96 protein-coding genes and 1 pseudogene (1 of these 97 cut by a window edge) are annotated in these 113,176 nt (G+C 68.9%); 51 read left to right on the forward strand and 46 right to left on the reverse strand.

Annotation, left to right across the window (positions count from 1 at the left end; genetic code table 11):
* Positions 1 to 588: 588 nt before the first annotated feature.
* The 5 genes from HV824_RS01855 (at position 589) to HV824_RS01875 (ending at position 5,866) form a co-directional block, all read left to right on the forward strand.
* Entirely contained in the window at positions 589 to 768 is a 180-nt protein-coding gene (locus HV824_RS01855; protein WP_176416258.1) for a Xan family putative trans-acting RiPP leader peptide, read from the forward strand.
* The gene (locus HV824_RS38110; RefSeq protein ID WP_368670856.1) at positions 765 to 1,790 is read left to right on the forward strand and encodes a Rieske 2Fe-2S domain-containing protein; all 1,026 of its coding nucleotides are present in this window, start codon (positions 765 to 767) and stop codon (positions 1,788 to 1,790) included. Before HV824_RS01855 ends, HV824_RS38110 begins: the two co-directional genes overlap by 4 nt.
* Before the next feature lie 36 nt (positions 1,791 to 1,826).
* Entirely contained in the window at positions 1,827 to 2,792 is a 966-nt protein-coding gene (locus HV824_RS01865; RefSeq protein ID WP_176422528.1) for a cytochrome c, read from the forward strand.
* 75 nt (positions 2,793 to 2,867) lie between these two features.
* Positions 2,868 to 4,766 carry a hypothetical protein gene (locus tag HV824_RS01870; protein WP_176416260.1) on the forward strand — a complete coding sequence of 633 codons (1,899 nt, stop codon included), beginning with the start codon at positions 2,868 to 2,870 and terminating at the stop codon, positions 4,764 to 4,766.
* 11 nt (positions 4,767 to 4,777) lie between these two features.
* Complete coding sequence (locus HV824_RS01875; RefSeq protein WP_176416261.1) at positions 4,778 to 5,866, forward strand: hypothetical protein; 1,089 nt, start codon at positions 4,778 to 4,780, stop codon at positions 5,864 to 5,866.
* Positions 5,867 to 5,870: 4 nt separating this feature from the next.
* Here HV824_RS01875 and HV824_RS01880 read toward each other — a convergent pair whose 3' ends face one another.
* Positions 5,871 to 7,148, reverse strand: coding sequence for a TldD/PmbA family protein (locus HV824_RS01880; protein ID WP_176422529.1), 1,278 nt, complete (start codon positions 7,146 to 7,148; stop codon positions 5,871 to 5,873).
* A 316-nt stretch (positions 7,149 to 7,464) separates the two neighbouring features.
* On the opposite strand from HV824_RS01880, the gene HV824_RS01885 reads away from it, so the two are divergent.
* The 4 genes from HV824_RS01885 to HV824_RS01900 all read left to right on the forward strand — a co-directional run bounded on the left by HV824_RS01885 (position 7,465) and on the right by HV824_RS01900 (position 10,440).
* The gene (locus HV824_RS01885; protein ID WP_368738006.1) at positions 7,465 to 8,811 is read left to right on the forward strand and encodes a metallopeptidase TldD-related protein; all 1,347 of its coding nucleotides are present in this window, start codon (positions 7,465 to 7,467) and stop codon (positions 8,809 to 8,811) included.
* Between the two features lie 168 nt (positions 8,812 to 8,979).
* On the forward strand, positions 8,980 to 9,624 hold the full coding sequence (locus HV824_RS01890; RefSeq protein WP_176416264.1) for a hypothetical protein: 645 nt from the start codon (positions 8,980 to 8,982) through the stop codon (positions 9,622 to 9,624).
* Positions 9,625 to 9,975: 351 nt separating this feature from the next.
* Entirely contained in the window at positions 9,976 to 10,182 is a 207-nt protein-coding gene (locus HV824_RS01895) for a cold-shock protein (RefSeq protein WP_011551728.1), read from the forward strand.
* Positions 10,183 to 10,257: 75 nt separating this feature from the next.
* Positions 10,258 to 10,440 (forward strand): hypothetical protein, encoded by a 183-nt coding sequence (locus HV824_RS01900; protein WP_140788765.1) that lies wholly within the window; start codon positions 10,258 to 10,260, stop codon positions 10,438 to 10,440.
* 136 nt (positions 10,441 to 10,576) lie between these two features.
* On the opposite strand, the gene HV824_RS01905 is transcribed toward HV824_RS01900, so the two are convergent.
* Positions 10,577 to 11,221 carry a YafY family protein gene (locus HV824_RS01905; RefSeq protein WP_176416265.1) on the reverse strand — a complete coding sequence of 215 codons (645 nt, stop codon included), beginning with the start codon at positions 11,219 to 11,221 and terminating at the stop codon, positions 10,577 to 10,579.
* A gap of 138 nt (positions 11,222 to 11,359) precedes the next feature.
* On the opposite strand from HV824_RS01905, the gene HV824_RS01910 reads away from it, so the two are divergent.
* A complete protein-coding gene (locus HV824_RS01910; protein ID WP_176422530.1) occupies positions 11,360 to 13,771 on the forward strand; it encodes a DNA polymerase domain-containing protein in 2,412 nt (803 codons plus the stop codon).
* An 18-nt stretch (positions 13,772 to 13,789) separates the two neighbouring features.
* On the opposite strand, the gene HV824_RS01915 is transcribed toward HV824_RS01910, so the two are convergent.
* Positions 13,790 to 14,683 carry a hypothetical protein gene (locus HV824_RS01915; RefSeq protein ID WP_176416267.1) on the reverse strand — a complete coding sequence of 298 codons (894 nt, stop codon included), beginning with the start codon at positions 14,681 to 14,683 and terminating at the stop codon, positions 13,790 to 13,792.
* A complete protein-coding gene (locus HV824_RS01920; protein ID WP_163783191.1) occupies positions 14,683 to 14,898 on the reverse strand; it encodes a hypothetical protein in 216 nt (71 codons plus the stop codon). The genes HV824_RS01915 and HV824_RS01920 overlap by 1 nt, the downstream gene beginning before the upstream one ends.
* Before the next feature lie 288 nt (positions 14,899 to 15,186).
* On the opposite strand from HV824_RS01920, the gene HV824_RS01925 reads away from it, so the two are divergent.
* Positions 15,187 to 16,623, forward strand: coding sequence for a pitrilysin family protein (locus HV824_RS01925; RefSeq protein WP_176416268.1), 1,437 nt, complete (start codon positions 15,187 to 15,189; stop codon positions 16,621 to 16,623).
* Between the two features lie 12 nt (positions 16,624 to 16,635).
* The gene (locus HV824_RS01930; protein ID WP_176416269.1) at positions 16,636 to 18,057 is read left to right on the forward strand and encodes a pitrilysin family protein; all 1,422 of its coding nucleotides are present in this window, start codon (positions 16,636 to 16,638) and stop codon (positions 18,055 to 18,057) included.
* Between the two features lie 55 nt (positions 18,058 to 18,112).
* On the opposite strand, the gene HV824_RS01935 is transcribed toward HV824_RS01930, so the two are convergent.
* On the reverse strand, positions 18,113 to 18,766 hold the full coding sequence (locus tag HV824_RS01935; protein WP_176416270.1) for a hypothetical protein: 654 nt from the start codon (positions 18,764 to 18,766) through the stop codon (positions 18,113 to 18,115).
* A gap of 98 nt (positions 18,767 to 18,864) precedes the next feature.
* On the opposite strand from HV824_RS01935, the gene HV824_RS01940 reads away from it, so the two are divergent.
* Positions 18,865 to 19,413 (forward strand): SMI1/KNR4 family protein, encoded by a 549-nt coding sequence (locus HV824_RS01940; protein WP_176416271.1) that lies wholly within the window; start codon positions 18,865 to 18,867, stop codon positions 19,411 to 19,413.
* A gap of 59 nt (positions 19,414 to 19,472) precedes the next feature.
* Here the strand turns inward: HV824_RS01940 and HV824_RS01945 are convergent, their stop codons facing one another.
* The 4 genes from HV824_RS01945 to HV824_RS01960 form a co-directional block, all read right to left on the reverse strand.
* Entirely contained in the window at positions 19,473 to 19,967 is a 495-nt protein-coding gene (locus tag HV824_RS01945; RefSeq protein ID WP_176416272.1) for a hypothetical protein, read from the reverse strand.
* A gap of 153 nt (positions 19,968 to 20,120) precedes the next feature.
* Entirely contained in the window at positions 20,121 to 22,082 is a 1,962-nt protein-coding gene (locus HV824_RS37095) for a hypothetical protein (protein WP_176422526.1), read from the reverse strand.
* 347 nt (positions 22,083 to 22,429) lie between these two features.
* Complete coding sequence (locus tag HV824_RS01955; protein WP_176422564.1) at positions 22,430 to 24,316, reverse strand: glycosyl hydrolase family 18 protein; 1,887 nt, start codon at positions 24,314 to 24,316, stop codon at positions 22,430 to 22,432.
* A 417-nt stretch (positions 24,317 to 24,733) separates the two neighbouring features.
* On the reverse strand, positions 24,734 to 26,101 hold the full coding sequence (locus tag HV824_RS01960; RefSeq protein ID WP_255207677.1) for a right-handed parallel beta-helix repeat-containing protein: 1,368 nt from the start codon (positions 26,099 to 26,101) through the stop codon (positions 24,734 to 24,736).
* Positions 26,102 to 26,625: 524 nt separating this feature from the next.
* On the opposite strand from HV824_RS01960, the gene HV824_RS01965 reads away from it, so the two are divergent.
* The 9 genes from HV824_RS01965 (at position 26,626) to HV824_RS02005 (ending at position 37,348) form a co-directional block, all read left to right on the forward strand.
* A complete protein-coding gene (locus HV824_RS01965) occupies positions 26,626 to 29,226 on the forward strand; it encodes a right-handed parallel beta-helix repeat-containing protein (protein ID WP_255207678.1) in 2,601 nt (866 codons plus the stop codon).
* 147 nt (positions 29,227 to 29,373) lie between these two features.
* The gene (locus HV824_RS01970; RefSeq protein WP_176416274.1) at positions 29,374 to 30,003 is read left to right on the forward strand and encodes a GNAT family N-acetyltransferase; all 630 of its coding nucleotides are present in this window, start codon (positions 29,374 to 29,376) and stop codon (positions 30,001 to 30,003) included.
* A gap of 220 nt (positions 30,004 to 30,223) precedes the next feature.
* On the forward strand, positions 30,224 to 31,204 hold the full coding sequence (locus HV824_RS01975) for a hypothetical protein (protein ID WP_176416275.1): 981 nt from the start codon (positions 30,224 to 30,226) through the stop codon (positions 31,202 to 31,204).
* A 151-nt stretch (positions 31,205 to 31,355) separates the two neighbouring features.
* Positions 31,356 to 33,356, forward strand: coding sequence for an ArnT family glycosyltransferase (locus tag HV824_RS01980; protein WP_368670857.1), 2,001 nt, complete (start codon positions 31,356 to 31,358; stop codon positions 33,354 to 33,356).
* 327 nt (positions 33,357 to 33,683) lie between these two features.
* Positions 33,684 to 34,643 (forward strand): hypothetical protein, encoded by a 960-nt coding sequence (locus tag HV824_RS01985; protein ID WP_368670858.1) that lies wholly within the window; start codon positions 33,684 to 33,686, stop codon positions 34,641 to 34,643.
* 53 nt (positions 34,644 to 34,696) lie between these two features.
* A complete protein-coding gene (locus HV824_RS01990) occupies positions 34,697 to 35,242 on the forward strand; it encodes a hypothetical protein (RefSeq protein ID WP_176416277.1) in 546 nt (181 codons plus the stop codon).
* Positions 35,243 to 35,318: 76 nt separating this feature from the next.
* Complete coding sequence (locus tag HV824_RS01995; RefSeq protein WP_176416278.1) at positions 35,319 to 35,774, forward strand: Rrf2 family transcriptional regulator; 456 nt, start codon at positions 35,319 to 35,321, stop codon at positions 35,772 to 35,774.
* A 54-nt stretch (positions 35,775 to 35,828) separates the two neighbouring features.
* Positions 35,829 to 36,785 (forward strand): alpha/beta fold hydrolase, encoded by a 957-nt coding sequence (locus HV824_RS02000; protein ID WP_176416279.1) that lies wholly within the window; start codon positions 35,829 to 35,831, stop codon positions 36,783 to 36,785.
* A 95-nt stretch (positions 36,786 to 36,880) separates the two neighbouring features.
* Positions 36,881 to 37,348, forward strand: coding sequence for a GFA family protein (locus tag HV824_RS02005; protein WP_368670859.1), 468 nt, complete (start codon positions 36,881 to 36,883; stop codon positions 37,346 to 37,348).
* Positions 37,349 to 37,363: 15 nt separating this feature from the next.
* Here HV824_RS02005 and HV824_RS02010 read toward each other — a convergent pair whose 3' ends face one another.
* Positions 37,364 to 38,089, reverse strand: a complete 726-nt coding sequence (locus HV824_RS02010) for a DUF2652 domain-containing protein (protein ID WP_176422532.1) — start codon at positions 38,087 to 38,089, stop codon at positions 37,364 to 37,366.
* Positions 38,090 to 38,353: 264 nt separating this feature from the next.
* Between HV824_RS02010 and HV824_RS02015 the strand changes: the two genes are divergently transcribed.
* Complete coding sequence (locus tag HV824_RS02015) at positions 38,354 to 39,934, forward strand: carboxylesterase/lipase family protein (protein WP_176422533.1); 1,581 nt, start codon at positions 38,354 to 38,356, stop codon at positions 39,932 to 39,934.
* A 287-nt stretch (positions 39,935 to 40,221) separates the two neighbouring features.
* Positions 40,222 to 41,367, forward strand: coding sequence for a trypsin-like serine protease (locus tag HV824_RS02020; protein ID WP_176422534.1), 1,146 nt, complete (start codon positions 40,222 to 40,224; stop codon positions 41,365 to 41,367).
* A gap of 72 nt (positions 41,368 to 41,439) precedes the next feature.
* Here HV824_RS02020 and HV824_RS02025 read toward each other — a convergent pair whose 3' ends face one another.
* On the reverse strand, positions 41,440 to 42,465 hold the full coding sequence (locus HV824_RS02025) for a hypothetical protein (protein ID WP_255207680.1): 1,026 nt from the start codon (positions 42,463 to 42,465) through the stop codon (positions 41,440 to 41,442).
* Positions 42,466 to 42,602: 137 nt separating this feature from the next.
* On the opposite strand from HV824_RS02025, the gene HV824_RS02030 reads away from it, so the two are divergent.
* The gene (locus HV824_RS02030) at positions 42,603 to 42,992 is read left to right on the forward strand and encodes a DUF1801 domain-containing protein (protein ID WP_176416283.1); all 390 of its coding nucleotides are present in this window, start codon (positions 42,603 to 42,605) and stop codon (positions 42,990 to 42,992) included.
* A gap of 75 nt (positions 42,993 to 43,067) precedes the next feature.
* Here HV824_RS02030 and HV824_RS02035 read toward each other — a convergent pair whose 3' ends face one another.
* Together HV824_RS02035 and HV824_RS02040 are read right to left on the reverse strand one after the other, a co-directional pair.
* Positions 43,068 to 43,976, reverse strand: a complete 909-nt coding sequence (locus tag HV824_RS02035; protein WP_176422535.1) for an acyl-CoA desaturase — start codon at positions 43,974 to 43,976, stop codon at positions 43,068 to 43,070.
* Complete coding sequence (locus HV824_RS02040; protein WP_176422536.1) at positions 43,973 to 44,722, reverse strand: TetR/AcrR family transcriptional regulator; 750 nt, start codon at positions 44,720 to 44,722, stop codon at positions 43,973 to 43,975. The genes HV824_RS02035 and HV824_RS02040 overlap by 4 nt, the downstream gene beginning before the upstream one ends.
* A gap of 236 nt (positions 44,723 to 44,958) precedes the next feature.
* Between HV824_RS02040 and HV824_RS02045 the strand changes: the two genes are divergently transcribed.
* Positions 44,959 to 45,327 carry a type II toxin-antitoxin system PemK/MazF family toxin gene (locus HV824_RS02045; protein ID WP_176422537.1) on the forward strand — a complete coding sequence of 123 codons (369 nt, stop codon included), beginning with the start codon at positions 44,959 to 44,961 and terminating at the stop codon, positions 45,325 to 45,327.
* A 240-nt stretch (positions 45,328 to 45,567) separates the two neighbouring features.
* The gene (locus HV824_RS37100; protein ID WP_255207681.1) at positions 45,568 to 45,774 is read left to right on the forward strand and encodes a carboxypeptidase regulatory-like domain-containing protein; all 207 of its coding nucleotides are present in this window, start codon (positions 45,568 to 45,570) and stop codon (positions 45,772 to 45,774) included.
* 36 nt (positions 45,775 to 45,810) lie between these two features.
* On the opposite strand, the gene HV824_RS02055 is transcribed toward HV824_RS37100, so the two are convergent.
* From HV824_RS02055 to HV824_RS02065, 3 genes are read right to left on the reverse strand one after another with little or no spacing between them, the layout of a single operon-like run.
* Positions 45,811 to 46,461, reverse strand: coding sequence for a polysaccharide deacetylase family protein (locus tag HV824_RS02055; protein ID WP_176416288.1), 651 nt, complete (start codon positions 46,459 to 46,461; stop codon positions 45,811 to 45,813).
* On the reverse strand, positions 46,458 to 47,000 hold the full coding sequence (locus HV824_RS02060) for a VOC family protein (protein WP_176416289.1): 543 nt from the start codon (positions 46,998 to 47,000) through the stop codon (positions 46,458 to 46,460). Before HV824_RS02060 ends, HV824_RS02055 begins: the two co-directional genes overlap by 4 nt.
* A 35-nt stretch (positions 47,001 to 47,035) precedes the next feature.
* On the reverse strand, positions 47,036 to 47,941 hold the full coding sequence (locus tag HV824_RS02065; protein ID WP_176422538.1) for a fumarylacetoacetate hydrolase family protein: 906 nt from the start codon (positions 47,939 to 47,941) through the stop codon (positions 47,036 to 47,038).
* A 151-nt stretch (positions 47,942 to 48,092) separates the two neighbouring features.
* Between HV824_RS02065 and HV824_RS02070 the strand changes: the two genes are divergently transcribed.
* From HV824_RS02070 to HV824_RS02085, 4 genes are all read left to right on the forward strand, one after another.
* Complete coding sequence (locus tag HV824_RS02070) at positions 48,093 to 48,845, forward strand: GntR family transcriptional regulator (RefSeq protein ID WP_176416291.1); 753 nt, start codon at positions 48,093 to 48,095, stop codon at positions 48,843 to 48,845.
* Positions 48,846 to 48,964: 119 nt separating this feature from the next.
* On the forward strand, positions 48,965 to 49,717 hold the full coding sequence (locus tag HV824_RS02075) for an alpha/beta fold hydrolase (protein ID WP_368670860.1): 753 nt from the start codon (positions 48,965 to 48,967) through the stop codon (positions 49,715 to 49,717).
* Positions 49,718 to 49,952: 235 nt separating this feature from the next.
* Complete coding sequence (locus tag HV824_RS02080) at positions 49,953 to 50,786, forward strand: hypothetical protein (RefSeq protein ID WP_176422539.1); 834 nt, start codon at positions 49,953 to 49,955, stop codon at positions 50,784 to 50,786.
* A gap of 131 nt (positions 50,787 to 50,917) precedes the next feature.
* Complete coding sequence (locus HV824_RS02085) at positions 50,918 to 51,325, forward strand: hypothetical protein (protein ID WP_176422540.1); 408 nt, start codon at positions 50,918 to 50,920, stop codon at positions 51,323 to 51,325.
* Between the two features lie 4 nt (positions 51,326 to 51,329).
* On the opposite strand, the gene HV824_RS02090 is transcribed toward HV824_RS02085, so the two are convergent.
* Positions 51,330 to 52,226, reverse strand: a complete 897-nt coding sequence (locus tag HV824_RS02090) for a LysR family transcriptional regulator (protein ID WP_176422565.1) — start codon at positions 52,224 to 52,226, stop codon at positions 51,330 to 51,332.
* A 215-nt stretch (positions 52,227 to 52,441) separates the two neighbouring features.
* On the opposite strand from HV824_RS02090, the gene HV824_RS02095 reads away from it, so the two are divergent.
* On the forward strand, positions 52,442 to 53,683 hold the full coding sequence (locus HV824_RS02095) for an MFS transporter (RefSeq protein WP_176422541.1): 1,242 nt from the start codon (positions 52,442 to 52,444) through the stop codon (positions 53,681 to 53,683).
* Between the two features lie 21 nt (positions 53,684 to 53,704).
* On the opposite strand, the gene HV824_RS02100 is transcribed toward HV824_RS02095, so the two are convergent.
* Complete coding sequence (locus HV824_RS02100) at positions 53,705 to 54,550, reverse strand: dienelactone hydrolase family protein (protein WP_176422542.1); 846 nt, start codon at positions 54,548 to 54,550, stop codon at positions 53,705 to 53,707.
* Between HV824_RS02100 and HV824_RS02105 the strand changes: the two genes are divergently transcribed.
* The gene (locus HV824_RS02105; protein WP_217917019.1) at positions 54,541 to 55,623 is read left to right on the forward strand and encodes a GlxA family transcriptional regulator; all 1,083 of its coding nucleotides are present in this window, start codon (positions 54,541 to 54,543) and stop codon (positions 55,621 to 55,623) included. The genes HV824_RS02100 and HV824_RS02105 overlap by 10 nt on opposite strands.
* Before the next feature lie 45 nt (positions 55,624 to 55,668).
* Here the strand turns inward: HV824_RS02105 and HV824_RS02110 are convergent, their stop codons facing one another.
* The 3 genes from HV824_RS02110 to HV824_RS02120 form a co-directional block, all read right to left on the reverse strand.
* Positions 55,669 to 55,872: a hypothetical protein gene (locus HV824_RS02110; protein ID WP_176416298.1), complete on the reverse strand. Its 204-nt coding sequence runs from the start codon at positions 55,870 to 55,872 to the stop codon at positions 55,669 to 55,671.
* A gap of 183 nt (positions 55,873 to 56,055) precedes the next feature.
* On the reverse strand, positions 56,056 to 58,134 hold the full coding sequence (locus HV824_RS02115) for a sodium-translocating pyrophosphatase (RefSeq protein WP_176422543.1): 2,079 nt from the start codon (positions 58,132 to 58,134) through the stop codon (positions 56,056 to 56,058).
* Positions 58,135 to 58,513: 379 nt separating this feature from the next.
* A complete protein-coding gene (locus HV824_RS02120; RefSeq protein ID WP_176416300.1) occupies positions 58,514 to 59,170 on the reverse strand; it encodes a TetR/AcrR family transcriptional regulator in 657 nt (218 codons plus the stop codon).
* Positions 59,171 to 59,266: 96 nt separating this feature from the next.
* On the opposite strand from HV824_RS02120, the gene HV824_RS02125 reads away from it, so the two are divergent.
* Positions 59,267 to 60,643, forward strand: coding sequence for a carotenoid oxygenase family protein (locus HV824_RS02125; protein WP_176422544.1), 1,377 nt, complete (start codon positions 59,267 to 59,269; stop codon positions 60,641 to 60,643).
* Between the two features lie 72 nt (positions 60,644 to 60,715).
* Complete coding sequence (locus HV824_RS02130) at positions 60,716 to 61,984, forward strand: nucleotide disphospho-sugar-binding domain-containing protein (RefSeq protein WP_176422545.1); 1,269 nt, start codon at positions 60,716 to 60,718, stop codon at positions 61,982 to 61,984.
* Positions 61,985 to 62,096: 112 nt separating this feature from the next.
* On the opposite strand, the gene HV824_RS02135 is transcribed toward HV824_RS02130, so the two are convergent.
* From HV824_RS02135 to HV824_RS02150, 4 genes are read right to left on the reverse strand one after another with little or no spacing between them, the layout of a single operon-like run.
* Positions 62,097 to 62,858, reverse strand: a complete 762-nt coding sequence (locus HV824_RS02135) for a hypothetical protein (protein WP_217917020.1) — start codon at positions 62,856 to 62,858, stop codon at positions 62,097 to 62,099.
* A gap of 52 nt (positions 62,859 to 62,910) precedes the next feature.
* Positions 62,911 to 63,864, reverse strand: coding sequence for an NAD-dependent epimerase/dehydratase family protein (locus HV824_RS02140; RefSeq protein WP_368670861.1), 954 nt, complete (start codon positions 63,862 to 63,864; stop codon positions 62,911 to 62,913).
* Between the two features lie 8 nt (positions 63,865 to 63,872).
* Positions 63,873 to 66,479, reverse strand: a complete 2,607-nt coding sequence (locus tag HV824_RS02145; protein ID WP_176422546.1) for an SDR family oxidoreductase — start codon at positions 66,477 to 66,479, stop codon at positions 63,873 to 63,875.
* On the reverse strand, positions 66,479 to 68,374 hold the full coding sequence (locus HV824_RS02150) for an FAD-binding oxidoreductase (protein WP_176422547.1): 1,896 nt from the start codon (positions 68,372 to 68,374) through the stop codon (positions 66,479 to 66,481). Before HV824_RS02150 ends, HV824_RS02145 begins: the two co-directional genes overlap by 1 nt.
* Before the next feature lie 172 nt (positions 68,375 to 68,546).
* On the opposite strand from HV824_RS02150, the gene HV824_RS02155 reads away from it, so the two are divergent.
* From HV824_RS02155 to HV824_RS02165, 3 genes are all read left to right on the forward strand, one after another.
* A complete protein-coding gene (locus HV824_RS02155; RefSeq protein ID WP_368670862.1) occupies positions 68,547 to 69,041 on the forward strand; it encodes a TetR/AcrR family transcriptional regulator in 495 nt (164 codons plus the stop codon).
* Between the two features lie 200 nt (positions 69,042 to 69,241).
* Positions 69,242 to 70,264, forward strand: a complete 1,023-nt coding sequence (locus HV824_RS02160) for a deoxyhypusine synthase family protein (RefSeq protein ID WP_176416308.1) — start codon at positions 69,242 to 69,244, stop codon at positions 70,262 to 70,264.
* Positions 70,265 to 70,465: 201 nt separating this feature from the next.
* A complete protein-coding gene (locus HV824_RS02165) occupies positions 70,466 to 71,725 on the forward strand; it encodes a GAF domain-containing sensor histidine kinase (protein WP_176422548.1) in 1,260 nt (419 codons plus the stop codon).
* Between the two features lie 66 nt (positions 71,726 to 71,791).
* On the opposite strand, the gene HV824_RS02170 is transcribed toward HV824_RS02165, so the two are convergent.
* From HV824_RS02170 to HV824_RS02190, 5 genes are all read right to left on the reverse strand, one after another.
* Positions 71,792 to 73,042 carry a c-type cytochrome gene (locus HV824_RS02170; protein WP_176422549.1) on the reverse strand — a complete coding sequence of 417 codons (1,251 nt, stop codon included), beginning with the start codon at positions 73,040 to 73,042 and terminating at the stop codon, positions 71,792 to 71,794.
* 21 nt (positions 73,043 to 73,063) lie between these two features.
* Positions 73,064 to 73,705 (reverse strand): hypothetical protein, encoded by a 642-nt coding sequence (locus HV824_RS02175; RefSeq protein WP_176416310.1) that lies wholly within the window; start codon positions 73,703 to 73,705, stop codon positions 73,064 to 73,066.
* 3 nt (positions 73,706 to 73,708) lie between these two features.
* Complete coding sequence (locus tag HV824_RS02180) at positions 73,709 to 74,236, reverse strand: DUF1801 domain-containing protein (RefSeq protein ID WP_176416311.1); 528 nt, start codon at positions 74,234 to 74,236, stop codon at positions 73,709 to 73,711.
* Between the two features lie 145 nt (positions 74,237 to 74,381).
* A complete protein-coding gene (locus HV824_RS02185; RefSeq protein WP_368738008.1) occupies positions 74,382 to 74,621 on the reverse strand; it encodes an SRPBCC family protein in 240 nt (79 codons plus the stop codon).
* Positions 74,597 to 75,064, reverse strand: a complete 468-nt coding sequence (locus HV824_RS02190) for a helix-turn-helix transcriptional regulator (RefSeq protein ID WP_255207683.1) — start codon at positions 75,062 to 75,064, stop codon at positions 74,597 to 74,599. The genes HV824_RS02185 and HV824_RS02190 overlap by 25 nt, the downstream gene beginning before the upstream one ends.
* 31 nt (positions 75,065 to 75,095) lie before the next feature.
* Between HV824_RS02190 and HV824_RS02195 the strand changes: the two genes are divergently transcribed.
* Positions 75,096 to 75,305 carry a hypothetical protein gene (locus tag HV824_RS02195; RefSeq protein ID WP_176416313.1) on the forward strand — a complete coding sequence of 70 codons (210 nt, stop codon included), beginning with the start codon at positions 75,096 to 75,098 and terminating at the stop codon, positions 75,303 to 75,305.
* Between the two features lie 319 nt (positions 75,306 to 75,624).
* Here HV824_RS02195 and HV824_RS02200 read toward each other — a convergent pair whose 3' ends face one another.
* Complete coding sequence (locus tag HV824_RS02200) at positions 75,625 to 76,155, reverse strand: hypothetical protein (protein ID WP_217917021.1); 531 nt, start codon at positions 76,153 to 76,155, stop codon at positions 75,625 to 75,627.
* A 243-nt stretch (positions 76,156 to 76,398) separates the two neighbouring features.
* Between HV824_RS02200 and mxcH the strand changes: the two genes are divergently transcribed.
* The 3 genes from mxcH (at position 76,399) to HV824_RS02215 (ending at position 81,444) form a co-directional block, all read left to right on the forward strand.
* Positions 76,399 to 78,999 (forward strand): TonB-dependent siderophore myxochelin receptor MxcH, encoded by a 2,601-nt coding sequence (gene mxcH, locus HV824_RS02205; protein WP_176416314.1) that lies wholly within the window; start codon positions 76,399 to 76,401, stop codon positions 78,997 to 78,999.
* Between the two features lie 57 nt (positions 79,000 to 79,056).
* The gene (locus HV824_RS02210) at positions 79,057 to 80,322 is read left to right on the forward strand and encodes a hypothetical protein (RefSeq protein WP_176416315.1); all 1,266 of its coding nucleotides are present in this window, start codon (positions 79,057 to 79,059) and stop codon (positions 80,320 to 80,322) included.
* A 78-nt stretch (positions 80,323 to 80,400) separates the two neighbouring features.
* The gene (locus HV824_RS02215) at positions 80,401 to 81,444 is read left to right on the forward strand and encodes an alpha/beta hydrolase (RefSeq protein WP_255207684.1); all 1,044 of its coding nucleotides are present in this window, start codon (positions 80,401 to 80,403) and stop codon (positions 81,442 to 81,444) included.
* 65 nt (positions 81,445 to 81,509) lie between these two features.
* Here the strand turns inward: HV824_RS02215 and HV824_RS02220 are convergent, their stop codons facing one another.
* The 4 genes from HV824_RS02220 to HV824_RS02235 form a co-directional block, all read right to left on the reverse strand.
* A complete protein-coding gene (locus tag HV824_RS02220) occupies positions 81,510 to 82,337 on the reverse strand; it encodes a MerR family transcriptional regulator (RefSeq protein WP_176416317.1) in 828 nt (275 codons plus the stop codon).
* A complete protein-coding gene (locus HV824_RS02225) occupies positions 82,334 to 83,401 on the reverse strand; it encodes an alpha/beta hydrolase (RefSeq protein WP_176422551.1) in 1,068 nt (355 codons plus the stop codon). Before HV824_RS02225 ends, HV824_RS02220 begins: the two co-directional genes overlap by 4 nt.
* Positions 83,402 to 83,593: 192 nt before the next feature.
* Positions 83,594 to 84,649, reverse strand: coding sequence for a hypothetical protein (locus HV824_RS02230; RefSeq protein WP_176422552.1), 1,056 nt, complete (start codon positions 84,647 to 84,649; stop codon positions 83,594 to 83,596).
* Positions 84,650 to 85,157: 508 nt separating this feature from the next.
* Complete coding sequence (locus HV824_RS02235; protein WP_176416320.1) at positions 85,158 to 85,592, reverse strand: RidA family protein; 435 nt, start codon at positions 85,590 to 85,592, stop codon at positions 85,158 to 85,160.
* A 275-nt stretch (positions 85,593 to 85,867) separates the two neighbouring features.
* On the opposite strand from HV824_RS02235, the gene HV824_RS02240 reads away from it, so the two are divergent.
* Positions 85,868 to 86,908 carry a hypothetical protein gene (locus tag HV824_RS02240; RefSeq protein WP_176422553.1) on the forward strand — a complete coding sequence of 347 codons (1,041 nt, stop codon included), beginning with the start codon at positions 85,868 to 85,870 and terminating at the stop codon, positions 86,906 to 86,908.
* Between the two features lie 494 nt (positions 86,909 to 87,402).
* Positions 87,403 to 89,391, forward strand: coding sequence for a hypothetical protein (locus tag HV824_RS02245; protein WP_176422554.1), 1,989 nt, complete (start codon positions 87,403 to 87,405; stop codon positions 89,389 to 89,391).
* A 421-nt stretch (positions 89,392 to 89,812) separates the two neighbouring features.
* On the opposite strand, the gene HV824_RS02250 is transcribed toward HV824_RS02245, so the two are convergent.
* The 4 genes from HV824_RS02250 to HV824_RS02265 all read right to left on the reverse strand — a co-directional run bounded on the left by HV824_RS02250 (position 89,813) and on the right by HV824_RS02265 (position 99,538).
* Positions 89,813 to 92,272 (reverse strand): ABC transporter permease, encoded by a 2,460-nt coding sequence (locus tag HV824_RS02250; RefSeq protein WP_176422555.1) that lies wholly within the window; start codon positions 92,270 to 92,272, stop codon positions 89,813 to 89,815.
* A 397-nt stretch (positions 92,273 to 92,669) separates the two neighbouring features.
* On the reverse strand, positions 92,670 to 96,236 hold the full coding sequence (locus HV824_RS02255) for a hypothetical protein (protein ID WP_176416324.1): 3,567 nt from the start codon (positions 96,234 to 96,236) through the stop codon (positions 92,670 to 92,672).
* A 16-nt stretch (positions 96,237 to 96,252) separates the two neighbouring features.
* Positions 96,253 to 98,193 (reverse strand): hypothetical protein, encoded by a 1,941-nt coding sequence (locus tag HV824_RS02260; RefSeq protein WP_176416325.1) that lies wholly within the window; start codon positions 98,191 to 98,193, stop codon positions 96,253 to 96,255.
* 349 nt (positions 98,194 to 98,542) lie between these two features.
* Positions 98,543 to 99,538 carry a LysR substrate-binding domain-containing protein gene (locus tag HV824_RS02265; RefSeq protein ID WP_255207685.1) on the reverse strand — a complete coding sequence of 332 codons (996 nt, stop codon included), beginning with the start codon at positions 99,536 to 99,538 and terminating at the stop codon, positions 98,543 to 98,545.
* 77 nt (positions 99,539 to 99,615) lie between these two features.
* Here HV824_RS02265 and HV824_RS02270 point away from each other — a divergent pair, with 77 nt between their 5' ends.
* Both HV824_RS02270 and HV824_RS02275 read left to right on the forward strand, forming a co-directional pair.
* Positions 99,616 to 99,981 (forward strand): cupin domain-containing protein, encoded by a 366-nt coding sequence (locus HV824_RS02270; protein WP_255207686.1) that lies wholly within the window; start codon positions 99,616 to 99,618, stop codon positions 99,979 to 99,981.
* A gap of 35 nt (positions 99,982 to 100,016) precedes the next feature.
* Positions 100,017 to 100,883 carry an MBL fold metallo-hydrolase gene (locus HV824_RS02275; RefSeq protein WP_255207687.1) on the forward strand — a complete coding sequence of 289 codons (867 nt, stop codon included), beginning with the start codon at positions 100,017 to 100,019 and terminating at the stop codon, positions 100,881 to 100,883.
* A gap of 57 nt (positions 100,884 to 100,940) precedes the next feature.
* Here HV824_RS02275 and HV824_RS02280 read toward each other — a convergent pair whose 3' ends face one another.
* The 5 genes from HV824_RS02280 to HV824_RS02300 all read right to left on the reverse strand — a co-directional run bounded on the left by HV824_RS02280 (position 100,941) and on the right by HV824_RS02300 (position 106,279).
* The gene (locus HV824_RS02280) at positions 100,941 to 101,336 is read right to left on the reverse strand and encodes a hypothetical protein (protein ID WP_176416256.1); all 396 of its coding nucleotides are present in this window, start codon (positions 101,334 to 101,336) and stop codon (positions 100,941 to 100,943) included.
* Positions 101,337 to 101,471: 135 nt separating this feature from the next.
* Positions 101,472 to 104,378 carry a CHAT domain-containing protein gene (locus HV824_RS02285; RefSeq protein ID WP_176422557.1) on the reverse strand — a complete coding sequence of 969 codons (2,907 nt, stop codon included), beginning with the start codon at positions 104,376 to 104,378 and terminating at the stop codon, positions 101,472 to 101,474.
* An 8-nt stretch (positions 104,379 to 104,386) separates the two neighbouring features.
* Positions 104,387 to 104,950, reverse strand: a complete 564-nt coding sequence (locus HV824_RS02290; protein WP_176422558.1) for a hypothetical protein — start codon at positions 104,948 to 104,950, stop codon at positions 104,387 to 104,389.
* 34 nt (positions 104,951 to 104,984) lie between these two features.
* Positions 104,985 to 105,722: a hypothetical protein gene (locus HV824_RS02295; RefSeq protein ID WP_368738007.1), complete on the reverse strand. Its 738-nt coding sequence runs from the start codon at positions 105,720 to 105,722 to the stop codon at positions 104,985 to 104,987.
* Positions 105,719 to 106,279 carry an RNA polymerase sigma factor gene (locus HV824_RS02300; RefSeq protein WP_255207698.1) on the reverse strand — a complete coding sequence of 187 codons (561 nt, stop codon included), beginning with the start codon at positions 106,277 to 106,279 and terminating at the stop codon, positions 105,719 to 105,721. Before HV824_RS02300 ends, HV824_RS02295 begins: the two co-directional genes overlap by 4 nt.
* A 631-nt stretch (positions 106,280 to 106,910) precedes the next feature.
* Between HV824_RS02300 and HV824_RS02305 the strand changes: the two are divergent.
* The 4 genes and pseudogenes from HV824_RS02305 to HV824_RS02320 all read left to right on the forward strand — a co-directional run.
* A pseudogene (locus tag HV824_RS02305) lies at positions 106,911 to 107,249 on the forward strand (DUF6444 domain-containing protein); the annotation flags it as partial.
* Positions 107,250 to 107,660: 411 nt separating this feature from the next.
* Positions 107,661 to 107,990, forward strand: a complete 330-nt coding sequence (locus HV824_RS02310; RefSeq protein WP_176422560.1) for a PadR family transcriptional regulator — start codon at positions 107,661 to 107,663, stop codon at positions 107,988 to 107,990.
* Between the two features lies 1 nt (position 107,991).
* Positions 107,992 to 108,351 carry a DUF1048 domain-containing protein gene (locus tag HV824_RS02315; RefSeq protein ID WP_176416331.1) on the forward strand — a complete coding sequence of 120 codons (360 nt, stop codon included), beginning with the start codon at positions 107,992 to 107,994 and terminating at the stop codon, positions 108,349 to 108,351.
* A gap of 46 nt (positions 108,352 to 108,397) precedes the next feature.
* Positions 108,398 to 109,645, forward strand: coding sequence for a serine hydrolase domain-containing protein (locus tag HV824_RS02320; RefSeq protein WP_176422561.1), 1,248 nt, complete (start codon positions 108,398 to 108,400; stop codon positions 109,643 to 109,645).
* Between the two features lie 82 nt (positions 109,646 to 109,727).
* Here the strand turns inward: HV824_RS02320 and HV824_RS02325 are convergent, their stop codons facing one another.
* Positions 109,728 to 111,107, reverse strand: coding sequence for a hypothetical protein (locus tag HV824_RS02325; protein ID WP_176422562.1), 1,380 nt, complete (start codon positions 111,105 to 111,107; stop codon positions 109,728 to 109,730).
* A gap of 189 nt (positions 111,108 to 111,296) precedes the next feature.
* On the opposite strand from HV824_RS02325, the gene HV824_RS02330 reads away from it, so the two are divergent.
* Positions 111,297 to 111,668 carry a PEP/pyruvate-binding domain-containing protein gene (locus HV824_RS02330; protein ID WP_255207689.1) on the forward strand — a complete coding sequence of 124 codons (372 nt, stop codon included), beginning with the start codon at positions 111,297 to 111,299 and terminating at the stop codon, positions 111,666 to 111,668.
* A 350-nt stretch (positions 111,669 to 112,018) separates the two neighbouring features.
* On the opposite strand, the gene HV824_RS02335 is transcribed toward HV824_RS02330, so the two are convergent.
* Positions 112,019 to 113,176 carry the 3' portion of an ELWxxDGT repeat protein gene (locus HV824_RS02335; protein WP_176416335.1) on the reverse strand. It continues 327 nt past the right edge of the window, so 1,158 of the gene's 1,485 nt are visible here — the last part of the coding sequence; its start codon lies beyond the right edge, outside the window — the gene reads right to left on this strand; its stop codon occupies positions 112,019 to 112,021.

Genomic DNA, 113,176 nt, shown 5'->3' on the forward strand with positions numbered 1-113,176 from the left:
CCGTCACCGGGCGCACCCTCAACGGATCCCCCGTGTCCGCGGTCTCCTCCACCACGACGGGCTGCACCATCAGCGGGTCGGGTGTGTCGTCCCACGCGGGGAGGTTTGGCTCGGCGGGAGGCGGGGGCGCCTGTGTCATGGGCGCCGCCGGTGCCGGTTCGGCTGTCTTGGCTGAGACGGAGCGCGATGTCTTTGTTTCACTCAGGGCCCGGGCTGGGGCGGCGCGCTTCTTTTTCGTGATGCGGCGTTTGGTGAGGCTGGATGCGCTCGGCTTCTGTGTGCGCCGGACCTTGGCGGGAGGCTCCACGGCGGTGTCCGTGGCTCCTGGCGGCGCCGCCGTGGCGAGTGCTGCCCCGAGGAGAAACAGTGCAGCGGACGGAATGGTGAAGGGCATCGTGAAGCCACGAGGGGGAGGCGGGGGCCTGCCAGGGGAGACCGCGCGACGGACAGTGCGGTGTGTTGCACAGTCGTGTCGCCCGGAGCCTAGCGCACCGTTTGGCCTGACGCACTCATGGGGCTGCCCGCGTTGACATCACATGAGTCATCACGGCAGCATTGCACCCCCCTCACCCCCTGGAGTCCACTTCGATGGCGTCGGAAGACACGTTCCAGCAGGTGCATCACCCCGTGGATGCTTCCTCCGTGAGTGCCGAGCCGTCGGCGCCCTCCGCGGAGCTCGCCGCTCCCGAGAAGCTCGACGAGATTGAGGAGATCGACTTCCTCCTCGAAGAAATCGAAAGCAAGATCGCCCCGCTCGCCCTCGCGTGAGCCGGACCGACGTCCTCGTGCGTCATTACAACGAAGCGTTCTCCGCGTACTGGCACCCGGTCGCGTTCTCGCAGGAGCTGGGCGAGCGCCCACTCGCCGCGCGTCTGCTCGAAACAGACCTGGTGGTGTGGCGCACGGACCAGGGCGTCGCGGCGTCACAGCGTTATTGTGCGCACCGCGGCGCGGACCTCCGGGACGGCCAGCCCACGGCGGACGGCATTCGTTGTGCCTTTCACGGCTGGACCTACGGCGCGGACGGACGTTGTGTGCGAGTTCCGTCGCAACCTGACGTGGCGGTCCCGCCCCGCGCGGCGCTTGCGTCATTTCGTGCCACGGAGCGTTACGGTCTGGTGTGGGTATGTCTGGCCTCAGCGCCGGCCGCGCCGCTGCCCGAGTGGCCGGAGCTGGAGGACGGCAGCGCGGCCACGGTCGCGTTGCCCCTGCTCGACTGGGAGGTGTCCGCCGGGCGCATGGTGGAGGTCATCCTGGACGTGGCCCACTTGTCGTGGGTGCACGAGGGCACCTTCGGCAATCCGGCCCAGGAGGAGGTTCCTCCCTATGACGTGGAGGCGCGTCCCGGAGGCGTGCGCGCGCAGATAGTCTATCCCGCGCTGTCGCCGTCCATCGGAGGGGCGCCGCCCCGGGTGGACCGCACCACGCTCACGTATGAGGTGACGTGGCCCTTCGCCGTGAAGCTGGTCTTCAAGCCCACGCTCTTCTACGTCCACACCGTCTACGCCGTCGCCTCGCCCGTGTCGGAAGAGAAGATGCGGTGCTTCTACTTCTGCTCGTACCATCCTCGGCTGCGCGCTCACTTTCCGGACATGTTCCTGAAGAGCGAGCTGGCCATCCTCGAACAGGACCGGCGAGTCCTCGAGGGCGTGCGGCCCCGGGCCCACCCCACGAGCTTCGCGGGTGAAGTCTTCACCAGGGCGGACCGGCTCCCCGCCGAGTACCGCCGGGGCGTGATTGCCATCCGCCAGGGCCGCGCGCCCGCGGATGGCGGCCCTCTTCCGGAATGAACGTGCCGGGCTCCGTGCCCGGGGAGGCAAGACACCGTGAGACTCCTCGTCCTGGCCCTGGCGCTGGGGTTGTGTGCCTGCAAGCCGCGCGCGGAAGCCCCCCAGGAGGCCCAACCTCCCGCCGCGCCGCGGCAAGACGCCGTGCGCACGCAGGGCGCGGCGCCCAGGAGCCCGGAGGCCCAGCGGCTGGAGCGAGGCCGCTACCTGGTGGAGAACGTGCTGGCGTGTGGCGCGTGTCATACTGAGCGGGACTGGACGCGCTACGGGGGGCCCGTCAAGGGCGCCCCGCTGTCGGGCGCGTGCCAGGACGAGCAGTGGGGGCTGCCGGGGCGCGTCTGCTCGCCCAACATCACCTCCGACCCCGAGCACGGCGTTGGCAAGTGGACGGACGCGGAGCTGCTGCGGGCCCTGCGCGAAGGCTTTGGCCGTGACGGCCGCGTGCTGGTACCGATGATGCCGTACCTCTTCTACCGCGAGCTGTCGGACGAGGACGCGAAGGCGGTCGTCGCGTGGCTCCGTCAGGTGCCCCCGTCGTCGAAGGTCGTGGCGCGCTCGAGCCTGCCCGAGGAGATGATGAGCTCGCTGGATGGGCTCGCCTCGGCCCTGCCGGGGCCCGTGCCGCCTCCCGCGGAGGACCCTGTCTCCCGGGGCCGCTATCTCACGCAGGTGGCGCAGTGCGCCGCCTGTCACGCGGGCATGGATGAGGCGGGCACGCCCTTCGCCGGAGGGCGTCCCATGCCCACGCCCTACGCGCCGGAAGTGGCGTCGAACCTCACACCCCACGCGCAGGGGCTGCACACCCTGAGCGAAGAGGCGTTCATCGCCCGCTTCACGGCCTTCCGCGACATGGCCCCGACGCCCAGCGCCAAAGGGCAGGTCAACAAGCTCGTCATGCCCTGGGGTTTCTTCTCCGGGCTGTCCCAGGAGGACCTGCGGGCCATGTACCGCTACCTTCGGACGGTGCCGGCCGCGGCGCCTGCCCGTGCCGCCGAATCACCCTGACGCTTTTTGGTTCCAGCTCGGGATGCCCGCTAGACTGCAAGCCCCTGTTCCCCCGTGTCGTCGCTCCGGCCGCTCATGAAAAAGCCTCTCGCACTTCTCTTATGCCTGTCGTCCTGGGCGCTCGGTTCGGGCTGCAACCTGCTCGACATCTCTGACGCGGAGGGAACCCGTGGCCGTGGCGCGAGGGCCTTCGACCCGTACTCGAGCTCGGCCTCCGGTGCCATCTCCCTCAGCCTCCTGGCCTTCAATGGCTGCGCCATCCTCCCCAATGGCGAGCCGGTGGCGCGCGGAGACGTGAGCCTGCCGGAAGGCGCGTATCCGGACGTCTGCACGCGGCTGAATGACGGCGCCCCGCTGGGGCCGCCCATGCCGCCCTTCGCGCGCTTCAACGTCACGCCGGGCACCATCTACTTCCTGCGTGAAATCACGCTGGTGGACACCGTCTTCGGCCAGCACACCGAGTTCAACAACCGGCAGGCTCCCGCGACCTGGGCCCGCCGGCAGTCGCGGTTCAAGTCGCTCGACTGGAGCGGGCTGACCATTGGCCAGGAGACCTGGCGAGACCGGGGCAGCGGCAGCTTCCAGCGCGAGACGTACTTCGAGAACGCCGCGTGGATGATCTCCAACGACGACACCTTCCTGGTGGAGGTGCTGGACTCGGACGGCAACGCGCGCGCGTCGCAGACCTACCTGCGCCGGGACTTCCTCGCGGAGAACGCCACCACCGGCCGCACGCGCGTGAGCTGGACCGTGGATGGGCTGGCGCGGCCCCGCTTCCCGGATGATCCGGAGCCGCAGCCTCCCGGCGCCGACCCCATCTACCAGACGGTGGTGAAGGTCTCGGTGGCCAACGCCACCAACCCGTTCAAGTCCATCACCATGCCCGACCTCTCCGGGGACGGCGCCATTCGCGTCACCTGGAGCCTGATGCCCGAAGCGCCCTTCTACTTCCCGGTGACCTTCGTCCCGGAGCAGGAGCGGCCAGCCTCCTGCTTCCGGATGGGGCCGGACGGGCTCGCGACGGACGAGCAGGTGCCCTGCGGCTTCGGTCTGGAGCAGGCCGTGCGCATCCGCACGCCGCAGAACGGCCGCTACTACATGCCGGGTGAGACGGTGGACTTCATGGTGTCGCTGCGTGACGGCGACGGCAACGGCCTGCACTCGCGGGACCTGCTGCCCACCTACAACGAGTACGTGAATGGCGACTCCAACGGGCTCGCCTACTTCAACGACTTCATGATCTTCACCTACCGGGACACGAGCAGTTCGGAGTCCGGCTTCAAAGTGGTGGGGCCGCTGCAGGACCTCCGCGTGGCCAACGGCACCTACCAACTGCCGTACTTCTCCTATCCCGGCACGAGCGAGCCGCGCTTCTTCGTGGAGCCCGGCCTGCCGTCCATCCTCCCCGGCTACGCGGACTCGCAGCCGCCCGCTCGCTACGCCGTCACCTTGCCGCAGGACGCGAAGCCCGGCACCTATGCCATCGTCCTCAAGGGCCACCGCAGCTACATGGGCGAGCGGCTCAACCGGCTGGACCCGTTCTTCTTCCAGGTGGGTCAGGAGCAGAAGACGACCTACCCGGAGCGCATCGGCAACTGCCAGGTGTGCCACAACGGGACGAACTCCCTGTCCAACGTCCACCACGGCATGGCCGTGGACCACGTGGAGCTCTGCAAGACGTGCCACTTCGAGCAGGCCGTGGGGCAGGTGTCGGACATCGTCCACCGCATCCATGCCTCCTCCCGCAAGTACTCGCAGAACCGCGCGGACTGCACCCTGTGCCACCTGACGCGTGAGAGCACGCTGCGGCCCAGCCTCATGTCCTGCAACGGCTGCCACGTGCAGTCGCACGGCACGGAGTACTACGACCTGTACTTCGCGGAGATGCACCAGACGCCGAATGCGTATGGCAACTGCGCCAACGCCTGCCACGCAGAGACGCCTCCCATGCAGCACATCCTTCCGCCTCAGTGAGAACGACCGCCATGAAGACCTCCCTGAGGGCTTTCGCAGTCACCTCCAGCCTTGCCTTGGCGTTCTCCGGTGGATGTTCGGGCAGCGACGGTCCGCCCCCGTCCACCACCGACGACGCCTACACGGACCTGCCGGAGGCGAAGACCACCGTGTCGGGCATCGCCTTTGACCCGGAGGCGTTCTTCTTCTCGTTGGCGACGTTCCCGGTGATGGACCCGGAGATGCCGCCTCCGCCGCCCTTCCTGTTCGAGAACATCCCCTACGTGTTCCGCTCCGCGCCGGTGGGCGCGCGGGTGAGTGTGGTGCGGAACGGGGAGTCGCTGGACTCCAGCGGACCGGTGGCGCCCAACGGCCTCTGGCAGGTGCGCGGCGTGCCGTCGGGCAACGAGACGGCGTACAAGCTGCGGGTGGAGCCGCCGCTGGAGGGGCTGGTGATGGGCGCCCCGGAGATGTTCCCCGCGCCCCCCTTCGAGCCCATCCCCGAGGCGACCTACTTTCCCACGTCGACGCTGCGCCCCTTCACGGCGGGACCTTCGTCCTGCCTCGTGCAGGTGGCTGGCGTGGTGGGTGACGCGGGCGCGCTGGCCGCGGTGGCGACGCTGCGCACGGACATGGGCATCCCCACCACGCCCGCGGACCTCGTGGACCCCACGCGGACGGGCGGTGTGGCGCTCATCTGGGTGTACGCGCCGAGCGAGGCGTTCGACCTGTTCAACATCCCCGCGGACAGCATCGCGGCGGAGACGTCGGCGGGCTCGCTCTACGCCATCGAGTGGGCGCCGCCGGGCTTCTTCCCGGGGCAGTCCCCCATGGGCTACTTCGCCACGCCCGCGCCCACGAGCTCGCTGGGCTACTTCGCCGTCGTCCTTCCGCCAGGCACCACCGAGCCGGTGACGGTGAGCTTCGTGGACGAAGGCACCAGCCCCCCGGAGGAGCAGAACCCCTTTCTCATCCGGCCCTGGAACATCTCGCCGCTCACGCTGACGCCCGAAGCCGGCGTGGGCTTCGCCCGGGTGCTCTCTGTTCCGTCCGTGACGCCGCCGTTCGACCCGGACGCGGAGCCGGTGCCCGAGCCGGACCTCGGCTGGATGTGCCGGTGATGGCCTAGCGCCAGGGCTCCACGGAGAGCTGCCGGAAGCGAATGGTGGGCTGCCCGAAGGACACGGGCAGCGGACCATGGTCCAGCTTCCGGCAGCCGCGCGTGGCGAAGAGGTTCTTCGTATCCGCGCCCACCGCGTCGATGGCCGCCAGGGCCGTAAGCCCGTTGCCCCGGAGGATGCCGGGGCCCACGCGGCGCCCGGGCCGTCCGTCCCGAATCTCCCGCGCCTCCACGATGTAGAAGCTGAAGTCGCCCGACAGCAGGTCCATCTGCCGCGGCGTGAGGTGCTGCACCAGCAGCCCGTGCGGGACGTCCGCCATCAGCGCTTCCAGGTGGCCCTGGTGCGCGTCCACGCGCGTGTGGGCCATGCGCGGCAGGGGCGGGTGCCGGTAGCTGACGCGCCGCCCGTGTCCGTTGGGCGCGCGGCCCAGCGCGGTGGCGCTGCGAGCGTCCAACAGGGGCGAGTCCACCCGGCCCTCGCGGAGGAGCGTCACCGGGAGCGCGGCGTGGCCTTCATCGTCCCAGGCGAAGCCGAGCGCGCCGTGGCCGTCCGTCGGGTCGTCCGAGACGCTGAGGTGCGCGCCGGCCACCTGCTGCCCCAGCCGCCGCGCCAGGTAGGAGCCGCCGCGCGCGACGACGTCTCCCTCCAGGGGATGTCCGCACACCTCGTGGAAGAAGCAGCCGGAGGCGGCGCCCGGTGGAAAGACGATGGGCAGCACGTCGCGGGGGCAGGGCACCATGGGCGTCGTGTCCCGCAGCTCCCGCGCCATGCCCTCCACGAGCGCCTCCAGCGAGGGCAGGGCGGCACGCGCTCCGGTGACCTCCGGCCAGGCGGCGCAGCGCCACAGCTCGGCCAGGCCCGCGCCGGTGTCGTGGAAGGCCTTCACTTCGAGCAGGGCATGGCGCTGGCGGTCTTCTGTCAGGTGGGCGTCGCTGGCGGACAGCGTGCGCCGCTCCACTTCGCGCAGCAGCACGTCCAGGTGCTGGGCGCCCGCGGCCCGCGCGGTCGCCTCCAGTTGGCGGACGAGCGACGACATGGCCTCCGTGTCGCTCGCGAGCCGGGGCTCGGCGTCCAGCATGTCGCGGGCCTGTCGCTCCAGCGCCTCCGGCATGAGGCCGCGCTTCCATCCGCCTTCGGCCACCTGGGCCCATCGCCAAATCACGCTGTCCGCGGTGGCCTGTCCCATGGACCAGCCCCGGTCGAGCGCGGGGGGGACGACGCGGAGCCCGGAGCGCTGGTGGAGGACCTCGGTGACTTCGCGCCGCTCCACGAACCAATCCAAGCGTGTGTCCTCCGGCCGGGCACCACGCGGGCTGGGCGTGGCTTGGGTGACGCCCGCCGTGAGGCGGCGGGCACAGGTCCTGGAGCATACGCCAGACGATGAGGCGGACCCATGCATGCGCCTGGATGGCGCGTTGAGACTCGCGGTGTCGCCGTACCCGCACGGACCGGCGGTTGAGCCACCGGCGCGGACTCCGCGCGACAACGCGGAGCGCCCCCACAGGAGGACGCAGACCGGTATCCTCGCCAACAGTCCCAGCGTGTGTCGGCGGAGGCAGTGGATGCGGGGCGGTTCCGGTTCCGAGGAGGACAGCGGGGTGGCGGCATGCGCGGGCCTTCAGCCTCGCGACTTGCTGACGTCCGCCAGCGAAGCGCTGGCGGCCTTCAAGCGGCACCATGCCCCCGCGCAGGCCGAGCTGTTCCTCGCCGCGGAGCGCAGGCTGTCGCTGGAAGACGGCGCGGGGACGGGGCGCTCCATCGTCAACCAGGGGGAGACCCTGGAGGCCATGGCGCGCGTGAGCTGGGACGCGCGACAGGGCCTGCTGACCGCGCCGGTGGGGGATGCGGGCGCGCTGTCGCTGCTCCTGGAGCGCGCCGCACGGCAAGCCACTCCAGGACGCGCGAGTCCTCTGCCGGCGCTGCCAGTCCAGTCCGAACCTCAGCGCGCCTCGGGCCCGCCCCTGCTCCAGCCGGAGCGCGCCGCGCGCCGGATGAAGCACTTCATCGACGCCGCCGTGCCCCAGGGCGGCGTGGTGCAGGCCGCGCTGCTCACCCAGGTTTCCACGTGGCGCGCCCTGGTGCGCGCAAGCGGCGAGCGGCGTGCTCGCACGGAGTGGCGCGAGGAGCTGTTCGTGCGGTGTGAGACGCCGCGAGGCGCCGTGGTGGACGCGGTGGCGTTCCCCGAAACCGCGGAGGACGACGCCGTCATCACGCCACTGCGCCGCCGACTCGCGGAGGCTGTTGAAGCCCTCACGGGCCCCGCGCAACCGCTGGATTGCGAGCTCCCCCTGGTGCTGCGGCCGGCGGTGGCCGCGCCGCTCGCGGCGGGGCTCATCTGGTTGCTACGGGGAGACGTGGCCGCCGCCACGCCCGCGCTGGCCCGGGCCGTGGGGCGCAAGTTGTTCCCCTCGGTCCTGAGCGTGGTGGATGACTCGAACCACCCCACCGCCACGCGGCGCGTCTCCATGGATGACGAAGGCCTCTCCACGGACGCGCTCCGCCTGGTCGAAGCGGGGGTGCTGCGGGGATTCCTTCACGCCTCGGACACCGCATCGCGGCTCGGCGCGCCGCCCAATGGGCGCGGCTTCCGCATCGCGCTGTCGCCTCCCTCGCCCGAGGCCGTGAATCCCTTCCTCGTGCCCGGTGCGTCCGCCGTGCTCCCCGCGCACTACACGGAGCTCGTCGCACGCGTGGAGACCTTCACCACCATGCCGCGCCCCGGCACCGTCACGCTGGTGGCGGGCGGCTGGGAGGTACGCGACGGCCGTCGTGTGCGCCGCGTTGCTCCGGTAGAGCTGGAGCTGCCCGTGCTGGAGACGTTCCGCGCGCTGCGCGGCGTGGGGACGGACCTGACCTTCTTCCCCACCGCCGAGGGCTGTGGCACGCCGACGCTCGTCTTCCCGCCCCTGCTGTCGGGTGCCCGGGGAGGGCAGGCGGCCAGGTGAGGTCCACGGCCCTGGGGGCGGCGTGGGGCCCGTCAGGAGACGCCAGGCCGCCTGCCCTGCGAGCAGGACGCGCGCTGGCCCCGAATCCAGTGCATGCTGCGCGCACGACGCTGGGCCGCCGGTACGAGGCCCCGGGGCCCAGGGAGGCGGCGTCACGGGAGGACGCGGATGTCGGGTCAGTCGCTGGCGGCGAAGATGCTGGAAGGGGCGCGGGAGTGGGCGAAGCGACTGCCGAACGCGCTCTCCAACGACATGGCGGTGGACGTGAGCCGCAGGCGGGTGCGCCTGTCGCATGCGCGCGTGGAGACCGTGGTGCGCCAGCTGCTGGCCCGGCTGAAGAACTTCGAGCTGCGGGAGTGGTCCGCGCGGGAGGACGTCTATGACGTCCGCTTCTCCGTGCACGGCTGGAAGCTGCGCGTGGAGACGGCGCTGGAGCGCGTGGAGCTGGCCTCCGGGCGCTACCGGCTGTGGTTGAAGACGCCGGGCGTGGTGGAGCTGGAGGAGTCCCGCACGGCTTCGTCGCTGATGATGGGCGTGCTTCGCGCGGGAGCGGGCCGGGCCGCGATGCGGGTGTTGGCGGAGCGGCTGCTGCCGCCCGGCATTCGCTGGGACGGCCAGGTGCTACAGGTGGAAGGGCCGTTGCCCGAAGAGGGCGTGCTGCCCGCCCGGCTGTTCGACGCCGCCTCCCTGGCCATGACCGCCGAGCATCAGTCCGAGGGCCTGTGGCTGGCCGCCGAGGCCTGGCCCGGGCTCATGGACCTGCTCCAGGTCGTGTTTGGCACGGAACTTCCGCGCGTCCCCCCTGGCGCCTAGCGGGCCAGGCTTGGAAGGCAGCCCCCGGTTGCTCCTCGTTCCGGGAGGGTGGGGGGCCAGTGGCGTCCAGGAATGTGCCCTCCAGGGCGCTCCCCAGGGGACGCGAGCGCCCCCACATTGAAGGGACGTCCGGCGGTGAAGGGGCGCCAGACGATTTTCGGGGCGTGGTACCACGAGTCAAGGGGCTGGAATTCTTCGGTTCTACGCCACGTTTCCTTCACGCGGCGAACAGCCGGTGGAGATTCGGGGCCTTCCACATTCGACATTGGCCCCTCGACAGGCTAGAGGCTGCCTGTCTCGCTCTAAGGGACTGGCTGCGGTCTCGCGCCGCACGCAGAAAGAAGAAGAAACATGGCAACTGGCACCGTGAAATGGTTCAACGACGCGAAGGGCTTTGGCTTTATCGCCCAGGACGACGGTGGGGCCGACGTGTTCTGCCACCACACCGCCATCCAGACGGATGGCTTCCGTACCCTGGCCGAAGGCCAGAAGGTGGAGTTCGAGACCCGGAAGGGCCCCAAGGGCCTCCAGGCCGAGAACGTCCGCGTAGTTGGCTGAGAGCTCAGGCTCAGCACCATCAGCCCGGTCTCCTCACTGCGAGGCCGGGCTTTTGTTTTCAGCGAGGGAGGCTCAATGCAAGGAAGATCCACGAAGCGCCAGAAAGAGCAGGCGCGCAAGCAGCACCAGCAGGAGAAGAACGCGAAGCGCGAGGAGCGCAAGAAGGAGAAGTCCGAGCGCGGGCCGCGCCAGCCGGGTGAGGTCGACCCCGATATCGCGGACATCATCCCCGGTCCCCAGCCGCCGCTGGAGATTTGAGCCAAGTGTCGTGCCGCCTGGGCTTGCCACGTGGTCGGTGGTGCCCAGGCCAACCTTCCGGGACGGCGCCCAGCCCCCGGGAGGACGCAGTATCCACCTCCCCCGCGTCAACGCAGCCAGCGCCCCTGAGCGGCCTTCACGGCCCGGCGGCGCGCAGCACCTCGGCGCGGGTGATGTGGTCCAGTCGGAAGTGTCGGCGCTCCTTCGTGGTGAGGTCCTCCCCGTCGATGCGCGTCTCGTGCCGGTTCATGATGACGGACATCACACGCACGTCGCGGACCGTCTCCAGGAAGTTGCTGTCGACATAGGTGATGCGCAACGGCTGCTGCTCGAACCACGCTCGCTCCAGTGCTTCGCGGACAGGCTTCTTGCTCGGCAGTGACGGCACGCCGATGAACGCCAGCTCCCTCAGCCGGGTGAGCAGCTCGCGCTGCGCGGAGGTGGAGAGCGCCGCGCGCACCTTGTCCAGCGCCGACTCCAACGTGCCCGCGAAGGGCATCAGCCGCATGTCGATGGCGAAGCGCCCCAGCGCGACGATGAGCGCCGCCTCACGCGCGGTGAAGTTCACCGGCGGCAGGCTGTAGCTGCGATCCAACGCGTAGCCACCGCCACGGCCGCGCTCGGCGGACACCGGCATCGACGAGGCGCGCAGCGAGTCCAGGTCCCGGTAGATGGTTCGCACCGTGACGCCGAACCGCTCGGCGAGGACCTCCGCGGTGACACCGGTACGGCGGCCCCGGAGGTATTCGGCGAGGGCGAAGAGACGCTCGGTGCGCTGCATGGGGAGGAAACCTGACATACCACTGTCACCCCCCTCCCTCAAGATGAGGGGATGTCCCTGGAGCAACGTGCCTTGCATCCCACGCCGCCAGCGGCTTGCATCGCGCGCGTTCGCGGCACATCCGCACGGAGGGACTCCATGGAGGACGAGTGGCTCTGGGGGTGGGACGCCACGCCGGGCATTGTCTCCGTGTGGGCGGAGCCCGACGGCCGCGCCTTCGTCTGGCGCCGCATCCCGAAGACGGGGGCGCTCCTTCGCGAGGACGTGCGCTTCCGCCCGTGGCTGCTGCTCGCGTCCCTGGAGGACCTGGCGCACCTGGGGCCTCGGCTGCGCCCGGAGTCGGACGGCCCCGCGCGCTACCGGGTGACGTGGCAGGAGCTCGAAGGGCCCGGGGCGCTGCGCTACCTGGTCCGGGGCGATGACAGCCGCGCGCTCACCAGCGCGGTGCTGGAAGGCGCGTCACGCCGGCTGGGCAAGCCGGTGAGTCACCTGAAGGAGCTGGGCGCGAACGCGGTGCTCGCGCTGCCGCCGGAGGAGCAGTACCTCACGATGTCGGGCCGCACGTACTTCCGCGACCTCGCCTTCGATGAGCTGCGCCGCATGCAGTTCGACCTGGAGACCACCGGGTTGGACCCGGCGCACCACCGCGTCTTCCTGGTGGCGCTGCGGGGCCCGGACGGGGCGACACAGACGCTCGAGGCCCAGGGGGATGACGACTCGGCGGAGGCGGACCTGCTCTACCACCTGGCGGAGCGCGTGCGCGCCTGGGACCCCGACGTCATCGAAAACCACAACCTGCACGGCTTCGACCTGCCGTTCCTCGCGCGGCGCGCCAGGCACCTGGGGGTGTCCCTGGCGCTGGGCCGCGCGGGGACACCGGGCCTGCGGCACCGCCCGTCCGCCAGGGGCGCCGCGCTGGGACGGCCCGTGCCCGGCGCGCCTCCGGATGCGATGCGCCGCGCGCGCTACACCGTGCCCGGCCGTGAGCTCATCGACACGCTGGACGCGGTGCTGCGGCATGACTTCTCCACGAGGGACTTGCCGGGCCATGGCCTCAAGGCCGTCGCGAAGCACCTGGGCCTGGCGGGGCCCGAGCGCGAGCACATCCCCGGCGCCCGCATATATGACGTCTTCCGCACGGACCCGGCGCGCGTGCGGCGCTATGCGCGTGATGACGTGACGGAGGCGGGCGGCCTCGCGAGGCTGCTCGGGGGCGCGGCCTTCGCGCTCGCGCGCATGGCGCCCCGTCGCTACGAGCGGCTGGCGGACGCGGGGCCTGCCACCGGCGTGTTGGATCCGCTGCTCGTCCGGGCCTACCTCCGGGAGGGCGCGGCGCTGCCCGCGCACGAAGAAGGGGATGGCACGTCGCACAGCGGCGCGGCGCTCCACCTGTTCGCCTCGGGCGTGGCCCGGCGCATCGTGAAGGCGGACGTCGCCAGCCTGTACCCCTCCCTGATGCGCCAGTACCGGATTGGCCCCAGGCGGGACAGGCTGGGCGTGCTGCTGGCGCTGGTGGACCGGCTGGTGGACCAGCGGCTGGGCGCGAAGGGCAGGGCGCGCGCGGCGCCGCCCGGCTCGCAGGAGCGCTTCACGAACGAGGCGCTGTCGGCGGCGATGAAAATCGTCGTCAACTCCGCCTACGGCTACCTGGGCGCGGTGGGACTCACGCGCTTCTCGGACGTGCACGCGGCGAACGAGGTGACGCGCCAGGGCCGCGAGGTGCTGGGGCTCCTCTGCCGGGAGCTGGCGCGCCGGGGCGTCACGCTGCTGGAGGCGGACACGGACGGCGTGTACTTCGCCGTCCCGGAGGACTGGCGGGAGGCCGACGAGCGCCGCGTCGTCTCGGAGGTCGCCGCGCTGCTGCCGCCCCGCGTGCAGTTGGAGTTCGACGGGCGCTATGCCGCCATGCTGTCGCACGAACCGAAGAACTACGCGCTCCAGCCGTATGACGGCCCGCTGGTGCTCCGCGGCGTGGCCTTCCGCTCCAGCCGCGCGGAGCCCTTCGGAGAGGCCTTCCTTCGCCGCGCCCTGCGCTGCCTCCTGGCGCAAGACATCCCGGGCGTCCGTGAGGTGTACGTCGCGACGGTGATGGCCCTGCGCCGCCGGGAGCTGCCCACGCCGGAGGTCTGCGCGCACGTCCGCCTGACGAAGTCGGGCGCCCAGTACCTCGCCATCCGGGCCCGCCGGCGCGAGCTCCCCTACGAGGCCATGCTGGCCAGCGGCCGGAAGGAATGGCCCCTGGGTGAGCAGGTCCGCGTCTACCGCGCCGTGGGAGGCCGGGCGGGCCTGCTCCCCATTCCAGAGGCGGAGGACCCCGGCACGCGGCCCCTGTCGCGCGAGGAGGACCCGCGCGACTATGACGTGGAGTACTACGTGCGCCTGCTGCGGGAGACGTTCGCCGCGCGGCTGGTGCGCGCGCTGACGCCGGAGGACTTCCGGACGGTGTTCGACGACCCCGGCCAGCCCTCGCTCTTCGCGCCCTCGCTCGAGGACGCGAAGCCCATCCTCACGGTGCTGAAGGCGCCGGCGGACGCGCTGGAGGAGGGTTAGCCGCGCGCGGGACGGCGCTCAGGACATGCCGGCGTGCGACTGCGCGGAGGGCTCGGCCGCGGGGAGCTGCTGCGGCGCCAGGGCGGTGCGCTGCAGCCAGCCCGCGAGCCCCAGGAGCACCAGGCCCGATGTGCGCAGCGTGCGGAGGAGCTCCGCGTTCTGCGCCGCGTCTCCGGGCAGTAGGGGCGCCAGCCACCCGCGGGCGTCGTAGAAGAGCCACATGGCGCCGGAGATGCCCATGGCCCACCACACCCAGGCCAGCCGCCCGCCGCGCAGCATGTACGCCACGCTCAGGATGGGGGCCACCAGCAGGATGGTCGTCATGTCGGCCAGCGTGGACGCCAGGCTGATGACGGCGGACATGGTGCTGATGGCGTCCGTGCCCAGGTGGCGGACCTCGGTGGCCAGCACGGGCACGCCCACGGCCAGCGCGGCCACGGCCGTCCCCACCCACAGCGCGTTGGAGCGGAGGCTGGGCGGCGGCTGGAGTCCGGACTGCCGGTACGTCATCGCCAGCAGGATGAGCGCGTACGTCGTGCTGACGTTCGCCAGCACGACGACGAGCATGCGCACGGGCAGCAGCGGTGACTGCGTGAAGGGCACGTCCGGCACCGCGTGGAGCCAGTAGCTGCGCAGCGCGGTGCTGACCAGCGACAGGAGGGCGCCCGCGGCCAGGCCGCCCCACACCTTGCGCAGGTAGTCGCCCTGGGCGAACGAGCGGGCCGCCGCCAGCGTCCCGAACACCGCCAGCACGCCGCTGCCCCAGCCGGCGACGTCATGCACCAGCGGGAGCGCGCGCGGCGCGTCCAGCGCGGAGGCCGCCGCGAAGGCGTGCGCCAACTGGAGCACGAGCACCGCGCCGAACCAGGGCACGATGCTCCCGGCCACGCGGCCCGTCGAATGAGCGCTCATCACAGCTTCTCCAAGGAGGCGGAAATCTCCGCCAGGATGACCTTCGCGTGCAGGGCGCCAATGAAGGTGTTCAGCATGGGCTTGAGGCCTTCGAGCAGCTGCGGAAGGTCTTCTCGCTTGAGCTGCTCGGGGGGCCGCTTGAGGGTCCGCAGGGCGGCGGTCTGGATGGCCATCTTCGCGGTGAACCCGCCGAGGAGCGGTTCCAGGTGTCGCACGAGCGTGTCGTGCCAGCCGGCGGGGGAGGTCTGGGAGGAAGAAGGAAGAATCGCGCCACCTCCTGGTGGAGACTTGAAGCGTAGGCAGATTCCAGCCCGCACACGAGGGGCACCCCCTGTCTGGCCATGTGGAATCCCTCTCGTTATGCGGGTTTTTCATTGAGAGCATGGAATTGAGCCAGGTGCGTCCGGGTTGCCGGGTCCCCGAATCTTTGGCAATCGGGGGACGCACAGCGCCGTAGGGGCTCCGTCATTCGACGAGATGCCAGGTCATTCAGGGGAGGTCCGATGAGGAAGGTATTCGGAGCGGTAGCACTGGCCGCGTTCACCGGCTGCGCGACCACGCAGGAAGCCCAGAAGCCGGAGGCACCGCCCGCCGTCGAAGCGGCGAAGACGCAAGCGCCCGCCGGGCCGCCGAAGCTCCAGGTCCCCGTGGACTACTACAAGCTGGACAACGGCTTGAAGGTGGTCCTCTCGCGCGACAGCTCGGCGCCCAAGGCCGTCGTCGCCGTCTATTACAACATCGGCTTCCGCATCGAGCCGAAGGACCGCACCGGGTTCGCGCACCTGTTCGAACACATGATGTTCCAGGGCTCGACGAACCTCGGGAAGATGGAGTTCATCCGCCTCATCCAGAAGAACGGCGGCGTGCTCAACGGCTCCACGCGCTTCGACTTCACCAACTACTTCGAGGTCATCCCCTCCAACACGCTGGAGCCCATCCTCTGGGCCGAGGCCGACCGCATGCGCGGGCTGGACGTGACGGAGGAGAACCTGAAGAACCAGCAGGGCGTGGTGATGAACGAGGTGAAGGTCAACGTCCTCAACCAGCCCTATGGCGGCTTCCCGTGGCTGGACATGCCGCAGGTGGCGAACAGCAACTGGTACAACGCCCACAACTTCTACGGCGACTTGAAGGACCTGGAGGCCGCCTCGCTGGAGGACGTGCGCGCCTTCTTCAAGACGTACTACGCCCCCAGCAACGCCGCGCTCGTCGTCGTCGGTGACTTCGAGCCGGAGCAGGTGAAGGGCTGGATTCAAAAGTACTTCGGGCCGCTTCCCACCGTGGCGCAGCCGTCCAAGCCGGACATCTCCGAGCCCCGCCAGACGAAGGAGAAGCGCCACGACAAGCAGGACAAGCTGGCCCAGCGCCCGGCGCTCGCGGTGGGCTATCACATGCCCGACGTGGGGACGCCCGAGTACTACGCCATGGCGCTGGTCGACGAGGTCCTCCTGCGCGGCAGCGACAGCGCGCTCTACCAGCAGCTCGTGCAGAAGAAGGGCCTGACGGGCGAGGTCTCCGGCGGGGTGAACCAGCTGGGCAACCACTGGAACTATAACGGCCCCATGCAGTGGACCGCGTACCTGTTCCATGACGCGGACACGACGACGGAGACCCTCCTCGCGGAGTTCGACGGCGTGGTGGCGCGGCTCCAGGAGCAGCCCATCGACGCGGCGACGCTGGAGCGGGCGCGGGTGAAGGCGCGCTCGCGGCTGTACGGCCAACTGGAGGGCTTCCTCGGCTTCGGCCGCGCGGACCTGCTGGCGTCCTTCGCGCTGTTTTTCGACGACCCGGTGCGCATCAACCAGCTGGAGTCGGAGCTGATGAAGGTGACGCCGGAGCTCATCCAGAAGACGGCGAAGGAGTATCTGCGCCGTGAGAACCGCACCGTGCTGACGGTGACGCCCGCCGCGGCGACCGCCACCCAGACGCAGGCCCCCTGAGGACACGCACCCATGACCACGCACTCAATTCGCACCCGCCTTGTCGCGCCCGCGCTGATGGTGCTCGGGATGCTGTCCGCGCCGGCCTTCGCGGCCGCTCCCGCTCCGGCTCCCACCAAGGAAGCGCCTCCCGCCGCCGCGCCGCCCAAGCCCTTCAAGGTCCCCGTCCGCACGGAGTTCAAGCTCGACAACGGGCTGGAAGTCTCCCTGCTGCCTTATGGCGACATGCCGAAGGTCGCCATCCAGCTGGTCATCGACACCGGCAACATCCATGAGAAGGCCACGGAGACGTGGCTGGCGGACCTGACCGGCAGGCTGCTGTCGGAGGGCACCACCACCCGCTCGGCGGAGCAGCTGGCCCAGTCGGCCGCGCAGTTGGGGGGGGAGCTCAACATCGGCACGACGCTGGACCAGACCTTGGTCGGCATGGAGGTCCTCTCCGAGTCGGCGCCAGACGCCGTGGCGCTCATCGCGGACGTCATCCAGAACCCGGCCTTCCCGCAGGCGGAGGTCGAGCGCGTCAAGGGCGACCTGGTGCGGGAGATGGCCATCTACAAGAGCCGGCCGGGCACGCTCGCCGACGAGCGGCTGCTCCAGTCGCTCTACGGTGACCACCCGTATGGCCGCTACTTCCCGCCGGAGGCGCAGCTCAAGGGCTACACGCCCCAGGCCGTCCGCGCGCACTACGACGCGAACATCGGCGCGGCCCGGGCGCGGCTCTACGTCGTCGGCCGGTTCGAGCCGGGTCCGGTGGAGAAGGCCATCCGGGCCGCGTTCACCGGCTGGAAGGCCGGCCCGGCGCGGCTCCAGAACCTGCCCAAGCAGCAGGTGGCGAAGGCGGTGCAGTTCATCGACCGCCCCGGCTCGGTGCAGTCCACGGTGCGCGTGGCGGTGAAGGCGCTGCCGCCCTCCAGCCCGGACTACGTCAAGCAGACGGTGCTGAACACGCTGCTCGGCGGCTACTTCAGCTCGCGCATCACCGCGAACATCCGCGAGGCGAAGGGCTACACGTATTCGCCCAACAGCGTTGTCTCCGCGCACCTGGAGGACGCCTACTGGGTGCAGAACGCGGACGTGACGACGGCCGTCACCGGCGAGTCGCTGAAGGAGATCCTCAAGGAGGTGGCCACCCTGCGCAAGACGCCGCCGCCCGTCGAGGAGCTGAGCGCCGTCCAGAGCTACCTGGCGGGCTCCTTCCTGCTCCAGAACTCGTCGCGCAGCGGCATCATCAGCCAGCTCCGCTTCGTGGACCTGCACGGCCTGCCGGACACGTACCTGCAGAACTACGTGCAGTCGGTGATGGCCGTCACGCCGGAGCAGGTGCAGCAACTGGCCGCGAAGATGCTCAAGCGTGAGGCGATGACCTTCATCGTCGTGGGCGACCAGAAGGTGGTGGCGCCGCAGCTGAAGGTCGTGTCCCCCGCGCTGAAGTGAGTCACCGGGAAGGCGGAGGCCACACCGGGGCCTCCGCCTTCCTCCTTTGGCGGCGCTACTCCGGACGGGCCGTGACGCCGTCTGGATAGAGGGCGTCGGGGGCGAGCTTGCACGTGTGCCGGACGTAGTGCTCGAACCAGTCCAGGAATGTCGTGAAGGTGGCGCTCTGCGCCGCCTGCTGCGCTTCCCAGACGAACTGCCCCGAGTCCTGGAGCCGTGCCCACGTCAGCTCGCCCATGTGGTTGAGGACGATGGCGGGCGACGTCAACGCGCTTCCGCTCGCCGCGACACACCACTGCGCGTCCCGAGGCAGCACGTCGCCCGCCGCGAGCGCGTAGAGGTGCGTGGTGGACAGGGGGCGGTTGTCCCGCGTCACGTCCGAGGGGATGCGGACCCAGCGCGTCTCTTCCAGCACGTCATCCGGTGAGTACACCCGGAAGTTGGCGGGCAGGGGCGTCCAGGCGCCGCCATCATCCCAGTCGCGGACCTCGACGCGCGCGAAGGCCCAGCGCCGCCAGAATTCGCGGAGTCCCGCGGGCAGCACGGGCCTTCCATTGGATGACGGGAGGCCGAGCAGCTCCGGCACCAGGTCGATGTCCTCATCCGGTACGGGCGGGCCCAGGACGAGCCTCCCGCCAAACCCCTTCGCCCAGGCCTCCACGCTCTCCAGCAACTCCCAATAACGCGACTGCAGCGCCTGCTCGTGCATGAGGCGCAGCCTATGCCTGGGGCCTTCTTCGCGGGCAAGGGCGCTGCTTCACTGAAGGGACTTGGCGGGGTCCACGAAATCGCTAGTGTGCGCGCATCATGGCAAAGACGTCGAATGGGGATGCGGTGGCTGAAGCGGTGGAGCGCCTCAAGTCCTTGGCGGAGGAGGTGGAGGACATGGACGTGGAGTTCTCCAAGCCGGTGACCGTCAAAGAGGTGGCGAAGCTGGAGGCGAAGTTCAAGCTGAAGCTGCCTCCCAGCTACGTGCACTTCATCAGCACCTACGGCACCTTCAAGGTGCTGCACGGCGGGCGGGAGCTCATCGGCATGGAGGAGCCGGGCTTCCTGCGCGCGGCGTCGCCGGATGCGTCGGACGCGGTGGATGGTGACGACCCGGAGGTCGAGGAGGCCATCAACGAGGCCCTGTTCTTCCAGCGCGCGGATGACGACGCGGTGGACAACTTCTGGTGCTTCAATCCGCGCGACGTCACCCCGGAGGGGGAGATGGGCGTCGTGGGCTACTACCACGACGAGCGCTTCGCGCTTCCCAAGCTCCTGGGGACGAAGCACGCCAAGCACTTCACGGACTTCTCGGCGCACATCGTCAGCGTCATCGACGAGCTCATCGAGAACTTCGCGGAAGCGTAAGGCATGGCGGAAGGCCCGTGTTTCGGCACGGGCTGCGTCGAACCGCCGAGCGGCCCGCTCTAGAGGCAGTCGCCCAGCCCCTCATAGATGGTGGTCTGGGTGCGCGGCAGCGTGGCGTAGAGCGGAGACGTGCCCGCGAGCGCCGCCAGGAGCTGCTGCATCGTGGTGCGCGGCGCGAGCGGCACCTGGCAGGCCCACGTCTGCGCATCCACCGTCACCGCGCCCGTCGCCGGGTCGACCTCCTCGTTGCTGGCGGCGAAGACCCAGACACACTGGCCCATTCGGCCCGTCAGGGCATTCACGGAGCAGCGGAAGCGCAGCGACTCGATGTTGCTGTACTCGCCCTCACAGAACGTGTCGCCACAGATGTCATCGAAGTTCCGCTTGAGGGAGGCGCTGAGCTGGTACCACGCCTCGATGTCCGCCTCCGACGTCAGGTAGGCGGAGACGTCCACATACGCGTTGGCGACCGTGTTCCCGGACGCCAGGGCGGACAGCGGTGCAAGGAAAGACAGACTCAGGGCGGCAATGGAAAACTGGGAGGAGAGGGTCATGCATCCTATTTAGCCCCTCCTTCAGGTTTGCGAATCCACCCCCCATGGGCTGACACGGAGTCTTGACTGCACTCTGATAGGAATTCTCCATTCATGGCACCCCGGTCGAGGCCCAGGCGTCGGGGCCTGGGCCTCGACCGGGGTAAGGCCGCCTCAGTCCTTCTTCAGCTGGAGGAGCTCCCAGCCGCCGTCCGGATGGAGGTTCATCGGGTTCGCGGTGCCGACGTAGAGCGCCTTCTTGCCGCTCACCAGCGTGCGAACGCCGTAGTTCGTGTCGTTGCCCAGGCCCCTCAGCGACTCCGCCACCGCGCTCTTGTTGCGGTTCTCGAAGCGGAAGAGGTCCGCCCCTTGCTTCGGCAGCGCGATGTTGAGCAGCCGGAGGTAGTCATGGTGGGCGCGGCGCGCGTCCTCGACGGAGGTGACGCTGGCGGCGATGGCGGGCGGGGCCATGGGCGGCAGGGTTCCGCCTCCAAGGACCTCTTGCAGGCCCACGCGCGCCACCTGGCTCCAGTCGAAGGTGCCCAGGTACAAGTCATTGTCGTGGACCTTCAACGACCAGGTGTACGCGTTGAAGAAGTTCCCCAGGCCGGAGGAGCCCCAACGCGGGTCGGGATTCTCCAGGCGGTTGCGGTGGAAGGCGTTGAACGCGATGGTGTAGCCCTTGGCGGTGGGCGAGTACCTGGGCAGGTACTTCTCGCCGTAAATCACCCGAACCTGCTCATCCTGGTTGCCCAGCTCATCGCTCTGGAAGACGGACGTGGAGCGGTGGGTGCCCAGCGCGGTGTTCAGCAACTCCAGCCAGCCGAGGCTGCCGTTGCCGTCCGCGTCCAGGTCCAAAAGTCCCGAGGCGTGCGCCCCCAGGGCAATCGACGTGGCGAGGAAGGGGACGTGCATGGTGCCCCAGTACAGCCGCCCGTCGAACGACGCCACCGCGCCGCCGCCCGTGGTGGCCGCGGCCAGCAGGTCCGGCTCATAGTCGCGGATGTCCCAGACCTTCCTCCAGCCGTTGGCGTCCCCGGCATCCAGCCCGCTCTGCTCCAGGCGGGGGCTGCGCCACACGCCGGTGAAGCGCGCCGACAGCGGCGACGGCGAACCCCCCGTGGTGAAGGTGGGCCACGTCGTCACGTAGATGCGGCCGGCGTGCTCCACCAGATTGGCCACCTCCGCGTCCGTCTGCCCCACGACCTCGAAGTTGAAGAGGACCGCGGGGTTGGTGGACCTCGCGCCGCGCCACCGGAGCACGGCGCCGCCCGGCGCGTTGCCCAGCACCACGCTGTACGCCACGCCGGTGTAGAGCGCCCCGCGGACGTTCACCCACTCGCGGATGTTGTTGTACTGCAGGAAGTTCCTCGCGCCCAGGAAGGCCCCGGTGGCCGAGTCGAACGCGAACAGGTTGATGCCCGCGACGACGCTGGGGCCGGCCAGGAACACGACGCCGTCCTGCGCGCCGACGGAGCGCAGGCCCACGGTGGTGCGCCGCAGCACCTCCGCCCCCAAGGGCAGGCTTCCATTGAGTGAAGACAGCACGCCCGTGTCCAACTGGTAGCGCTGCAGGTTCGGCGGGCGGAAGTCGCCAGTGCCGGACTGGCTGGCGCCGAACTCACACACCCAGAAGGGGTTCTCCTGGGGCGTGGCGAAGCCGAGGAAGCCCTGCTGCACCAGGCACAGCGTGTTCGCTACCGTGCCGAACCACAGGGACTTGTCCGCCTTGGCCAGCCCCCAGACGTAGGCCTGGTTGCGCTTGGGCTTCGTGCCCGGCGCGCAGGGCGGCTGGCTGATGGGCCCGCCAATGGAAGAGAAGCACTCGTCCACCTCCGCCTTCGCCAGCAGCTCCCGCTCCAACTCGGGACGGGTCCAGATACCCTTGTCGCCGTTGATGATGAAGCGCTCGTAGGTCCAGAACTTCGCCAGGCTCAAGGGCGACAGGTCGCCCATGCCCGTCATCGGGTAGATGTCCAGCTCCCACGCGACGTCCTGCTCCGTGGGGACCCTGGGCAGGTCCGCCTCCCAAGTCGCCGCCTGCGCTTGCTCGCTCGTCGCCGCGGCCTCCGTGTCCTCAGGCTGGGGGGCCGCGCCACACCCCGTGACGACCCACAGACCCACTGCGCCAGCCATTGCCTTCCACCCGTAACGCATCACTGTCTGCCTCCGTGTGCTGCCCTGACCCGCCGTGGACCCCGCGATGCCCTGTGTGGGCAGTCACGCATCCACCGTGGGCGGCCTTGAGCAATCGGGGTGCCGCTCCAGAGGTGTCAGTGGGAAGATTCGCGGCCCCGTCGCGGGGGCAGGCGAGCCTGGCGCTCGTGCCCCCGGGAACAGGTGTCCTGGTGTCTCGTCAATGCCCGCGCGTGCCGGCAGTGGCCGTTGCTTCTCACCGGGGCGACTCGACACCCCAGGGAGGGCATTTCTCGTGGAGTCATGGGCCGCGCTGCGTGCACCGTGTGGTTCCTTCCCTCACAGGCTCATGGCAGGAAGGCGTCCTTCACAGCGTCGAGCAGCGGATTGGCGCCGGTCTGCGGGTCGGTGCATCCCTGGTTGATGGTCCAGATGATGGTGCCTCCGTAGCCGTTGTCATGGGTGAAGGCGCCCTTGGCGGCAATGGCTTGCGGTGAGTCATACGAAATCCACCGCACCGTGCCGTCCTCCACGGGGACCTCGAAGGTGACGTAGCTGGCCTGCGCCGCCTCGTCCCAGTGATAGACGCCCGTCGCCGACAGCTGGAGAATCTTGCTGTAGGTGAAGGAGTTGTCGCTGCCCACGTAGTCGGACCAGTCCGTGTACGGCTGATACGGGCCGGTGATGTTCCGCCACGCCATGCCATAGAACGGGATGCCCATGCCCAGCTTGCTCTTGGGGATGCCGGCGTTGGCCCAGGCGCTGAGGCTGGAGGCCACGGACGTGGGGTGGTAGCCCGACGCTCCCGTCAGCGCGGAGGTATACCAGGACAGCCAGCCGCCCCAGGGGCCCGTCATTTCGTAGGACATCACGTTCATCTGGTCCAGGTAGGGGACCAGGTTGTTGAACCACGGGTCCGCATCCTCGGGGAAGTTGCTGTTGACCCAGCCAATGGGCATGGTGAGCAGCATCTGCGGCCGGGCCGCGCGCAGCGCCTGAATCAGCGCGAGCAACGCCGGCTTGTCCGCCTGTTCCACCGGCTCCCAGTCGATATCCAGGCCGTCATAGCCAAAGGTATCCATCGCGTTGAGCAGGCTCTGGACGAACCGGGCGCGGTTCGCGTTGGACGCCGCGCCCACCCAGCCGTCGTGCTCACCCGCGCCGCCCACCATGATGATGGCCTTGCGTCCGGCAGCGTGTGCCCGCGTGGACAGCGTCCGCGCGATGGCCGGGCCGTTCGAGTTGTCGAACTGGGTGTTCACCGTCCCATCCGGATTGGGGGTGACGCGGCCCACGAGGATGTGCGTGAGCGCGGAGAAGTCCACCTTCTCCGGCGGGTACAGGTCCGAGTTCCAGCCGGTGTAGTAGCCCGACACCCACTTGCCGCTCGGCGGCGGCGGCGTGCTCTGGACGGTGACGGTGGCCACCGCCGACTTGGTGGGGGCGGCCTGGCTCGTCGCCACCACGTGGTAGGTGCCCCCGGTGGCTGGGGCGGTGTACAGGCCCGCCTGGGTGATGGTTCCTCCCTCCGCGCCCTCCTGCACGGACCACGTCACCGCCGTGTTGGTGCTGCCCGTCACCGTGGCCGTGAAGGCCTGCGTCCCCCCGGCCGGAATCGTGGCGGAGGTGGGGCTGATGGCCACTTCCACTGGCGGCGGCGGCGCGGGGATGCCACGCACGCCCAGCTCGTCGAAGTAGAGCGTGGGCAGGCTCAGGCCCCGGCCTTCCTGGAGCACCAGGCCCGTCACCTGTGCCCCCTGCGGCGCCAGGAGGGAGATGGGGACGGTGCACGTCGCCCAGGTGTTGGCGCGGATGCGGCCTCCGGTGCAGTACGGCCCCAGCTCGGTGCCAGGCGTGAAGACGCCGTTCACCACGGCCCGGGCCAGCAGCACCACGTTGTTGCCGGACGTCCCGCCATGCACGCGCAGCGTGAGCGTCATCCCCGCGTTCGAGGTGAGCGGCGATGTATTGAAGTACAGCGCTTCCCAGGCGCGCATCGTCACGGAGATGGAGTAGCGCCCCGCCGCGACGGGGGAGGTGTTGGTGAGCGAGCGGGGGGCCCAGGAGTAGTCCTGCCACGGTGCTTCCATGGCGTCGCGGTAGATCCAACTCGTCGTGACGGGGACCCACCCAGGCGGAACGCCTTCGTCCCTGTCAACCACTGCCGCGGGAGGCCTTGCTGCCGCCTGGGCGGCCCAGGCCGCGCTGCCGCCAGAAGCCAGGACCATGGCCATCCATGAAGCCAACCATACGACCAACCGGTTCATTCGCTTCTCCTGTCGAGGCCCGCTGGAGTTGCTCACTCATTCGCGGTGAGCCGTGCTACACGGTCTCGTTGCTTGACTGAAATTGACGGGCCTCCGGCAACCTGGGGAAGGAGCCCTTCAAGGCAAAGCCCTCCTCGAGGTCGCTTGAATGGGTTTCAATGTGACAGTTGAAATGTGTTTGTCTGGTGCTGTCTCGGACTCCGCATCCGAGCGCCCAAGAGGCGCCTTCCGGGGCCAGGGAGACGGGGACATTTCCTCAGTCGGCCCAGCGCGGCCGCCTCGTCTCGGGGCGTCTTGATGGTGAGTTGTATTTGTATGTCTATTGCTGACGGCGGCCCGGGTGGCCAGCGCGTGGGCGAGCCGCCTGGCCGCCCGGGCATCAGGTCAGTGTCGCGGCTCCATCCGTGGGGCGCTGGCGAGCGGTGTCGCCGGGTCCAGGGGGATGAAGACCAGCTGCGCCTGGGCCTGTGTCCAGTCCGAATTCCAGACGAAGACGGTGACGCTGCCCGGCGTGGTGGCTCGGAAGTAGAAGTGGCCCTGGGCCTGGGGGTTCGCCAGGTCGAGCGTCGTCACGGCGGGGCCCGCGCAGGCGGAGTCGGCGTAGAACTGGATGCCGGGGGAGGCCGGCCCCACCGCGGTGACATTGAAGGCCGTCGTGGTGGGAGTCGTCAGGTTTCCGCTCGAGTCCTGGGTCTGGACGATGAGCGGGCCGGAGCAGAGTCCCACGGGGACCTGCCGCGGCGGAGTGAGGAAGGCAAGACTCGCGGCGGGACCCGCGAGCACATCCACGGCGAAGGTGGAGCCGGGGAGGGTGGCCGGGTCATACCCCGCGCCGGTGATGACGTTGGAGTGAATGACATTGGCCGTCCCCAGGTCAGAGATACCGGCCTGGTAGACGTAGCCATTCGTCACACTGTCGAAGTGGAGCAGGTTGTCCACGACCTGGATGTTCGTCTGCGTCGCCGGAGGGTCTTCATTCTCGTTGCCCTGGGACAGGTAGACTCCGATGTCGTTGTTGAACAGGTGGTTGTCCTGAATGAGGATGTTCGACGACAAGGGGCCTCCGTACAGCGCCCCCCCGTAGACGAGGATGCCGCTGGCCACGCCGTCGCCGGTGTAGGAGTGGCCGGAGATGGTGTTGTTGATGATTTGGCCGGTGGCGCCCAATCCGACCTGGACTCCTGACTGGGCGATATTGCCAATGGCCCCCGCGCCCATGAACCGGTTCGCGGTGATGTTCACCGAGACGTTGCCAGTCGCCACGACACCGGCTTTCTGGTAGCCCAGCAGGAGGCTGTTCTGCACGCCGACGAACTGAGTCGGACCCAGGGAGTCCTGGTTGCGAATCAAGACGCCAACGCCCTCCTGGCAGCTTCCGGTTCCGGCCCCCTGCCGGATGTTGAAGAACTGGGTGCTGATGACGGAGCCGGAAGCATTGTCGAACCGGATCCCAGCGAGTGTGTCATCGCCCGCGTCGCAGACGTTTGAAAGGCCCATCGCCATGAGCCCGAGATTGACGTAGAACGCGCTGCCGCCGCAGTTGCGCGCGATAGGACCGGTGAAGTGGCCTCCTGGCGGGTCCAGCGCGATAATGAAGTGCCCTGCTCCATTCAGGATGTACCCATCCGGTATGAGCAGGGTGGAGGAGGTGGCGCAGGTTCCTGCCAGCGTCAGGACGTTTCCGTTCACGAAGACAGGGCAGGGGACGTACCCGCAGGAGGCGTCCTGGAAGCCCTCTTGGAGGGACGCCATGCTCAGCTCCGCTGTGTGGAGGTCCTCACCCGGGCTGCTCTGGAGTGCCGCGTGGCTGGGTTCCTCGCCCGCGCACCCAACGACTGGCAGTGCAAGGGCTCCAACCAGGATGCTTCCGAAATACCGCCATCGACTTCGACTCATACAGTTCCCTCTCTCTGAGCGAGTGCTCGGTGAGAAGGCATCGATAGTGTGAAGTCGTGCGGCGTAATATGGACTCCACGGATGTCGGCGGCGCTGGATGTGGACACGTCCCCCCTGCTCGAGTCTTGGTGAGATGTCCAGGTGGGGGTGGATGTGATTGGGAGGCAATGGAGTTCGGAGAGGTGAAGGTAGGATGACGCCCCGTGCGCTGGGTCAGGGCGTGGCGCCAGCGTCCACGTCGCGCAGTCAACGGGAAGGTGGCCCTGGAGGGGGGCTCGCCGGAAGGTCCGCTGACGCGTTGCATGGAAGGCTGGTTCCTCGCGCCACCGGGAGGCTCCCGGTAAAGTTTCGAATTCCTGTCCCACCTGGAGGATGCCGTGATGAGTCCCTTGGACACGCAGAACCCCTGGCGCCTCGCGGGCCTGTTGTGGCTGGTGGCCACGGTGGGGTGTCACCTGGAGGACCCGCTGCCCATCCACCTGGAGCCCTCCGCGTCGGCGCGAGTGATGGTGGTGCTGCCGCGCGCGCTTGCGTCCGGGTCCGTCACGGAGGTCCGCGCCACGCTCAAGCCCGTGGAGGGAGAAGAAGCGGGCGCGGTGCTCTCTCGTGGCGACGGCCTGTGGCAGGGGCTGGTGCGGCGGGTTGCCTCCGGACGGGAGGCGGAGGCCAGTGCCACCGTCCGAGGCGATGGCGGTGAGGTCCTGGCCCACATCGACGTTCCGAACGTAGTGATAGGCGCGCACCGGACGGCGCTGGTCGTCCTGGTCCCGCGAGCCACCGCTTCTGGCGCGCCCGGCGCGCCCTTCATCGGAGCGGTGCTGGGGTCGTTGGCGGAGGTCCGGCCCGAAGGGGAGGTGGCGCTGCGCGCGGTGGCGGAGGCCGCGTCCGGGGATGGGTCGCTCACGTATGCCTGGCGGGCGTCGGCTGGAACCTTCAGTGACGCCAGCGCCCCGGCGCCGGTCTGGACGGCGCCGGAGGCGTCCGGCTTCGTCACGTTGACGCTCCAGGTGACGAACGCGGTGGGCCTGGGGGCCACGCTGGACTTCCCGGTGCGGGTGGCTCGGGACCATGGCTTCGGCGCGGACGGCGCGGCCGCTTTCAACCGCTGGCCGCTGCTGGTGGAGCTGGGCTCCCTCCCTTCCGGCGAGGTCCAGTACGGCGACTCCCTCCAGCTCCAGGCGGAGGGCCGGGACGAGGATGGAGATGCGCTGACCTACGCGTGGACGGCGAGCTGCGACGGCACGTTCGACGACGCGAACGCGCGGTCGCCTCGCTTCACGCCGTCCACGCCGCCCTCCGGGGCCTGTGGCGCGTGCCAGTTCCACGTCACGATGCGGGATGACCGCGGCGGTGAGCACGTCGGCTCGGTGGACGTGTGTGTGGTGCAGCGGCTGCCGCCCATCATCGTCTCCACGGCCCAGTCGCGGACGCAGGCCCTGGGCGCGGAGCCCGTCCTGCTCCAGGCGGTGGCGGAGGACCCGCGTGGTGAGGCCCTCACCTTCCAGTGGTCCGCGAACACCGGCCTCCTGGAAACCGCCACCCAGGACGGGACGCGGGGCGAGGTGCGCTGGTCCGCGCTGTCCTGCATCCCGGCGGACGTGGAGCCTTCGGTGCGGCTCACCGTCACGAATGTGTCGGGGATGAGCGCGACGCACCTGTTCCAGATTCGCTGGGACGACCGGCGCTGTGGAGCGTTTCCTCCCTGCTCCGCCCGGTGGGAGGACGGCCGCGTGACGCTGACGGCGGACTGCACGACGGAGGGCACGCTGTACATCCCGGAGGGAGTCACCTTTGACGGCGCCGGACACGTGGTGACGGCGGTGGACCCCGCAGGAGGCCGCTTCCAGGGGGCGGTGCTCCGCAACCGGGGAGACACGGCCCACGTCCACGACGTGGCGGTGGAGTCGCGCGGCCTGTCGGAGCTGGCCTGTGACGCGGGTGAGGCCGGCTTGAGTGGCATCCGCTTCATCGGGGCGAGCGGCTCCATCACCGACAGCGAGGTGCGCGCGCTGCATCAGGATGAGGGACGGGGCGCCTGCCAGGAGGGCGTGGCCATCGAGGTGCGAAACGCCCAGGAAGCCTCCCGGGTGGTCCAGGTGGACGTCATGCGCAACCACGTCGTGGGCTACCAGAAGGCGGGCGTCGTGGCCTCGGGCCGGGTGGACGTGGCCGTGGAGGACAACGTGGTGGAGGGCGGCGGTCCATCGGCGGTCATCGCCAGGAATGGCATCCAGCTGAGCTTCGGCGCCACGGGACAGGTGCTGGGCAACCGCGTCACCGGCAACGTCTATTCGGGGACCGGCTATGTGGCGGCCGGCATCCTCGTCGCGGGTGGGGCCTACTACGGCGGCCCGGTGTGCGAGGACGTCCTCATCCAGGGCAACACGCTGGAGGCGAACGACGTTGGCATCGACCTGTCGCAAGCGGAGGCGGACGGCGGGCCGCTGGCGCAATCCTCACGGCTGCTCGTGGTGGAGAACACGTTGAGCCATGACGTGGTTGCGAACGGCGTGCCGTACCAGGCGGGCATCTCGGACCTGGGCGGGGCCAACGTCATCAGCCGCAACCGCGTCAGTGGCGCGGGCTATGCCAGGGATACGCTGCCGGGTGTCACCTTCGATGTGGACGTGGTGGCGGACGCGGCGGCGCAGGTGGCCTTCCTCACACCCCCGCAAGACGTGGCGGCGGGCGCGTGCTCAGCGGCGCTGGTGGTGCAGAGCCAGGACGCCCTGGGCAATCTGTCCGCCCTGGCTACGTCCACGCTGCTGGTGGAGGCGCAGGGCGACGTCGGAGAAGTGACCTTCTTCCGGGACGCGGCGTGTACGCAGGCCCTGGTGCCTTTGAATGGCAGCGGCGCCATGTCTCTGGAGGGGCCGCAGCAGGAAGCGGTGTTCTATTTCCGCGCGGCGCAGGCAGGGGCGTTGGAGGTGCAGGTGCGAGGTGATGGGGTGAGCGCATCCCAGCGGCACATGGTGCGTTAGACGAAACGGGGGGCGCCGAGGCATTGAACAAGCCAAGGCCGTGGCCGTCGCGTTGCTCGTGGCCCCGGGCCTGTCTGGCTTCCGACTCTGTCGTAGACTCCGTGGGATGGAAGGGGCCAAGGTCCCTTCCACTTCCACTGGTTCGTCATGACTCCGACTCCCTCCGGGCCCGCGTACACCCTCCAGACCGCGCGAACCCTGCTCCGCTGCTGGTCACCCGCTGACGCCGCGCGTGCGCTCCGCGCCATTGACGCCAGCCTTGAACATCTGCGCCCCTGGCTGCCCTGGGCGGGCGACTACCCGATGAGCGTGACGCAGCAGGCCGCCGTCCTGCGGCGCTTTCGCGGGAGCTTCGACCTGGGACAAGACTTCACCTATGCCGTGTTCGACCGGAGTGGGACGGAGGTCCTGGGCGGCTGCGGGCTGCATCCCCGTGGGGGCGAGGGGACTCGGGAGATAGGGTATTGGATCGCGGCCCAGCACACGGGCCAGGGGCTGGCGACCGAAGTGGCGGCGGCGCTCACCCGTGTCGCGTTCGAGCTGGAGGGCCTGCGCCGGGTGGAGATTCACTGCGAACCGCTCAATGTCCCGAGCATCGCGGTGGCCCGCAAGCTGGGCTTCACCCACGAAGGCACCTTGCGGCAGCGCCTCCGGGCCGCTGACGGAACGTGGCGCGACCTCATGCTCTGGACCCTCCTGTCGGAGGACTACCGGGCCAGCCCCGCGGCCGCGAGCAACCTGGAGGCGTTCGACGTGCTGGGGCAGAAGCTGCTGTAGGCCTTTGGCTCAGGGCGCCGGGCCGGGGTGGTGACAGCGAACACCAGGCAGGTGCGCGAGTCACCAGGACGCCGCCCTTCAGGCGTGACGCCGTGCGGCCGTCGTCAGCGCCCTCCCTGAGCGATTTCAGGAGGTTGTGCGGAGGTCGGTGGGGAGGTGGGACATGGCACGTCCCCTGCTCTACGTGGCGGCATCCACCCCAAGCCGAGGACCCCTCGCCATGGCGCTCTCCCCCGTCTCCCGTTCGTGCGTCTCCAGCCCCACCCTCCAGCGCGCCTCCGGAATGGAGCGCCCCGCGGCGCCGCGGCAGTCCCTGACGGGGGCGGGGCAGATGGACCCGCTGCGGCAGCTGTTCCAGCGCGACGGCTTTGATGGGCCGGGGGGGGCGGCGAAGGGGCAGGGCGTGGAGGCGCTGACGCAGAACCTCTCCCGGCTGGCCCAGCTGCTGACGGAGGCCACCCGCGTGCTGGGCGGCGAGGGTGCCTCGCGTCCGCAGGGCGGCGCTCACCCGGTCTCCGAAGCGAAGGGCGCGGGCAGCGCGCCAGCCAACCGCGAGGTGGACCGCTTCGAACCGGCGCGGCCCGCTCCGGCTGCCCCCGCCGCTGCGGCCGGTTCGCAGGCGAAGGCCGTCGCGGGCCCCACGGGCGCGCCGGGTGTGTCGAAGGATGGCAACACCATCACCTTCACCAACGACGGCAACACGCCGATGACCATCAAGTTCACTCCCAACGCAGGGGAGAAGGAGCTGGACTCCGTCACCCTGGCGCCGGGCAAGACGCAGACGCTCCAGTTCCCGGAGAACTGGTCCGGCAACTTCCGGAGCACGTCCGGTGACGGCAGCGCGGCCACGCTGGGCGAGGTCAAGTTCGACGGGGGCTTCGGCAAGACGTACTACGACGTGAGCTACATCGAGGGCCACAACGCCTCGATGACGATGCAGCCGGAGGAGGGCGGCCGGGTGTCGGGCACGCATGACGACCTGCTGTCAGCCGCGCCGGATTCCATCAAGGCGCGCAACGCGGACGGCTCCGCGTACGGCATCAAGAAGAGCACCACGTCCAACGTCCAGGACGCTGGCGTCGTGGACTTCTACCGGAAGCACGTGGGCGCCGATGAGGGCTACGTCATCCCCACGGACGATGCGAGCACGCTGGGGAGCGGCGACACGAACCTGGTCGTCCGCATGAAGAACCTCGTCTGAGCCGCCCCTCGAGCGTGCTCGACGCGCGGCTCCGGGTGACGCTGGCGGGTTCGGGGTGCTATCCCCACGCCTTGCCCCGATGAGCACCGACGCCCCGACTGCCGCCGCGCCCCCTGACGTCTTTCAAAAGCGTCTCGATGGACTGCTCATCGTGGCGCTCGTCGTCTGGGGATTGGCCCAACTGGCGCCCCACCTGGCGCACCCGGCCATCTACATCTGGGACGAGGCGATGCATCAGGCCGCCGCGCGCGGCACGTACGACACCTTCTTCACGCCGCACATCTACAAGGACCCGATTTTTTCCGCGGACCCTCGCCACTGGTGGGCCGCGCACGTGTGGATGCACAAGCCCACGGGGCCCTTCTGGTTCGGCGCGCTGATGATGCACGTGGTGGGCGTGACGCCGCTGGCGCTGCGGCTGGCCTCGCTCCTGGGGCACCTGGCCGCGGCGGTGTCCATCTTCCTCATCGCGCGCGGGCCCGCCGGGCGCTTCTGGGCCGTGCTGGGCGCGGCGGGCTTCCTCTCCATGCCCTTTGGCTGGCAGCTCGTCCAGGGACGCATCTTCGGCGACGTGACGGATTGCACCCTGACGGGCTGCAACGCCGTCGCGGTGGCGCTCCTGTTCCATGCCACGCGTCAGGATTCGTGGCGCTGGGGCCTGGCGGCGGGTGCGGCCGTGGGGCTGGGCTTCCTCTGCAAGACGGGGCTCGCGTTGACGCCCCTGGGCATCGCGGCGACGCTGTGGGCGCTGGGACGGCTGCGCTTCTGCCCGGGGCCGAGGTTCAGCACGGTGGTGGCCATGGTGGGCGCGGCCGTGCTCCTGGCGGCGCCGTGGAGCGTCTACTCCGCATGGCGCTGGCCGGAGCTGCATGACCTGGAGGCGCGGGTGACGCGCGCCCACCTCTTCGCCGACCCGACGGTGGACGTGGGGCCCTGGCACCGGCCGGTGGATGCCCTCCTGAACGAGGTCAACACCCAGAGCCTTGCGCCGCTGCCCGCGGTGTTGCCGCTGCTCGCCTTCGTGTGGCTGCTGGTGCGCGGAGTGCGCCGGCGGGAGCTGGAGGTGGTGGGGCTCGCGCTGTGGGTGGGGGCCACCTGGCTCGTGTTGTCGCTGAGCGTGGTGAAGGTCCCCGCCATCGCCTGGGGCGCGGTGCCCGCCGTCCTGGCCGCGTTGGCCATCGCGGGCTCGGATGCCAGACGCCACCCCTCGCTCGCGGCGGCGCTCCTGGCCGCGGTCGCCACGCCGTGGCTCGTCAAGCACCTGCCCATGCTCGGTGGTGTCCGCGCCGTGCTCCCCGCGGTGCTGGCGCAGACGCGCGAGCGACCCGGGCTCGCGGAGGGACTGGTCGTGGCCTCCGCCGCGGCGCTGCTCGTCGCGCTCGTGTGCTGGCGCCTGCCGCGAAAGCTGTCCTGGGCGCCCCTGGGCTTGGGGCTCCTGGCCTCGGGCGTGCTCGCGTGGCTGCTGGCCGTCACCTTCCCGGTGGCGAAGGCGCGCTACCAGTCCGAGCACCTGGACGACTTGTATGTCACCTACTCCCGGGAGGTGGGGCGCGCGCTCGAACAGCAGACGCCGGCGCGCAGTGTCCTCTTCCTCGCGCAGGACTCGGACGTGCCCCACTCCATGGAGTACCTGAGCCTCATGTTCTGGAGCAATCGTATGACGTACCGGCGGCCGCCAGACATCGTGAGTGCCCGCAGGCGCGGCTATCACCCCTACCTCGTCTCGCCGCTCGCGGAGCGCTACGCCCCCGTCCCCGGTGTGCCGCCGGATGCCGCGCTGCGAGCCTACGACCTGGAGGCCCCCCGGTCCGAACCCGCGCCGCTGCCCGACGGGGTCATTCCGCTGGCCTTCCGTGAGAAGGACATGGAGGTGCTGGGCGTCGCGGCGGGCCACGCAGGTGGAGGCCGTGACCGGTATGCCTTCTACGTCCGCGCCCGGGGGGCTCCGCGCGCGCTGCGCGTCGTCTTCCACGGACCCGGCGGAAGCGTGGAGCGCATGCTGGAGCCTGGCGCCGCGCTGCGAAGGGACGCCGCGCTGCGACGCGCCAGCTGGTTCATCGTGCCCGTGCTGGGGCCTCCTCGCGCGGACGTGACGCAGCTGGAGCTGGGCGCAAACGGCCAGCGGGTGACGTTCTCCCGCCCGGGCGCCTGAGGAAAAAGCGGCGCAACGCCCCGTGGGGCCAAGGCCTGTCGGGTGCAGGGAACTTCACTGCCGAGGCATCTCGCGGGACAGGGGAAGCGTTTGCCCAGGTCGGCAGGGCGTGCGGCCGGTCGCGGGTGGGGCAATTACCCTCCTCGACGCGACCTGATGTTGCTTCATGTCCACCGATGCGGTCCCCACTGTGGGAGGTGCTTTTCCATCATGCGAGAGGAAGGGCGTAACACCTACCTCCCATGGGGAATCCTTGTGTCAGGGGCTTGTCGCCCCGCGTCTTCCCAGACATGGCACAAACGGTGAAATCCGCCACGTCCGAGCCTGGTGCTCATGAACGAGGTCGGAACCATGCGGATGAAGCTGAAGCAGCAGTGGGTTGCCGCGGCATGTGCGGCGGTGGTGGGTGGGAGCGGAGTCGCGAATGCCCATGACCTGATTTGCAAGAAGAAGGTCAATGGCGCGTCGGTGGTGGTGGCGGACGAATACCCCTACACCGCGAACTACAGCTTCAAGGTCATCAACGTCCATCCGACGTTGCCGTCCGTGTTGCTGACGGCGACCGATGATGTGCTGTCGAGCGAGGGCTTCACGTTCTCCCCGCCGCCGCCGGTGAGCATTCCCGTCAACGGCTCGCTGACGTCGGAATTCGCGCTGCAAATCGGCAGCTACGAAGAGTGTGTGGCCATCGCCGCGGAGGACGGCCTCGCGGACAACCACATCGACAACACGTTCCGGGTGACGTTCGACCTGGGCTCGGCCATGTGTTCGGCGCGCCTGACGTGCGAGCGGGAAGAGCCGCCTCCGGTGGAGTGCACCAGCGCCACCCGGACGCTGGGCTTCTTCAGCACCCGCATCCTGTCGCTCACGCAGTGCCTCGCGCTGGGCCCCATCGACCTGGGCCCCATCGGCACCATCGTCACGCTGCCCGCCGCGGAGGGCATCCTGTGGGGCAGCCCGGCCATGTACCCGGCGGGAGGGGTGCGCAGCCAGCTGGACCGGCTCCGCTTCCTGCTCGCTCGCCAGACGCTGGTGGGCGTCTGCAATCAGCGCCTGTTCGGCTCCACGCCCACGCCGCCGTCGCTGCTCACGGACGCGGTCGCCGCGCTGAACACCACCGACTGCGGCCTCATCTCGTCGCTGATTGACCCCGTGGATAACTTCAACAATCAGTGCGACTCGTATCCGCTGCCCGGGAACTTCATCCCCGGCCCCGCCACGCCCCAGGCCGCGCAGGCGATCGCCGTCGACCCGACCTCCAACTCCGGCCAGAGCTGCTCGCCCTGAGCCGTCCCCACTTCATTTCCAGACACCTTTCAAAGCTCAAGGAAAGACACGCCATGAAGAAAATCATGTTGTCGACGTGCGTTTGCGCGGCCCTCGCCCTCACGGCCTGCGGTGGGGGCACTGAGCGGCTCGACTCCGTCCAGGACGAGCCACCCGCGCCCTCCGGTCCGGTCCAGACGGAGGACGGGCAGCGCTTCGAGCTGCGGCTCCGCGGCTCCGCGGCGGAAGGCTACGACAAGCTGGAGCTCCCCATCGGTGCCGTCCGCGTCACCGCGAATGGGGCTCCGCTCAAGGTGGAGCTGGCGAAAGACCGCGTGGATGTGGCCCAGGCCGACCACGCGCACCTGGTGGCCTACTTCTACGTGCCGGAAGGCGTGGAGCGCGTCCGCGTGACGTTCCAACTGGAAGGGCTGGGCGGCTATGCCCGGGCGGAGGGCTCTGGCTTCGTCGACGCCAGCGTCGCTCCGGTCACCTTCGAGGCGCCCGTGCACGAGCTGGCGCTGCGTGGCCGCGCGGTGGTGCAGCTCGACGTAGCGCGCTCCCTCGTGGACCTGGGGAGCCACCGCCTGCTGCTCCCCAACGGTGTGGTCAACTACTGAGCCCCGACACCCCACTCAGACACCCCACCTGCCGAACCGCTTGACTGGCCGCGTCTCATGCCACATATGAAGTGGCATGAGACGCGACAGTCGGCTCTCCGTCGCCTTGCATGTCCTCCTCCACATGGAGGGCATGGGCCCCGTGGTGACGTCAGAGGCGATGGGGCGGCTGCTGAAGGCCAATCCCGTGGTGGTCCGGCGGACCATGGCCGGACTTCGGGACGCAGGACTCCTCACCTCGGTGAAGGGGCACGGTGGAGGGTGGTCGCTGGCGCGCACGCTCGACACCGTGACGTTGGAGGACGTGTACGAAGCGCTCGGAGCGCCGACGCTCTTCAGTATCGGCCCCCATGATGAAAGTCCGGGCTGTCTCGTGGAGCAGGCCGTCAATGATGCGCTGGGAAAGGCGCTGGACCAGGCCGCGGCGCTGCTCATGCAACACCTCCGAAGCACGTCCGTGGCGGACCTGGGTCGCGGCGTTCGCCGCCGTCACGCTCGCGCCGCGAAGGAGCGCGTCAAGCCTCGTGTCTGACGCGCCTGATGCGATTGCTCACCCCCACCGTACCGTCACCTCCGGAGCGCCCTCATGGCCGACATCACGCATCGAACCGTCAAGACGAATGGCATCAACCTGCACGTCGCGGAGGCGGGTTCGGGGTCGCTCGTGTTGCTCCTGCATGGCTGGCCGGAGTCCTGGTACTCGTGGCGCCATCAGCTTCCGGCGCTGGCGGCGGCGGGGTACCACGTGGTGGCTCCGGACGTCCGCGGCTACGGCCAGAGCGACAAGCCGGAGGCCATCGAGGCGTACAGCATGAAGCAGCTGGTGGGGGACGCGGTCGGCCTGCTGGACGCGCTGGGGGAGAAGACGGCCATCGTCATCGGCCACGACTGGGGCTCGGCGCTCGCCTGGAGCTGCGCCGCCCTGCATCCCGACCGCTTCCGCGCGGTGGTGGGAATGAGCGTTCCCCATCTGGGGCGCGCGCCCATGCCGCCGATGCAGCTCTTCCGGCACATGTTCGGTGAGAAGTGGTTCTACATCCTCTACTTCCAGGAGCCCGGCGTGGCCGAGGCCGAGTTCGAGGCGGACGTCCCGAGGACGGTTCGGACGATTCTCACCGGCACCCCCGGCTTCGATGTGACGAATCCCGCCGTGCTGGCGAAGCAGAAGGGGGAGGGCTTCCTCGCGGGGCTCGACGTGCCGGAGACGTTGCCTGACTGGCTCACCGAGGCGGACGTCGCGTACTTCGCGAAGGAGCTCTCCGGCAGTGGATTCCGGGGCGGGCTCAACCGCTACCGCAACATGGACCGGGACTGGCACGAGCTGCCTGAGCTGGCGACGGCGGTCCTCCCGCAGCCGGCGCTCTACCTGGTTGGAGAGAAGGACCCGGTGCGTGCCTTCTCACCCATCGACGCCATGAAGGCCCTGGTGCCGAACCTGGCCGACATCCACGTCGTCCCTGGCGCGGGGCATTGGGTGCAGCAGGAGCGCGCCGCCGAGGTGAACGCCGCGCTGCTGGCCTTCCTGAAGGCGCTGCCGGCCTGAGCCGCGCGCCCTCCGGAGGTGTGCTGCCCGGAGGGCGGCGCGACTGTGCTGCAATCCCTTTCACTCCGTGGCGGCGTGAGCGGGATGAAGTATAGGTGAGCGTCGATGCAACGGAGGTCGCGCTCATGGTGATTCCAGGGAAGTGCCACTGCGGGAATCTGTCCTTCACGCTCGTCTGGGAGCCGAGCCCGGACGAGATTCCCGCACGGGCCTGTGGTTGTTCGTTCTGCGCCAGGCACGTGGGGGTCTGGACGTCTCATCCTGGGGGGACGCTCAAGGTCTTGGTCCAGGAGCCGTCACGGGTCTCCCGATATGTCTTCGGCACGCGGACCGCGGAGTTCCACACTTGTTGCCGGTGCGGCGTCGTCCCCGTGGTGACCAGCCTCATCGACGGCCAGCTCTACGCGGTCGTCAACGTCAACGCGTTCGAGGGCATCGACCCGGCGCGGATTCGCCGCGGCTCGGGCAGCTTCGACGACGAGGATGCCGCGACGCGGCTCGCGCGCCGGAAGCGCAACTGGATTTCCAACGTGGAGATTCTGGAGTCGCCGCGTCCCCCCTGAAGCGCGGGCGGCCCGCTACGGCTTCTGGGTGTCCACGACCTCGACGTTGCGGAAGTCCTCGCAGGGTTGCTTGAGGCCCAGCACGTACTTCATCGAGCTCAGCTCCAGCTTCAGCTTGGCCCAGAGCCTGCGCGGCAGGCTCGGGCGCACGGGCTCGGGCGGCGCGAGGACGAACGCGTTCAGGTCCAGGTAGTGCGTCGCCGTGCGCCCCATGCCCTCGAAGTCGTGCTCCAGCCCCTGGGTGAGCTGGCGGAGCTCCGGCGTGAGCCCCTGGTGCACGGCGTCGGTCATCAGGACGTACTCCGTGACGGGGACGTCGTTCTTCAGCATCCGGTGCACCAGGATGACGTCCACGCCCGCCAGCTCGGTGAGGTGCTTCACGCGCTGGAAGGCGACCTCACCGGCGTGGGCCACGAACTTGAGCGTCAGGGCGCCCACCTGCATGCAGCCGTCGCACCTGCACATGCGGTCAACGATGAACTGCTGTCGCCGTGAGACGAAGGCGCGGCGGATGTTCGCGACCTGCCGGTCGACGGCGGGAAAATCGTCGCCCACGGCATAGAAGAACGCCGCGTCTCCTTCGAGCTTGGCGAGCTTGAGCGGCCCCGAGGCATCAATGACGGCCTCGAGCAGCTGCGCCACCGTCTCCTGCGCGTGCGCGAGGCTGAAGCGGTGGTGACTCATGAAGCGGGTGTACCCGCCGATATCCGCGATGAGCAGGAGCGCCTTGTCTATCGCCATGCGGCGGCCACCCTATCACGGCACCTGGAGGCTGGCGCGCACAAGACCGGAACGTTCGCCGGCGGGACCGGGCCAGACCCCGACCGACTCCGGGACGGGGCGGGTGTCGTGTTCCCGTCTATCGCTTTCATGAACGCGGGTTTCTGGCGGGAGGGTGTTGCCAGGAGTTGCCGCTCAATTCAGTTTCGCGCCCCTCATCTGGGTGGATTGGTGCACGAGGTTTTTTTCGCACGGACAGTCTCACAACCTGAAGGGAGCCGGTCGATGAACGTCATCAAGACGCCTGAGGTACTCACGAAGGAAGGCAAGGTGCAGGGCCTGGTCGAAGGGAAGATTTCTGTCTTCAAGGGCATCCCCTACGCGAAGCCTCCCACGGGAGCGCTGCGCTGGAAGGCGCCCGAGCGCGCCAATCCGTGGCCCGGTGTCCACGAGGCCTTCGACTTCGGCGCCTCCGCGCACCAGTCCCGTCAGGCCTGCATCGAGGCCGGCGGCGGCGACCCCGGTGAGATGCACGAGGATTGTCTCTTCCTCAATGTGTGGACGCCCAAGCTGGATGCGGGCGCGAAGCTGCCGGTGGTGTTCTGGATTCACGGCGGCGCCTTCGTCATCGGCTCGGGCCGCGTGCCGCCCTATGAAGGGATTCATCTGGCGTCGCGCGACGTGGTGCTGGTGACCTTCAACTACCGCTTGGGGCACCTGGGCTTCTTCATGCATCCGGCGCTGGAGAAGGAGAACCCGGGTGGGCCGGCGAACTTCGGCCTGCTGGACCAGATGCTGGCGCTGGAGTGGGTGCGCGACAACATCGCGCGGTTCGGCGGCGACCCCGGCAACGTCACGGTGATGGGACAGTCAGCGGGTGCCAAGAGCGTCCTGTCGCTCTTCACGTCGCCGCAGGTCAAGGAGAAGAACCTCTTCCGCCGGGGCGTGGCCATGAGCGCGTACGTGCTCCAGGAGAAGCCCCTGGCGGACGCGCGGCTGGCCGGCATGGCCTTCGCGTGGAGGAACGGGCTGGACCGGCTGCTGGCCACCATGAAGGATTTGCGCGAGCTGAGCCCGGAGAAGTTCTGGATGCTCCCCGCGGACACCGCGAACGCGCCCAGCCCCATCTACGGAGACTCTGTCCTTCCCGAGCCCATTCGCGAAACCTTCGCGCGTGGAGAGCAGCTCTCCCTGCCGCTCATCATCGGCAGCACGAGTGACGACTCCAGCGTGGTGTCCTCGTTCGGAATCGACCCCGGCACCATCCTCGAACGCCTGGGCGCCTTCGCCGAGTCCATCCGCCAGCTCTACCCCGACGTGGACGATGACCGGGAGATTGGCCGGCGGATGTGCCGCGACTTCGTCTTCACGGTCATGCCGCGCCTGCTGGCCACCCGCCACGCGGAGCGAGGCGCCGCCGTGTGGCGCTACTACTTCGAATACCGCGCCAAGCTGCTCGCACCCCGGCAGCGGCTGGGCGTGCCTCATGGGGGCGAGGTGCCCTACTTCCTGGAGACGGCCGCGGACGTGCCGCCCGCCGGCGAGCTGTTCACGGAGGAGGACCGGACGTTCATGCGCCAACTGGTGGAGTCCCTGGTCCAGTTCGTGCGCACGGGCACGCCCGGGCCCGTGGCCCAGGTGACCTGGGAGGGGCACACGGAGACGCAAGACACGCTGCTGCGACTGGATGTTTCATCGCGGATGGTGACGGACTTCGAGCGCGACATCCTGCAAGCCGCCGAAAACCTCATGCCCTTCCTGGACAGCCTCGCCAAGCCGCCCCCGCCGAAGCTGCCGCGCTCCGCGACGTCGTCCAACCTCAGCGGCACCACGCGGCCGGGAAATCGCCCAGAGTCAGGGGTATGACAGACCCGGTGGTGTGTCGGATTACACCACCGGGCTGCTTCATGGCGCCGTCGTCACCTCGACACGCGCCTCCAATGACATGTCAGTGACGCTTCGTTCCATGCCAAAGTATGGCAGGAATGTAATGAAACAGGCATGTCGCAAGGCGCGGCCGCCGCCGGGCGCGGTGGCGGTTCATCCGGCATGGGACTGGTAGATGGGGAAGATCGTGTGTTACGGTTTTTAAGTCGTGAAGCGGTTATTCGACTTTAGCCGTTTCACGTCTTCCCCAGATACCCGAGGTCTCCATGATGTCAGTGAAGGTCATGCGGCGGTGGTCGACGGTTGGCGCGATGTCGTTGCTGGTCGGTTGCGGTCCGGAGATGATCGAGGAGCAGGCGGAGTCGGTGACGCCGGCGACCATCGAGCAGGACATCGTCGGTGGCGTGGAAACGACCATTGGCGCGAATCCGTGGCAGGTGTCCCTGCAGAACGGCACCAGCCACTTCTGCGGTGGCTCCATCCTCAACGAGAGCTGGATTCTGACCGCGGCGCACTGCGTGTCGAGCAGCTCTCGCCCCTCCATCCTGGCGGGCTCCACCTCGCGCACCGGCACGGGTCAGCGGCGCTCCACGGCGGAGGTCATCCGGTATACCGGCTACGTCACGGCGACCCAGGGCAAGGACATTGCCCTGATTCGCCTGTCCACGCCGCTGGACCTCAATGGCACCACCGTCAAGGCCATTCCCCTCGTTTCGGCGGCGGATGCGTCGAACGGCGCCACCAACGCGGGCGTGGTCGCGACCGTGACGGGGTGGGGCTCGACCTCCTCCGGCTCCTCGTCGTTGCCGGTCAACCTGCGCACCGTGAATGTCAACCTGATTACCAACGCGCAGGCGCAGAGCCAGTACCCGAGCTATACCATTGGCGCGGACCAGCTTGGCGCCTCCGCGTCGGGCAAGGACTCGTGCCAGGGTGACAGTGGGGGGCCGCTCACCGTCAACCACAACGGCACTCGCAAGCTCGCGGGCGTCGTGAGCTGGGGCATCGGCTGCGCCGACTCGCGCTACCCGGGCATGTACGCGCGCGTGTCGCACTTCGAGAGCTGGATTGACTCCAAGATCAATGGGACGAACCCCCCGCCGACCGGCACCACGGTGCTCTCCCAGACGAACCTGTCGGGCTCCTCCAGCACCTGGAAGCACTACTCCATCAACGTCCCCAGCGGCACCACGTCGCTCACGGTGACGCAGGCGGGTGGCTCGGGTGACGCGGACCTCTATGTGCGCCGCGGCTCGCAGCCCACCACCAGCGCCTACGACTGCCGGCCCTACGCGTCCGGCAACGATGAGACCTGCACCTTCTCCAGCCCCCAGTCGGGGACCTGGTACGTGTCCGTGCGCGGCTACTCGTCCTACTCGGGCGTGTCCGTGACGGCCACGGTGGTGCCGTAGTCACGCGCCAGCTCGCCGTTTGAGAAGCCCCCTGTCACCCGTGGGTGACAGGGGGCTTCGCGCGTCCAGGGGCTACTCCACCCAGTGCTGCTCCGTCAGCACGCGGTAGCCCGTCACCGTGTCGATGAAGAAGCTGACGGCGATGCCGGCCCAGGGGCCCTTGCCGTAGCTGATGTAGCAGCCCTTGAACGTGCCACCGGCGGTGCGCGCCTGGAGCTCCGCCAGGCCGTCGGTGATGAGCGCCTCCGGCAGCGGCTCGTTGCGGTCGGCGTAGTCGACCGTGCTGGCGACCTGGTTGACGACCTCGGCGCCCGTGGCCAGCTGCGGACGGACCTGCCAGCGCGCGTCAGGGAAGAGGCTGGGGTCGATGCCGAAGCACTGCGCGCTCTTGAGCTGGTCGTTGCCGTGGGCGCCGGCAATCACGTCCTCCACCTGGAAGCCCTGGCTCAGCCGGGAGGTCCACAGGCTCTCCTCCTGGGCGTTCACCGCGGCGATGAGCGCCGTCAGCGCGTAGCCCTGCGTGGCCGCGTTGCGGAGGTTGCGCAGGCTGACCGCGCCGATGCCAGTCACCTCGGAGATGGCCTGCGCGGACGTGAAGGGCCGCAGGTTGAGGAGGTTCGTCGCGCCGTTCCACGCGTACGGCAGGACGGCGTACAGCGCGTCGCTGTTGATGGTGTTGACCAGGGTGACCACCGCCGCGGCGTCATCGGCGGAGAGCGCGAGCTCGTCCAGGATGCCGGCGCAGGTGCTGGTGATGTAGCCCAGCGCGCGGGCGCCACCCTCGATTTGCGCCAGCCGCACGGGGCCGACACCCTGGACCCCGGACACCTGCGCCAGCGTGGAGAAGGGCGCCGTCGCGCGGTAGCCGACGAGGTTCTGGGCGACGTCACTGGGAAGGTAGGCGTCCAGCGTGGACAGCGACGCCGTGTTGACGAAGGTGAGCACGCCCTGACACTCCGGGGCCACGTCCACGTCCGTGGTGGTGAGCGGCGCGTCCTGGTGCTCCGTGGACGGCGCAGACGGCGCGGAGTCTGCGCTGGTGGGACCACATCCGACCATCAGGCTCGCGGAGAGAAGGGCTGGAACGAGACGACGCATCGAAGATTCCTCCTTGGGGGGTACGGCGGGGGAGGAGGTTCCATACACCAGAGCCCTGACTCGCAGAGCATCCTTGAAATCGCGAGAACATCGTGTTCACAAGAAAGTCATGCTGGTGCTGGAGAGAGGTGACGCGCGTGTCGAACCGGTCCGAAGAAGTCGAGCGATTCATGCGGGGACTCGAACACGCGCGGAAGGACGAAGTCGAAAGCCTGCGCACCGCCATCCTGGCGGCCCATCCGGGCATCGTGGAGCGCATCAAGTGGAACGCGCCAAGCTTCTGCTTCAAGGGCGATGACCGGGTGACGTTCAAGCTGAAGCCCAAGGACTGTGTTCAGCTCATCTTCCACCGGGGCGCGAAGGTGAAGGCGACGCAGGGCTTCTCCTTCGAGGACGCCAGCGGCCTGCTGCAGTGGGCCGCCGCGGACCGCGCCGTCGTCACGCTCCGCGACCAGGCGGAGGTGAAGGCGAAGAAGAAGGCGCTGTGCCAGGTCGTGGTCCAGTGGATGGAAGCGACCTCGCGGTGAGCCCCCCGGTGTGAAGGGCCACCTGACGCGGGTGGCGTCCAGGCGGCGCCCGGACGCCCCGCCACGTTCCTCGGTTCAGTCCGCCGTACGGACATCGCGCACGAGCCCCAGCCGGCGAAGCCCCCTGATGACCCACCACCCCAGGTCCAGTTCGTGCGCCTCCTGGCCCATGCGCGCGGAGCCTGGGAAGGCGTGGTGGTTGTTATGGAAGCCCTCGCCGAAAGACAGCACGCCGAGCACCCAGATGTTCGTCCCGCTCTCCGCCGTGCCCGGCAGGGCATGGCGCCGCTCTCCCCAGACATGGGCCGCGTAGCCCACGGCCCAGTGTCCGAGGATGCTGGTGGCCGTGCGGGCGCAGACGCAGAGGGCCACGGCCTGGGGGCCCAGCACCACGAGCACCATCCCCGCCAGCCCGAGCACGTGGAGCGGCCAGGTGCGCTCCAGGAAGCACAACCACGGGTCCGTCAGTACATCTGGCGGAAGCCGCGCCAGGGCCCGGTCGTCCGCGGGCTCGAAGCGCAGGTGCAGGTTCCAGCCGAAGTCGCGGGCCATGGAATGCCCATAGGCGAAGTAGGGCGGGCAATCGGGGCGGTTCTGCCAGTAATCGCGCACCGCGTGCAGGCGTGCCCACGACAGGGGGCCGCCAAGCCCGCTCAGCACGAACAGGTACGCGAGCACGCCGCGTGTGAGCGGGCCCGCCTCGTAGGTGCGGTGGATGACGCCGCGATGCAAGCCCACTGAGTGCCCCAGGCAGAGCGTCACGAAGGTGAGCAGGAGCGACACCGCCACCGTGGTGGGCGTCGCCGCCGCGAGCCCCACGGTGACGCCGGGGATGAGCATGCCCCAGAGCCACAGGGCCCGCGCCGGGTCGAAGCGCAAGCGGCCCACGTCGGGAGGCACCGGGGCGGCGGTGTTCGCGAGCGGCTCGCCTGTGCTTCCCCCGTTCAGGGTGACCTCTGGATGACCCCGCGTCGCGGTATTCATCGCGTCACCTCTTCCGCCCGTGCACGCGCTGGCTCTCCAAAGAGCGCCTGCCGGCAGAGGGCATCCGCGCCCAGGACCCCGCTCCCGGCGCCGGGCAGCCGCAGCGCGAGCGACGCAGGGGGCAGCAGGCGCGCCAGCATCGACACCAGGCCCTGGGTGGCGCGCTGACGTGGGCTCTTGTCGAGCAGCCACCACAACACCACGGCCAGGTGCGCGACGTAGAGCAGCCTGCCCAGCGCCTGGCCCACCATGGCGCTGCCCGGGGCGTCCGTGGCGCCCGCCACGGCGTCTCCAAAAACGGCCTGGACCCGCTGCCGGGAGAACGCCGTCTGCGGCGCGAACAGGCCGTCCTCCTCGCCGCCCACGAGCACGGGAATCAGCGCCTTGAGCACCTCGTGGTGCGGCCCGAGCACGCCAAGGCTTGCCCGGAGCGCGAACAGGAAGCGCTCCCGCCAGGGGCCCGCGGGCAACGCGGCGGCGCGCGCCGCATAGGCCGATGACAGCTCGTCGTACAGCGCCAGGACGATGGCGCGCTTGCTGGGAAAGTACCGGTACAGCAGCCCGACGCTCACCCCCGCCTTCTTGGCGATGTCCCGCAGATGGGTGGCCTCGTAGCCCCGCGCGGAGATGAACCCTAGCGCGGTCGTGTACAGCCGCTCGCGTGTCTCATGGCCCTGCTCCGTCCGGCCTCGCGGGCGTCCTCGCTTGGGTCCTTCCGTTGCTCCGGCCTTGCTCCGCGTCGCCATGGCCTCCCCCGTTGTTTTGATGAACCTGTTCATCGAAATGATGCCTGGGGCCTGGGACGGGTGCAAGTGAGGCGCGTCAGGTCCCGCGAAACGTCCCGGAAATCCATTCGTTGTGGAGACGTCCACCCAGGTGTCCGGTGGTTTCTGACGGAGGAGGCCTTGGAGGCCGCCTCCACGGTCGCTATGAAGGTGGCCAGACCGTCAGGAGCGCGGCGGGCACAGGAGACGTCGAGGCAATGCCCCCCGAGCAAATCAACCGCGGTGACGTGTTCTGGGTGGAGCCCGACGACTCACGAGGTCCGGTCCCCAGCTATTCGCACCCCCACGTGGTGGTCCAGGACGACGTCTTCAATCACTCACGCATCACGACGGTGGTCGTGTGTGCGCTGACGTCAAACCTGCACCGGGCCAGCGAGCCGGGGAACGTGCTGCTCGAAGTGGGAGAGGGGAGTCTTCCCAAGCAGAGCGTCGTCGTCGTGTCGCAGGTGTCCTCGGTCTACAAGGCGCGTCTGGGAGCGCGCATCGGGGCGCTGTCGGACGCGCGCGTGGAGCAGATTCTCGCCGGCCTGCGCTTCCTGCAGGTGTCGTTCTTCAGGAGGTCGTGAGGTGAGGGGCGGTCGCTGGCGCTGCCGGACTGGTGCGCCTTTGGTGCCGTGGCATATGCTGTCTTGATGAAAATGAGCTCCCGAGGATTCCTGGCGTCGCTCGCTGTCATGTCCTTGAGCAGCCTGGGATGTGGTGACTTCAATCCCGAAGAGGCCGTGACGATATCGCAAGGGGTCTTTGGGATGACCACCTATGTGGATGATGTATGTTCTTCCGGTTGTGAGCGCGAGCCGCGGTCAATGACGTTGCTGATAAAATCCCTACCCCAGGACACGGACGTGGCGTCCGTGACGTCGAACGAGGACGGCTTCTTTGAAGCCGAGCTTGCACTGGGGGACTATCGAATCTGCACGACGTTCGAGCGTTGCACGGACTTCTCGGTCGGCAGCAATGAAGTGGTACGCCTCGACTATGAGATGTCGTTGGGGCCGGGGTGGTCCAGGTAGCAGGCTGAACAGCGCGCAGCCGAGGGCGGGCGGCCCTCATGCACCAGGGGCCACCAGTCCCGTGAGGTCGCGCGTGATTCGCCCGTCCAGGATGGGCACGCAGTCGCTCGGGCACTCCGTCGTGAAGCGCAGGCCCTGGCCCTTCGCCCGGCGGATGAAGCCGTCGAGCGCCTCGAGCGAGGCGTTGGGGATGTCATGCAGGACCATCAGCGTGTGGGGCCGCGCCGCGCAGTCCGCCAGCGCCTTCTCCGGCCAGCCCGTGGGGTCGAGCCAGTCGCCGGGGACGCTGTTCCAGAGGACGCACGAGTAGCGGTGGCGGACCAGGTGGTCGACGGCGCGCTGGCTCAGGAGGTGCGGGCCCAGCTTGCCGCCACCCCCGAAAGGCCGGAACCACTTGGGGGCGGGGACGAGCGGCGCGAGCAGCGCGTCGGTGGCCGCGATCTCCACCTCCACCGCGTCCGGGCGCGGGTCCTCTCCCAGCGGGATGGCGTGGGTGAACGAGTGATTGCCAATGAGGTGCCCCGCGTCCCGAGCACGCGTGACAAGGCGCCGCCCTTCCTCCGTGACGAGGTGCTTTCCCAGCACGAAGAACCGCGCGGTGATGTCGTGCGACGCCAGGACGTCGAGCACCCGAGGCGTCACCTCGGGGTCGGGCCCGTTGTCGAACGAGAGCGTGAGGAGGTTCACCGGAACACGTTGTTGGAGGTGCGGTCCCCGGCGAGCCAACGCGCCAGCTCCTGGTGGGCCCTGGCGCGGCGGGCCTGTACGAGCTCGGGCTTCACGGCGTCCGGGCTGTCGTAGGTGAACTCGACAATCATCCCGTTGGGGTCCTTCACGTAGAGCGAGCGGCAGTAGCCGTGCTCGAGCACGTACATGGCAGGCTCCGTGTAGCCCGCGGCCCGCAGCCGCTCCTCGATGCCTCGCTGGGCTTCGAGCGTGACGTCCAGCGCGATGTGGTGGAAGGGCGAGTCCGGCATCTTCGGCCCGAACAGCTCCTGGTCCTCCTGCTTCTCGAACTGGAAGAACGCGAGCGCGCTGCCATCGGCGAGCTCGAAGAAGGTGTGACAGTAGGTGCGGACGGCGCCGAACAGCTCGTCCGACTCGCACCAGGTCGCGACGAGGGGCAGGCCAATCAGCTCCTCGTAGAACTTCCGCGTCGCCTCCAAGTCCCGAGTCACATACGCCGTGTGGTGAAGCCGGCCGGGCAGTTTCGCTTGCGTGGACATTCGTCCTCCCTGGGGGTGTGCTCAACGACGAGGGCTTACTTCGCCGCCTGTGCGGGCGGCGTACCCGCGTGGACGGGGGCTGCGTCGGCGATGGGGTTGCGCAGGACGCCAATCCGCTCGACGGAGACCTCGCACACCTCACCGGCGCGGAGGAACCGCGGTGGCTTGCGGGCGGCGCCCACGCCGCTGGGCGTGCCCATGGCGATGACGTCTCCTGGCTGGAGCGTCATGGCCTCGGAGAGGTCCGCGATGACGGTGGCGACGTCGAAAATCATGTCCGACGTGTTCGCGTCCTGGAGGACCTCTCCGCCCACGCGCATCTGGATGCGGAGGCCGCGGGCGCCCTCGGGTAGCTCATCGGGCGTGACGAGCTCCGGGCCCAGCGGGCCCGTCCCATCGAAGTTCTTCCCGACGGTCCACTGGTGAGTGCGCTTCTGGTAGTCGCGAATCGAGCCGTCGTTGAAGAGCGTGTAGCCCGCCACCCACTCCAGCGCGCGCTCGCGAGGGATGTTGCGCCCCGGGCGTCCCACCACCACCGCCAGCTCTGCCTCGTAGTCGAGCTGGTTCGAGCAGGTAGGCACCACCATGGGCGCCTCATGGGCCAGGAGGCTCGACGGGAGGCGCGTGAAGACCACCGGGTGCCGAGGCGTCTCGTAGGTGGCCTCCGCCGCATGCGCGACGTAATTCAGCCCAAGGCAGAGGAACTTGCTCGGCTCCGGAACGAGCGGCCGGTAGCGGAACTCCGAATCGGACAGCGCCTGGAGGTCCGTCGCCTCCGACACGCGCTTCGCCAGGGCCGCGAGCACGTCCGGGCCTCGCTCCAGCAGCGCGCGCAGTGAAGTCCCGACGGAGGAGTCGAGCGCCGTCACGTTCACCATCCCCTTGGCCGCGCGCACGCCCAGCGCAGGCTCATCCCTCACCAGAATCGAAGCAATCCGCATGGTGGCTCATCTCCCTCGGCTACGCATCGCAGGCTAGCGGGGGCGGTGCTCGACCTCAATGAAATGTCGACAAAATGCAATTTGCATCCAGCGCGACGCCTTGTGTCAATTCCGTGCGGTGTCGTATAGGTGCGTGTTTGTGAGGAGAACCATGGCTGCTCCATCCCGCCTTCGCGGTCCGGTGTCCGAACCCACGCTCGCCTCGGCGGTCGTGGACCGGCTGCGGGGTGACATCCTCGATGGCGTGTTGCCACCAGGGGAGAAGCTGCGGCTCGAGCACCTGGCGCCGCGCTACGGCGTCGGGCGGACGCCGCTTCGCGAGGCGTGCTGTCGTCTGGCGTCCGAGGGGCTCGTCACCATCGTGGACCAGCGCGGCTTCCGGGTGGCGCCCATCTCCCGGGCTGACTTGCTGGACCTGACGCGGACGCGGCAGCAAATCGAGCCGCTCGCGCTTCGCGCCGCCATCACTCTCGGCGACATCGCCTGGGAGGGCGAGGTGACCGCGGCCCTCCATCGTCTCCAGCGGCGGGCCCCGGCCTCCGGGAGCGGGACGCTCGACGACACCTGGGAGCTGGAGCATGCGCGCTTCCACGCGACCTTGCTCAGTGCGTGTGGGTCGCCCTGGCTTCTCAAGTTCCATGCGACCTTGTTCGACCAGACGGAGCGCTACCGTCGGCTCGCGCAGGCGCACGGCAAGGCGCGGCGGAGCGTGGAGGATGAGCACGCCGCCCTGGTGAAGGCCACGTTGGCGCGGAACGCGGAGCGGGCCTGTGCGCTGCTGACGGAGCACATCGCGCGGACGACCGAGCTTGTCCTCGCGGGCCATCCGGGATTGCGCGCGGCGGGGGCCGCGCCTGCGCTTGCTTTGCCGACAAAAGGCCGGAGCCTTCGCGCGAAGGATTGACGCTCCGTCCGTGGGCGCGTACTGGCTTGGGCACCATGGTGCGCACTGGCTTCGTCGAGGGTTCTGGGGGCGTTCGGCTCGCGATGAGTGAGGCGGGCCCGTCGTCTGGTGCTCCGGCCGTGCTCTTTCTGCATGGCATTGCGCAGAGCCGCCAGAGCTGGCGCGGGGTGCTCGAAGGGCGGTTGGCGCAAGACCACCGTCTGGTCGCGCTCGACCTTCGAGGGCACGGTGATTCGGACAAGCCAGAGGGCGACGCTCCATACGTGGATGGCGCTCACTTCGCCGGAGACCTCTCGGCGGTCATCGGGCAGCTCGGCCTGCGGAAGCCCGTGGTGGTGGCCTGGTCGTATGGCGGCGTCGTTGCCGGCGACTATCTCCGGCACCGAGGCGACCGCGAGCTGGGTGGCCTCTTCTTCGTGGCCGCGGCGCTCAAGACGGGGAAGCCCGCGCGGGCCTTGTTCGGGCCGGGGATGATGTCCAACGCGCGCGGGCTCCTCTCGGAGGACCCGGCAGCCTATGACGCCACGGCGCGGGCGTTCATCGGGGCGTGCTCGGCGCAGCGACTCGACGCGTCTGTGGCCGAGGCGGCCCTTCACGCGATGCTCCGTGTCCCGCCGAATGTCCGTCGTGCGCTCCTCTCACGGGCGGAGGACTACTCGGTGGAGCTGGGGCGATGCCGTCGTCCGGTGGCGACGCTCCATGGCGAACTCGACCAGGTGGTCCTTCCGTCCATGAGCTCGGAGGTGGTGCTCGCGTGCGCACGTGAGGGCCGGGGCACGTGGCTGCCTGGCGCGGGGCACCTGCCGTTCCTGGAGGCGACGGCGGAGTTCGAGGCCGCGCTCGCGGCGTTCGTGAAGGCGGCGCGTGATTGAGGCGGCGCATCCCTGGTGACCCGAGACACCAGGTGGTGCGCGCTGTCATCCGTGCGCGTGGCCTCATGCGTATTTCAAGTGTCTGATTTTCTTGAGGCCGAAGCGCCCGGACGCGCGCGCAGGGTGCCCTGGGCAGTGGCATGGGTCCTGCTTTGCTGTGGGGCACGTCGCGCACAGCCGGAACGGTTGCCCCTCCAGGGGATGCCGTCCTCTCCCCGGTCTCAAGGAGTCCGCCATGGCCATCTCGCTCCCCAGCCGTTCATGCCTCTCGCTTCCCCAGGTGAGCACCGCCTGCGCATCGCCTGTCTCCGCGCAGGCGCCGAGTGTGAAGGCCTCGCAGGTGTCACAGCCGCGGAGCGACGCCTGGCAGAAGCTCATGACCGACACTTTCGAGCCCGCCGCGCGCGGGCAGGGCGTGAACCTGGGCGGCGCGACTTCCGCGCCTCGGGCCGCCGCGACTTCTCAGGTGAGTGACGCGGGCCCCGGCTTTGGCGCTCCGTCCAGCGGCGCCGTCTACAACGCGAGTGAGCCCTGGCTGAGCGTCAACAACGTGGGCGCGCCCTACAACAGCAACCTGCAGCTCATCTCCCCGGAGCAGAAGAGCCAGTTCAAGTTCACGAACACGTTCACCAACACCACGGGCCAGCCTCAGACCATCACCCTCTGGAACAAGGTGGGAGAGAAGGGCGGACCGAATGACGGACAGCACTTCGACAAGAGCACGCCGAAGACGTTCACGCTCCAGCCCGGGCAGTCACAGGCCGTGGCGTTCGACAACAACAGCAGTGTCGCGTGGTGCGTGTCGAAGGACGGCTCGGCGAAGCCAGGCGCGAACTCCGGGCAGACGTGGGGCGAGGCGACGTTCGGAAACGCCGCCACGGGGTGGAGCGGCTACAACACCAGCCAAATCAGTCCCGCGGGCCACAATGGCAACATGTCCATCTCCAACGAGGCCACGGGCAAGACGGTGACGCAGGCCAATGCCTGGCAGACGCCCTCCGACGACCCGGCGGGCCGCGACGTGGGCGTCCCCGCGGGGCCGATGAACCTGCGCACCGTCCTCAGCTGAGCGGACCGCGGCGCGGGGCCAAACGACCGGTGGGGCACTCGCGCCTCATTCCAGGTGGGAAGCCGCGAGGAGCCCCTCTTCGCAGGTCCCTCCTGGGCGAGATACGCTGGTGACATTGAGGGCCATTGAACATGAACGTGGTCGTACTGCGGGTCTTCGCTCCGGCGTTTGACGTGAAGGACTTCTTGACGCGCTTCCCTCGGCTGGAGGTCGATGCGGTCTGGACGCTCGGTGAGAAGGCGCTGCTCCAGAGAACGCATGAGGACTCAGGCTTCAATCTGACCCTTGCCGAGTCGGAGGTGAGCGCTCAGGCACTGGTCATGGCGCGTCAGCGGTTGGAGTTGCTGTCCGCCGAACTCGTGGAGGCCCGGCGGCGGTCCGCCACGTGTGTCGCGGACTTCGGGATGTTCATCGGATGGGAGCGCCAGTTCACGGGCGCTATCGAATTCGCGCCCGAGGACCTACGGTGGTTCGCAGCGCAGGGGATTGGGATTGCCGTCTCCGCGTATCCGTCCTTCGATGATGAGACAGAGTCGTAGCGGCTCACCGCTCGTGCATGGCCACCGCCAGCGCTGATGGAATCGTCTCTTTCATCAGCGCGACGAACCGGCGCAGCCGCGCGGGATGAAACCTCGCATGCGGATAGAGCAGGTACATGGGCAAGGGCGCGGCTCGCCAGGAGGGCACCAGGTGCAGGAGGCGGCCCTGGGCGAGGTCATCGTAGAGCAGCCAGGCCGAGGCCACGCAGACGCCCAGGCCCTTCAGCGCCGCGCTCCGGATGGCGTAGAGGCTGTCCGTGCTCAGGCGGGGGGCGAAGGTGATGGGCTGGACCTCGCCGGTGTCCACATGGGTCAGCGATAGCTCGTTCCGGTAGAAGGTGCGCAGTGACAGCCAGGGCAACCGGGCGAGCGCGTCCGGATGGACAGGGACGTCACCCTCCCCGAGGACCGCAGGCGCGGCCACGACGATGCGCGGCACCTCGGCCACGCGGATGGCCACCACGCTGGGGTCATGCACTTCTCCGACGTGAATCGCGCAGTCGATGCCGTCGGTGATGAAGTCCACCGCCCGGTCATGCAGCAGCCATTCAACCGACACCCGCGAATGGCGATTCAGGTACTCCGTCAGCGGCTCCACCAGCAACTGCTGTCCGAATGCATGGGGCACCACGACGCGCAGCGTTCCCTCGGGTTCGTTGCTCGCGCCACGGAGGTCGGCTTCGAGCAGCTCCCAGCTGGCCAACAGCTCCTTCGCGCGCTCGTAACAGCGCGCGCCGTCCTCGGTGAGCTTCATCGCATGGGTGGAGCGCTGAAGCAGCCGCAGCCCCAGGGAGCGCTCCAGTGCCTGGAGCCGGCGGCTCACCGTCGGCTGCGTGGTGCCCAGCTGCGCCGCGGCCGAGGACAGGCTCCCAGCGTCGACGATGCGGAGGAACGTCTGCATCAGCTCCAGCCGGTCCGCGGTGGCTGGCGCGGTGGGGTGAGGTGCACGCCTCCGGGGAGCCCGGGACCGAGGCGGCTTGGAGCGAGTGGGCATGCGAACTGGCCTCGTGCGGGGTTATACGCCGAACGTATATCCGCTGTGCGGAGCACGCTACTACCAGCCTCGGCCCCTCTAGAGCACCTTCACCTCGACTCGCAGCGACAGAGGTGAACGAGATGTCCTTCATTCGTGCCGTACATGGAAGCGCCGGGGCCGCCGCCACCCGTCATGGGGACGGTGCCTCCCTGTCAGGGGGCTTGCGTCTGCTGCTGGCGGCGAGCGCTGGCGTGCCGGTGGCCGCGCTCTACTACAGCCAGCCCATGCTGGGCGTCATCGGGGCCTCCACGGGGGCCGCTGACGCCGTGGTGGGCTTCCTCCCCACGCTCACGCAACTGGGATACGCGCTGGGCATCCTGCTGCTGACGCCCCTGGGGGACCGCTTCGACCGGCGCCGCATCATCCTGGTCAAGGCCGCCTTGCTGAGCGTGGCGCTGCTGCTCGGCGGGCTGGCTCCGGACATGAGCCTGCTGCTCGTCATGAGCTTCGCCGTCGGCCTGACGGCGACCGTGGCGCAGGACATCGTCCCGGCCGCCGCGACGCTGGCCCCGGCGCGAGAGCGGGGCAAGGTGGTGGGCACGGTGATGACGGGCCTGCTGCTGGGAATCCTCTTGTCCCGGGTCGTCGCCGGTGTCGTGGCCGAGCAGTTTGGCTGGCGTGCCATGTTCATCATCGCCGCTGCCAGCGTGGCCTTGATTGGCGTGGCGGCCTGGCGAGGGCTCCCTCGCTTCCAACCGACGAGCACGCTGTCGTACGGCGCCCTGCTGGCCTCGCTTGCCCGGCTGTGGCGCCAGCATGGTGCCCTGCGGCGCGCGGCGCTGGCGCAGGGGTTGCTCTCGGTGGGCTTCAGCGCGTTCTGGTCCACCCTCGCGGTGATGCTGCATGGGGCGCCGTTCCACCTGGGCAGCGCGGCGGCGGGCGCCTTCGGTCTGGCCGGGGCGGCCGGAGCCTTGGGCGCGCCGGTGGCGGGCCGCGTCGCCGACCGCTTCGGGCCGGAGGTCGTCACTCGGCTGGGGGTGGGGCTGACGGCGGTCTCCTTCGCCACCATGTTCGCGGCGCCATGGCTCGAGCCGAATGCCCGGTTGTGGCTGATTGGCGGCAGCGCGATTGGCTTCGACCTCGGGGTGCAGATGTCGCTCGTGGCGCATCAGACCATCGTCTTCGGCATCGACGCCGCGGCGCGCAGCCGGCTCAACGCGGTGCTGTTCGTCGGCATGTTCATCGGCATGTCCGCCGGCGCCGCCAGTGGCAGCCTCGTGCTGGCACGGTGGGGCTGGATGGCGGTGACGGTCCTGGCGACGGCCTCGGCGCTGGCGGCCTTGCTGGTCCGCCTGGCGCCGCGGGCCCGTGTGGCCCACTGACGCCAGGGGCGCGTGGGCACATCACGTCTTGCCTGGTGCTCCCGCGCGTCCCAGTCGCTGGGCGAAGAAGGCGAGGATTTCGTCTCGCGCCGCGCGAGTGGGCTCTCCCTCCGCGTCGATGAGATGGGCTGTCACGACGCTGTGGGGGCACCCGACGACCTCCGCGAAGAAGGGGGGATGCGTCGGGTTCGCGGCGGACGCAGGCAGCACCCTGGTAACGAAGCGAGCTCCGAGCGCGGCCGCATGGGCCTGGAACCGCTGCGCCGTGCAGAAGCGGTCGCCCTCGAACCGATAGGCGAGCACCGTCAGGTCGTCACGTTCGAGGCGCTCCTTCACGGCGGCGAGCTCGTCAGGCGCCAGCTGAATCCCGCCGGTGTCGCTCAGGGGCAACGACGGCTGACACATGACGGGAGCGAGCACCGCGCGTTCGAGCATCATCGAGAGCGCGAAGTTCCCCGTGAAGCACATTCCAATCGCGCCGACCCCCGGACCGCCACACTCCTCATGTGCGAGGCGTGCCAGGGCACGTAGCCACTGCGTCACGGGGCTCGACTCATTCGCCGCGAACGCTCGGAACTCCGCGCTCACGCAGGCGCGTTGCAGGATGGCGCGTCCCTCCTCCGCGCGGGGGTAGGCACCGTCCCTGCCGAAGAGTGAAGGCATGTAGACAGTGAAGCCCGCGTCGCGCACCCAGCGCGCGAAGCGGGCGACGTGCGGGCTGATGCCTGGCATCTCTGCCATGACGATGACGGCGGGGCCGTGGCCGGCGACGTAGACTGTTCGCCTGGCGGCGTTGAGGGTGAGGGGGCGACGGCCGAAGTCATCGAGAGGGTCGTCGGCCGTGGAGTCGGGGGGGGATGGGCGCATGCCTGGAACATGCGGGAAGCCCATCCTCCGTGACCAGTGGCGAGATTGACAATGAACGGGCTATTCTCGCCATCGTGATTACGCATGTCGTGTTCGATGGCGTGGCAGAGGGCTCGCTGGGCGTGGGGCTCGACGTGGTCGACACGGCCGCAAGACTCGTCGAGGCAGGGCTCGCCTCGGTTCCACGGGGCGCCCAGGTCTTGCGTCAGCGGGTGGTCTCGCTCGACGGTCAGCCGGTCCGCTCGGGCACGGGGCGCTCCGTCGCCGTGGACGGCGCGCTGAGCCTCCGAGGTGTGAAGGCGGGAGACGTGTTGCTGGTGCCTGGGCTCTCCGCGGCGAGCGAGCGCGCCATCGAGCAGCTGCTCTCGCGGGCCGATGCCGCGCGTGGCATCACGTTGCTCGCGCGCGCGGCGGCGAAAGGCGCCATGGTCGCGGCCTCGTGTTCCGCGACCTTCATTCTCGCGGCGTCCGGCCTCCTCGCGGGGCGAAGCGCGACGACGACCTGGTGGCTCGTCCCCTCGTTCGCGCGCCGCTTCCCTGCGGTCTCCCTCCACCCGGACCGGATGGTCGTCGAGAGCGACGGCGTCCTCACCGCGGGCTCGGCCTTCGCCCACGCGGACCTGGTGCTGGCCATCGTCGCGCGGGTCGCGAGCCCATCGCTCACGCACCTGGTGGCCCGCTACCTCGTGCTCGACGAGCGCGTCTCGCAGGCCCGGTACATGGTGATGGAGCACCTCCGCGTCTCGGACCCGGCGCTTCGTGCCGTGGAACGATTCGTCGGCGCGAATCTGGGCCGGCAGCTGACGCTCGCTGAGCTTGCCCGTGCCGCCGCTACGTCCTCGCGTACGCTCGCGCGGCGAGTGCAGGCCGGGCTTGGCATGACGCCGCTCGAGTTCGTGCAGCGGGTGCGCGTGGCGCACGCCTCCCACCTGCTCGAGACGACCCAGGCGTCGGTCGACGAAGTTGCTGCTCGGGTCGGGTATGCCGACGCCGCGGCGTTCCGCCGCGTATTCCGGCGGTATGTCGGAGAGCCCCCACGAGGAAGGCGCGGCACGGTTCACCACCGTCACTGACTTGCCGCCCTGCACCGCGCGCATCGTGGGCAACACGCTGGCGATTCAGGAGGGGGATGCCCCTTCCCGGGCTTGCATCAAGGCTTCCACCCGCTGCTGGATGCCCTGCAGTTGGTCGAGCTTGCGCTTCAGTGCTTCGCGCAGGTCGCGCGCGTCGGTGTGAAGGACCTCGTCATGCAACTCCGCGATGCTCTCAGACAGGCATGCGTGGAGGACGTGGATCTGCTGCTGGGAGAGCTCCAGGAACATGGGTCACCTCTCTGACAGCAGAACAACGGAGCCGCGCCACCCGCTCTGCCGAAGGCACGGGGGCGAACACGCGCACGACAGGCCGCTGGCGCTCCAGAGCACCGCGCGGCTCATGGGGCCGCGCGGTGCGAGCTGCCAGGGGTGGCGCGGCGCCTCGGCATCCGAGGCGCCGCACCGGTGCGACTACCGCAGCGCGATGAGCGAGGCCACGAGCAGGGACACGACGCTCATGACCTTGATGAGGATGGCCACGCCAGGACCGGAGGTGTCCTTGAACGGGTCACCGACCATGTCACCGACAACGGCGGCCTTGTGGACGGCCGAGCCCTTCGCGTGGCCCGGGAGCTTGCCCTTCTCGATGAACTTCTTGGCGTTGTCCCACGCGCCACCCGCGTTGGCCATGTAGAGCGCCATCGTGGCGCCGACGACGAGCGCGCCGGCCAGCAGCCCCGCCAGCGCACCGGGGCCCAGCAGGTAGCCCACCAGGGGCGGGGCGACGATGGCGACGATGCCCGGGAAGATCATCTCGCGCAGGGCGCTCTTGGTCGCGATGTCGACGATCTTCTTGGGGTCCGGGTCCGCCTTGAGCTCCATCAGCCCCGGAATCTCGCGGAACTGACGGCCAATCTCCTCGACGATGGCGCCGGCCGCGCGGCCCACGGCGAGCATCGTGGAGGCGCCCACCAGGAACGGGAGGATGGAGCCCAGCAGCATGCCGACGATGACGTTCGGGTTGGTCAACTGCAGGCTCATCTCCGGCAGGCCGGCGGCGATGCGCGTGTGGTTGACCTCGAGGTTGAAGGCGGAGAAGAGCGCGATGACGGTGAGCGTCGCCGAGCCGATGGCGAAGCCCTTGCCGATGGCCGCCGTGGTGTTGCCCACCGCGTCCAGCTCGTCGGTGATGGCGCGGACCTCGGGGCCCAGGCCGGACATCTCTGAGATGCCGCCGGCGTTGTCGGAGATGGGGCCGTAGGCGTCCACGGTCATCACCACGGCGGTGCCGCCCAGCATGCCCACGGCCGACAGCGCGATGCCGTACAGGCCGAGCGCCTGGTCGGCGATGTAGGCCACCAGGGCGATGGTGGCCATCGGGATGCCCACGCTCTCCATGCCGACGGCGAGGCCGCGGATGAGGTTGGTGCCGGCGCCCGTGACGGAGGCCTCCGCGATGCGCTGCACCGGCGTGGACGACGTGTAGTAGTCCGTGACGAGGCCGATGATGGCGCCGCCGAAGGCGCCCGCGGCCAGCGCCACCGTGATGGCCTGGGACAGGCCGAACACCTGCATCATCACGAAGGAAAGTCCCACCAGGATGACCGGGGGCAGGATGAGGGCGCTGCGCAGCACCTGCGCGGGGTTCATGTGCTTGAGCGCGCGCGCGATGAAGATGCTCAGCAGGCTGACCACCAGGCCCACGGCGGACAGCACCAGCGGGAGCACCACGCCCGCCACCTTCGCGCTACCGGTCGCGGACGGGTCCACCACGAGGCGGGAGAGGTCCGCGGCGCTGGCGGTCAACGCGATGGCCATGGCGGCGACAATCGCGGCCACCATGGACTCGTAGATGTCCGCGCCCATGCCGGCCACGTCACCCACGTTGTCGCCCACGTTGTCGGCGATGACGCCCGGGTTGCGCGGGTCGTCCTCGGGGATGTTCTCAATGACCTTGCCGGCGATGTCGGAGCCGACGTCAGCGGCCTTGGTGTAGATGCCGCCGCCCACGCGGGCGAAGAGCGCGATGGAGCTGGCGCCCACGGCGAAGGAGTGGAGGACGGGGGAGAGCTGCGCATGCCCCTGGAAGGCGTAGTAGATGCCACCCATGCCGATGAGGCCCAGGCCGGCGACGGCGAGGCCCATGACCGCGCCACCGTCGAGCGCGACCAGCAGCGCGTTCGGCTTGGAGCCGGTGCGCGCGGCCTGCGCGGTGCGCACGTTCGCGTACGTCGCCGCCTTCATGCCGATGTAGCCCGCCAGCAGCGAGAGGAACGCGCCCAGCACGAAGCTCCCGCTGGCGAGCGGCCCCAGCGCCAGGCCGATGAGCACCGCGACGGCCGCGCAGTACGCGGCGAGCACCTGGTATTCGCGGACGAGGAACGCCATCGCGCCTTCGCGGATGTAGCCCGCGATGCGGTTCATCGTCGCGTCACCCTCCGGGAGCGACTTGACGCGGAAGTAGAAGAACGCAGCGAAGAGCAGCCCCACGGCGCCGACCACGCCCGGTGCGATTGCCCAGAAACTCGACTCGAGACTCGACAACTCCATCCAATCCTCCAGAGCCGTCCCGGGGGCCTGACCTCGCCGACCGAGTCGCTCGTGTGCCGCGAAATTTGTACGGAGCGCGTATAGTTGATTTCAGCGCAATCTGGGAGTTTCCTAGGCGCGCCCCAGCAGGTTGGGAGTCTTACCAACGTTCTGGGTGGGCGCGTCACGGCCGCCAGCGCCAGGCTGGCTCCCATGCGGGGCGTGGCTCCGGGCGGCAGGCGGGGCGGGTGGGTGCACCACCGCGGCGCCAAGTGCCCGGACTCACTCACGATTCTCCGAAAGCTACGGGCCAGTACGTATTCCAGGCCCCGCCGCCACGGGGCGCCGCTCATGGCGCTGGCTTCTCCCGGGGGCACCGTGCGCTCAGCACCTCCGATGCTCAGCGCGTGCGCGAAGTCTTGCCCTTGCGGGTTGTCGTGGCCGGGACGTCCTCACCGATGACGGCGCGGGCAAGCCGCTCCGCGTCGGAGGCGGCGATTCCGAGCGATGCGAAGACGCCGCTGACGAACATGTTCGCCACGCCCTGTGCGAGCGCGCGACCTCGCAATTGCTCCATCAGCGGATGCGAGGTGGGGAGCGCGCTCCCGGACCGGACGCGCTCCGACAGCTCCGACCAGAACGTGTCCAGGGTGCCCTTGAGCAACTCGGGGACTTCCTCGTCCGGATGCGGGCCCGCGTAGTCGATGTACGCCGGGTCCGTCGCAATGCGATACAGGGCCGGGTTTTCGGCCGCCCATCGGATGTAGGCGACCCCTGAGCGCCGGAAGGCCTCGTGCGGGTCCTTTGACCCTTCCGTCGCGGTGATGAGGGCCTGGTTGAGCCGCCGGTTCCCCTCCGTCGCGAGCGCGCGCAACAGGGACAAGCGGTCCGCGAAGTGCTTGTAGGGCGCGGCGGAAGACACCCCCACGCGGCGTCCGACTTCGGCGACGGTGAGCGCGTCGACGCCTTCCTCGCGAATGAGTCCGATGCTGGCTTCCAGCAGGGCGTGCTTGAGGTCCCCGTGGTGGTACGGGCGTGCTCGCGTCTTCGTGGCCATGCGTGGCGCCAGGGTAGATGGAGTGGTGTCTGTTGCAAAGTAAGTGAGAGTCACTTACTTTTCTCGACGCAGATTCCATCGCTCCAGGAGCAGCGGATGCGCAGCGCGAATGCCGTGAGCCCATTGTTGCGGTCCCTCTCCCGCCCCCATGGCTTCGAGCCGCTGCGGGTCGAAGGCCGGCTCCCCGAGTCCCTCCGAGGGACGTTGTTCCGCGCCGGACCGGGCCTCTTCGAGCGCTTTGGCACGCGAATCGCGCATGCGTTCGAGGCGGATGGCGCCGTGACGGCGGTGCGCTTCGACGGCGGTGGCGCGCAGGGCGCGAGCCGCATCGTCGAGAGCGCCGGCTTCCGTGCGGAGGAGCAAGCGGGGCGGTTTCTCTACACGTCGTCCGCGTCGTGGCTTGACCGGATGCGGGCGGCGAGAAAAGACGTGGCGAAGACCACGGGCAACACCTCGACGTTTCTGTGGAAGAACCGGCTCTTCGCGCTGATGGAGAACGGCCTGCTTCAAGAGATGAGCCCCACGACGCTGGAGACGCTCGACGCCACGGGACTGGGCGTGGTGACGGGGGCCTTCTCCGCGCATCCTCATCGTGTCGCCTCGCTGCGAACGACGTTCAACTTCGGGGTGCGGTATGGCCGGAAGATGAACATCGACCTGTACGCGCTGCCGGACGACGGGGAGCCGTCGAAGCTCGGCACCGTGGAGGCGCCCTGGCAGAGCATGGTGCATGACTTCATGGCGACGGAGCGGCACCTCATCCTGTTCGTGGGGCCCGTGCGGCTGAAGCTCCTGCGCGCCATGGTCGGCCTGGGGGATGTCACCCGGCTCTTTCAGTGGCGGCCTGAGCTCGGGGCGCGGCTCATCGTCGTCCCGCTCGATGCCATCCATTCCCCCCGGACGTTCGAGCTCGACCCTTTCTGGCTCTGGCATTTCTCGAACGCCTTCGAGGAGGTGGACGGTCCCTGTGTCGACTTCTGCCGCTACCCCGAGTTCTCGCTCGGGGAGATTGGAGAAATGGAATCGACCGGGCCCCTCCCGTTGCTGACGCGTGTGCAGCTCGACCTGCGGTCCGGCAAGGTGCGTGAGACGAGGCTCTTCGATGTGCCCTGCGACTTTCCTCAGGTGCATCCGCGACTGCACGGCGCGCGGCATGCCACGGTGTTCGCGCAAACCGAGCGGAACGTCGCGGGCCGGAGCATCCAGGGGGTGACGCGCATCGACCTCGACCGTGGCAGGAGCGCCGAGTGGGTACTCCCGGCCGGGCATGTGCCGAGCGAGCCCGTGCTCGTGCCGCGCGAAGCGTCACAGGACGCCACCTTCGTGCTCGACCTCGTGTTCGACTCGAAGGCCGATCATTCCTACGTCGCGGTGCTCGACGGCGAGCAGCTCGAAGACGGTCCGCTGGCGACCGTTCACTTCGACCAGGCCATCCCCGTGACGTTTCACGGCAGCTTCGCGGCCGCGGGCTGAGTCTTCTCACGGCGTCTGGCCGTGCTCCCATCGAGGTCGTGGCGGGTGTGCGATACACCTGGGGGAGTTCAGATGTCCACGGTCGGAATCTACATGCTGCCCGAATACGGCGGCCTCAACGCGACCTTCGCGCTGGCGAGGGCGCTGGTGCGCCGGGGGCACCGCGTCCGCTACTTCGTGCCGGAGCCCTTCGCGGCGCACGTGTCGCGGCAGGGCTTCGAGTGCAGCCGCTACCGCCAGTCACTCCGCGTCACCGCGAGCTGGGCGACGCGTGTCCCGGGTATCCGTTTCCTGCACCTGCGCGCGCGTTACCACGAGCACCTCGCGGCGGCGTTCGACGCATGGGTGGACGCGGATGGGCTTGATGGGGTGCTGGTGGATCCGGTGGTGTGGGATGTGGCCGCGGGCGCGCACGAGCGCGGGCTGCCGTACCTCAGCCTCAGCCCGACGTATGCGGCCTCGTTCTCGCTGGACTATCCGTCCGTGCACTCTCCGGCCATTCCCGCTGCCAATGGCCACCTCGGCCGTGCTCGCAACCTCGTGACGTGGACGCTCCAGTCGAGAATCCCCTGGCTCCGGGGCCTGTATGACCATGGAGTCCGCTGGGCGGGCCACCGCGCGCTCCGGCGGATGCGGCGCGCGGGTCTCCGCGTGCGATGGGGCGACTTCGGCTACCGGCCGGAAGTGGAGGAGCTGGTGATTGGCCCCCGGGCCCTGGACTTCGAACCGCTGCGAACGCTTCCCCGCCGGCACTATCTGGGCACCTGCGTGGAGCCCTCACGCAACGAGGGCACCTTCGATTGGCGCGGCTACGACGCGTCCAGCCCGCTGGCGTACTGCTCGTTGGGGACGTTCGGAGAGGACCAGCCGGCCGCGCTGCGCTTCTACACCGCTGTCATGGAGTCCTTCCGGCGGCGCGCGGGGTGGCAGCTCATCGTGAGCTGCGGCGCCCTGGCCGAGCAGCTCCGCGGCCTGGCGGTGCCGCCGTCCATCCGGGTGGAGGCCTCGGTGCCCCAACTGGAAGTCCTCCCGCGGGCGCGGTTGTTCCTGAATCACGGCGGCATCGGCTCCGTGCGGGAGGCCCTGTATTTCGGCGTCCCCATGCTCCTGTTCCCCTATGGCGCGGACCAGCCTGGGCTGACGGCGCGGCTGGTGCACCACAACCTCGGGCTCCGAGGCGACCTCCGCACGAAGGACGCCCGCGTCATCACCGAGCGGGTGGATGCCTTGCTGGGGCGCGACGACCTCCTCGCCGCGGTGGCGAGGATGCGCCAGGCCTGCCGAGCCTCGCGCGAACTGGATGAGGGCGTGGACGTCATCGAGCGGGCCCTCGGCCGATGACGAGGCCGCGGCGGAGTCGGGCGTCGCCTTGCACCGCGCGGTCAGGACAGCGGGCTCATGGATGGCCTCTCGCTGGACAGCTTCGCGAGAGGCCAATCCATGGTCGTCTCACCTACTCCGAGTACTCGTAGAACTCGACGAGCTGCCAGTTGCGGTTGTAGACGTGGCGCTTGGTGAACCAGCCGCTGTGGCAGCTGCCTGTGTTGGTGGCCATGTAGCCGTAGACGAAGCCGTTGTGGACGCGGGCGTTGAGGCTCGGGTAGCCGGGGTTCTCACAGGGCTGGGTGACGCGGACGGCCTGGTACGCGGCCTCGGCGTAGACCTGCTCCTGCCCTTCGAAATCGTAGCGGGAGTGGACGCGCTCCTCGGTGAACGTGGCGAGCTGGCTGGCCTGCTGGGCGTAGGTCTGCGTGAGGAACGACTGCAGGTGGGCCAGGGTGGTGGCCTCGGAGGTGAGCGTGCCGGTGAGGCGGTGCACGGCGCCGTCATTGTCGGAGAGCGCGGCGCGGATGGAGGCGATGCCGGCCGGGCCCTGGTAGACGGAGGTGTCTCCCCAGGTGAAGCTGAGGGCGCTGCCCGCGCTGTAGGCGTTGAGCGCGCAAGCGCCATTGGCGCCGGCCGTCTCGACGATGATGATCTTGCGGAGGCGGTGCTCGGGGTTCACGAGCGCGATGCACTCGTTGCCAGCGACACCGTCGTAGTTGCCGGCCGGGAGCACGGCCTCGACGATGTTGTGGACGCGGAACAAGGGGTCCGTCGCCTGCTGCTCGATGGCCTGGACCGCCTCCGTGTCAGTGTCCGTCTCGGGACCGAGACAGCCCGCGGTGAGGGAAGAAGCGACGAGGAGGGACGCGAAGCTGAGGGAAGTGCGCATGGCGGCGGAAGATAGCACGCAAGTTTTGCGCGTTTTAAAGGTAATGCGTGCATCATCCCGTCAGAGGCGTCTGTCTCGCCTGCGCCTCGCGGAGCCACGCCACCGTGTCGCTCAGCGTCTGCCGGTGGCTCCGCGGCCGGTAGTCGAGCTCCTCGTGGCTCCAGATTGTCTTGAAGCCCCAGTGGCACGTCGACATCTCCAGCACCACGGGGTCTGGCAGCTTCTTGAGCGGCACGTGGGAGCCGAGCTTCGCGAGCCCGTCGACGACGAGCGTCGGTACGCCGGGACGATTCACCCGGATGCCGGCGACCTCGCCCACGCGCTCGAAGAAGGTGCGCAGGGGCAGGGTGGTGCCGGGCAGGTGGTACGTGTCCCGCCAGTCGGCCTTCTTGGCCAGCACCGCGAGCGCCCGCGCCACGTCCCGCACGTCGGTGAAGGCGATGCCACCCGTGGGAATGAAGGGGAGGCGGCCGTTCAGCACGCGGGCCACGTTGGTCGTCGAGCGGCCCAAGGTGTCCCCGGGGCCGAGGAGCACCGGAGGCCGCACCACCGTCAGCTCCACGCCGAGCTGCTTCGCCAGCTTCCGCGACTGCTGTTCTGCGCGAATCTTCGACAGGTAGTAGGGCCACCGGCCCACGAGCGCCTCGGCGTAGAGGGAATGCTCATCGGCCTCGATGGTCGGATGGGAGAAGCAGCCCACCGTGCCTGAGGTCGACACCAGCACCAACCGTGCGTCGAGCGCCTTCGCGGCGCGCACCATGGCCAGCGCGCTGTCGATGTTGAAGCGCACCATCTCGTCGGCGTGCTGCCGGCTGTGGTGGACCATTCCCGCGGAGTGAATCAGCACCTTCACGCCCCGCGCGTGCGGCAGCCACGCGTCAGGGTCCAACGGCGTGCCCGACACCTGGGCCACCGGACCCGGCAGCGGCGAGCGAACCAGCGCCACCGCGTCGTCGCCCAGCGTCTCCAGGAGGTTGCGTCCGAGGAACCCGCTGGCTCCCGTCACGAGTGTCTTCACGGCTGAACCCCGCGCCAGGCGCATGCTTCATGGAACCGCGCGAGCTCCGCCGCGTTCGGACCCCACTCGAAGTCGTCACCCGCGGGCTTCACGATGTCGCGCGACACCAGCGCCTGCACCACGCCATCGAGGTGCGGCCGGTGCGCCACCGCCACGGCCTTCAGCTCGTCGGGCGCGCGCACCTTCGCCGCCTCCTGGTAGTCGCGCACCACGGGCTCGAAGAGCGCCTTCACCACGGCGTCGACGCGCGCGTCGCTCAGCTCGGCCAGGGGCGTGGCGCACCAGCGGTAGCGCGACAAGTGGTCCTCCAGCGCGGGGTTGCCCGGCTGCCGGGCCAGCACGTCACCGGCGAACCAGTGCTGCCACTGGTTCCGGAGCGAGTGCGCCAGCGCCGGAGACAGGGGGCTGGGGACTGGCAGGTCGCTGGCGAGCACACGCCCTCCGCGGCGCTCGATGGCCTCACGCAGCCACGCTTCGTCCACGCCCGCGATGGGGTGCTCGGCGAGGAACGTGCGCAGGTGGAAGCTGCTCACCGTGGTGTGGCGCTGCAGCTCGGCCATGAGCGTATGGCTCAGCGCGCGGACGTCGGTGTCCGGGTTGAGCGCCAGCGGCGCGCCACACGACAGATGCACACGACCCAGCTGCACCTGGCCACGCGTCAGCTTCGCGAGCCACGACAGCACGCCGGTGAGCGTCATCTTCGGGCGCGGCTTGCCGGACAGCTCCTCCGACAGGGACGCCTCCTCCGGCAGCCGGTCATAGGAGATGGCGACGGGCAACACGACGAACTGGCGCTTCGTGTTCTGCAGCGCGCGCAACAGCCCGCGCTTGGGCGGCAGCATCAGCCGCGCGCGGCTGCGCTGACCCTCGACGAAGAACATGAGCGAGGCGTTCTTCTCGGTGAGCCGGCGCAGCTCCTCGCCCAGCTCCGGCACCTCGCGGCCCACGCCGCGCTTGATGAAGAAGGCCTGCGAGTCCTTGAGAATCGGACCCACCACGGGGATGCGGCCGAACTCCTCCGCGGCGGCGATGTGTGGCATCGAGATGCCCAGCTCCGGGTGCTGGAAGCACAGGTAGCTGGTCAGCAGGAAGTCGAAGTAGCTGCGGTGGGTGGGCGCCAGCACCACCAGCGTGCCCGGGGGTACCTGCGCCATCGCGCGCTCGAACGAAGGCCGGTCGAACGTCACGTCGCTGGTGCAGTGGCGGAACGTCTTGCGCAGCGCATAGCCAAACACCTTGTGGGTGGTGTTGCCCACGCCGCGCTCCTGGACCCAGGTCCGGTCGCCGCGCGCGTCGTCGTGCTTCGGCCCGGCGAAGGACACCTGGCTCTCATCGCGAGAGAGCAGGTGGCGGTACATGCCCTCGTTCACCACGCGCACGTACTCGACAGGCTCGAAGCCGGGGACCTCCAGCGGGGTGCCGCGCACGAAGTCGAAGGTGTGGTGCGTGAAGTACGCGAAGCCCTCGTTGAGGTACTGCACCTTCTCGTCGGCGCGCACCAGCCGGCGGTGGGCCTTGGCCTGGCCCAGCAGCGCGAGCGCCGCCTTCTGCAATTGCACCGGCAGCTCCCGGCGCATCAGGTCGACCGCGTCGAAGCCGTGGTCCTTGCGGCCGACGAACATGTCGGGCGCCTTCACCACGCCGGGGCGGTGCTTGAACCACTCGATGGTCGACGCCGCGGCCATGTCGATGCGCAGCGCCCGCTGCACACCCATGGTGGCGTGAACGATGGGGACGGCCTGGCCGGGCTCCGGCATGGGGCCGAACACCGACCGAACGACTTCACTGGCGACCACGTCCACCGGCACCACGTCCAGGCGCACCGACGGGTCGGCGTTGAACGCGCGCACCACGCCCAGGCCGCTGTACAGCAGGCAGCCCGCGAGCGCCGCCGGGCTGTCGAGCCAGGCCGGGAAGGGCGCGCGGTGGGCCGCCGAGACGATGCTGGGGCGCACGATGACGACGGGCACGTGGCCGCGCCGTTCGCAGATGAGGTGCTCGGCGACGCTCTTGGTGAGCGTGTACGTGTTGGGGTGGCCGGTGAGCTCCAGCCACTCGCGGCCGTCGCCCTTCGCCACCTGGAAGGCCTCGTAGAGTTCCGCGGCGGGCTTCGGCAGGTGCGCCAGCTTCTCTTCAATGGGGCCGGGCCGCCACACGCTGACGTAGGCCGTCGACACGTCGACCATGCCCACCACGTTGGGGCACGCGCGCGCGAGCTCCAGCACCGACAGCGCGCTCCGGATGTTGGCGGAGGTCGCCTGCGCCAGCGGCAGGTCGAACTCCACGCTGGCGGCGCAGTGCACGACGTGCGTGACGTGCTGGCGCACGGCGTCCGCGTCGGCGGGAGCCAGGCCACAGGCGGGCTGCTCGAGGTCGCCGCTCACCACCGCGACGCGCTCCGTCCAGCCGGCCTGGAGGCGCGAGAAGCACTCGGCCCGCGCCACCTTCGCGAAGCGCTCCGCGGCCGAATGAACGCGGCCCTGGCGGTCCTTCGACTCGCGGACCAGCACCGTGACGCGCTCGACGCCCTGCGCGAGCAGCGCCTCCAGCACCACCTTGCCGACGAAGCCAGTGACGCCCGTGAGAAAGACGTGGCGGGACATCAGTGCGCCTCCTCGTCCGGAGTCAGCGCCACCGGACCGTTGACTCCGCAGTTCGACGCGCCGAAGACGTTGTCGGGGTCGATGGCGGCCTTCACCTTGCGGTTGAGGGTCAGCGCGGCCTCCGAGAACACCTGGGGCAGGAAGCCGCGGCGAATCTTCCCGACGCCGTGGTGATGCGACAGCGAGCCGCCAGCGGCCAGAATCTCCTCGCGCGCCGCGTGCTCGAGCGCCGCGTACGCGCCCACCGGGTCGCTGACGCCGCGCGCGTAGAAGCCCAGGTAGAAATAGATGACCACGCCTGTCTGGTAGACTTGCGTGAAGCGGCCGGTGAAGAAGACCTTGCCCGGCAGGCCCAGCGCGGCGTGCTCCTTCTCCACGCGGCGCTGCACGCGCTCGTAGAGGTCCATGGCCCGGCTCCACGGCACGCTCGTCTCGAAGCTCTCGGCGATGGCCCAGTGCTCGAAGGTGAGGTCCCGGATGTACGCGATGCCGAAGGTCAGCTGGTAGCCGCGCTCACCGTTGGCGCCGCCGCCCTTCATTCCACCGTGCTCCGAGGCGATGCGGTACACCGTCTTCTCCTGGAAGGCGACCTCCTCGCGCGAGCCCTCGAAGACGAGGGTGGCCACGGCGAGCTTGTACGGGTCGAAGCCCTTGAGCTTCGTCACCACGGCCTTCTCGACCTCGCTCTTCACCTTCGCGGCCAGCCCGTGCTTGGCCGGCTTGAGCGCCTGGCCGAAGTGGAACTGGGTGTTGTCCATCACCCGCACGCTGGCCGGCACCGCGCCCGACTGCTGGAGCGCGTAGAGGAACGAGAGGCCCGTTTCGAGGTCGGGGAAGATGACCGAGCCATAGCGCTGGACTTCGGGGAGGGGGAACAGCTTCACCACCGCCGTGGTGACGATGCCGAAGTTGCCCTCGCTGCCGAACATGTACTGGCGCGGGTTGACGCCCACGCTCTCCCGGGGGGCCTGTCGCGGGCGCTCCACGATGCCCTGGGGCGTGACGACCTGCATGTCGAGCACCAGGTCCTCGATGTTGCCGTAGCGGTTCTTCTTCATGCCGCTGGCGTTCGTGGCAATCCACCCGCCGAGCGTGGAGAACTCCAGGCTGTCCGGCTCGTGGCCCATGGTGAAGCCGAACTTCGCGAGCTCCTCCATCAGGTGGCGGCCCGTGGCGCCCGCCTCGATGCAGGCCATGCGGTTGACGGGGTCCACCCACAGAATCCGGTTCATCTGCCGCATGTCGACGGCGATGACCAGGCGCCCCTCGGAGAGCGGGATGCGCAGCGCCTCCGTCACGTTGGTGCCGCCGCCGAAGGGGATGACACAGGCGCCGTGCTGGGTGGCGACCTCCACCAGCCGCACCACCTCATCGTGCCCGCGCGGGAAGGCGACGAGGTCGGGCACCCGGTCCAGCTTCCCGTAGCGAATGGCCCAGATTTCACCGCCCGTGTGTCCGTGGCCGCGGCGCAGGCGCTGCTTGGGGTCTTCGGTGAGCTGCTCTTCCTTCAGGAACTCGCGCAGCGCCGCGACAAGCTTGTCGTTCTTCTTCGCCGCGGGAATCTCGGGCGGGTAGTGCGGCTCGTTGCGGTTGTCGTACCCCAGCGGCGAGGCCAGCTTGCCAGCGAACCACGGCATCAGGTCCGGCAGCGCGACATTGCTGATGTTGTAGCGGGTGCCCGTGAGGACGGTGCTCCCGTCGGGCTTCACCACGAAGCGGGTGTCGGCGAAGCCCCAGCCTTCGAGTGATTCCTCGTCCTTCGACGCGGCGGGCGTCGGCGGCGTGAAGCGCGTGTCTCCGGAGGAAGGCGTCGGTGACGGGCTGCCGAAGCGCTCGCTCACCTCGTTCAGCGCCACATCCCCAAGACGGCGCAGCAAACCTGATTGTTTAGCCATGGTCGCTCGCACTCGTACACAGCGCCCTCTTCCCCGTCAACGCGCGTGGGTTACGCAGGTGCGCACTGCGTTACGCGATTTCGGAACCAGTAGTCTCGTAAATGGGTTGTTTCCGAGACCCGAGGTCTCGTAAAGGCGTGTGATGCGGACAGGACGACCCAGGGACGAAAACGTGCGCGTGGCCATTCTCACGGCGGCGCAGGAGCTGGTGCTGGAGAAGGGCTATGCGGCGGTGACGACCGCCGACGTGGCGAAGCGCGCGGGGGCCGGGAAGCAGACCCTCTACCGCTGGTGGCCGGGGAAGGGGGCGCTGGTGCTCGACGCGTTCTCCGAGTGGGTGAGTCAGGCGCCCCGCATGAGCCGGCGCAAGCCGTCCCTGTCCTCGACGCTGGTGGAGCTCTGCCGGGGGGCCGCGGAGGCGGCGCCCGTGCTGCGGGCGCTGATGGCGGAGGCGCAATTCGACGAGGACCTCCACCGGCGGCTCATCGCCCAACTGGTGCGCCCCCGAGGTGACGAGCTCCGGGCGTGCCTCGCCGACCGCCGGCCCGCAGACCGGGAGCTCGTGGTCAACGTGCTCTCCGGCCTGGTGTGGCAGCGCCTCATGCTCCAGGAGCCGCTGGACGCGCGCTTCGTGCGCTTCGCGCTGCGGGTGGTTCAGCGCATCTGAGGCGGGCGGCACTGTTGGGGGCCAACCAGGGGAGCGTGGAACGCGGTGGCGACTCGCGGTCCTCCTGTGTTAGCTAGCCCGGAGCCACTTGACGCTCCGATGGCGGCCGCGACATCTCGTTGCGACCGTAGGGTGTCCTCGGGTGGCTTTGTCAGGCGTGCGCCTCCCGAGCCTTCACCACGTTGTTGCTGGAGGCCTACATGTCCTCGTCCGAACTTCCCGTTCTCGAGTTCGTCCTCTCGAACTACAAGAACTTCAACGCGCGCGCGACGCGCGATGCGCTCCTGTCCTACTGGGAGCACGTGTCGAATGGTGGCCGGATGTTCTGGAGCGTCGCGGGCGCGATGTCGTCGGCGCAGCTCGGCATCACGCTGGCACCGGCCATCCGGGCGGGGCTGATTCATGGCCTGTCGGTGACGGGCGCCAACCTCGAGGAGTCGCTCTTCCGGCTCGTCGCGCACACGGCGTACAAGGACTTCCCTGAGTACCGCTACTTCACCAAGCAGGACGACACGCGAATCCTCGAGCAGCGGATGCGCCGGGTCACCGACACGAGCATCCCCGAGGATGAGGCGTTCCGCGCGGTGGAGAAGATTGTCGTCCCGATGTGGAAGGGCGCGACCGAGAAGGGCGAGCGCCGCTTCTGGCACGAGTACTTCTACGAGTTCATCCAGGCGCTCGACCCCTCTGTGTATGAGGGTGACCCGGAGGCCTGCTGGCTGCTGGAGGCCGCGCGTCGCCGTCTGCCCATCGTCGTCCCTGGCTATGAGGATTCGACGTTCGGCAACATCTTCGCGTCCTACGTGAAGGCGGGCGACTGCAACGCGAGCATCGTCAAGTCTGGCATTGAGTACATGGCTGACTTCTACGACCGCTACGAGGAGCTGTCCGAGGGCCGGGGCGTCGGCTTCTTCCAGATTGGCGGCGGCATCGCCGGTGACTTCCCCATCTGCGTCGTTCCGTCGATCAAGTACGACCTGCAGAAGCCGGTGAAGCCGTGGGCCTACTTCTGCCAGATCAGCGACTCGACGACGTCCTACGGCTCGTACTCGGGCGCGACGCCCAATGAGAAGATCACCTGGGACAAGCTGACTGAGACGACGCCGATGTTCGTCATCGAGTCGGATGCCACCATTGTCGCGCCGCTGATGCTCAGCGCCCTGCTCGAGTGCAAGCGCAATCCGGAAGCGGCGAACGCGCTCATCGCCCGGCACCAGCGCTAGGCGCCGCGGTGTGCGGGGCGGAAGGCACACCGCCCCGCACGTTCAGCAGCATGGGTGGCGCGCCCACGACGCGGCGAGCGGATGCCGGGAGCAAGCCCCCGGCGTAGGTCACCCGCGTTACAAGTAGGCTGGTGAACGGACGAGCGAGCGTGCCCCGGATTCGGGCGCTCCACCGCCCGCGCATCGACCTAGAATCACCTCATGAAATTTCTCGGTGAACTGGACGCGTCCTCGCTCGCGCGGACGCAGCGGTGCAACCGCCGCCTCACGGACCCGAACCGGTTGCACGCAATCCGGGAGACCGGGTTGATGGACACGCCGCAGGAAGACGCCTTTGATCGGCTCGCTCGCCTGGCGGCGCAGCTCCTTGACGTCCCCCTGACCATCATGTCCCTGGTGGACGCGGACCGGCAGTTCTTCAAGGCGGACTTCGGTCTGCCCTCGCCCTTCCGAGAGAGCCGGCAGCTCCCGATTGACGCTTCGCTGTGCCGCTACACACTCGAGGGAGAGCCCATCATCTCCTCGAACGCGCCCGCTGACCCGTTCCTGAAGTTCCACCCGTCGACGGGGCCCTGGGGAATCGTCGCCCTCATCGTGCTCCCGTTGATCAACCCGGATGGGCACGTGCTGGGCACCTTCTGCTGCATCCAGCCCCAGGTGCGCGAGTGGAGCTCACAGGACCTCACGGTGATGCAGGAGTTGACGGCGTCCATCATGACGGAAATCAACCTTCGCAATCAGCTCCAGAAGCTGAAGGTCGAGCAGAACCTCCGGGACACGTTCGTCGCGGCGCTCACCCATGACCTCCGCACGCCCCTGACGGCGGCGAAGATGGGCGTGCAGATGCTGGGGCGGCGCCATGCGGACCTCCCGAGCGTCCAGACCTCCGTGGCGCGGGTGAGCGGGAGCCTGGACCGCGCGGAGCGCATGATTCAGAACCTGCTGGACGCAAGCCGCATCAAGGCCGGAAAGCGGGTGGCGCTGGAGCTGGGGGCGTGTGACTTCCACACCATCACTGCTCAGGCCCTGGACGAACTCTCGGCCGTCTATCCGGAGCGCTTCGTCCTGAAGGCGGAGGGCATGTTCAAGATGGAGGCGGATCCGCTCGCGCTGCGCCGCATCGTGGAGAACCTGTCCTCCAACGCGGCGAAGTACGGCGCGCCGGGCACCCCGGTTGAAGTCGTGCTCGACCGGAACGAGCACCACGTGGTGCTCCAGGTGCGCAACCAGGGCGCCCCCATCGCCGCGGGTGAATTGCAGACCATCTTCGAGCCGTTTCACCGCACGAGGTCCGCGACGGAGAGCGCCGAGAAGGGCTGGGGGCTCGGACTGCCCCTCGTGAGGGGCATCGCCGAAGCGCATGGAGGCAAGGCCACCGTGACGAGCTCCGCCGAGGAGGGGACCTGCTTCACCATCACCCTTCCGCTGGACGCGGCCTCGGAGCAGCGGCGCTCGGCCTGAGGCGTGCGCGCAAGGCCCGTCTGGGCCTTGCGCGCTTCTCCCCGCTTCCAGGTGGGCGCAACGCACCTATTCGGGCGCGCCTTGTTCTATCCACGTGAAGATCAAATCGATGTCCTCATCCGGGAGGGGCGGGAAGCCCAGGGGCATGCCCGTCACGGACGGATGGGCGTGCCCGTCCAGCTCCGCGTGGCGGGCGACCAGGCTGGCCACCAGCCGGGGCGTGCCATCCTCCATCCGGTCCGGGAGCCCTCGGAACTGACCGTCCCGTTTGATGCCACGGAGGATGCCTGCTCGCGTGGCCAGGTCGAGCGAGACGCCGTCATAGCCAAAGCCACCGGAGTTGCCCGGCCCCTGGTCTCCGGCCCTCCTGCTGTCGGAGTGACAGTGGTAGCAGAGGTGGCGCGTGAGCTTCCGCGCGACTTCTGGATAGTGCACCGCGCGCTCGAGCAGGCGGGGCTTGTACGGGGGCCGAGGCCCGGCCGCCACCTCCGGCACGGGCTCGCGCAGGAAGGCCGCCAGGTCTTCGACCTGCTGCGGGGTGAACGGGAAGGTGGGCATCTCCGTGTCGGAGAGGATGCTGTGGGGCGCGCGCAGCCAGCTCCGCAGCTGCGCGAGTGACATGCGGCTGCGCACATACCGGAGGTCCGGGGCTCGCCTCCGGGCCGAGGGGGCGCGGAACTCCGGCGCTCCGTAGCGCAGGGCCGCGAGCGGGGCGTCACCACGGTAGTGACAGCTCGCGCACGCGTTCTTTTCGTAGAGCGCCCGGCCCACCGCCGCGTCACCGCGCGGGGGCTCTTCGGACTCCTCCTCGGTCACCGCGAGGAAGTCGGCGATGCGCTCGGCGTCCTTCGGGCCAATCTTCATTCGGGGCATGGTGGCGCCGTAGAGCGGCCTCACCATGTGCGGCGCCTGGAGCCAGGCGATGAGCCAGCTCCGTTTGACCCGTTGGCCCAATGAGCCGAGGTCTGGGGTCCTCATCAGGTGCGTGAGGTGCTCCTTCCACCGCTGGACTTCTGCAGCCTTGTACCAGGGGTCCAGCCGCCCGGCGGTGATGGCCTGGTGGCAGCTCACGCAGTTCTCGCTCAGCGGCGCAGACGCCGGTTCAATGCCAGGCACCACGTGGCACCGATTGCATTGGAAATGCTCCACCGCGTCCCGTGGCGTCTCGGGCGCTCGCTTCGTGGGCGCCAGGACCTTCGTTGGAAGGCGCAGGGCCAGCACGTCGGCGTCGCGGACCAGCACGAAGCCTCCTCCGGCCGTGGCCACCAGGATGGCGACGCCGGCCAGGTAGCTCAGCGGAAGGGAGCGCAGGTCCACGGTGGGAGGCACCTGGCTGGGTCAGTAGGCGCCTGAGGAGATTATTTGCACGGACCGCTCGCAGAGGTTGGGGAGGACGAACACATCGCGGGCAATCCCCATCCCCGTCGCCAGCAGGAGCGACGAGAGCACCAGACTCACGAGGGCGACTCGTTTCCTGTCACGGAACAGTCGTTTGCCGGGCCCTTGGAAGAACGCGGACTGCAGGACGAAGAGCACGATGGGGCTGGCCACCAGCGCCAACAACATGGGGCGACTCACCCTGCATTGGTGGAAGTCCTGCGCCTCGAAATTGAGGAACGGTCCGCCGGCCAGAATCGCGGCGAGCAACACGATGAACGCGGCTCCGACGAGGAGGAAGAAGGCCCGCCGGAACATGGGCGGCCTGGGCTGTGGCTCCGTGGAGGGCCGCTGGTCGTGGATGAGGATGACGCGATTCAGGAACACCGCGCCAAAGGACCAGAGGCCCATGTCGACCCAGAAGGACTGGGAGAAGTCCCTGATGGTGGCGTCCATCGCGTTGATGCAGGCGAGCATCCGGCGAGCGTAGCAGGGGCGCACCAGGAGTACGAGGAGGTCCGTGGCGGCGCCCCAGGCCTGCCCACACTTCGCGTCCAGGCCGGACCGCCGTGGCGCGAGGCGGACGTCATTCGCGGAGGGCACGCCTCACATGCGCTCGCCGGGCAGTTGGCTGGCCTGCTTCACCCAGGCGACGAACTGGGCCTCGTCGAGCGGCTCGTCCTCGCGGATATCAAGGTAGCGCGTGTCCTGGCTCTTGGACGCACCGGGTGGGATGGGGCGCAGCGATGTGCCACGGAAGAAGGCCACCTTGATGTACTTCGCGAAGCAGTGGATGCCCAGGAACCAGCCTTGGCCCTCGACTCCGTACATGGGCGAGTTCCATTTGACCGCCTTGCTCACGCCCGGGAGGGTGCGCTCGATGAGCGCGTCGAGGCGGTGCCCGACGTCGCGTTTCCAGCCCGGCATGGCTTCGATGTAGGCCCGGATGGGGGCGTCGCCGGAGCCCTTCGCAATCTGCGGATTGCCGCCAGAGAGGAGGGTTGGCCTGGCGGACGCGGCGGGGCGCTTGCGCCTGGCCGCGGTGGCCTTGGGCGCTGCCGCTGATTTCTTCGCCGTGGCCTTCTTGGACTTGGGGGCTGCTGACTTGGCTGACTTGGCTGTCTTGGCGGTCATGGTGTCCACTCCAACGTCCCAAGGGCGAGTTGAGCGGCCCGCGCTGTCGAGGTCAACCTTCACGTTTGCGCCTGGCGGGCTTCTTTCCGCCAGACGTAAGTTCTCGCCAGTCACCCCGCTCGGTAGTCCGGGGCGGAACAGCGGCTCAGGTGCCCGGCCCGTCGAGCGCCTTCTTCATCGCGGCCATGCCGGCCTCGAGCATCGGGCCGATGACGGCGCTGGCCTCATGGGGCAGGAAATCGGCAGTCCAGACGACTCGGCTCCCCGTGCCTCCCACGAAGGCCTGGACCGCTCCGTTGTAGTGGGTCATCGGGCCACCTTCCGCGCCCCACACGAGGCGTCGTCCCTCGTCGTCGACCGTCACGATGGGCTCCCTGACCACCATCCCGTTGCCAAAGGTGACCACGCGGGCTCCCGGTTCGAGGCGAGTGTCGACGACGAGCCCGGGAGCCAATCGGGTGTGAAGAGCGCCAGCTTCTCTTGGAGAAGCTTGCGATCTCCGCGCGATGCCATCCGGAACGCACGAGGAGAAACGCCTGCCGCGCGGCGGAAGGCGCGCACGAAGTTGGAGAGGTCCCCGACGCCAACGTCGTAGGCGATGCGAGTGATGGGCGCATCCGTCGAGAGCAATCGCGCGGCCTGACGAAGGCGCATGTGGACGAGGTACTGATGGGGTGTGACTCCGAGCACGCCGCGGAAGATTCGGAGGAAGTGGAACGGACTCAAGCCGAGCTTCGCCGCGAGCGCTTCGAGCGTCTGCGGCTCGCCCGCCTGTTCGTCGAGGAAGAGGGCGGCTTCGACGGCCCTCCGCCGATTCGGCGCGGTCATCCGCAACGATGCCTCACGCCTCCCAGAGACGATGTCAACGAAGCGCGCCGCGAACTACGGCATCCTCTGGCCCAACTGGAACAAGGGGATTTATCAGCAGGACGGCGTCGACGTGGAGGACCATTACCAGGACGCGCTCACCGTGAGGTGGGGCAAGGTCAGCGACCACCTCGACAAGGCGTCCGGCGAGGTCGCCAGGCCCTCTGGGGGCGCCTACGGCGGGCCGACGGACCCCTTCTGATACGTCACCTTCGTGAGCTGCACGCCGAACCCGCGGGCCATGGCGTGGAGCCTGAATTCGTGGCTCTTGAGCTATCTGAACGACCCCCTGAATGCCCCGGCTGGGGCTCGGCGGCTCGGCACCATCTTGATGGATTTCCCGCTGCAAGCGGCCATCGAAAAAATCATCGACGATGCCCGGTTGGCATATCCCGCCTCGAATGTCATCGACCGGTGGACCGGGGCACGCGAGGAACTCGCGCTCACCGGCAGGGACCCGCGTGTCGGCGAGAGAGCGGTGATAGCGCACCCGCCTCGCCGACTCGCACCGCGCCCGGGCGTTAGCTGGACTTTCGGATGCAGATCTTCTTCAGGGTCGCCGCGTAGGTGTCTTCCAGCGCCTTGTCGCTCTTCTTGTCTCCGACCTGGACGGTGTATTTCAGCTCGTACTCCGCCTTCATCATGTTGAAGCGGACGCTGCCCGTGTACGTTTTTCCCTTCGGGTCCGTGGCGGACTCGCCCGTGTGCATGTCCACGCCGCGAGCCCAGGCCCACTTGCCCGCATCGCAGCCGGGATGTCGGGAGAGGCTCTTGTTGGGGTCCCCATAGGGCGAGTAGTCCACGTAGCAGCCCCCGTTCCGGGGGCGGAAGTGGATGCGGCAGTCGACCGTGATGCCGTGGCCCGTATTCAGGGCGTCGTTGTTGCGGATGGCGACGCAGTCCGTCGCGGCGTGTTCGCTCTCGGCCTTGATCTTCATGTACTTCTTCTGACGACTCGCCTGTCCCTTGGCGGGCAGGTCCTCGCAATCCGAGGCGAAGGCCGGGCTGACGGCGAGGCACATGACAGCGGTGGCCACGAAGACGGGTTTCATGATTTCGCGCTCCCCTTGGGTCGATTCCCCATGTGTTCACAGCGCCCTCATGGGCGACCGTGTCGACCTGTCCCCACCATCGCGTTGAGATGTTGAGGGAGTGTGGAGCTGCTTTCTCCCTTGGAGGTGCACCTCTCCAATTGACCCTCACCTCCGCCACTGATAGGAGGTCATGAGGTTGAGAATGAGTATCAATATCGACATCATCCTCACGCCCGCGAACCCTGTCTGCCCACCGTGAACATGCCCACACTTCGTCGCTGGCGGGGCGCCCCCGCGCCATCCTCTCGGGTCTCCACGCTCGCGCTCCTGGCCCTGCTGTCGAATGGCGTCGCGCGAGCGCAGGATGCGAGCGGGCCCCCGGCACAGACGACCTCCGCTGCCCCCTCCAGCGGGACACCGCCCCCGCGGGCGACGGAGGGGGAGGGCGGGCCTGCGCCATCAGGCGGGGTCATCCCTCCGGTGTTGCTGGCCCAGCCAGAGGCGGTTTATCCGCCCGGCGCCCAGGCCGCGGGGGTGGAGGGCGCGGTGAAGCTCCTCCTGACGCTTGATGCGGAGGGACGTGTCACGCGCGGGGAGGTGGTCGAGGGACTTGGGCACGGGCTCGACGAGGCGGCCGTGAGCGCGCTCGAGAACGCGCGCTTCTCCCCGGCGATGCAGGACGGCAGCCCGGTACCCTGCCAGTTCGAGTTCATCCACCACTTCGTCCTCGCGCGTCCTCCCGACGTCGCGCCGGGAGGCTCCGAGGAGGTCGCCCAGGCCACGTCCGACACGCCCGCGGCGGAGGCGCCCGCGCGGCCCTCCGAGGAGCCAGCGCCCCCCGGCTTCACCTCTGTCGTGCGCGCCAGGTCGACCGAAGCACGCGCCCTGGTGCGCGGCTCGGAGGCGGTGGACGTCGTCGAATTGGAGAAGGCCCATGAGCGCGCCGAGGACCTCGCGGAGGTGCTGACGCGGGCCTCCGCCGTGCAGGTCCAGCGGACGGGTGGAATGGGGAGCCGGACCCAGCTCTCGCTCGGGGGCCTCTCCGGCGACCAGGTGCGAGTCCTCCTCGACGGCGTCCCCATCGAGTATTCGCCCTATGTCTACGGACTCGGGAGTGTTCCGGTCTCCCTCATCCGGCAGCTCGAGGTCTTTAACGGCGTTGTCCCGGTGCGGCTCGCGACGGACGCGCTGGGAGGTGCCATCCACCTGCGCTCCGGCCTCGCGTCGCCCGAAACCGGCGCGTCCCTTTCGCTCCAGGGTGGGTCCTTCGGTAGCTACCGCGGTACCGGCAGGCTGACGTGGCGAGCCAACGAGCACGTCTTCATGCGGGCCGCGGGGTTCCACGACCGCGCGCGGAACGACTACGTCGTCACAGTCCCTGTCGATGACCCGGAGACGGGGCGCGTCTCACCGCGCGCCCTGCGCCGCAACCACGACGCCTATCAGGGCACCGGAGGCGATATCGAGGTGGGCCTCGAGGCGCTGCCGGGAGTCGACCGGCTCGTCCTCAATGGCTACCTCGGCCGCTACGACAAGGAGGTCCCACACGACCAGTACATGATCCAGCCCTATGGCGCGGTCACCTCCGCACAGGAGAGTTGGGGCCTCGGGCTGCGCTACGAGGTGTCGCCTCACGAGCGGCTGAAGGTGCTCGCCATCGCCGGGTACAACCAGCGTGTGGGCGAGTTCCTCGACGCCTCCGACTGTCTATATGACTGGTACGGAGCCTGTCGTGCGACGCGGGCGAGAGCTGGGGAGATTGGCTCGACGCCGCTGGAGAATACCCAGACGCGGCAGACGTTGTTCGGGCGCGTGCGGCTCCTTGGGACGCTGCTCGACCCGGAGGACCTCGAGGTTTCGCTCGGCGTCGATGACAGCGACCGAAGCGGCGAGAACGCCTACCTCACCCGGTTGCAGCAGGAGGACCCCCTCCGGGTGCCGCTCGCGCTCACGTCGTCCTTCGGAGGGCTCTCCCATCGTCAGCTGCTCTGGGGAGGCCGGCTGGAGAACACCGTGTTCGTGAAGGGCTACCTGCAGCGCTTCGCCTCGGGGACGAGGCAGGAGGCCGCGGAGCGCCGGTGGGCCGGTGGCTTCGGTGACACCTTGCGCTTCAGCCTGACGCGTGGGCTGCTCTTCAAGGCGTCCTATGAGCGGACAACGCGGATGCCGAGGGTGGACGAGCTCTTCGGCGATGGGGGACTGCTCGTGGAGAACTCGGCGCTCGTCCCCGAGTCGAGTCACAACGCCAACCTGGGCGTGGAGCTCCTCCCCCTCGTCACGTCCGTTGGCCGCTTCGGTGCCAACGCGGTCGCGGGCGTCCGAGACGTCGAGAACCTCATCCAGCTCTTCCCTGGCGACGCCACGCAGGCCTACGAGAACGTGGACCACGCCCGCTCCTTCTCTGCGCATGCAGGGCTGGACTGGGCCTCACCCGGTGACTGGGTGGGGCTCACCGGCACCGTCACCTGGCTCAACTTCCGCAACCTCGCGCAGGACGGCCAGTTCGCCCGGTTTCACGGGGACCGCATGCCCAACATTCCCTGGCTCCAGGCCTCCGCGACCGCGCGGTTCCAGAAGCGTCAGCTCTTGAGCGCCGTGGACGCCCTCGGCCTGGAGTGGACGACCCGTTTCGTCGAGTCGTTCTACCGCTCCTGGGAGAGCGCCGGGCGGGGGGGCGACAAGGCGCGGGTGCCCACCCAGGTGCTGCACTTCGCCGCGCTCACCTACCGCTCCCGGTTCGAGGGACGCGCCTACTCCTTCTCCTTCAATCTCCAGAATCTCACCGACGCTCCCGCCTTCGACATCGTCGGTGTCCAGAAGCCGGGCCGCGCGTTCACCGCGCGCGCCACGGTTGACCTCTAAGCGCGCGATGCGGCGCTTCGAGTCTCTCGCAGGCCCCCTCCGCTCAAAGGAAGCCCGATGAAGCTGAAAACCGCACTCCTGACCCTCGCCGTGTTCGCCACCGCCTGCTCGGATTCGGAGGACCCGACGCCTCCGGACGCCGGAACCACCGAGCCCCTCTACGTCGCCATCACCCAGGTCGCCATCGCCGGTGGGAACACCCAGAGCTACCTGGTGACGTTGGAGGACATCGAGGAGGAGCAGACCGTCGGGATTGGCGACGCGGTCGAGCTTCCCGCGGACTCGTACATCGCCGCCGGCCTTCCGGGCACCGGCAAGTTCATCGTCAGCAGCTCGCGGGTGCCGACGGTGACGCCGTACACCCTCAACGCGGACGGCTCGCTCAGGGCCGGTGATGCGCTTTCGTTCACCAGCCAGGGCGTCGCCGCGGTCAATGGCTATCAGTCCCAGCACTACTTCGTCAGTGAGACGAAGGCCTATTACTTCGACCACGTGAACTACAGGCTGGTCATCTGGAATCCCCAGGACCTCTCCATCATCACGTCCAAGGACCTGACGTCCCAGCTCAAGGACGGCGACTTCACGTTCCGTTATTCGCAGAGCCTGGCCGTCACCGCTGGCGACGACGTCATCATCGCCGGCGGCTGGCACGCCGCGGACGTGAGGACGGTTCCGGCGAAGACGGCGCTGGTCATCGTGGACACGCAGACGGACGAGGTGACCGTCAAGGTCGACGATCGCTGCGGCTGGGCGCGCGACGGCGTCAAGCACACGGATGGGAAGATTTATTACGCCACCGAGCCCCTGGGCAGCGGCGCGCACTTCGTGTCTCCCGGGACCACCGGCGCGCCCTGCATGGTCCGCTTCGATCCCACTGCCGGTGAGTTCGATGACTGGTTCACCACGCTGGATGCCTTCATCGCCCCCGACACCGAGGGGGACATCGCCGGCATGCTCCTGCCGGGAGCGCCCGGCAAGGGCTACCTGCGGGTGATGAACAAGGCCGCCGCGCAGGCCGCCTGGGACGCCGCGGTGGCCGCCGAGCGGCCGTTCCACGGACAGAGCGCCGCCGTGGGCGCCTGGTGGAGCCTGTGGGAGGTCACCCTCGGCGACGCGCCGACCGCGACGCCCGTCGTCCGGGACGACCTCGTGCCCACCAACGGCCGCACCATCCCGCAGAACCCCGGTGAGCTCCTGGTGCTGCCGGAGTTCATCAATGACAACGCCCAGACGCGCTTCCGTCTGATGAGTCCTGAGTCGGGCCTCGGGGACGCGAAGACGGTCGTCGAGGGTCAGGTGCGCGGCCTCCTCCGGATCCGCTAGCCGTCCGCCTTCCGACCGGAGCCCCCGCCGCGCATGGGCAGGGGCTCCGCTTCATTTGTCATCAATGGGTCTCCCGCCATGAGTCTCTTCGTCCCTGGGTCGCGCTTGCTGAACCCGCCGCTCGCCGCACGCTCCGCGCGCCTGGCCCGAGGCGCGGGCCACCTGACGTGCGTTCACCTGCTCCTCGCGGCGGGGCTGCTGACCGCCAGTTGCTCCGCGCGGCCGGTGCCACGCGCCACGCCGGTGGCTCGGGTGGACGGGACTCCGGTGACGCTCCCGGACACCTTCCAGTTCGAGCTCGACTCGACCCACACTGGACGGACCCACCGGGTGTACGTGGCGGTTCCCGAGGGCGCGGCGCCCGCCGCCGGCCATCCGGTCATCTACCTCCTGGATGGCGGTGCACACTTTCCCACCTTGGAGCGTCTCACCCGCGTCCTCCCCAGGCTCGCGCGGGGCTTCGGCGTCGCGGCGGTAACGCCGGTCATCGTCGGGCTGACCTACTCGGGAGCTCCGGCCCACCACGACCAGGCACGCGGTGAGGACTACACGCCGCCCGCTCCGAATCTCTCGGACACGGGGGACCGGTCATCGAAGAAGCAGGGCGGGGCGGATCGCTTCCTGGACTTCTTGAAGAAGGAACTCGAGCCGGCACTTGCATCGAGATTGTCAGTCGATGGCTCGCGCACCGCGCTGATGGGCCACTCCTACGGGGGGCTCCTGGTGCTGCATGCGCTCTTCACGAGGCCCACGTCCTTCGACACCTTCATCGCGGGGAGCCCGTCCATCTGGTGGAACGACCGTTACGTGCTCACCGAGAAGAAGGCCTTCCTGGCGCGGTACGCGAGGACACCGGTGAAGGCGCGCGTGCTGCTCACGGTAGGGGGGCTCGAGCAGAAGCCGCGCAAGAGCGCGGGAGCGCGGGGCATGTTCGCCGCTGAGCGGCGGATGGTCGACAATGCGCGCGAGCTCGCCGCGGAGCTCGCGGCAATGGGCGGCGGCGATTTCGAGGTCCAGTACCTGGAGTTTCCCGGCGACGACCACTACAGCGCCTGGCTCCCCATGCTGAACCGGGGGCTGCTCTTCTTCTCCGCGCCCTCGCTGCTTCCTGGCGCCGACTGAGCTCGCGCGGGCCCCGGCTCTTCTCGTCGGGCCGGGAGCCTGGTCCGGTTGGCGCGCCGCGCGCCTCAGCCCTTGCTCCGAAGCCCGTTCCCTTCCCAAGGCAGCGCGAGCTCGGTCAGCCAGGAGGTGCCATCCGTCGTGCCCACGCGCAGGTACGTCTCGCGCAGAGGGAGGGTGGGGGTGCGCTCCCTCGCATGGAGGTGGGCGAAGAGGCGGGCCCAGGAAGGGCCCACCGAGTCGGGGGCCCCGGAGTGGACGAGCACGACTGCCTGTACCTCGGGCAATTCCTCGATGGAGACGCCTGCTGGGGTGGCCCCAGGTGCCAGGGGGACACACCAGGACAGGTCCGCGTCATGCTCGCGATACTCCGCCTCGTGCAGGAGGCAGAAGGGCGCACCGGCCACGTGGGGGCCGCACGCGGCGAACAGCCGTGGGAAGACCACCGACGCGTCGGAGTACCGCCCCCGTGCTCGATGCACGGCGACGCGGACCGGAGGGAGCCTGCGCTCGAGGAGTGGCGGCGGTGCGCGCAGGTACGCCTCCGCCTGGGCCTGGTGCCGCAGCAGCGTGTCCAGCGCGAGCACGGAGCGTTGCGCGCTGGCGGCCTCCTCGGCGAGCCGGGCTCGCACGCGCGCCAGTTGCTCCGCGAGCGAGTCGCCCCGGCCCAGCTCCGCGAGCACGCCCTGAATCTCCTCCAGGGACAGCTGCAGGTCGCGCAGCGCGCGCAGTGTATGGGCCAGGGCGATGTCGCGCTCGGTGTAGTAGCGGTAGCCGGAGGAGGGGTCCACGCGTGAGGGCTCGAGCAGTCCCTTCTCCTGGTAGAAGCGCAGCGCCTTCACGGTCAGACCGGTGATGCGCGACGTCTCTCCAATGGAATACAGCAGTCCGCTCATCGCTCCTCCTCCGAAAGGAAGGCGCTCACCGTGGCCGCGAAGGCCTCGGGCTGTTCCTCGAAGGGGAAGTGCCCGCTGCCCGCCAGCTCCACCAGCCGCGCGTGGGGGAGCGCTTCTACCACGCGCGCAGTGGCCGAGCGCGGCTGGAGGTCCTGGGCGCCATGGATGACGAGCGTGCGCGCGCGCACCCGGCGCAGCCAGTCGCTCCAGTCATGATGCCGGCCCAGGCTCAGGTAGAGCCCCAGCGAGAGAAAGCCTCCGGCGGCACCGGAGCCGGGAAGCTTCGCGTCGGGGCGCCCGCGCCGCAGGGCCTGGCTGTACAGTGGGCCGAAGGCGGCGAAGTGCTCGGCGAGCCGGGCCTCGTCGTCCTTCAGGCGGGCCGGGAAGTTAAAGGTGTGCTTCATCCACGCCGCCAGCTCGCGCTGGCCTGTCTCGTCCAGCCGGGCCCGCACCTGGGTGAAGAGGTCGCCGTCGCCCGCGGGCATCGTCACCAGCGGCGCGGGTGTCACCAGCACGAGGGCCTCCACCCGCTCTGGCCACTCCGCGGCGTACAGCGCGGCCACCAGGGCTCCGAAGGAGTGCCCCACCAGCGTGAGGCGCTCCTTTCCGAGCAGGCGCCGGATACGGTCGAGGTCCGCGAGCTGCGCGGCGAGTCCCAGCCGGGCCTCCACCGCCTGCATGGCCTGCCACGTGCCGCCGGGGGGCGCGTGGGTGAAGGGACGTGAAGAGGCGCCGCAGCCTCGCTGGTCATAGAAGTGCCAGCGCAGCGCGTCGCCTGTCATGGCCGCCGCGCGCCACGGCGTCGCCGGGGGGAGGCCGGGGCCGCCATGCACAACGACGACGTCTCGTCCGGCGCCCACGGCCACGTGGTGGAGCCGCACGTCCGGTGCCACCTGCCAGGATGAGGCGTCCGCGTGTTGTCCCGAGGGGACCTCCAACGTTTCGCCCCGCGCGGCCAGCACCTGCTCCACGGTGCCCGGCTGGAAGATCGCTCGCCCCATCCACCACCAGGTGCCCGCCGCCGCTCCCACCAGCGCGATGAGTGTTCCAATGACTACCGCCACGACCTTCCTCCGAGACGTGTTTTCGGGTGACATGCGCGGAGGGTGGCGGTCTCCCCTTGGGGGAGAGTCAAGCGGAAGAGGCCCACGCCCGCATGAATGCATCGCCCGCCGCCAGAGGGTGCGGCGCAACCGCGCTTCACCTCGCTGGACGCAGGTTCGAGCCTTGTCTCTGGCGCGCTTTCCCTTCGGCGCTCAGTTCTTCGCGCGGCGCGAGCTCCGGCCGCTCCACAGCCGGAGCGTGGCGAGCAGGCTCAGCACCGTCAGTCCGCCTCCGGCCTGGGTGCAGCCCTTGGGGGCGTCGACTGGCGCGGGGCGCGGGTCCTCGTTCATGGGACCTCCGTCAACCTCGGTGCCACCATCCGCGCATCCGCTCCCCCAGTGGGTTGCCGCGCTCGCGACCTGTGCCGCGCAGCCCAGCTCGAAGTCCACGCTCACGGAGGGAAGCGTGAGGTCCGCGTGTTCCAGCGTCGCCTTGAGCGTGGCCCGGTGTCGTCCGGGCGGGAGGCTGTCGATTGGCGGCCGCTGGTAGGAATCAGCGCAGCCCACGTAATCACAGAAGGTGAAGAGGAAGAGCAATTGCCGGTTGTTTTCATGGCGGCGCAGCTCGAGGTTCTCCTCACCGGTGGAGGTCAGCCCGCTGTGCTTTGCGAACGACCAGGGCTCGCCGTCCACTTCCACCGTCCAATGCACCCACGGAAGGAACGGCACCAGCTCCGGTGACGGCGTAAAGCGCAGCACAGTGAAGTTCCCGTTCACCTGTCTGGTGCCGCAGCTCGAATCCCCGTACACGTTGAAGATGGACTGGCCCGGCGTGTCGACCGTCAGGGTGCCAGTGGTCGAGGGCAGGGGGAGTGCGGGGCCGGCGGTGAAGGTCACGGACTCGGTCTGGGTCGGCTGGAACTGACAGACACCCTTCGCCTCGATGCGGTACGTGGTGCCTGGCTCCAGCGGCGCATCCGGGACCAGGACCTGCGTCTGATGCGCGCCCGCCGTGACGGTCGCGGGCACCTGTGTTCCATCTGGCAGCAGCAGCCGGACGGTGGAGGGATCCACGTTCTCCAGCAGCGGCGGCACCGTCACCAGTCCGGGGATGTTCGCGGGCACCACACCGCCGCCCTCGGGGAGGGGAAAGCGTACCCCCACCATGCAGTTGGGCGCGACACAGGCGCGCGCCGACGTGGGAATGAGCGCTCCCATTCCGAAGAAGAACATCCCCACCGTGCTCCACTGCCACATGTGCCCGTGCATGCCTCATTAGACACTGGAACCCGGGGATTGGGGTATTGCCCAAATGTGGCACCGGGGGGGGCCGAAGGCGTGCTGGGCTTCAATGTTTGCTGGGGTCGGCAGGGGCGTGGGTGGGTGCGTGTGCGTGGATGCCGCTGCAATTCCATGCAAATCGTTGTGCGCAGGGCTCACGGCACCTGCGTCACGGGGCGACCCGCGCTTCTATCCACTGCTCCTCGCCATTCGCGACTCGCGGGGCCCTGCGGACAGCGACTTCCTGCGCGTCCTGGATGACGTCATCTCCCAGTCTGAGCAGATAAAACAAACCTGAGACCAATGAATGGACTCAAACGACAGCGACGGCAGATGGAATCCAGCAGTCCGCTCACCGCGCTACCTCGGACAGGAAGGCGCTCACCGTGGCCGCGACGGATTGGGGCTGTTCCTTGAAGGACGAGCGTGCACGCACGCGCCCGGCGCAGCCAGGCGTGATGACCGGCCCAGAACGACGCCCACGTCGGCTTCCCTGTCAGGCAGGTAGGACAGCGACTGCTTCGACTTCGAAGAGCATCCCGTCCAGCGCCAGCCGAGGGACAGGAATCAGCGTACAAGTCGGCTTCATGCCGCCGTTCCAGGCCGCGTCCAGCTCGGAGCCGATGACCCTGAGCTTCTCCTCCGTGTGCTCCACCACCAGCATCGTGAGCTTGGCGACATCGCCGACGCCAGCCCCCACGGACTCCAGGGCCGTGCGGACGTTCTGAAGCGCCTGCCGCACCTGGAGTCGGAAGTCGGGCTCAAGCGCGCCGGTCTCAATCTCCCCTCCTTGCCCCGCCAGGTAGATGAGCCGCGTGCCGGGGGCCACCTGCGCCACGTGTGAGAAGCCGTAGGGTGCCGGGTCGAACAGTCCCTTGGGGTTCGTGAGGACCAGCGGCGACGTCTTCGAGGGTTCAGCGGTCTGTCCCATGGCTCACCTGTGAGGATTCTGGAGGCTGCGTATCCAGGTTCGGACCCGAATATGCGAGCGAGCAACTGACTCTTCAATTGAATCTGGAGGAGACGTGCCGGGGCCCGCGACGCGCTTGTGGGTGTGCCTACCCAAGACTCCGTTGCCGCGTCATGGCGGGCGTCGAAACGCGCGTCATGATGGGGCGCGACAGGCCCCACGGCTCATCGGGTCTGCTCTCCACCGGGTATGTTCCAGGGGCCCGTGGGTACCGGGCACAGCGAGGAGCGCGTCGCATGACCCCAGGAGTCTCCATCGTCGCTGATGACACCCGGAGCTGGGGACTGGAGACCCCTGGCCCTGGACTACTGCTGCGCGTGCCCTCCACGGGCCGCTGGGCGCGGCGGCCCTCGGTGCATCTGGACGCCGCTCCGGACTATCGGATCCGGTTGCGCGGCGGGGGACAGACGCTGCTCTGGACCCGCATCGATTCTTACTGGGACCACGCAATCTTCGTTCGGGGAACGGCCACTGCTCCTCAGCTCCTGCCGCCGTTGTCCGCACCCGAGGTCCGGAGCGTGAGGGCCTTGCCCGGCTCCGAGGCGTGGTGGGTGGCCTGGAATTGGCGGGTGGCGCGCGCGCTCGTGGAGGCGCCCATGCCAGCGCTCCACGCTGGCCACTGGTGTCTGCGCCCCGTGCGCGCCATCGCGGCGGAGAAGGCGGAGCGGCACCCCGTCTCCCCCATGGAGTGGAGCTTCGGTCAGCCTCCGATGCCACCGCACTCGCTGGCCGCCGTGACGCGGTTCCTGTTCGCGTGGAAGGAGGACCGGTGGGAGTCGCTGCCGGAACAGCGGCCGGGCGCCGTGCTCGGGCTGCGCGCGCTCTCCGCTCCCGAGGATGGGCGTGTGAAAAGCTGGCGAAAGCGCGCCAGGGACGGGACGTTGCCGCCAGTGCTGCTGCTCTTCGTGGACATCCTGGCGAAGTGGGTGGTGCTGGATGGCCATGACCGGATGCACGCCGCGCTGCTTGAAGGCGTGCCGCCTCCGCTGATGGGCTTGTGGCCTGTCGTTGACCGCTCTCGCACCAGGAACGCCGCCCGCGAGGAGGGCGCCCTGTTCGGCGCGGAGTTCCAACTGCGCGCCGGAGCGACGCCGGAGACCGTCGACCGCGTCAACCGCATGCTGCTGCTCAACTTCACCTCAGAACCGAGGGGAACCGTCTCACGCGCCTGGCCGCTCCCGGGCGGACGGGAGGCGTGGCTCGAGGAGGTCTCCACCCGGCGCCGCAAGGGCCAGCTCCCGCTCCTGGACGACAGCGACTGGGGTTGGCTCGCGTAATACCCAGCCGCGTGATGCGCTGCCTCGCAGGAGGCCCCCCGCCGGTTCTCCCTGAAGGCATGGGCCTTGTCGCCGCGCGGCTATCCGGGCCGCCGCCGCTGGCGCGAAGGCACCCTCGCCGAGCGCGCGGAGTCGACGCCTGGGAAGGGGTCGTGCGAGTCCGTGCGCGTTGGCCGCATCCGTTGCAATGCCGTCACGTACGCCAGCACCTCGCGCGTCTGCCTCTGCTCTCAGGGTGGACACATCCAGCATAAAAATATGTCGCGGCGACCCGGGGTGATGTGCGTTCAGCGAGGCTTTGCGCATTCACCGGAGGGCTGGGCCTACAGGATGAGAGGGAAGGGCAGGTGGGCGCCAGTCGCCATGTGCCCATGGTTTGACATGGGATTGTGGCGGCTCCATATAGTCAGACCCGCCTTGTTGAGCTTGCACGACGCCAGGCGAGTGCGAGACGCGAGGCGTCCTTGAAGGAAGCGACGCAGCGGGGAGCACTCATGACACTGATTGGAAGAGCGTTCGTCTTGTCTTTCGCCGTGGCTTTTCTCATGGCTCCCACGGCGGATGCCGCGGTCGGCGATCGTTGCAGTCCGCAGATCGCGGGCAATGCCGCGGCTGCCGCTGTGTGTGGTGATGTCTGTGCGCAATATGGGATGGTGTTCGCGGGGAACTGGAGCAACGATCCGAATCACCCACCGGTGAAGGCGTGCATCGACTCGGGCGGAGGCCAGGCCGTCTGTGGATGCTCGCTTGCGACCCCCTCCGGGAACGTGACGATTGCGCCCACCGTTCATTTCGTCGACGCGGCCACGCCATTGCGCGTACCCATCGAGCTGAAGAAGACATGTATGCAGGGGCCTGATGCGCTGTACTCTAGTGACTTGTGTCCCATCGTCACCGCGAACGGCTTGAGTTTCTGGGCGCTGAGCTATCACGACAACAGAATGGGGATGGCCATTGTTGCGTATGACTCCAGCGGCAACGTCGTTGGCCTCACCGAAAAGGCGGGGGCTCGATACGTCTGGGACATCGTGGTGGATGGCACGGCCCACACCCTGGTCTTCAAGGGACAGGCGGGGAACACCATCACGCTGAAGTGGACCGACCTGCTCGTTCCTCAGATGACCGGGTCGACGACGGCGAGTTACGTGATCTGGCCGACTGCCACCAGCGGTCAGGCCTGGTGGACGAATGGCGTGGCGAACTATGGCGCCCCCGCCCCCTTCGGTAATGGTTCAAACCAGCTCCTCGACCCCTACGTGGAGCACGGCGCTGGCAAGCAATTGTGCGCGGAAAAGCAGCAGCCCTGGTTCGACTTCGTGAGCCCCACGGTGGCCTCTCCCTCTTCAGCGGTCACTTGTGTCGCGCCTCCCACGCCAGGACAGCCCACGTACAACGCGGCGATGAATGCCCTGCTGAACGCAGCGGTCAACGACCACGATTTGATGGCGGCTTTGCGTACCGCCACGACCGACGCGCTGCTCATCTCGGTCGCGGCCAGCAGGGGGTATCCGCTCACCTACGCAGATATCGCGCAAAGCAGAGGGCATGGCCCTTCGTTCATGAGCCGCTCGGCCTCCCCAGATGCGCTGGCCGAGGCGTCGGTCACCATGTCGGACTGTGGTGGCGCCAATCAGAAGCCGTGCATCCAGTGCGCGCAGGAGGTGTGTGTCTACTGGCCGTTCAACTTCTGCTGCGTCAAGGAGTCGTGTTCATGCACTCAGTACACCAAGTCATGCGCGGCTGGCTTGCAAGTCAATGGCAGTGGCGTCTGCCAGCCAAGCTGCCCCTCCGGGCAGATTTGCAAGGATTTCCCTGTGTTCTTGGAATACAACGACAACGGAACGGTCGCCAATGGTGTGTGCGAATCCTGGCTGGGTGTGTCCAGTTGTGCCAAGGGGATTCCGAACAACGCGCTCGCGGCCTATGAAGTCGTCTTCCATGAGGGGATCGCCTATTACAAGTCCACCAACACGCGGGTGGATACGTGGAACGTGAGCTCGGTGAGCGAGACCCTGTACGTCATCGACGCCCGGGACAGCAGGATCTACATGGTCAATGTGGATGGCCGCTACATTCAGATACGCGGCACGGCCAACTGCGTCGGCGAACCCAGGGCGCAGGATACCTCGACCCGTTATTGTAGCAAGCCAAGGTTGACAACCCATGCCGGGATCCTGATGGGTTCGATCGCGGGACTGCCGTCGCCGAACACACAGCCGGGACAGGAAGTTCGGCAGCAGATCAAGGTCATTGGCGCGGGCACGGTCAAGGTAGTCAATGGCGTGATTCAGTCAATCACCAATGACAGCGGACACTTCAGGCCGAGCCAGGAGAACCTGAAGAATAGTATTTCCCATTTCAAGAGTGCCGGGTTCCCGAACTTCCCTCCCCTCAATGATTGTGGGTATGACCTCCAGCCGGTCGCGGGGAAGGAGGGCGTCTATCGTCAGGACGCCCTCACAGGGGGGCATTGCGAGCTGTGATGCGTGCGCGTCGCGTTTGGGCTTGAGCGCGGGTTGTCCTCGGGCGACGCGAAGACAAGCCCCAGCCATCTCGTGGGATGGCTGGGGTTCCCACCGCCCTCGCGACGCTCGCGTCCTGCTGCCGTTCCTCCGTGTGTGCCGGCGCAGCCGCCCCGCTGGGCGCTGCTGGACTCTCCGGTCATCCAGTTCTTTTGGGAGGTGGCGCGACCACCGGGCTGACTTGGAGTTTCCTCATTTCGTGCGCCAGGGCGCGGCTGCGCCAGCGCGCACGGGGGAATGCAGCGATACCACCCGGTGCGGCGTTCGGACCTGGTATGGGCCACTGCCGTCGGGCACCTGCTCGCAGCTCATCGCGCTCGATGGCGGCCGCTGACCCCGCCTCGCCCGTTCTGACGCAGCCATTGGGGTGGGTACAGGCGCTTCAGGCCTCGGAGCGAAGCACGGTCATCGGGTCCACGCGCGAGGCGCGTCGGGCCGGCAGCCAGCTCGCGAGCAGCGCCACGCCGAGCAGGAGGAGCGCCACCGCGACGAAGACGAGCGGGTCCGTGGTGCTCACCCCGTACACGAGCCCCGTGAGCACCTGGCTGAGCCCCACGGCCCCCAGCAGGCCCAAGACGATTCCCAGCCCCGCGAGCCGCGCCGCCTGCCGGAGCACCAGCCCCAGCACGTCTTCCGTCGTCGCACCCAGCGCGAAGCGGATGCCGAATTCTCGCGTGCGCTGCGCCACCGCGTAGGACACGACGGCCGCGAGCCCCGCCACCGAGAGCAGGAGCGCCATCGCACCGAAGGCGCCCAGCAGCAGGAGGCTGAAGCGCCTGGGGGCGAGCGAGCCCGCGAGCAGTTCCTCCACCGTGGACAGGCGCGAGGGCAGCTCGGGGGCAAGCTCACGCAGCACCGGCCGCGCCGAGGTGGCCAGGGCCGCGGAGCCCATCGGACCGTGCACGGCGAGGTGGACGCGGGAGGAGGCCCGCAGACGCTGCCGGGAGCCGCCATAGAACATGGGCCTGGGCGCGTCATCCAGCCCTTGCTCCCGCACGTCCCCGACCACGCCGACAATGGTGAAGGGACGCAGGTCTCCGTCCATGTTGCCGAACTGGATGAGCTTGCCCAGCGGGTCCTCATGGGGCCAGCGGGCCTTCGCGAGCGACTCACTGATGACGGCCACGTGGGGCGCGTCGATGGTGTCGCGCGCATCGAACAGCCGACCGCGTATGAGCGGGATGCCGAGCGCGGCGAAGTAGCCCTCGCTCGCCACGCGGTACTCAGCGGAGCCGGTGCGCTGGGGCTCACGCGCCAGCCGCCCGAAGTCCTCGAAGTCCCCCACCTCGTCGGGGCGGTTGAGCACGAGGAAGGTGCCATCTCCCGCCGGGCTTCCCTCGAGCGGGAAGTTGCTCACGGCGCCCACCGCGCGCACGCCGGGCAGCGACGCCAGCCGCGAGAGGAGGTGCGCTTGCAACTGCACGTTGCGCCGCCCCTGCGCCTCGTCCTCGGCCGGCGGGAGCACGAGGCTGAGCACCGCGACCTCCTTGGTGCGATACCCGGGGTCCAGCGAGAGCAGCCCCATCAAGCTCCGCCCGAGCAGCGCCGCACCCACCAGGAGGACCAACGCGAGCGCGAGCTGTCCCACGACGAGGGCGCGGCGCGTGCGCTCGGCGCCGCCTCCGCCGGTGTGCATGCGCCCGGCGCCCGCCAGCGTGGCCCCCGGGGGCTGCCGCGCCGCGCGCAGCGCCGTCAGCAAGCCCAGCCCCAGCGCGAGCAGGAGCGAGAGCCCGAGGGTGAAGAGGAGCACCGTGGCGTTCACCCCCACCTCGTGGACGCGTGGCAGGTGGCCCGGCTCGGCCGCGAGCAGCGCGCGCACGCCCCAGGCGGCGAGCACCGCCCCCAGCGCGCCTCCCGCCAGTGACAGCAGGAGCGACTCCATGAGGAAGCGCCGTATCAACGCTCCAGGCCCAGCGCCCAGGGCCACGTGGATGGCGAGCTCCCGGGCACGGGTGGCCGCGCGGGCGAGCAGCAGGTTCGTGACGTTGGCGCCCGCCACCAGCAGCAGAAAGGCCGCGGCGCCCGACAGCAGGTAGAGCGTGGACCGCACGCGGCCCACCAGGCTCTCTTGCAAGGGCTCCACGGCGATGTCATGCATCCGCGTGTCCTGGCCGTACTGGGCCTCGAGCTCGCGGGCGATGTGGGTAAGCTCCGCTCGCGCGGCCTGGAGGTCGACGCCGTCCGCCAGCCTTCCCACCACCCTCCAGTTGTGCGCGGTGCGGCTGGGCAGGGGGGCCTCCAGCTCGCGCGGAACCCACAGCTGCGTGCCCACCGGGTAGTCGAAGGACTCGGGCATCACGCCCACCACGGTGTAGGCGCGTCCCTCGAAGGTGAGGGTGTCCGGCAGGGGCAGCGGCCGTGCGCCCAGGTAGCGCTTCCAGAAGGCGTGGCTCACCACCACCACGGGAGCACCTCCCGGCTGCTGCTCCTCCTTCGCGAAGAGGCGGCCCTGGACTGGCCGCACCGCGAAGGCGGGGAAGAAGTCGCGCGAGGCGAGCGCCAGCGTGGCGAAGGCCGGCGCGTCGGCGCCCATGACGGTGACGCTCGCGGCTCCCGACACCTGGGCCAGCGCAGAGACGGTGCGAGCGCGCGTCCGCACGTCCTCGAAGTTGGGGTCCGAAAACCGCATCGGATGGCCGTCCGCCGCGCGCTGGGAGAGCTCCACGAGGCGCTCGGGGCGCGGATAGGGCAGGGGGCGCAGCAAAACGCCTTCCACCACGCTGAAGAGCGCGGTGCTTGCTCCAATGCCCACCGCCAGCATCAGCACACACCCCAGCGTGAAGCCGGGGCTGCGGCCCAGTGCGCGCAGGCTCTGACGCAATCCACCCAGAACGGTATCCACTCGGCACGTCTCCTGGAGCCGGTCGGAGGCTTCCGGAGCGGCTACGCCCGGGGCGGCGGACGATTGCGTGTCACCTGCCCATGCCGCGCGGCCACCGCGACAGCGTCGGCTGGGAGACTCCCACCTGGCGGGCCAAGGCAGGAGTTCGACGTACCCGTCCGTGAACACGTTCCGCGTCAGCGAATGGCTCATGGAAGCGCTGGCGCTGGCGGGCCTGTCATCCAAGGAGGCGAGCTGGGCCACCTTCACGCCGCGGTGAGCCTCCAGGGCCACGACGTAGCGGCGCAGGGACCTGCGCCCGCGGTGGCGCAGGCGGGACGCGCTGCCTGCGCAGGATGCGACCACACCCGACACGCCGGAAAGCCTCCAGCTCCTCTCACGTGAGGCTGAAAGCGACTCAGCCGCCCACGTTCTGGAAGTAGATGGCCTCCGCCTTGGAGATGTTCATCGAGAGCGCGGTGACGAGGGCCACCAGATTGCCGCCCAGATAGGACAGGCCCATGCCGCCAATCATGGTGACCGCGGCCTCGGGCTGGACCTCGACGATCGCCGTGCTGATGCCGGTGATGACGCCGCCCAGGTTGGAGCAGACGTCGCTGCACCAGGTCGAGTTGCTGGGGGAGCCGATGATGTCGCTGCTGATGGCGGCGACGCCGATGCCGGCATCGAAGCAGGCCTTGATCGTGCCTCGCACCGCGACGGAGGGGATGGGCAGCGCCGTGCAGGCCATGCGCAGGATGCTCGCGACCCAGACGGCGAGCCGCAGGTCGTGCGCCGTGCCGTCCATCGCGGGGGTTTCGACGGGGTAGGTGAAGGCGGCGGCAATGCCCCCCATGGCGAGGATGGCCGCCAGCAGGCACTTGCCGCTCTTCCCCTTCTGCGCTGCCTCCTCCAGGCCGGCTCGCACGAAGCCCATCAGGGATGCGAGCAGGGCGGACACCGACGCGATTCCCGCGCCAATCACCGAATAGCGCTTGGCCGCGGTGCTGGCTTCCTTCCGGCTCGAGCTCTGCGCAGTGTCCAGCCGCATCATGCTCGTCCAAAGGTCCAGCGGTTCAACCTCCCGCTTCTTGCTCTTCGTGTTGCTCCCAGAGGAAGGGAAGGGCGCCTGGCCGTCGTTGGCGATCTTGTAGAGGTAGGTATAGGGGATCGCCACCAGCAGCGACATGAGGTTCACCGCCGTCAGCTCCTCGGACGGGTTGTCACCCTGTCCGAGCGCGCTGGTCAGCCAGGTGTAGAAGCCGGAGATGAACGGCATGTTGACCGGCTCGGTCAGCAACTGCACCACCCACGGCACAAGGTCGAGCAGGTAGTCGACGCAGCCCAGCAGCACGACTTCCAGCGTGTCGATGATGGTCTTCGCCAGGCCCTGCAGGAAGGTGACGATGTTCTCGACCGTCGTCCCCTCACCGGTGAACACGGCCTGCAGGTTCTTCCAGTCCTCCTCGATCGCCTTGACCAGGACGAAGCAGGTGGGAATCAGCACGTCGTCGATGAACTTCTGCACGGGCGCAGGCAGGTCTCCTGCTGGACCGCCGCCCAGGAGCATGCCGCTGTACTGCGTCTGGTAGCTGGCCCAGCTCGCGATGGGCGTATCGAGGTTGATGCTGGGCTGACTCTGCTGCGTGGCCGCGGCCGCCTGACTGGGGACCATGGACGCGACGCTCGCGGGCACCGTCATGCTCGCGAAGTTCTCGCGGGCGAAGCCCAGCGGTCCGGCGATGATGCTCGCCATCTTCTTCTTGAGCTTGGCTGAGTCCTGCTGCGCCTCCTTGGCCAGCGCATCCAGGGCGCCGGTGAGCGTCTTCGCGATGACCAGGTGCGTGGCCCAGATGTCATCCCAGCCGAACAGCTCGCCGAGCCAGCCGATCAGCTTGTCCAGGCCGACCATCAGCGCCTTGAACAGCGCCGTCAGGAAGGCGAAAAGTTGCGGGAAGTTCTGGATGACGAACTTGATGACGCGGCCGGCGACGTTGAGGGTGATCTTGATCACCGTCGCCGCCACCTCGAACAGCATGTGGCCAATCTGCCCCACCACGTTGCCGATGAACTGCACCACATCACCGACGGCGTCGACGATCCACTCTCCCACGGTTCCGACGACGCCGAACTGGGTCGCCTCGGCGCCCGTGTGGTACCGGATGCCTTGCGGGCCGAAGGACAGGGCGAACACCTGGGGCGGCCGTGCCGTGCGCGCCACGGCCTTGGCCTGGGGCGCGGTGCCGACGACGCTGATGACCTCGGTGGGGTAGGGCTGCTCCGGCGTGAAGGCCATCATCTGGGCGACGGCGCTGGCGATCTGATCGGCCGTCACGCCCTGGGGCAGGGTGGACGGCAGCACGGGGATGTCCGCGCCGGTCCGCACGGCGGCCAGCTTCTTGTAGACGTTGCTGGCGGGGTTGAGCTGCAGCGTGTCCGTGAAGGCGGTGCTGGTCAGCGTGAAGGTGGAGACCGCCAGGTCCTGGATCTGCTGGATGATGTCGAGCCCGCCGGTGACGTTGGTCTCGACCTGCACGCTCGCGCCGGCGTTCACGGTGTATTTCAGGCCGTTGACAAGCAGGCTCTGGTAGCTGGCGCTGGTCAGGGTCAGCGGGAGGCGCGCCGCTGGCGCCTGGCCGTTGATGCGGAAGCTGAGCTTGGTGCTGTAGCTGCTGACCTCCTGCACCTTGTCGCCGTTGTACAGGGGGATGGTCTCCTCCTGCCAGAGCGTGGTGGCCGGGTCCTGCCAGAGATAGTGGATGGCTTTCTGGCTCTCCCAGTCCGTGGTCAGGAACACCAGCTCGTTGGCGCGGGTGACGGGATTGATGAGCGGCGCGATGAGCGCGATGTCGGTCTTCAGCACCAGCGGCGTCGTCCAGTGCAGGGCGCCCTGGTATTCGAACTGGCTGAGCAGGTAGAGATTGCTGCCGGAGAGCGCCCAGGCCGCAATCGCGTTGGGTTTGTTGAAGTTCTGCCGGACGACGAGACCGCCGGCGCTCATGCCTGGCAGTTGGGAGTCCGTGGCGATGGTCTGTGCGGCCGTCCAAGCCGTTGCCTTCGAGTCGAGCTGGGCACTGGCATCCCAGAACACGAGACCGGCCGCTCCGCCCGCATAGAGATAGCTGGTGGTGCCGCTGCCCGCGGTGGTCTGGAGGCTGTTCTGGCCCGCGGGGACGGTCAGCGCCCGCACGTAGTCGCGCCCGAACTCGTTGAGCAGCGTCTTGAAGATGAGCTGGGTGCTGCCGTCCTGCCTGGCGTACAGCATGTACAGGCCCTGGCCCAGGTCGGCGATGGCCCCGGGCGCGTAGTCCAGCACCGTCCGGGCGTCTGTGGGCGAGGGGAAGGCGGTCCAGTTCCAGGTGATGGCACCGGTCGTCGTGTTGACCGTGGACTGCATCATGTAGGTGAGGACGTCGGTGGTGTGGGGGTCGACCAGGCCCACGGCAAGCATTGGAATGCCGAAGCCCTGGCCGTCGTCCAGCGGGCTGATGCTGGCGCGGTTCACGCTCGAGCCGGGCAGCGGGTTGCCGGCCGGGGTCCACAGCGAGGCCAGTTGCGCCAGGTTTGTCTGCTGCAGGTTGTTCGACAGCGGCCCGGCCACATAGGTGCTCACCGCGCCGGAGGTCGTGTCCTGGCATGCCAAAAACAGGCAGAGATTGCCGTTGCTCAATTGACCGCTGGCGAAATAGACCGGCTTGCCCAGGGCCGCCACGCCCGGGAGCAGGTCGATCTGGCTCCAGCCCGTGGGGTCGTTGCTGACGTTGACGATGGCATAGAAATCCCCGCTGTCGGCTCCGAAGGAGAAGACGATGGGGGCGCCGTTGGAGTCGCAGGCGGCGGTGACCTGGTCGCCGGGCGCGATGGGCAGCGCCGGCAGGTAGTTCTTCATCAGCGAGCCGCTGGCGCTGACTGTCAGCGACGGGTTGTTCGGCAGCGTGCTGGGGATGACGACGCTGGTGGTGGACGAATGGGGTGCCGTGGCCATGTGAGGGAATTCTCCGTCAGACGCTGTAGGTGACGTCCATCTGCAGATCCAACGTGTCGTTGAACCGCGGTGCGTTCAGCAGGAACACGTCACCGGTGGGCGAGATGAAGTTGCTGGTGGCGCTGCCCGTCAGGTCCTTGTTCAATTGGGCGCTGAGCTGGTTGAACGCGTTGCCGATGTTCGAATGCACCGTCTTGGTCATGTACGAAGCCGGGTTGAGCATCGTCAGCAGCGTGGGCGTGGGGAACAGCAGGTCAATGGCCACCAACGCGGCCTCGATAACGAAGGAGCTCAGGCCCGCCTCCCAGTTGTTCGACTGGATGGGCCCGTTCACCGGGTCGCTGAAGGTGGCCTGTGACTGGTTCACCACCAGGTCGTAGCCGTTCCCTCCCACCGCCAGGGTCAGGACCTGAGAGAACGTGGAGGAGCAGGTCACGCTCCAGACGATGGGGATTTCGACGCTGAACACCTCCAGCGTGGCAGAGAGCTGCTGGGTGATGGACAGTGAGCCCGAGACGTTGACCGTGTTTCCGCTGACCGAGATGATGTAGCTCGGGCTCTCCTTCTGCGTCACCACCTGGTAGGTGCCTGTCTTCAGCCAGTTGTCCGGTGGCGGCGTGCTGCTGACGGTCCAGGAATAGTTGGTCTGATAGGTGAACTTCGTCCCGCTTTGCTGCCAGGACGGGGTGGGGGCGTGCTCCGAGGTGAGCGCCGCCACCAGGGGGTTGAAGATCTCCGGGGTGAAGAACGTCGCTTCGGAGAACAGCAGCTCGCCCGAATAGTTGTTGGTGGTGACGAAGTTCGTGCCGACGCTGGGCGCTGGCTGGGCGGGATTGGTGTTGCCGCCGCCCATCACCTGGTAGTTCAGGACGGACAGGCCGCTGTCGGCGGTGTTGAGGAGGCTGGAGAAGCCGACCGAGGTGGGCACCAGGATGGGGGTGCTGCCGGGGGCGGTCTGCGCCGGGTTGGTGGAGGTGGCCGTGACTCCGATGATGTACGGCGTGGAGGCGGGGTTGCCGTCGTAGGTCGCCCCCACGCCGAACGCGTATTGCAACGCGACGCTCACCTCGGTGAGGAAGCTCGGGTCCTCTTCCAGCTGCGCCAGGGTGGTGGTGGAGATGGAGAACGTGTTGCTGGTCGTGTTGATGGACGCGCCCGTCACGGAGGTGCTGGTGGGCGGTGCGGTCGTGCTCCACTGCGTGAAGTCGGTGGTGTCGAAGTTCAGGAACAACTGCTGCAAGGAGAAGTACGCGCTGTCGAAGCCGTTGCCGCTGATGGTGTCCAGCACCTGCGGCGGCATGATGCCTTCATTGACCAGGGCGGTGATGCCTTGCGGCGTGGTGGGAATGGCGTCCAGGTTCACCGTGAAGCGCAGCGGCAGGCCTGTCAGGTCCACCAGGGTGGGGTAGGCGCCGCCCGACATGTAGAACAGCGCCGGCACCAGGTAGTTGGTATAGGTCGTGGTGGTGCCCACGGTGACAGACGTTCTCTGTAGCCAGTAGTACACCGTCTGGTCTGACCCCGTCTGAGAGGAGCCGTTGCTTTCGTATTCAACGTCCTCCTGGTTCACCAGCAGGCCGTACTGCGAGTTGTTGGGGCCCGGCTGTGGGTGGGCGAACGCGGCGTCCACCTGGTCCTGGGTGAAGCCGAGCTGGTCCATGACCGTCTGCGTGAGTTGCTGGCTCTGCAGCGCGAATTGGAACAGGCACTGCTGCGCGTTGTTGCCGGAGGCCAGGATGACCATCGGCTGCGCCACGGTGGGCTGCGCGATGTAGCCGCGCAGGTAGGAGGTCAAGGTCATCTCTCCACCGCCGAAGGCGCCACCAGCGGCGGCCATTCCGTTGGTCTTCAGCAGGGTGTCGATGTAGCCCTGTTGCATCAACCTGGAGAACTGGGAGTTGATCTCATTCTGGGTGACCTGCAAAACCATGTCGTAGCCAAAGAGCGCGTCGCCCATCCGTTCCCTCCAAGAATGAGGCGGCAGTCGGGGGACTGCCGGCCTGGAAACCAGCCGGCGTTGTCGCTCACACGTCCGTCACGGCGGCTCGGCCGCCATGTTTCAAAACGTGTTTCTGGACCGTGAGGACAACGCGGACCGGCGCGTTGGCCGCAGAAGCGGCCTGACGCGTGACTGTTGGGTTAGCAACTTCAGGGCCAGGGGCGCGCCGGGTTGCATCCCACCAGAATCCAGTTCGGACGCGCGCGGCATGTCCCTGGATGCGTCCTCCGGGGACGCGGGCTGCGTCGTGCCGGACGCATGACGGTACGGCGCGAGCGGCGCGGCTTTTGCCCCCATCAGACCGCTGTCAGTCTGGAGGCGAGGCCCGCGGAGCTCCGCCCATGCGCGGCGGAGCTCCTCGCCGTGAGGCCGCCCGGGGCCCTGCTTTGCCGTGGTGGGAGAAGCGCTCGCGGAGCAGCTGGATGAAGTGGGTCAGTGGAGCGGGGCGCTGCCGGGATGCGCGGGTGACGGCGCTCCAGCGGCGTCGGATTCCCCGAGGAGTGAGCCGGACGGTCCGCAGTCCATGGCGCTGGTCCGGCAGCATCCATTCGGGCAGCGCCGTCACGCCGATACCGCCACGCACCAGCTCGATCAGCGCCTCGGTGAGGGGGACGGGGGAGACCCGGTGCGGCTCGATGCCCGCGGGCCAGAGCACGCGCGTGAAGACATCGAGTTGCTCCCGAGGCGCGGCATAGGTGAGCAGGTGCTCCCGCGTCAGGTCCTCCGCCGTGACGTGTCCCCGCCGCGCCAGCGCGTGGTCCTCGGGGACCACCAGCATGAGCTCGTCCTCGAAGAGCGCGGTCTGTGCCAGGCGGGCCTGCCGCGGGACGTCGGTGGTCAAGGCGAGGTCCAGCTCGCCATTCAGCAGCGCCCCAAGCGGCTGACGCGTGGCCTCCAGGACGATGCGCAGCTCGACGCGTGGGTGCTCGGCCTGCCACCGCCCCAGGATGGGCGGCAGCCAGCCATACACTGTGTAGCAGCCCGTGCTGAGCCGGAGCAGGTCGTCCTGCGGGTGCGCACGGCAGACCGCCTCGGCCTGGGCCACCTCGCTCAGGACCCGCCGTGCGGAGAGGAGCAGCTTCTCGCCTGCGCCGGTCAGGAGCAGGCGGCGCTGGCGGCGCTGGAACAGCTGCACGCCCAGGCGCTCCTCGGCATCGCGGAGCTGGTGGCTCAAAGCCGAGGACGTGAGGTGAAGCTGCCGGCTCGCGGCGGCCAGGCTCCCAGTGTCGGCGACCGCGGCAATCAGCTTGAAGTGACGGAGCTCGAGCATGCCGGTCAGCTTCACATGAACCTTGTTCAGCATCTTCGTGAAATCGTTTCGCTGCGCTCATGGAGTGGAGGTCCTTAACATGGGCGTCCCCATGCCAGGAGGGCGGACGGATGCCCCATACAGACAGCTCCCCGAGGACGCAGCGCCCTGTCGTACCCCCATGGTCGTCGGTGCGAATCGACGACGTTACGCCGGTCGTCGTCGGCCCTGGCTGCCTTCGGAGGGACTTGCCGAGTACTCGTGACGTGAGGGTCTGGGTCGTGGACATGGCCCCCGGGAGTCAGTGGCCCTTTGTGGACGTCCACGACACCGGCGAGGAGGTCCTCGTGGTGAGCGGCGAGCTCATCGAGGGGGAGCAGCGCTTGGGACCGGGCTCGTACCTGTTCTTCCCGCCGGCAAGCCGTCATCAGCCGCGGACCGAGACTGGCGTGCGCCTCTTTGGCATCAACCTCGTGGCCTCCCCGGGGGTTCGGTGAGCCTGGAGACCTCGAACACGGAGGGACGGGGCAAGATGGCTCAGCCCTCGCGGCCGGGCCGTCGGGATTTCCTGCGTGCGGCGGTGGCGCTCTCCGCGGGCGCGGTCCTGCTCCCCCCTGGGACGGGCCGTGCGACGAAGCCTGTCGACAGCGCCGCGCTGCGCGCCCAGCGGCTGGCCTGGGCCGGCGTGCGGCTGGGGCTCGGACAGGACACGCTCTTCCTGGACCCGTTGAGCGACCCCACCGTGTGGGGGGCCGCGCTGAAGGACCCGCTCGTCCCGATGGACGTGAGCGGCGGGGGCCGCTTCGTCCTGGTGACGCATCGTCATTCCGACCACTTCGACCCGGTGGCCGTCCGTCAGGCGCTGGGGGACACCGGGACGCTGGTGTGCGCCCCGGACATGGCCGCGGCGGCCGCCGCGTCGGGCTTCCGCGTGCGGCCCGCGCCGCTCTACGAGCCCATCCTGCTCAACGACTTCACCGCCACCGCCGTCCCCGCGGCGGACGGTTATGGGGATCCCCAGGTTTCGTGGATCGTCTCTGGCGGAGGCCGCCGCGTCATCCACTGCGGCGACACGCTATGGCACGGGTCCTGGTGGCGCATCGGGCGTCAGTTCGGCCCCTTCGATGCGGCCTTCCTGCCCATCAATGGGGCGCGCTTCGGCTGGCGCAAGCCGGTGAGCGACGTGCATGCCGTCCTGACGCCCGAGCAGGCGGTGGCCGCGGCCGTGGTGTTGGGAGCAAGGCTCCTCGTGCCCATCCACTACGGCGTCGCCGCCTCCAAGGACTACCAGGAGGTTCCAGACGCGGAAGCGCTGCTCCTGGCCGCTGCGCGCAAGCGGAAGGTGAACGTGGAGCTCGCACGTCCGGGGGAGTGGCTGACCTGGCAGGCCCGGACCTGACAGCGGGGCGGGTTCTCCAGCGAAGGGGGTGTTTGCGCCCCTGTCAGCCTGGTCCTTTCAGCGAGCGCGTACCGTGCAGGAGGTCTTGATGTAGTCCACATCATCGTAATAGGCACAGGAGAAGTACACATCCAGCCTGGAGGTCGCGGTGCAGTCCTGGCGCCCGGTCTGGGCGGTGAGGTCTGTGTCCAGATTCACGCAGTCGCAGCTCTTGCAGCTCGCCTCCTTGGTCAGACACAGGTGGCTCGTCACATCGGTGACGATGGTCGCGCAGTATTGAGTGGCGCGCTTGCAGCTTGTGTCGCCACACGCCAAGGTCTCTGGGAGCGAGTCGGTGCCCGCGTCCACCTCGGCTTCGTTCGAGTCACCACAGCCCACTACCAGCATGGAGAGAAGCACCAGGTACCGCGTCGTCGCCTTCATGTCGTCCTCCCGAGGAGTCATGGGGGGCATGAACCCCCTCCTGATGGGAAGAGACAGGGCGGGCGACACCGTTGCAGGAAATCGACCGCTACCCTCCTGGCCTCGGCTCGTGCGCGTCTCGCTCACTCACGTTGGCGGCGAGGGTCTGACGCAGCGTTGGCGCACTCATGACGCAGATTTTGGATAGGCGCTGCGCCGTGCTCGCCACACCAGGATGCCGGCGAAGAGCACCAAAGCGAGTGTGCCGGTCCCCACCATGAGCGAGCCCGAGGACAGACTGTCTTCCCGTGGTGCCGTCACCGCGAGCGAGGCGTCTCCCAGCACCACCAGTCCCGCCCAGGCCGCCGGGGGAAGGCCGTCTTCAATGGCTTCAAGCTGGGCGCGCCTCAGCGCCGCCGAGCTGCTCAGGCCCTGGGCCAGGTATTGATAGAAGTGCTCCACCAGGTCCGCCGCCTCGGCGTCGCGCAGGGGCCACAGGCTGGCCACCACCGCGCGCGAGCCCGCCTCGAAGAAGGCGCGCGACAGGCTCAGCACGCCCTCGCCCGGGAGCACCGCGCCGGAGGCGCTGCGACACGCCGACAGCACCACCAGCGCGCCCTGGAGATGCAGCTCGGCGATTTCGCGCGGCTGGAGGATGCCGTCCTCCTGCTCACTGCCCGGAGCGAGCACCAGCGCCGAGCGCTCGGGGGCCTCGGCGTCGACGACGGCGTGCCCCGCCACGTGCAGCACCCTCACCCGCGCCAGGTCCGCGCTCTTGAGCGCGCGCTCGGAGGCCTCGGTGCCCGTGCGCAGGTGGGGCGTCACGGCCGTGCCGCGCAGGGCCTCCATCACCGCGTGCCCCTCGCGTCTCGCCTCGGGCAGCGCGCCGACTCGCGCGGCCTCGGTGAATACACCCATGCGCTCCTTCGCGACGGTGCGCGCGTCCGACACACGCACGCTCCGGTCCGGGTCCGCGAGGACCAGGGCCTCGCCTCCTGGAGGCGGAGCGGAGGCCTGACGCCAGTGGCGCCACAGGCTCGCGGATGGCATCAGGGACAGCTCGTAGCGGGCGACCAGGGGCGGCCCTTCCGCGTCCTGCCTCAGCGCGGCGAAGGGCAGGTCATGCAGCGGGCCATCCGGGACCACCAGCAGGCGACGCACCCCGGTGGGCAGCTCCGCGAGGGCGGGGCCGAGAAGCTGGGCGTACAAGGCCGCCGCCGCGCCCGCCTCGGAGCCGTCGCGCCGCTCGAGCAGCCCTGAGAACAGCGCGACGGCGGGCGTCAGGCGCGCCCGCTCGGGGATGCGGTGCGCGCGCGTCCCGGTCCGCGTCACCGCCAGCACCCAGGCTCCCCCCGCGAAGTCTCCCCGGGTGTCCGTGTCGTCGCCCACGAGGAAGGCCAGCAGGGCCTCGTCCTCGCCGAGCCCCTGCTCGATGCTCGCGAGGGAGGCGAACTCCCGGGTGCCCTGGCGTGGCGCGGTGCGCAGGTCGCGCTCCACGCGCTCCAGCTCCTGCAGCTCTCGCAGCGCGGCCTCGCGCTGAGCCGCGGTGTGCGTCGTCTCCAGCAGTCGCCGCTGCACGGTCGTCAATCGTCCGCGGACCTCGGCGCGCTGGGCCTTGCGCTCCGGCGTCTCCTCGGTGGTCGCGAGCGCGTGGGACGCCGCCAGCGCGTCGAGCAGGCTCCTGGCCCGCATGCGCTCGCTCACGGCGAAGGCCCGGCTCATCGCCTCGCGCGGGTCGAGCAGGGCGGCCTTTCCCGTGGCGCCCCCCGCCTCCAGCGTCCAGCCCGCGAGCCGGTGGTAGTCGCTTGCCCAGCTCGCGAACAGCTCCGCCTGGATGAGGGCATCACTCTGCGAGGCTCGCAGGGACTCCACCGCGTCGAGGGCGCGCTCGACGTGCTCGAGCGCCACGGGGAGCGGCTGCGTCAGGTACGCCACCTGCCCGCGCCCCCGCAGGGCCAGGGCGAGGACCAGCGGGTCCGCGACCCGGAGCGCGAGCTGGATGGACTCCTCCGAGTCCTGGATGGCGCCGACGGGGTCGACGCCCGCTCGTCGCTCCGCGCGCGTCCACAGACACGAAATCTTCCGCTCATCCGAGGCCAGCTCCTCCGCGATGCGCATGCACAGGCGCAACAGCTCCTCGGCCTCGCGTTGCTCCTCCGGGCTCTCCCCGAGCAGGTCGGCGATGAGCCGCAGCGCCTTCGCCTCGAGCTGACGGACTCCCGCGTTGCGCGAGGCGACGAGGGCCTCGCGGGCCATCCGCAGGGCCTGGGACCGTGTCTCAGGAGCCCTGTCCCGCAGATGCCGGCGCGTCATGAGGTTGGCGAGGGTGTGCCGGGCGCGGGCCTCCGAGATGAGGTCTCGCGAGCTCCTCGCCAGCTCCACCAGACGCAGGGTGGCCTCGGTGGCCTCCTCCAGCCGCCCCAGGCGCTCGCTGATGATGTGGAGCATCGTCAGGTACTGCTTCTTCAAGCCCGGGGTGCCGTCGGGGAAGGTGAGCGGCTCGGCGCGCTTGAGGACGCGGAAGGCGCGGCCGAGGTCGTACTCCACCTCGTGGAGCTGGCTGGCCTCGACGATGAGCGCGCGGGCGCGCAGGTCCGGCCTGCCGGACGCGTTTGCCACCTCTCCCACGCGGTGTGTCCAGCTCAGCGCCTCCTCGGTGCGCTTCTGTCTCAACATGATGGAGCGCAGGTTGATGCCCGCGAGGACCTCTCCCTCCGCGTTCTGTCGCTCCCGGAAGATGTCCGCGGCGCGGAGGTAGGCCGCCTCGGCGGCCTCCCGGTCCGACAGGTACTCCACGTGCCCGAGCACGAGGGCGAGCCACCCGTTCGCGGGGTGACGCTCCCCCAGCGAAATCAGCGCCCGACGAACGGTGTCCCGCGCATGAGGCGCCTGCGCGCACTCATAGAAGCACATCACCGCTTCGTGGTCCTCGGGACGGGCCGCGAAGCGCTCCTGGCAATCCACGAGCGTGGGCGACTGCGCGCGAGCGGGCTCCGAGGAGGACGCGGCGGCCGGGCACACGACGAGCATCATCCCCACCACGAGAGTGAGGCGCTTCGCTGTGTCGCACCTGAGCCGCCGCGTCGTGGGCATCTCGTCCTTCAGGGCGCCGCGCGGACCTGGAGCGTGGGCGGCTCGTCCGGAACACAGACGCGGACCAGGGTGGTGGGGCCGTCATCAGGACGGTCGGGCTCGGGCATGATGGGGACCAGCTCCCAGTGACAGCTCTGGAGGTGGCTCCACGCCGTCGGGGAGCGTGGATTCCAGCGCTCCACGGTGATGATGGCCATGGAGAGCTGCGGCCCGCTCTTGGGCGCGAACGCACGCGCGAACACGGGCCCCCCCACCGATGGCCGGTAGATGAGCCGCAGGGGCGCGTCCGGCCCCACGGTCCCCTGGGTCTGCGCCAGCACGCTGCCCGTGGTCGCGTCGATGACCTGGAGCACCACGGCCTGCGTCGCCCCGGTGCGCACGGCGTTCTCCACCACGGAGACCGCCACCGTGTCGCCCCCCTCCCCGGAGATGGAGGGGCTCCGCGCAATCGTGAACGTCGACGGCGTCGGTGCCTGTCCCCACGCCTGCGTGGGCAGGCCACACGTCAGCGCCAACGCCAGCAGTCCCCCGCGAATCCACCGTCCCATCGTCATCGCATTCTCCGTCTTCATGAAGGTGTCCCCCTTGTGACTTCGCACCACCGCTTCACTCCAACCGGTTGACGAACGTGGTGCTCCTGAGCACCTGTCCGTCCGGCAACCTCGCTTCCACCTGCCACAGCAACTTCGTGCCCGCCTTCAGCGGCGCGAGCACCGACTCGGGCACGCGGTACTCGCTCTGTTCCAGGGAGTCCGCCCGGTGGACCAGGCGCAAGTCCTCCGTGGACAGCCGCACCGACCAGCGCGTGTCTTCGGTGCCACCGCTCCAACGAAGGACGCAGTCCTGCCTTCGCAGCGGCGCGTCCTCCGGCAGGCACGAGACGAGCCCCGCGGCGTCCCTGCCCCGCAGGCTCGGCGCGTCGGGGTTCTCCGGAAGCGAGACTCCCACCACCACGAGCACCAGCGCCGCGGTGGCCACCGCGCCCCACAGGGGCCGGCTCCACGCGAAGCGGAATCCGCGCTCGCCGCGCGTCCCCCCGCCGTCGCTCCGGGCCCGGGCGCCCTGGCCGCCGGCCCGCCCGTCCGATGAGGACCGCTGGGACGCGCAGTTCAGCTCGTGCGCCAGCCGCCATGCCGCGGCCCAGGCCGGGTCGGCCGCCACGCGCTCCACCACGGCCCGCCGCTCCTCGGCAGGAAGCGCTCCGCTCACCGCGCGCCAGATGCGGTCCGAGTCCACGGGCGAGTCCTCATTCTCCAGGGTGTCCTCGCTCCGCACCACCGCGCGCAGGCGCTCGACGGAGGCTTCCTCGGACTGTGCTGCGTCATCGCGTCGGTGCTCGCTCACGGCTCGAATCCCTTCGCGGAGAGGCAGGCGCGCAGGCCGCTCAGTCCGCGGTAGACGAGGTTCTCGGTACGCTTCCCATCCCATCCCAGCAGCTCCGCGGCCTCCGGGGCGGTGTGGCCCTGCAGGTATAGTGTCACCGCCAGCCTCCGGTCCTGCGCCAGCCGCTTCAGACAGTCGCGCACCGCGCGGGCAATCTGCGAGGAGCCCGCGGAGCGCTCCGGGTCTCCCGACGCCACCGGCGACTCGGGCAGCGCCTCCACCTCCTCCAGCGAGACCTCCCGGCGCCGCTGCACCCCGCGCAGCTCGTCCACCAGCGCCGTGTAGGCGACGCGATACAGGTATGCGGGGGCGAGCCTGGCGCGCTCGGGTTCGCGCCGCTGCAACTCCATGACGCGCATCATCGCCGTCTGCACCAGGTCATCACGCCGCTCGGCCAGGCGGGGAGGGCACACCCGTGAGACGGCATGGGTCAAATCCCTTCGGAGTTTCTCCAGCTCGTCATCGAGCGGAGCGCTCGCGGCCCGGGTCGGCCTCTGTCTCGGCTCCACGTGAACCATCCTCCGGGGAAAGCTCATGGTCATCGAGAGGTTCCTCCCGCGGCAAATGTGACGGTGGCCAAGGCAGGGCGGCGCCCCAGGCGATGCGCCGCAGCTTGCCTTGGGTATCGCGCACGGACATCGCGACGTGGTTTCCGTACACGCGCGTGGAGCTCACCTCGGTGAGGTACGTGGACCGTGCCCGGCTGGAGGTGCGCGTAGAGAACCACCTTGCCGTCGGCGGTCCACACATCCACGTGATTGCCGGCGTGGGGAATCCGCACCGGGTCCGCCTGCCGCCCCAGGTAGGGGATGTCGTCCTTGCCGTCCTCCTTCCCCGTGGGCAGCTCCGCCCCGGAGCCGGGGAACGGGTACCGCGCCAGGGCCGCGCCGCCGCGGAGGCGCAGCGCAGTGGCCGTGAGTCGGGCGACGTCGTAAAGCGATGACACGGCAGGATGCCTCGGAGGTGGGGCTTGGCCGTCGACACGACGGGCCCGGATGCGCACCTGCCCCCTGAACGGAGCCCTCGCTTTTTTCCCCTCACCCGTGCGCTCGTTTTTCTCGCGAGCCTGCCTGCAGCACCAGGGGGATGAGCGGTTGAAGAAGGAGCAGGCCATCAGTCGGCGGGAGGTTTGTCGCTCGCTGACGCGGCGTGGGACATGGGGTACAGCCTGTCGTGGCGGAGGTCGACCCCAAGGATGCGCCCATCGCGGAGCTCGAGCGTCAGGTCGAGGCGCTGACTCGGCTGGTGCAGGAGCTGCGGGGGCAGTTGCGGCGCAACGCGGGCAACTCGAACCGGCCACCGTCGAGCGGTACGCCAGGGCAGAAGGCTGAGCGGCGCAAGCAGCGTGGGAGTGGGAAGACGCGTGGTGCGCAGCGGGGACACAAGGCCTGACACGCGCTTGTCGCCGAGGAGAGGGTGAGCGCGTTCAAGCACCTCCTCCCGTCGGAGCGTGAGAATTACTGGGCTTCCCTCTCACGCGGGGGCGGCGCTACCAGTGCGTGGCGTTTCTTGAGGAAGCCCGCTGGACTCCCGTCCTTCGCCGCTGCGTCGCCACGTCTGACGAGGACGTCAGCGCTGAGAATGCGCGCTCCACCGCCGCCTTCACCAGGAGTTGCTGCGCCACCCGGTGTTCGCGGACCCGCCTTTCAATCTTCGCTTCCAGCGTCGCAGGGGGGCGTGTGCATCCGCCACGGGTGGCACACCGCGACGACGGCTTCAACACCACGCCTGAACGGCTACGGCACAACGGGTGTCATGTCCACTGACACCAGCGTGATGCGCGGCGTCGGCCTCCTCGATGCGTACGGCGCCACGCCTGCCAGGTGGACTTGCGCGGCAGCTACTCCGTGATACTATGTACCGGTAGTCAGTGTTGCTGAGTAGTTCAGGGAGCGTTTCGTGGGCAAGCAGATGACGGAGATGCTCAAGGGCACGCTGGAGGGCCTCGTTTTGGCGCTCCTGTCCGTGCAGCCGGAGTACGGCTACGAGATCACGGCGCGGATGCGGGAGATGGGCTTCTCCGAAATCGCCGAGGGCACCGTCTATGCGCTGCTCGTCAGGATCGAGCAGCGCGGCCTGGTCGGCGTGGAGAAGGTCCCGTCCGAGAAGGGGCCACCGCGCAAGGTGTACTCGCTCAACGCGCAGGGGCGGGAATACCTCGAAGAGTTCTGGAGGACCTGGAGCTTCCTCGCTGAACGGCTCCAACAGCTCCGTGAAGGAGGCAAATGACATGTTCATCTCAAAATTCATCTCAAAGGTGATCGGCGAGAAGGGGCAATGGCGGCAGTACAAGGCGCGCACGAAACAGCTTCCCGCGAGCTATCGCATGGCGGTCGAAGCGCTGGAGCGGTACCTGATGTACTTCGGAACGGGGGGCGACGGGACTGCGATTTACGCGGACCTCGTCGACCTGTTTGAACAGAGCGCGGCGAACCGGACCCCGATCCGCCAGATTGTCGGTGAAGACCCCGTGGAGTTCATCGAGACGTTCGTCCGGAACTACCCGAAGGGACAGTGGATCCTCCGGGAGCGCGAACGGCTGACCAACGCTCTCGAGCGCGCCGCCGAAGAAGCAGCCAGGGAAGTTTGAGGACTCCCTCAATGCGTTTCAGTCCTTCTAGAAAAGGAAGTGAAACATGTTGGACGCGACACGCGGAGCCGTAGTGCAGGGACACGTCGAGGATGGCTGGGGGAAAGTGGCCGATGTCTTCCGAGCGAACTTCGAAGGCTCCCCCGGCGAGGTCGGCGCGGCGTGCTGCGTCTACGTGGACGGCCGTCCCGTCGTCGACCTGTGGGGCGGCCTCGCCGAGCGCGAGGCGAACCGTCCGTGGAACAAGGACACCATCGCGTTGGTCGCATCCACGACCAAAGGCGCTACCGCGATCTGCGCCCATCTGCTGGCACAGCGCGGCGAGCTCGACCTGGACGCCCCGGTGGTCAAGTACTGGCCGGAGTTCGGCGCTGCCGGCAAGGCGCAGATCCCGGTGCGGTGGCTGCTCTCACACCAGGCCGGTCTGCCGGTCGTCGACGGTCCGCTGACCTTCGAGGACGCCTGCGCCTGGCATCCGGTCATCCGGGCACTGGAGGCGCAGAAGCCGGAGTGGCAGCCGGGCACGGAGCATGTCTATCACAGCATGACCTTCGGGTTCCTGGTCGGGGAGGTCGTGCGGCGGATCACCGGCAAGTCGCTCGGCACCTTCTTCGCGGATGAGGTCGCTGCCCCGCTCGGGCTGAGCGCCTGGATTGGGCTGTCCGAGGAGCAAGAGGGGCGGGTGGCGCGGATCGAGTACGCCGCTCCGTTCACGTTGGAGGAGATGACCGCCGGGATGATCGAGACCACCGGCCTGGAGAGGGACACGGTCATCGCCTGGATGAACGCGGTGTGGGGCCCGGACTCCGTGCAAGCCCGCGCCGGCCAGCTCGGCGGCGCCTTCGACCATGCCAGCGGCTACATGAACACGCGTGCCTTCCGCGCTGCTGAGTTCCCCTTCGGGAACATGTTCTCGGATGCGCGCTCGCTGGCGCGGATGTACGCGGCCACGGTGAGCAACGTCGACGGCGTGCGGCTGCTCAATCCGGCGACGGTCGAGAAGATGACCGTCGTCCACACCGACAAGACGAAGATGAACGGGCTGCCGCCAGGACTGGACGTTCCGGCCGACCGCTCCTTCTACATGTCGCTCGGGTTCTGGCGAGCCTGCCCGCCGATGCCCCTTGTCGGGCCCGGGTCGTTCGGCCACCCCGGCTCCGGCGGGTCGGTCGGCTTCGCCGACCCCGATACCGGTGTCGGCTTCGGTTACGTCATGAACCTCTGGTCATTTCGGATCGGCGAACCGCGAGCGTCGAACCTGGCCGCGGCGGTCGCGGCCTGCCTCGGGGCTTGACGTTGAGGCGTTGCTCGCCCCGCTCGCGCGCCTGGTCCTCGCGGACCTTCCCGTGCGCGCGTTTTGACGCAGCGACCGAACCTCACGGCGTCAGGCTGAAGAGGAACATGTCGCGGCTGTCGGGCACGAGCGCCCCGGTGCCGAAGTCCACCGTGCCATCCCGGAACGACCCGACGATGACGCTGGCGCCGGACCGGGACGTGGCCAGGTCCGCCACCTCTGCGATGCCCGTCGCCACGAACCCGTGGGTCCACTGCGGCCTGCCCGTGAGGCGGTGGTAGCGGGCGACGAAGACGTTGTACGGCGGCGAGCCGGGGGCTCCCGCGAGCGGTCCCAGCCCCAGGTCGGCGCCAGAGCTGTACGCACCCGTCACGAACACACCATTGGCATCCATGCCGAGGCCCCTGGCTTCCGCGTCGAAGCTCTCCCCCCAGAGCTCGTGCCCATCCGTGTTCGCGAACGCGGCGAGCAGCATGCCCCTTCCACAGGGCCTGAGCTCCCGGCCCGCGAACTGGAACGCGCTGGCGAACGTGCCGGTCGCGGTGAGGGTGCCGCCCTGGACCGCGACCTTCCTGAAGAAGCCCAGGGTCTCCGGGCGCCGCGCCCACATCTGCCGCCCCGGCGGGTTGAACTTGAGGACCATCGGCTTTCCGAACTGGCGGTGTCCCACGGCCTCCCAGCCACTGAGGAGCAGGTCGCCGTCCTCCTCCACGGCCAGCCCGAAGCCATCGCTCGGGACGGGATCCACGTAGACCCAGCGCGTCCTGCCCAGCGAGTCGAACTTCGCGAGAAAGGCGCTGGTGGCCGTCCCGTCGCTCCAGTTCGCCGAGGAGATGGGGCCGGTCCCGAAGTCCAGGACCCCCTCGAAGCTCCCCGCGAGGGCGATGTTGCCGGCATGGTCGATGACCATCCTACTGTCGAAGAGGTTGAGGTCCACTTCGAGGTGCCTCGACCAGAGGGGCTCTCCGTCCGGGGAGAACCGGACCATGAAGCCCCCCTCGGGGACGAGCCCTTGACCGAAGTCGATCGGGCCCAGGTTCCGCCCCGCGACCACGATGTCCCCGTTGCGGTCGACCGCCAGCGACTGGGCATACGCGTCTCCGGTGAACCCGGGAGCCGTTCCGAAGACCTTCACCCAGAGCGGCTGGCCGTCCCAGCGGTACTTCACCAGGGCCAGGTTGAAGGCCTCGGGGCTCGGCGCCGTCAGCAGGCCCGTTCCGAAGTCGGCCACGTGACGGAAGGTCGCGAGGACGATGATGTTCCGCTGGCTGTCGACGGCGACCGCCGTCGCGCGCTCGTCATCGAAGCCATGGGATTGCAGCACCAGGCGTGTCTCGCCGCGGGGTGAGCCCCAGGGCTGAGAGGGGTTCGCGTCCGGCGCCTCCTCCACCATCTCCCCGGCCCCCGTTACCGGACCGACCGCGAGAGGCTCACCGCAACCGACCAGCGCGACCATCGCCATGCCCAACCCCATCCTCGTCCACCACCGACCGCGCTCCATGGTGCATCCTGTCTCTCTCGCCTCGCGGATATGGCGAAGGCGTGCCCACACATTAGGAATGCAGCCTCCTCGCAACCCTTGTCCGGTTGGAGAGGCCCCTGCGGATTGGCGAACAACACGGCCTTGCTCCGGGCTCCAGGCTCCCCGCGAATGGTGCGCGCCCGTGGGCGCCCACTGTTGGACCGGGTGCGCGAGTGCTGGAGCTCGGCCTGCGGCCAGCGCGTGGTGGCGTACCGCCGGAGCCAGGGCATGTCCGAGGCGCTCACCCACGCCGTGGTGGTGCAGGAGATGGTGGACTCGGTGCGCTCGGGGGTGATGTTCACGGCATCGACCGGGAACTGGGACCACCTCGTCATCGAGGGCGCCTCGGGCTTGGCGAGGAAGTGGAAGCCCCGCTCCGGGTCGCCCCCGCCACGACACGGCCTCCAGCGACTGGCTGACGCAGGCGATCACCTCAGTGGGTCGTTGGTGTCGTCGCTCGGGCGCATCTCGATGGCGGGATTCTCGTGCGCCCACGCGTAGAGCCCGCGGCTGCCCATGAGGGAGGACGTCACCAGCTTGTCCGGGCCAAGCAGCGTCTTCCCGCGCCCGGTGATAACGCTTGTCACCAGCCGGCTCGGCCTGGGCCTCCAGCAGGGGCACGTTCACGGGCACGAGGTGATGGATGCGAAGCACGTCGAGGGAGGATGTGCCTCCCTGAAAGGATGGCGCGAACCGCCTCCTCGGCCGTGACCACCCTGTCCGCGTATCGTTGACGCCAATCCTTGAGCCCGGGCAGGCGCCGTTGGTGCGCCCTTCGCGTTCCAACGGCGCGCCCGGGGCGAGGGGCTGCCCGGACGCAAGCCTTGCTCGGACACCCGCTTACCTAGAAGTCAGGGCTCGAGGCAGGAGTCGCGCGGGCCGTTGCGGCTGGAGATCGCGGAGCGCGGGAGGATCCACGGTTCGTCTCCATGAATGCCGTCGTTCGCGATGAAGAGGATGCGGCCCCCGCTCTCGATGAAGCCCCGCGGCATCGCGGCATCCGGGCCTGGGCGGATGTCCTGCACCCGGAAGGTGCCCGCTCGCTCGCCATCGCTCCGCCACAGCTCGAGGCCCGTGGCCCCGTCGTCCGCGGCGAACAGGAGCCGCTCGTTTGTCACGAAGAGCTCTGCGAAGAAGGGAAAGCCGCTCGCCGCCCCCGGGTTCATGTCGCGCACCAGTCGGGTGCCCGCCTCCGTGCCGTCGCTGCGCCACAGCTCCGCGCCATGCACGCCGTCAATGGCGCCGAAGTACGCCGTGCGGCCGATGCTGACAATGTCGCCGAACTGGCCGCTCTCCGAGCCTGGGAGGATGTCGCGCACCAGCCGGGTGCCCGCCTCGGTGCCGTCCGTCACCCACGGTTCCAGGCCGTGGACGTTGTCATCCGCGTAGAAGATGAGCTGGTTTCCGATGGCGACGAAGCTCCTGGGAAACGAACTCCTGACGCCCGGCGCGATGTCCTTGAGGAGATGGGTGCCCTCCGGCGTCCCGTCCGAAATCCAGGGCTCCTCGCCATGGGAACCATCCTCCGCGAGGAAGACGACGCGCCCACCCAGCGGAGTGAAGCCGAAGGCGTTCGAGCCGACCGGACCCGGGTGGATGTCCTTGATGAACTGGGTTCCTCCCGGCGTGCCGTCCGTGAGCCACGGCTCCGCTCCGTGAGTCCCATCATCCGCGAGGAACCAGGCCCGCTCGCCGATGCGCACCGGGAGCAGGGGCGCGTTGGAGGTGGCGGGGCCGGGGTTGATGTCCAGGAGCAACCGGGTGTCCCTGGCCGTGCCGTTGCTCGTCCAGGGCTCCCAGCCGTGGATGCCGTCGTCGGCCCGGAGCAGGAGTCTCCCACTGCCCAGGTTGAGGAAGAAGGAAGGCAGGGAGCTGGCCGGTCCAGGCCGGATGTCCTTGACGAGGCGGGTGCCCGCCTCCGTTCCATCGCTCGTCCACAGCTCGATGCCAGAGACACCATCCGTGACGGGGAAGAAGAAGTCCCCTCCCACCACGACGGCTCCGAAGTC

This window comes from Myxococcus sp. AM009 (assembly GCF_013372605.1).
GTDB classification, from domain to species: Bacteria; Myxococcota; Myxococcia; order Myxococcales; family Myxococcaceae; genus Myxococcus; species Myxococcus vastator.

What these genes read in the sequence shown, in the direction of transcription:
- HV824_RS01855 (WP_176416258.1), top strand. Translation starts at nt 589, where the DNA reads ATGGCGTCGGAAGACACGTTCCAGCAGGTGCATCACCCCGTGGATGCT.
- HV824_RS01870 (WP_176416260.1), top strand. Translation starts at nt 2,868, where the DNA reads ATGAAAAAGCCTCTCGCACTTCTCTTATGCCTGTCGTCCTGGGCGCTC.
- HV824_RS01875 (WP_176416261.1), top strand. Translation starts at nt 4,778, where the DNA reads ATGAAGACCTCCCTGAGGGCTTTCGCAGTCACCTCCAGCCTTGCCTTG.
- HV824_RS01890 (WP_176416264.1), top strand. Translation starts at nt 8,980, where the DNA reads ATGTCGGGTCAGTCGCTGGCGGCGAAGATGCTGGAAGGGGCGCGGGAG.
- HV824_RS01895 (WP_011551728.1), top strand. Translation starts at nt 9,976, where the DNA reads ATGGCAACTGGCACCGTGAAATGGTTCAACGACGCGAAGGGCTTTGGC.
- HV824_RS01900 (WP_140788765.1), top strand. Translation starts at nt 10,258, where the DNA reads ATGCAAGGAAGATCCACGAAGCGCCAGAAAGAGCAGGCGCGCAAGCAG.
- HV824_RS01905 (WP_176416265.1), bottom strand. Translation starts at nt 11,221, where the DNA reads ATGCAGCGCACCGAGCGTCTCTTCGCCCTCGCCGAATACCTCCGGGGC.
- HV824_RS01910 (WP_176422530.1), top strand. Translation starts at nt 11,360, where the DNA reads ATGGAGGACGAGTGGCTCTGGGGGTGGGACGCCACGCCGGGCATTGTC.
- HV824_RS01915 (WP_176416267.1), bottom strand. Translation starts at nt 14,683, where the DNA reads ATGAGCGCTCATTCGACGGGCCGCGTGGCCGGGAGCATCGTGCCCTGG.
- HV824_RS01925 (WP_176416268.1), top strand. Translation starts at nt 15,187, where the DNA reads ATGAGGAAGGTATTCGGAGCGGTAGCACTGGCCGCGTTCACCGGCTGC.
- HV824_RS01930 (WP_176416269.1), top strand. Translation starts at nt 16,636, where the DNA reads ATGACCACGCACTCAATTCGCACCCGCCTTGTCGCGCCCGCGCTGATG.
- HV824_RS01935 (WP_176416270.1), bottom strand. Translation starts at nt 18,766, where the DNA reads ATGCACGAGCAGGCGCTGCAGTCGCGTTATTGGGAGTTGCTGGAGAGC.
- HV824_RS01940 (WP_176416271.1), top strand. Translation starts at nt 18,865, where the DNA reads ATGGCAAAGACGTCGAATGGGGATGCGGTGGCTGAAGCGGTGGAGCGC.
- HV824_RS01945 (WP_176416272.1), bottom strand. Translation starts at nt 19,967, where the DNA reads ATGACCCTCTCCTCCCAGTTTTCCATTGCCGCCCTGAGTCTGTCTTTC.
- HV824_RS37095 (WP_176422526.1), bottom strand. Translation starts at nt 22,082, where the DNA reads ATGGCTGGCGCAGTGGGTCTGTGGGTCGTCACGGGGTGTGGCGCGGCC.
- HV824_RS01955 (WP_176422564.1), bottom strand. Translation starts at nt 24,316, where the DNA reads ATGGCCATGGTCCTGGCTTCTGGCGGCAGCGCGGCCTGGGCCGCCCAG.
- HV824_RS01960 (WP_255207677.1), bottom strand. Translation starts at nt 26,101, where the DNA reads ATGGCGTCCCTCCAAGAGGGCTTCCAGGACGCCTCCTGCGGGTACGTC.
- HV824_RS01965 (WP_255207678.1), top strand. Translation starts at nt 26,626, where the DNA reads ATGAGTCCCTTGGACACGCAGAACCCCTGGCGCCTCGCGGGCCTGTTG.
- HV824_RS01970 (WP_176416274.1), top strand. Translation starts at nt 29,374, where the DNA reads ATGACTCCGACTCCCTCCGGGCCCGCGTACACCCTCCAGACCGCGCGA.
- HV824_RS01975 (WP_176416275.1), top strand. Translation starts at nt 30,224, where the DNA reads ATGGCGCTCTCCCCCGTCTCCCGTTCGTGCGTCTCCAGCCCCACCCTC.
- HV824_RS01990 (WP_176416277.1), top strand. Translation starts at nt 34,697, where the DNA reads ATGAAGAAAATCATGTTGTCGACGTGCGTTTGCGCGGCCCTCGCCCTC.
- HV824_RS01995 (WP_176416278.1), top strand. Translation starts at nt 35,319, where the DNA reads ATGAGACGCGACAGTCGGCTCTCCGTCGCCTTGCATGTCCTCCTCCAC.
- HV824_RS02000 (WP_176416279.1), top strand. Translation starts at nt 35,829, where the DNA reads ATGGCCGACATCACGCATCGAACCGTCAAGACGAATGGCATCAACCTG.
- HV824_RS02010 (WP_176422532.1), bottom strand. Translation starts at nt 38,089, where the DNA reads ATGGCGATAGACAAGGCGCTCCTGCTCATCGCGGATATCGGCGGGTAC.
- HV824_RS02015 (WP_176422533.1), top strand. Translation starts at nt 38,354, where the DNA reads ATGAACGTCATCAAGACGCCTGAGGTACTCACGAAGGAAGGCAAGGTG.
- HV824_RS02020 (WP_176422534.1), top strand. Translation starts at nt 40,222, where the DNA reads ATGATGTCAGTGAAGGTCATGCGGCGGTGGTCGACGGTTGGCGCGATG.
- HV824_RS02025 (WP_255207680.1), bottom strand. Translation starts at nt 42,465, where the DNA reads ATGCGTCGTCTCGTTCCAGCCCTTCTCTCCGCGAGCCTGATGGTCGGA.
- HV824_RS02035 (WP_176422535.1), bottom strand. Translation starts at nt 43,976, where the DNA reads ATGAATACCGCGACGCGGGGTCATCCAGAGGTCACCCTGAACGGGGGA.
- HV824_RS02040 (WP_176422536.1), bottom strand. Translation starts at nt 44,722, where the DNA reads ATGGCGACGCGGAGCAAGGCCGGAGCAACGGAAGGACCCAAGCGAGGA.
- HV824_RS02045 (WP_176422537.1), top strand. Translation starts at nt 44,959, where the DNA reads ATGCCCCCCGAGCAAATCAACCGCGGTGACGTGTTCTGGGTGGAGCCC.
- HV824_RS37100 (WP_255207681.1), top strand. Translation starts at nt 45,568, where the DNA reads ATGACGTTGCTGATAAAATCCCTACCCCAGGACACGGACGTGGCGTCC.
- HV824_RS02060 (WP_176416289.1), bottom strand. Translation starts at nt 47,000, where the DNA reads ATGTCCACGCAAGCGAAACTGCCCGGCCGGCTTCACCACACGGCGTAT.
- HV824_RS02065 (WP_176422538.1), bottom strand. Translation starts at nt 47,941, where the DNA reads ATGCGGATTGCTTCGATTCTGGTGAGGGATGAGCCTGCGCTGGGCGTG.
- HV824_RS02070 (WP_176416291.1), top strand. Translation starts at nt 48,093, where the DNA reads ATGGCTGCTCCATCCCGCCTTCGCGGTCCGGTGTCCGAACCCACGCTC.
- HV824_RS02080 (WP_176422539.1), top strand. Translation starts at nt 49,953, where the DNA reads ATGGCCATCTCGCTCCCCAGCCGTTCATGCCTCTCGCTTCCCCAGGTG.
- HV824_RS02085 (WP_176422540.1), top strand. Translation starts at nt 50,918, where the DNA reads ATGAACGTGGTCGTACTGCGGGTCTTCGCTCCGGCGTTTGACGTGAAG.
- HV824_RS02090 (WP_176422565.1), bottom strand. Translation starts at nt 52,226, where the DNA reads ATGCAGACGTTCCTCCGCATCGTCGACGCTGGGAGCCTGTCCTCGGCC.
- HV824_RS02095 (WP_176422541.1), top strand. Translation starts at nt 52,442, where the DNA reads ATGTCCTTCATTCGTGCCGTACATGGAAGCGCCGGGGCCGCCGCCACC.
- HV824_RS02105 (WP_217917019.1), top strand. Translation starts at nt 54,541, where the DNA reads ATGGGCGCATGCCTGGAACATGCGGGAAGCCCATCCTCCGTGACCAGT.
- HV824_RS02100 (WP_176422542.1), bottom strand. Translation starts at nt 54,550, where the DNA reads ATGCGCCCATCCCCCCCCGACTCCACGGCCGACGACCCTCTCGATGAC.
- HV824_RS02110 (WP_176416298.1), bottom strand. Translation starts at nt 55,872, where the DNA reads ATGTTCCTGGAGCTCTCCCAGCAGCAGATCCACGTCCTCCACGCATGC.
- HV824_RS02115 (WP_176422543.1), bottom strand. Translation starts at nt 58,134, where the DNA reads ATGGAGTTGTCGAGTCTCGAGTCGAGTTTCTGGGCAATCGCACCGGGC.
- HV824_RS02120 (WP_176416300.1), bottom strand. Translation starts at nt 59,170, where the DNA reads ATGGCCACGAAGACGCGAGCACGCCCGTACCACCACGGGGACCTCAAG.
- HV824_RS02125 (WP_176422544.1), top strand. Translation starts at nt 59,267, where the DNA reads ATGCGCAGCGCGAATGCCGTGAGCCCATTGTTGCGGTCCCTCTCCCGC.
- HV824_RS02130 (WP_176422545.1), top strand. Translation starts at nt 60,716, where the DNA reads ATGTCCACGGTCGGAATCTACATGCTGCCCGAATACGGCGGCCTCAAC.
- HV824_RS02135 (WP_217917020.1), bottom strand. Translation starts at nt 62,858, where the DNA reads ATGCGCACTTCCCTCAGCTTCGCGTCCCTCCTCGTCGCTTCTTCCCTC.
- HV824_RS02145 (WP_176422546.1), bottom strand. Translation starts at nt 66,479, where the DNA reads ATGTCCCGCCACGTCTTTCTCACGGGCGTCACTGGCTTCGTCGGCAAG.
- HV824_RS02150 (WP_176422547.1), bottom strand. Translation starts at nt 68,374, where the DNA reads ATGGCTAAACAATCAGGTTTGCTGCGCCGTCTTGGGGATGTGGCGCTG.
- HV824_RS02160 (WP_176416308.1), top strand. Translation starts at nt 69,242, where the DNA reads ATGTCCTCGTCCGAACTTCCCGTTCTCGAGTTCGTCCTCTCGAACTAC.
- HV824_RS02165 (WP_176422548.1), top strand. Translation starts at nt 70,466, where the DNA reads ATGAAATTTCTCGGTGAACTGGACGCGTCCTCGCTCGCGCGGACGCAG.
- HV824_RS02180 (WP_176416311.1), bottom strand. Translation starts at nt 74,236, where the DNA reads ATGACCGCCAAGACAGCCAAGTCAGCCAAGTCAGCAGCCCCCAAGTCC.
- HV824_RS02185 (WP_368738008.1), bottom strand. Translation starts at nt 74,621, where the DNA reads ATGGTGGTCAGGGAGCCCATCGTGACGGTCGACGACGAGGGACGACGC.
- HV824_RS02190 (WP_255207683.1), bottom strand. Translation starts at nt 75,064, where the DNA reads ATGACCGCGCCGAATCGGCGGAGGGCCGTCGAAGCCGCCCTCTTCCTC.
- HV824_RS02195 (WP_176416313.1), top strand. Translation starts at nt 75,096, where the DNA reads ATGTCAACGAAGCGCGCCGCGAACTACGGCATCCTCTGGCCCAACTGG.
- HV824_RS02200 (WP_217917021.1), bottom strand. Translation starts at nt 76,155, where the DNA reads ATGAAACCCGTCTTCGTGGCCACCGCTGTCATGTGCCTCGCCGTCAGC.
- mxcH (WP_176416314.1), top strand. Translation starts at nt 76,399, where the DNA reads ATGCCCACACTTCGTCGCTGGCGGGGCGCCCCCGCGCCATCCTCTCGG.
- HV824_RS02210 (WP_176416315.1), top strand. Translation starts at nt 79,057, where the DNA reads ATGAAGCTGAAAACCGCACTCCTGACCCTCGCCGTGTTCGCCACCGCC.
- HV824_RS02215 (WP_255207684.1), top strand. Translation starts at nt 80,401, where the DNA reads ATGAGTCTCTTCGTCCCTGGGTCGCGCTTGCTGAACCCGCCGCTCGCC.
- HV824_RS02220 (WP_176416317.1), bottom strand. Translation starts at nt 82,337, where the DNA reads ATGAGCGGACTGCTGTATTCCATTGGAGAGACGTCGCGCATCACCGGT.
- HV824_RS02230 (WP_176422552.1), bottom strand. Translation starts at nt 84,649, where the DNA reads ATGCACGGGCACATGTGGCAGTGGAGCACGGTGGGGATGTTCTTCTTC.
- HV824_RS02235 (WP_176416320.1), bottom strand. Translation starts at nt 85,592, where the DNA reads ATGGGACAGACCGCTGAACCCTCGAAGACGTCGCCGCTGGTCCTCACG.
- HV824_RS02240 (WP_176422553.1), top strand. Translation starts at nt 85,868, where the DNA reads ATGACCCCAGGAGTCTCCATCGTCGCTGATGACACCCGGAGCTGGGGA.
- HV824_RS02245 (WP_176422554.1), top strand. Translation starts at nt 87,403, where the DNA reads ATGACACTGATTGGAAGAGCGTTCGTCTTGTCTTTCGCCGTGGCTTTT.
- HV824_RS02255 (WP_176416324.1), bottom strand. Translation starts at nt 96,236, where the DNA reads ATGGCCACGGCACCCCATTCGTCCACCACCAGCGTCGTCATCCCCAGC.
- HV824_RS02260 (WP_176416325.1), bottom strand. Translation starts at nt 98,193, where the DNA reads ATGGGCGACGCGCTCTTTGGCTACGACATGGTTTTGCAGGTCACCCAG.
- HV824_RS02265 (WP_255207685.1), bottom strand. Translation starts at nt 99,538, where the DNA reads ATGCTGAACAAGGTTCATGTGAAGCTGACCGGCATGCTCGAGCTCCGT.
- HV824_RS02270 (WP_255207686.1), top strand. Translation starts at nt 99,616, where the DNA reads ATGCCCCATACAGACAGCTCCCCGAGGACGCAGCGCCCTGTCGTACCC.
- HV824_RS02275 (WP_255207687.1), top strand. Translation starts at nt 100,017, where the DNA reads ATGGCTCAGCCCTCGCGGCCGGGCCGTCGGGATTTCCTGCGTGCGGCG.
- HV824_RS02280 (WP_176416256.1), bottom strand. Translation starts at nt 101,336, where the DNA reads ATGCCCCCCATGACTCCTCGGGAGGACGACATGAAGGCGACGACGCGG.
- HV824_RS02285 (WP_176422557.1), bottom strand. Translation starts at nt 104,378, where the DNA reads ATGCCCACGACGCGGCGGCTCAGGTGCGACACAGCGAAGCGCCTCACT.
- HV824_RS02290 (WP_176422558.1), bottom strand. Translation starts at nt 104,950, where the DNA reads ATGAAGACGGAGAATGCGATGACGATGGGACGGTGGATTCGCGGGGGA.
- HV824_RS02300 (WP_255207698.1), bottom strand. Translation starts at nt 106,279, where the DNA reads ATGGTTCACGTGGAGCCGAGACAGAGGCCGACCCGGGCCGCGAGCGCT.
- HV824_RS02315 (WP_176416331.1), top strand. Translation starts at nt 107,992, where the DNA reads ATGTTCATCTCAAAATTCATCTCAAAGGTGATCGGCGAGAAGGGGCAA.
- HV824_RS02320 (WP_176422561.1), top strand. Translation starts at nt 108,398, where the DNA reads ATGTTGGACGCGACACGCGGAGCCGTAGTGCAGGGACACGTCGAGGAT.
- HV824_RS02325 (WP_176422562.1), bottom strand. Translation starts at nt 111,107, where the DNA reads ATGGCGATGGTCGCGCTGGTCGGTTGCGGTGAGCCTCTCGCGGTCGGT.
- HV824_RS02330 (WP_255207689.1), top strand. Translation starts at nt 111,297, where the DNA reads ATGGTGCGCGCCCGTGGGCGCCCACTGTTGGACCGGGTGCGCGAGTGC.